The organism is Streptomyces sp. NPDC005566 (assembly GCF_040605575.1).
GTDB lineage: Bacteria > Actinomycetota > Actinomycetes > Streptomycetales > Streptomycetaceae > Streptomyces.
The window spans coordinates 168765-251568 of the sequence record NZ_JBEXDB010000013.1; the positions used below are offsets into that span (position 1 = coordinate 168765).

At 71.0% G+C, this 82804-nt stretch carries 65 protein-coding genes, 10 tRNA genes, 1 other RNA gene, 1 pseudogene and 1 riboswitch (1 of these 78 running past the window's edge); of the genes and pseudogenes, 47 read left to right on the forward strand and 30 right to left on the reverse strand.

Annotation, left to right across the window (positions count from 1 at the left end):
• The 6 genes from ABZS61_RS21690 to ABZS61_RS21715 form a co-directional block, all read left to right on the forward strand.
• A protein-coding gene (locus ABZS61_RS21690) for a hypothetical protein (RefSeq protein ID WP_356423525.1) crosses the window boundary here: on the forward strand, positions 1-559 show its 3' portion. It extends 53 nt beyond the left edge of the window; the window shows 559 of its 612 coding nt (coding positions 54-612); its start codon lies off the left edge, out of view; its stop codon occupies positions 557-559.
• 1 nt (position 560) lies between these two features.
• On the forward strand, positions 561-884 hold the full coding sequence (locus ABZS61_RS21695; protein WP_356423528.1) for a hypothetical protein: 324 nt from the start codon (positions 561-563) through the stop codon (positions 882-884).
• An 85-nt stretch (positions 885-969) separates the two neighbouring features.
• A complete protein-coding gene (locus ABZS61_RS21700; RefSeq protein ID WP_356423531.1) occupies positions 970-1896 on the forward strand; it encodes a bifunctional DNA primase/polymerase in 927 nt (308 codons plus the stop codon).
• Complete coding sequence (locus tag ABZS61_RS21705; protein ID WP_356423534.1) at positions 1893-3287, forward strand: phage/plasmid primase, P4 family; 1395 nt, start codon at positions 1893-1895, stop codon at positions 3285-3287. The genes ABZS61_RS21700 and ABZS61_RS21705 overlap by 4 nt, the downstream gene beginning before the upstream one ends.
• Positions 3288-3410: 123 nt before the next feature.
• On the forward strand, positions 3411-3656 hold the full coding sequence (locus tag ABZS61_RS21710; protein ID WP_356423536.1) for a helix-turn-helix domain-containing protein: 246 nt from the start codon (positions 3411-3413) through the stop codon (positions 3654-3656).
• 9 nt (positions 3657-3665) lie between these two features.
• Positions 3666-4922 (forward strand): tyrosine-type recombinase/integrase, encoded by a 1257-nt coding sequence (locus ABZS61_RS21715; RefSeq protein ID WP_356423540.1) that lies wholly within the window; start codon positions 3666-3668, stop codon positions 4920-4922.
• A gap of 93 nt (positions 4923-5015) precedes the next feature.
• Here the strand turns inward: ABZS61_RS21715 and ABZS61_RS21720 are convergent.
• Positions 5016-5103: transfer RNA gene (locus ABZS61_RS21720), tRNA-Ser, on the reverse strand.
• A 132-nt stretch (positions 5104-5235) separates the two neighbouring features.
• On the opposite strand from ABZS61_RS21720, the gene ffs reads away from it, so the two are divergent.
• The 6 genes from ffs (at position 5236) to ABZS61_RS21750 (ending at position 13903) form a co-directional block, all read left to right on the forward strand.
• An RNA gene (gene ffs, locus ABZS61_RS21725) (signal recognition particle sRNA small type) lies at positions 5236-5332 on the forward strand.
• 79 nt (positions 5333-5411) lie between these two features.
• On the forward strand, positions 5412-7691 hold the full coding sequence (locus ABZS61_RS21730; RefSeq protein ID WP_356423543.1) for a DNA polymerase III subunit gamma and tau: 2280 nt from the start codon (positions 5412-5414) through the stop codon (positions 7689-7691).
• Positions 7692-7767: 76 nt separating this feature from the next.
• Positions 7768-9021, forward strand: coding sequence for a phosphoribosylamine--glycine ligase (gene purD, locus ABZS61_RS21735; protein ID WP_356423546.1), 1254 nt, complete (start codon positions 7768-7770; stop codon positions 9019-9021).
• Between the two features lie 371 nt (positions 9022-9392).
• Positions 9393-11126 carry a hypothetical protein gene (locus tag ABZS61_RS21740; RefSeq protein ID WP_356423549.1) on the forward strand — a complete coding sequence of 578 codons (1734 nt, stop codon included), beginning with the start codon at positions 9393-9395 and terminating at the stop codon, positions 11124-11126.
• A 291-nt stretch (positions 11127-11417) separates the two neighbouring features.
• Positions 11418-12881: a N,N-dimethylformamidase beta subunit family domain-containing protein gene (locus tag ABZS61_RS21745; protein ID WP_356423552.1), complete on the forward strand. Its 1464-nt coding sequence runs from the start codon at positions 11418-11420 to the stop codon at positions 12879-12881.
• A 107-nt stretch (positions 12882-12988) separates the two neighbouring features.
• Positions 12989-13903 (forward strand): phosphoribosylaminoimidazolesuccinocarboxamide synthase, encoded by a 915-nt coding sequence (locus ABZS61_RS21750; RefSeq protein WP_356423554.1) that lies wholly within the window; start codon positions 12989-12991, stop codon positions 13901-13903.
• 44 nt (positions 13904-13947) lie between these two features.
• Here the strand turns inward: ABZS61_RS21750 and ABZS61_RS21755 are convergent.
• The 8 genes from ABZS61_RS21755 to ABZS61_RS21790 form a co-directional block, all read right to left on the reverse strand.
• Positions 13948-14020 (reverse strand) — tRNA-Gly (locus ABZS61_RS21755).
• A 22-nt stretch (positions 14021-14042) separates the two neighbouring features.
• Entirely contained in the window at positions 14043-14672 is a 630-nt protein-coding gene (locus tag ABZS61_RS21760; protein ID WP_356423557.1) for a response regulator transcription factor, read from the reverse strand.
• Positions 14673-14703: 31 nt separating this feature from the next.
• Entirely contained in the window at positions 14704-15993 is a 1290-nt protein-coding gene (locus tag ABZS61_RS21765) for a histidine kinase (RefSeq protein ID WP_356423732.1), read from the reverse strand.
• A 78-nt stretch (positions 15994-16071) separates the two neighbouring features.
• Entirely contained in the window at positions 16072-16893 is an 822-nt protein-coding gene (locus tag ABZS61_RS21770) for an ABC transporter permease (protein WP_356423560.1), read from the reverse strand.
• Positions 16890-18002 (reverse strand): ABC transporter ATP-binding protein, encoded by a 1113-nt coding sequence (locus ABZS61_RS21775; protein ID WP_356423563.1) that lies wholly within the window; start codon positions 18000-18002, stop codon positions 16890-16892. Before ABZS61_RS21775 ends, ABZS61_RS21770 begins: the two co-directional genes overlap by 4 nt.
• A 131-nt stretch (positions 18003-18133) precedes the next feature.
• Positions 18134-18206 (reverse strand) — tRNA-Gly (locus ABZS61_RS21780).
• Positions 18207-18286: 80 nt separating this feature from the next.
• Positions 18287-18358: transfer RNA gene (locus ABZS61_RS21785), tRNA-Gly, on the reverse strand.
• Positions 18359-18510: 152 nt separating this feature from the next.
• Complete coding sequence (locus ABZS61_RS21790; protein ID WP_356423566.1) at positions 18511-18846, reverse strand: Lsr2 family protein; 336 nt, start codon at positions 18844-18846, stop codon at positions 18511-18513.
• A gap of 373 nt (positions 18847-19219) precedes the next feature.
• Between ABZS61_RS21790 and purS the strand changes: the two genes are divergently transcribed.
• The 8 genes from purS to ABZS61_RS21830 all read left to right on the forward strand — a co-directional run bounded on the left by purS (position 19220) and on the right by ABZS61_RS21830 (position 26973).
• The gene (gene purS, locus ABZS61_RS21795; RefSeq protein WP_356423569.1) at positions 19220-19489 is read left to right on the forward strand and encodes a phosphoribosylformylglycinamidine synthase subunit PurS; all 270 of its coding nucleotides are present in this window, start codon (positions 19220-19222) and stop codon (positions 19487-19489) included.
• Complete coding sequence (gene purQ / locus ABZS61_RS21800) at positions 19486-20166, forward strand: phosphoribosylformylglycinamidine synthase subunit PurQ (protein WP_351169996.1); 681 nt, start codon at positions 19486-19488, stop codon at positions 20164-20166. Before purS ends, purQ begins: the two co-directional genes overlap by 4 nt.
• Positions 20163-22412: a phosphoribosylformylglycinamidine synthase subunit PurL gene (purL, locus tag ABZS61_RS21805; RefSeq protein ID WP_351169993.1), complete on the forward strand. Its 2250-nt coding sequence runs from the start codon at positions 20163-20165 to the stop codon at positions 22410-22412. Before purQ ends, purL begins: the two co-directional genes overlap by 4 nt.
• A 106-nt stretch (positions 22413-22518) precedes the next feature.
• A complete protein-coding gene (locus tag ABZS61_RS21810; RefSeq protein WP_356423574.1) occupies positions 22519-23046 on the forward strand; it encodes a helix-turn-helix domain-containing protein in 528 nt (175 codons plus the stop codon).
• 36 nt (positions 23047-23082) lie between these two features.
• On the forward strand, positions 23083-23916 hold the full coding sequence (locus ABZS61_RS21815) for a M23 family metallopeptidase (protein WP_356423577.1): 834 nt from the start codon (positions 23083-23085) through the stop codon (positions 23914-23916).
• Between the two features lie 44 nt (positions 23917-23960).
• On the forward strand, positions 23961-25253 hold the full coding sequence (locus ABZS61_RS21820) for a hypothetical protein (RefSeq protein WP_356423580.1): 1293 nt from the start codon (positions 23961-23963) through the stop codon (positions 25251-25253).
• A 51-nt stretch (positions 25254-25304) separates the two neighbouring features.
• Positions 25305-26108, forward strand: coding sequence for a sterol carrier family protein (locus ABZS61_RS21825; RefSeq protein ID WP_356423583.1), 804 nt, complete (start codon positions 25305-25307; stop codon positions 26106-26108).
• 52 nt (positions 26109-26160) lie between these two features.
• Entirely contained in the window at positions 26161-26973 is an 813-nt protein-coding gene (locus ABZS61_RS21830; RefSeq protein WP_356423586.1) for an META domain-containing protein, read from the forward strand.
• 20 nt (positions 26974-26993) lie between these two features.
• On the opposite strand, the gene ABZS61_RS21835 is transcribed toward ABZS61_RS21830, so the two are convergent.
• Together ABZS61_RS21835 and ABZS61_RS21840 are read right to left on the reverse strand one after the other, a co-directional pair.
• Positions 26994-28460 carry a sulfatase-like hydrolase/transferase gene (locus tag ABZS61_RS21835; RefSeq protein ID WP_356423589.1) on the reverse strand — a complete coding sequence of 489 codons (1467 nt, stop codon included), beginning with the start codon at positions 28458-28460 and terminating at the stop codon, positions 26994-26996.
• A gap of 249 nt (positions 28461-28709) precedes the next feature.
• The gene (locus ABZS61_RS21840) at positions 28710-28802 is read right to left on the reverse strand and encodes a putative leader peptide (protein ID WP_351169978.1); all 93 of its coding nucleotides are present in this window, start codon (positions 28800-28802) and stop codon (positions 28710-28712) included.
• Positions 28803-29370: 568 nt separating this feature from the next.
• On the opposite strand from ABZS61_RS21840, the gene purF reads away from it, so the two are divergent.
• Positions 29371-30897 carry an amidophosphoribosyltransferase gene (gene purF / locus ABZS61_RS21845; RefSeq protein ID WP_351169975.1) on the forward strand — a complete coding sequence of 509 codons (1527 nt, stop codon included), beginning with the start codon at positions 29371-29373 and terminating at the stop codon, positions 30895-30897.
• Positions 30898-30957: 60 nt separating this feature from the next.
• A complete protein-coding gene (gene purM, locus ABZS61_RS21850) occupies positions 30958-32025 on the forward strand; it encodes a phosphoribosylformylglycinamidine cyclo-ligase (RefSeq protein WP_356423595.1) in 1068 nt (355 codons plus the stop codon).
• 129 nt (positions 32026-32154) lie between these two features.
• Here purM and ABZS61_RS21855 read toward each other — a convergent pair whose 3' ends face one another.
• Positions 32155-32412 carry a DUF3073 domain-containing protein gene (locus ABZS61_RS21855; protein WP_356423598.1) on the reverse strand — a complete coding sequence of 86 codons (258 nt, stop codon included), beginning with the start codon at positions 32410-32412 and terminating at the stop codon, positions 32155-32157.
• A gap of 350 nt (positions 32413-32762) precedes the next feature.
• Complete coding sequence (locus ABZS61_RS21860; protein ID WP_356423601.1) at positions 32763-33845, reverse strand: Glu/Leu/Phe/Val dehydrogenase dimerization domain-containing protein; 1083 nt, start codon at positions 33843-33845, stop codon at positions 32763-32765.
• A gap of 175 nt (positions 33846-34020) precedes the next feature.
• Between ABZS61_RS21860 and ABZS61_RS21865 the strand changes: the two genes are divergently transcribed.
• The gene (locus ABZS61_RS21865) at positions 34021-34866 is read left to right on the forward strand and encodes a hypothetical protein (protein WP_356423604.1); all 846 of its coding nucleotides are present in this window, start codon (positions 34021-34023) and stop codon (positions 34864-34866) included.
• A gap of 667 nt (positions 34867-35533) precedes the next feature.
• The gene (gene bldC / locus ABZS61_RS21870; protein ID WP_003949541.1) at positions 35534-35740 is read left to right on the forward strand and encodes a developmental transcriptional regulator BldC; all 207 of its coding nucleotides are present in this window, start codon (positions 35534-35536) and stop codon (positions 35738-35740) included.
• A gap of 600 nt (positions 35741-36340) precedes the next feature.
• Here the strand turns inward: bldC and ABZS61_RS21875 are convergent.
• The 3 genes from ABZS61_RS21875 to hrpA all read right to left on the reverse strand — a co-directional run bounded on the left by ABZS61_RS21875 (position 36341) and on the right by hrpA (position 40944).
• Positions 36341-36682 (reverse strand): DUF6274 family protein, encoded by a 342-nt coding sequence (locus tag ABZS61_RS21875; RefSeq protein ID WP_356423607.1) that lies wholly within the window; start codon positions 36680-36682, stop codon positions 36341-36343.
• Between the two features lie 142 nt (positions 36683-36824).
• A tRNA-Asp gene (locus tag ABZS61_RS21880) sits at positions 36825-36899 on the reverse strand.
• Positions 36900-37014: 115 nt separating this feature from the next.
• Complete coding sequence (hrpA, locus tag ABZS61_RS21885) at positions 37015-40944, reverse strand: ATP-dependent RNA helicase HrpA (protein ID WP_356423611.1); 3930 nt, start codon at positions 40942-40944, stop codon at positions 37015-37017.
• Between the two features lie 236 nt (positions 40945-41180).
• On the opposite strand from hrpA, the gene ABZS61_RS21890 reads away from it, so the two are divergent.
• The 3 genes from ABZS61_RS21890 to ABZS61_RS21900 all read left to right on the forward strand — a co-directional run bounded on the left by ABZS61_RS21890 (position 41181) and on the right by ABZS61_RS21900 (position 43189).
• Positions 41181-41528, forward strand: coding sequence for a hypothetical protein (locus ABZS61_RS21890; RefSeq protein ID WP_356423614.1), 348 nt, complete (start codon positions 41181-41183; stop codon positions 41526-41528).
• A gap of 63 nt (positions 41529-41591) precedes the next feature.
• Positions 41592-42347: a DsbA family protein gene (locus ABZS61_RS21895; protein ID WP_356423617.1), complete on the forward strand. Its 756-nt coding sequence runs from the start codon at positions 41592-41594 to the stop codon at positions 42345-42347.
• A complete protein-coding gene (locus ABZS61_RS21900) occupies positions 42344-43189 on the forward strand; it encodes a cytochrome c biogenesis CcdA family protein (RefSeq protein ID WP_356423620.1) in 846 nt (281 codons plus the stop codon). Before ABZS61_RS21895 ends, ABZS61_RS21900 begins: the two co-directional genes overlap by 4 nt.
• Before the next feature lie 103 nt (positions 43190-43292).
• Here ABZS61_RS21900 and ABZS61_RS21905 read toward each other — a convergent pair.
• The 4 genes from ABZS61_RS21905 to ABZS61_RS21920 all read right to left on the reverse strand — a co-directional run bounded on the left by ABZS61_RS21905 (position 43293) and on the right by ABZS61_RS21920 (position 45190).
• Positions 43293-43369: transfer RNA gene (locus tag ABZS61_RS21905), tRNA-Phe, on the reverse strand.
• A gap of 22 nt (positions 43370-43391) precedes the next feature.
• Positions 43392-43466, reverse strand: a tRNA-Asp gene (locus tag ABZS61_RS21910).
• Between the two features lie 38 nt (positions 43467-43504).
• Positions 43505-43577, reverse strand: a tRNA-Glu gene (locus ABZS61_RS21915).
• Positions 43578-43657: 80 nt separating this feature from the next.
• Complete coding sequence (locus tag ABZS61_RS21920) at positions 43658-45190, reverse strand: metallophosphoesterase (protein WP_356423623.1); 1533 nt, start codon at positions 45188-45190, stop codon at positions 43658-43660.
• Positions 45191-45337: 147 nt separating this feature from the next.
• Here ABZS61_RS21920 and ABZS61_RS21925 point away from each other — a divergent pair, with 147 nt between their 5' ends.
• The 10 genes and pseudogenes from ABZS61_RS21925 to ABZS61_RS21970 all read left to right on the forward strand — a co-directional run.
• On the forward strand, positions 45338-45688 hold the full coding sequence (locus tag ABZS61_RS21925) for a metallopeptidase family protein (RefSeq protein WP_356423626.1): 351 nt from the start codon (positions 45338-45340) through the stop codon (positions 45686-45688).
• Positions 45689-45747: 59 nt separating this feature from the next.
• Positions 45748-46185: a CrcB family protein gene (locus tag ABZS61_RS21930; protein WP_356423734.1), complete on the forward strand. Its 438-nt coding sequence runs from the start codon at positions 45748-45750 to the stop codon at positions 46183-46185.
• Positions 46182-46583, forward strand: a complete 402-nt coding sequence (locus tag ABZS61_RS21935; RefSeq protein ID WP_356423629.1) for a CrcB family protein — start codon at positions 46182-46184, stop codon at positions 46581-46583. The genes ABZS61_RS21930 and ABZS61_RS21935 overlap by 4 nt, the downstream gene beginning before the upstream one ends.
• A 132-nt stretch (positions 46584-46715) precedes the next feature.
• Positions 46716-47270: a hypothetical protein gene (locus ABZS61_RS21940; protein ID WP_356423632.1), complete on the forward strand. Its 555-nt coding sequence runs from the start codon at positions 46716-46718 to the stop codon at positions 47268-47270.
• Between the two features lie 199 nt (positions 47271-47469).
• Positions 47470-49743, forward strand: coding sequence for a DEAD/DEAH box helicase (locus ABZS61_RS21945; protein ID WP_356423635.1), 2274 nt, complete (start codon positions 47470-47472; stop codon positions 49741-49743).
• 225 nt (positions 49744-49968) lie between these two features.
• A complete protein-coding gene (locus tag ABZS61_RS21950) occupies positions 49969-50211 on the forward strand; it encodes a hypothetical protein (protein ID WP_356423638.1) in 243 nt (80 codons plus the stop codon).
• 141 nt (positions 50212-50352) lie between these two features.
• Positions 50353-51909 (forward strand): amino acid permease, encoded by a 1557-nt coding sequence (locus ABZS61_RS21955; protein WP_356423641.1) that lies wholly within the window; start codon positions 50353-50355, stop codon positions 51907-51909.
• Positions 51910-52000: 91 nt separating this feature from the next.
• Positions 52001-52074, forward strand: a tRNA-Lys gene (locus ABZS61_RS21960).
• Positions 52075-52623: 549 nt separating this feature from the next.
• A complete protein-coding gene (locus ABZS61_RS21965; RefSeq protein ID WP_356423644.1) occupies positions 52624-53967 on the forward strand; it encodes a sugar ABC transporter substrate-binding protein in 1344 nt (447 codons plus the stop codon).
• Between the two features lie 129 nt (positions 53968-54096).
• A pseudogene (locus tag ABZS61_RS21970) lies at positions 54097-54249 on the forward strand (NAD-dependent epimerase/dehydratase family protein); the annotation flags it as partial.
• 58 nt (positions 54250-54307) lie between these two features.
• On the opposite strand, the gene ABZS61_RS21975 reads toward ABZS61_RS21970, so the two are convergent.
• From ABZS61_RS21975 to ABZS61_RS21985, 3 genes are all read right to left on the reverse strand, one after another.
• Positions 54308-54529: a hypothetical protein gene (locus ABZS61_RS21975; protein WP_356423648.1), complete on the reverse strand. Its 222-nt coding sequence runs from the start codon at positions 54527-54529 to the stop codon at positions 54308-54310.
• A gap of 132 nt (positions 54530-54661) precedes the next feature.
• Positions 54662-54829, reverse strand: coding sequence for a hypothetical protein (locus ABZS61_RS21980; protein ID WP_356423651.1), 168 nt, complete (start codon positions 54827-54829; stop codon positions 54662-54664).
• 206 nt (positions 54830-55035) lie between these two features.
• Positions 55036-56421: an FAD-binding oxidoreductase gene (locus ABZS61_RS21985; protein ID WP_356423654.1), complete on the reverse strand. Its 1386-nt coding sequence runs from the start codon at positions 56419-56421 to the stop codon at positions 55036-55038.
• A 321-nt stretch (positions 56422-56742) separates the two neighbouring features.
• On the opposite strand from ABZS61_RS21985, the gene ABZS61_RS21990 reads away from it, so the two are divergent.
• From ABZS61_RS21990 to ABZS61_RS22010, 5 genes are all read left to right on the forward strand, one after another.
• Positions 56743-56816: transfer RNA gene (locus ABZS61_RS21990), tRNA-Met, on the forward strand.
• Between the two features lie 114 nt (positions 56817-56930).
• On the forward strand, positions 56931-57677 hold the full coding sequence (locus tag ABZS61_RS21995; protein ID WP_356423657.1) for a MerR family transcriptional regulator: 747 nt from the start codon (positions 56931-56933) through the stop codon (positions 57675-57677).
• Positions 57678-57807: 130 nt separating this feature from the next.
• Positions 57808-58965, forward strand: coding sequence for a PP2C family protein-serine/threonine phosphatase (locus ABZS61_RS22000; RefSeq protein ID WP_356423660.1), 1158 nt, complete (start codon positions 57808-57810; stop codon positions 58963-58965).
• Between the two features lie 234 nt (positions 58966-59199).
• Positions 59200-59352, forward strand: a riboswitch (cyclic di-AMP (ydaO/yuaA leader).
• Positions 59353-59363: 11 nt separating this feature from the next.
• A complete protein-coding gene (locus ABZS61_RS22005; protein WP_356423663.1) occupies positions 59364-60401 on the forward strand; it encodes a M23 family metallopeptidase in 1038 nt (345 codons plus the stop codon).
• A 298-nt stretch (positions 60402-60699) separates the two neighbouring features.
• Positions 60700-61644 carry an aldo/keto reductase gene (locus tag ABZS61_RS22010; protein ID WP_356423666.1) on the forward strand — a complete coding sequence of 315 codons (945 nt, stop codon included), beginning with the start codon at positions 60700-60702 and terminating at the stop codon, positions 61642-61644.
• A gap of 12 nt (positions 61645-61656) precedes the next feature.
• Here the strand turns inward: ABZS61_RS22010 and ABZS61_RS22015 are convergent, their stop codons facing one another.
• The 4 genes from ABZS61_RS22015 to ABZS61_RS22030 all read right to left on the reverse strand — a co-directional run bounded on the left by ABZS61_RS22015 (position 61657) and on the right by ABZS61_RS22030 (position 67014).
• Positions 61657-63153: a PrsW family intramembrane metalloprotease gene (locus ABZS61_RS22015; RefSeq protein ID WP_356423669.1), complete on the reverse strand. Its 1497-nt coding sequence runs from the start codon at positions 63151-63153 to the stop codon at positions 61657-61659.
• A 158-nt stretch (positions 63154-63311) separates the two neighbouring features.
• Positions 63312-64139: a tRNA (guanosine(46)-N7)-methyltransferase TrmB gene (trmB, locus tag ABZS61_RS22020; protein WP_356423672.1), complete on the reverse strand. Its 828-nt coding sequence runs from the start codon at positions 64137-64139 to the stop codon at positions 63312-63314.
• On the reverse strand, positions 64132-65388 hold the full coding sequence (gene lhgO / locus ABZS61_RS22025; protein ID WP_356423674.1) for an L-2-hydroxyglutarate oxidase: 1257 nt from the start codon (positions 65386-65388) through the stop codon (positions 64132-64134). The genes trmB and lhgO overlap by 8 nt, the downstream gene beginning before the upstream one ends.
• A 132-nt stretch (positions 65389-65520) precedes the next feature.
• The gene (locus tag ABZS61_RS22030; RefSeq protein ID WP_356423676.1) at positions 65521-67014 is read right to left on the reverse strand and encodes a sporulation protein; all 1494 of its coding nucleotides are present in this window, start codon (positions 67012-67014) and stop codon (positions 65521-65523) included.
• Between the two features lie 934 nt (positions 67015-67948).
• Between ABZS61_RS22030 and ABZS61_RS22035 the strand changes: the two genes are divergently transcribed.
• On the forward strand, positions 67949-70060 hold the full coding sequence (locus tag ABZS61_RS22035) for an asparagine synthase-related protein (protein ID WP_356423678.1): 2112 nt from the start codon (positions 67949-67951) through the stop codon (positions 70058-70060).
• A 232-nt stretch (positions 70061-70292) separates the two neighbouring features.
• Positions 70293-73535: a BTAD domain-containing putative transcriptional regulator gene (locus tag ABZS61_RS22040; protein WP_356423681.1), complete on the forward strand. Its 3243-nt coding sequence runs from the start codon at positions 70293-70295 to the stop codon at positions 73533-73535.
• On the opposite strand, the gene ABZS61_RS22045 is transcribed toward ABZS61_RS22040, so the two are convergent.
• Together ABZS61_RS22045 and ABZS61_RS22050 are read right to left on the reverse strand one after the other, a co-directional pair.
• On the reverse strand, positions 73522-75537 hold the full coding sequence (locus tag ABZS61_RS22045; RefSeq protein WP_356423684.1) for a sigma-70 family RNA polymerase sigma factor: 2016 nt from the start codon (positions 75535-75537) through the stop codon (positions 73522-73524). The genes ABZS61_RS22040 and ABZS61_RS22045 overlap by 14 nt on opposite strands.
• Positions 75538-75786: 249 nt before the next feature.
• Positions 75787-76575: a helix-turn-helix domain-containing protein gene (locus tag ABZS61_RS22050; RefSeq protein WP_356423687.1), complete on the reverse strand. Its 789-nt coding sequence runs from the start codon at positions 76573-76575 to the stop codon at positions 75787-75789.
• 384 nt (positions 76576-76959) lie between these two features.
• Between ABZS61_RS22050 and ABZS61_RS22055 the strand changes: the two genes are divergently transcribed.
• A complete protein-coding gene (locus tag ABZS61_RS22055) occupies positions 76960-78375 on the forward strand; it encodes an NAD(P)/FAD-dependent oxidoreductase (RefSeq protein ID WP_356423691.1) in 1416 nt (471 codons plus the stop codon).
• Between the two features lie 360 nt (positions 78376-78735).
• Positions 78736-80418 carry a SpoIIE family protein phosphatase gene (locus ABZS61_RS22060; RefSeq protein ID WP_356423694.1) on the forward strand — a complete coding sequence of 561 codons (1683 nt, stop codon included), beginning with the start codon at positions 78736-78738 and terminating at the stop codon, positions 80416-80418.
• Here the strand turns inward: ABZS61_RS22060 and ABZS61_RS22065 are convergent.
• Positions 80412-81710, reverse strand: coding sequence for an MFS transporter (locus tag ABZS61_RS22065; RefSeq protein WP_356423737.1), 1299 nt, complete (start codon positions 81708-81710; stop codon positions 80412-80414). The genes ABZS61_RS22060 and ABZS61_RS22065 overlap by 7 nt on opposite strands.
• Before the next feature lie 141 nt (positions 81711-81851).
• Between ABZS61_RS22065 and ABZS61_RS22070 the strand changes: the two genes are divergently transcribed.
• The gene (locus ABZS61_RS22070) at positions 81852-82409 is read left to right on the forward strand and encodes a MarR family transcriptional regulator (RefSeq protein WP_356423697.1); all 558 of its coding nucleotides are present in this window, start codon (positions 81852-81854) and stop codon (positions 82407-82409) included.
• The last annotated feature ends 395 nt before the right edge of the window (positions 82410-82804 follow it).

Here is an 82804-nt window from a genome sequence, read left to right on the forward strand (position 1 = left end):
GGCACCGGCCATAGCCACGTCCACCGTGCTGATCCTGGGCCGGATCTGGAACGCCAACGGCGCCGAACACAGCATCGGCAACGCCGCATTGATGGTCGTTCTCGCGGCCGGTGCCGCGACGGCCGGCGCATTCGCCGCCGCGGGCCGTGGCGGTGGTGACGGGGTCCTCGCCGGGACCGCGTTCGCCACCTCTGGCGGGCTCGCCCTGGCAGGTGTCGCCGGATACGCCGACGGTCTCCCGCTCCCACTGCTGCTGTGGGTGCTCGCCACCACGGCCGCCTACGGGATCGCTGCCCGGTACTGGCGCACCGACCGCCGCGACACCGTCGCCTTTGAACGGCAGACCACCGTCCGACGCGAGGAGCACGGGCACATCGAGCGGGTGGAACTGCTCCGCAGCCGCACGCAGATCGAGGTGGCCCGCGAAACCGGCGCCTACGCCGAAGCACTCGCACAGGCACTCACCGCCCGCGCCACCCTGCCCGGCTTCGACCCTCAGGCACTCACCCGCGCAGGACTCCCCGAACTCCCCACCGCCGACACCACCAAGGAGCACTGACATGAGCACTGACACCGAGCGCTGGCCCACCCCGGAGTCGGCATACGCGAAAGCCCCGGGCATCGTTCGTGAGATCGGATGGACTGCTCAGGCCGCGGCCGACAAGCCGTTCGGTACCCGCATGGGCCGGGAGTTCTGGCTTCGCAAGGCCGCGCTCTTGGACCGGATCGCGCTGGCCGAGGAAGCCGAGGGCTGCAGCCGGGACGCCACCGGAGCAGCTGAGCACGCCGCCGGGCGGCTGATGGACGTGGACGACTCGGACGTCATCTGCGACCCGCGCCACTACGTCCGCCAGCAGTACGCCCTTTGGGTCCAGGAGCAGTAGCTATGCCCGGGGCGGTCGCCTCTCGCCAAAGACCACGACCGCCCCGGTTCCTCTGTCCCTTCGCAGAAACAGGAGAACCCCCAGCATGACACCAACCCATGCCCCAACGCTGCTGAGCGCCGCCCTGGCTGCAGCAGAGCGAGGCTGGCCCGTCTTCCCTCTGCGCCCCGGTGACAAGCGACCTGCCGGGCACCCCGAACGCCACTGCCCGAGCACAGGCCGGTGCTCGGAAGGTCACCGCACCCCGGAGCAGCGCGCCACGCTCGATGGCAATCAGATCGCTCAGTGCTGGCAGGCCGCCCCCTACAACATTGGCATCGCCACGGGCCCCGCGAACCTCGTGGTCGTGGACCTGGACGTACCCAAGGACGCCAGCGAGACCCCACCCACTGCATGGGCGGGAGCGGCCGAGGGACTGGACGTGTTCGCCATGCTCTGCGAACGCGCCGGGGAGCAGCTGCCGACCGAGACGTACACCGTGCGCACCCGCCGCGGCGGGCAGCATCTGTACTTCACCGCACCCACGGGAAAGCGGCTACGCAGCACGGCCAACGTCCTGGGCTGGAAGGTCGACACCCGTGCCTGGGGTGGATACGTGGTGGCCGCCGGCAGCGCCGTGAGCGGAGCGCCGTACGAGATCCTTCACGACGCGTCTCCGGCCCCCCTCCCTGCGTGGCTCAGTGACCTGCTCACCCCCAAGCCCGCACCGGCTCCCATGCCGTTGGTTGAACTGTCGGCTCGGATGCGCAACGTCACCGCCTACAGCACCGCCGCACTTCGCGGGGAACTCGAAAAGGTGCTGTCCGCCCGCGAGGGCGGTCGTAATCGTGCCGTGTACTTCGCGGCCTACGCCCTCGCCCGGATGATCCGGAGCGGGGACCTCACCGAGGCCGCCGTAAGCAGTGAGCTGAGCTCCGCCGGGCAGTCGATCGGCCTGCCCGCCGGAGAGTGCCGTACCGCGATCCGCTCCGGACTCATCCGGGGTGGGGCACCGGAGACGAGTGCAGCATGAGCGAGCTGGAAGAACTGCCCGTGCCGTCCAACCCGATGGCTGTGGCGCGTCGTCTGCTCCCGAGCTGGCAGAACGAGAACAAGCGGCTCGTGTACCGACGTTGGCGCGGTTCGTGGATGCGCTGGACCGGCACCTGCTGGCGCGAACTGGACGATCAGCAGATGCGGTCCTCGCTCTACAAGCGGCTGGAGTACGCGATCTACAGCATCCCGGGCAAGGACGGCCGGCCTGAGACCCGCGACTGGTCACCCACGAAGCAGAAGATCAGCAACCTGCTCGATGCTCTGGGAGCCATCACGCTCCTGCCCACCGACACCGATGCCCCCTCGTGGGTCGAGCAGGACGCCGCGGGCAAAGACGGCAGCCCGATCGTGGCCTGTGAGAACGGCTTGCTCCGTATCCGGGATCGGGCCCTGCTGCCGCACACTCCCGGCTTCTTCAACCTCGTATCCGTCCCGTTCCACTACGACCCCGCCGCCACGGCGCCGACGTGGGAACGCTTCCTCCGGCAGATCTGGCCGGACGACCGAGCGGCCCTGGACGCGCTGCAGGAATGGTTCGGCTACGTCCTCTCCGGGCGTACCGACCAGCAGAAGATCCTGCTCATCAAGGGGCCGTCCCGCTCGGGCAAGGGCACTATCGCGCGGGTCCTCAAGGAACTGGTCGGACGCGAGAACCTGGCCGGGCCGACGCTCGCCGGTCTCGGCAGCAACTTCGGTCTCTCCACGCTGCTCGGCAAGCCGCTCGCCGTCATCTCCGACGCCCGTCTGTCCGGCAAGGACGGTGGGCAGGTAGTCGAACGGCTGCTCACCATCTCCGGTGAGGACACCATCGACATCGACCGCAAGTTCCGTGACCCGTGGACCGGCAAGCTGCCCACCCGGCTGATGATCCTCACCAACGAGCTGCCGAGCTTCGGGGACTCCTCTGGGGTCATCGCCCGCCGGTTCATCGTGCTCAACATGACCGTGTCCTGGCTCGGCAAGGAAGACACGGCCCTCACCGACAAGCTGGCCGCCGAGATGCCCGGGATTCTCAACTGGGCTCTGGAAGGGCTGGCCCGCCTCCAGCGCATCGGCCGGATCACGGACCCGCCTTCCTCACAGGAAGCGGTCATCACGATGCAGGACACCGCCTCGCCGACGAGCGCGTTCATTCGCGAGCGCTGCACCGTCGGGGCCGCCTGTGAGGTCCCCGTCGACACCTTGTGGGCGATCTGGCGCGAGTGGGCCGAGGACAACGGCGTACGGGCCGTGGGAACCAAGCAGATGTTCGGACGGAATCTGCTCTCCGTCGTCCCCCAACTGCACCGGGCCCGCCCCCGCGACGCGTACGGCCGGCAGGTGCCCACGTACACCGGCATCACCCTCACGCCGCCCGATCCGCGATAGCCCGTGCCGCGACTCAAGCGACTCACGCCGCCCCTCCGAACGGCCTCTGAGTCGCTTGAGTCGCGACACCCAGCAATGCGGACTCAACACCCACCTGCTCGCATGACCGCACCGAGGAGTGCCATGCCCCGGCTCGAATTGCTGAAGAACGACGAGAACCCGCAGGACCTCGATCTCACGCTCCTCGCGGTGACAGTCGAGGAAGCCGCCCGCCGCCTGAGCATCGGCCGGACCACGATGTACGGCCTTATCCGTGACGGAGTCGTCCAGACGGTCCCGTTCGGCCGTAGCCGACGCGTCCCCGTTCAAGCGCTCATCGACTACCTGAACGAGCGCATGCAGACCCGAAACAACCACGCCGCGGCGTAAGGAGCACCAATGGCCAAGGGGCATAGGCGCCCGGACGGGGCGTCATCCATCTATCTCGGCAGTGACGGTTACTGGCACGGCCGAGTGACCGTGGGCGTCCGCGATGACGGCAAGCCGGACCGGCGCCACGTCATGAGCAAGGTCAGCGAAGGGGAGGTGATCAAGAAGGTTCGCGCGCTGGAGAAGCAGCGGGACGAAGGCAAGGTACGAAAGGCCGGCCGCGCGTGGACCGTGAAGGCGTGGTTGTTGCACTGGGTGGAAGAGATCGCCAAACCGTCGGTGCGAGAGAACACGTACGCCGGCTACGAGGTGGCCGTACGGGTCCACCTCGTGCCCGGTGTCGGGGCTCACCGTCTGGACAAGCTGGAGCCCGAACACCTCGAGCGCTTCTACAGCCGGATGCTGACCAACGGCAGCAAGCCCGCCACCGCCCACCAGGCGCACCGGACGATTCGTACCGCCCTGAATCACGCGCTGCGCCGCGGCCACGTCACACGCAACGTCGCCACCCTCGCGGTCCCTCCGAGGATCGAGGAAGAGGAGGTGGAGCCGTACGACATCGAAGAGGTGCAGCGCCTGCTCTCGGAGGCCGCCAAGCTCCGGAACAGCGCTCGCTGGTCCATCGCGCTCGCCCTGGGCCTCCGGCAGGGGGAGGCGCTCGGGCTGCGATGGGCAGACCTCGATTCCGGCAGCGGAGTCCTGCGCGTCCGGAAGAACCGGCTGAGGCCGAAGTACCTGCACGGCTGCGGCGGCGAGTGCGGCACGAAGCCGGGGTACTGCAAGAAGCGGGTCAGGAAGAACGAGGACACGGCCAATACGAAGTCGCGCGCCGGCCGACGCGTCATCGGTGTTCCCGAAGAACTGGTGAGGCTGCTGGAGCTCCACCGCAGAGAGCAGGCACGCGAGCGGGCGATCGCGGGGGAGGAGTGGCGGGAGTCCGGATTCGTTTTCACCTCTCCGGTGGGTGAGCCGCTCGTGCCGAGCACGGACTACGACACCTGGAAGCGGCTCCTGGCCGATGCGAAGGTTCGGGACGGGCGCCTGCACGATGCCCGGCACACCGCGGCGACGGTTCTGCTCATCCTCGGTGTCCCCGAACGGGTCGTGATGCAGATCATGGGCTGGTCGTCCACGGCGATGGCGGCCCGGTACCAGCACGTGACGGGCGGCATCCTCGCCGACGTCGCGCAGCGGGTCGGAGGACTCATCTGGGAGGTGGCCAAAGAGCCCGACGAGAGCGGCGCGGACGGCTCCGCAGGGTCCTAATGAGACTGCAGATGAGACTACGGGCCTAGAGGAACGCCGATGGGCCCCGCAGCAAGCTGCGGGGCCCATCAACGTATTGCCCGGTGAGAGCAATGGCGGAGGATACGAGATTCGAACTCGTGAGGGGTTGCCCCCAACACGCTTTCCAAGCGTGCGCCCTAGGCCACTAGGCGAATCCTCCGCCGCAAACAATACAAGACGTTGGGGAGTGCTCGCGAACACGTTCCCCCTGAGATCGTTCCGAGCGGCCTCGGAGTGGACCAGGGGCCCCGGGTGGGTGGACTTCGGGGGGCGGGGATCGGTTAAGGTGGGCGTCAGCCCCTCACGTGGCGCTATCTGACTGAACTCCCCCAGGGCCGGAAGGCAGCAAGGGTAGGTTGGCTCTGGCGGGTGCGTGGGGGGCCCTTGCGTGCCCGGGGGTGTGGTGTCCCGCCGATGGTGTGCCCGGAGCGGGACCGGTTGTCGGTCCGCCCCGATAACCTCGTATGTGTGTCGTCCCTTGCGCTCTACCGCCGCTACCGCCCCGAGTCCTTCGCCGAGGTCATCGGTCAGGAGCATGTCACTGACCCGTTGCAGCAGGCCCTGCGGAACAACCGGGTCAATCACGCGTACCTGTTCAGCGGGCCGCGCGGATGTGGAAAGACGACCAGCGCGCGCATCCTCGCCCGCTGTCTGAACTGCGAGAAAGGGCCGACGCCGACACCGTGCGGGGAGTGCCAGTCCTGCCAGGACCTCGCGCGCAACGGGCCGGGTTCGATCGATGTGATCGAGATCGACGCCGCGTCCCACGGTGGTGTGGACGACGCCCGTGACCTGCGGGAAAAGGCATTCTTCGGGCCCGCGTCGAGCCGGTACAAGATCTACATCATCGACGAGGCGCACATGGTCACGCCGGCGGGGTTCAACGCCCTGCTGAAGGTGGTCGAGGAGCCGCCGGAGCACCTCAAGTTCATTTTCGCGACCACGGAACCCGAGAAGGTCATCGGCACCATCCGGTCGCGTACGCACCACTACCCGTTCCGGCTGGTTCCGCCCGGGACGCTGCGCGGCTATCTCGCCGAGGTGTGCGGCAGGGAGAACAGCTTCGTCGAGGACGGTGTGCTGCCCCTCGTCGTGCGCGCGGGTGCGGGATCCGTGCGTGACTCGATGTCGGTCATGGACCAGTTGCTGGCCGGCGCGGGCGACGACGGTGTGACATACGCCATGGCGACCTCGCTGCTCGGCTACACGGACGGGTCCCTGCTGGACTCCGTCGTGGACGCCTTCGCCGCAGGCGACGGGGCGGCGGCCTTCGAGGTCGTGGACCGGGTGATCGAGGGCGGCAACGACCCACGGCGCTTCGTCGCGGATCTGCTGGAGCGGCTGCGGGACCTGGTGATCCTGGCCGCCGTGCCGGACGCGGGTGACAAGGGGCTCATCGACGCGCCCGCCGACGTGGTCGAGCGGATGCAGGCCCAGGCGTCCGTCTTCGGGGCCGCTGAGTTGAGCCGCGCCGCCGATCTGGTCAACGAAGGGCTCACGGAGATGCGCGGGGCGACCTCCCCCCGGCTTCAGGTGGAGCTGATCTGCGCCCGGGTGCTGCTGCCCGCGGCCTTCGACGACGAGCGTTCGCTCCAGGCCCGGCTGGACCGGCTGGAGCGCGGGGTGTCCTTCGCGACGGCCGGTGCGGGCCCCGCCGTGGGGTACGTCCCCGGGCCGGAAGCCCATGCGCCGGCCGGTGCCGGACTGCCGGGAGGCGGACCTGCCGCAGCTCGCGCGGCGGTACGTGGCGAGGCACCCGACGGTGGCCCCGCAGCCGCGCCCTTCGCAGCACCCGCCGCCTCCCCCGCCACCGCCCCTGTCGTCCCGGAGGCCCCGGCTGTTGCTCCGCCGGTCCACCAGGCGCCGGCCGAAGCACCCGCTGCAGAAGCTCCGGCCGCTGGTCAGCGGCCCGGAGCATGGCCCGCAGCGGCGGGAGCCGGAACGGCCGGAGGTGGAACGGCCGGAGATGCCGGAGCGGATACGGCGCGTCGTCCCGGGGGCTGGCCGACCGCGTCCGCACCGGGTCGGACACCACCTCCGCAGACGGCCCCCCCGGCCTCCGCCCCCGTCCCGGCCTCGGCTGCCGCCGTCGCGCCGCCCGCAGCGCCCGCGCCGGGTGGACAGGACATGGCGCAGGGCGTCGGCCAGGTACGGAACATGTGGCCGGACATCCTGGAGGCCGTGAAGAACCGCCGCCGGTTCACCTGGATTCTGTTGAGCCAGAACGCCCAGGTCACCGGCTTCGACGGCACCACGCTGCAGATCGGCTTCCTCAGCGCGGGTGCCCGGGACAACTTCGCGAGCAGCGGCAGCGAAGAGGTGCTGAAGCAGGCTCTTGCCGAGAAGTTCAACGCCCAGTGGCGGGTCGAGGCCGTTGTCGACCCGTCGGGTGGCGGAGGCATGCCCCCGCAGGCCGGTGGCGGCAGTGGCCGCCCTCCGGCCGCCCCCTACCAGCCCCCGGCCGCCCCGCAGGCGCAGACGCAGTCGTACGAGTCCCGCCCGGCCCCGGCCCAGCAGCCCCCGCCGCAGTCCCAGCAGCCCCAGTCCCCGTCTCAGCGGTCCGGGCCGTCGGGGCAGTCCGAGCAGGCGTACTCCAGGGCCGCTCCCGAGCCGTCGCGCTCGGTCGCTCCCGAGGACGACACCGCGGAGGCCGACGATCCGGACCTGGTCGACTCCGCGCTCTCCGGGCACGATCTGATCGTCCGCGAGCTGGGCGCGACGGTGGTCGAGGAGTTCAACAACGAGTAGGGGGCCCGCGCTGCGGGCCGTGTCCACGGAGCGGCGCCCGTCATGGCGCCCGGCCCCCGGCGGTTAGGCTGCACCCGTGAAGGTCCTCGTCATCGGCGGCGGCGCCCGCGAACACGCCCTGTGCCGCTCTCTGTCCCTCGACCCCGATGTCACCGCTCTGTACTGCGCCCCCGGCAACGCCGGAATCGCAGAGGTGGCCGAACTGCACCCGGTCGACGCGCTCGACGGCGAAGCCGTCGCGCGTCTCGCCACCGAGCTGGGCGCCGAGCTGGTGGTCGTCGGCCCGGAGGCACCGCTTGTCGCCGGGGTCGCCGACCACGTGCGCGCGGCCGGCATCCCCTGCTTCGGCCCCTCGAGCGAGGCGGCCCAGCTGGAGGGCTCCAAGGCGTTCGCCAAGGACGTCATGGCCGGTGCCAACGTCCCGACCGCCCGCAGCTACGTCTGCACGACGGCTGCCGAGATCGACGAGGCCCTCGACGCGTTCGGAGCCCCGTACGTCGTCAAGGACGACGGTCTCGCGGCAGGCAAGGGCGTCGTCGTCACCGACGACGTCGAAGAGGCACGCGCCCACGCGCTCGCCTGCGGCCGTGTGGTCATCGAGGAGTTCCTCGACGGCCCCGAGGTGAGCCTCTTCGCGATCACCGACGGCACCACGGTTCTGCCGCTGCAGCCCGCCCAGGACTTCAAGCGCGCCCTGGACGGCGACGAGGGCCCGAACACCGGTGGCATGGGCGCGTACTCCCCGCTCCCGTGGGCCGACCCCAAGCTGGTCGACGAGGTCATGGAGACCGTCCTCCAGCCGACCGTCGACGAGCTGCGCCGCCGCGGTACGCCCTTCTCGGGGCTGCTGTACGCGGGCCTCGCGATCACCTCGCGCGGGGTGCGGGTCATCGAGTTCAACGCCCGTTTCGGCGACCCGGAGACCCAGGTGGTCCTGGCCCGGCTGAAGACCCCGCTGGCCGGTGTCCTGCTCGGTTCCGCGAACGGCACCCTGGACCTCCTGCCCCCGCTGACCTGGCGCGACGACGCTGCCGTCACCGTGGTCATCGCCTCGCACAACTACCCGGGCACACCCCGCACGGGTGACCCCATCGAGGGTCTCGCGGATGTGGCGGCGAAGGATGCCCCGGACGCGTTCGTCCTGCACGCCGGAACCCGGCAGGACGGCGACGCGGTCGTCAGCGCCGGAGGGCGCGTGCTCTCCGTCACGGCGACCGGCCCGGACCTCTCGACGGCCCGTGAGCGTGCCTACAAGGCCCTCGGCCGGATCCGGCTCGACGGCTCCCAGCACCGTACGGACATCGCCCGCAAGGCTGCCGAGGAGGCCTGAGGCCTGGGGCCCGACGGCCGCTGCCGTCCCGGCCCGGTCCCCGTCCGTTTCTTGCGCGCTTCCGTGCCCGGCCACTTCCCGAAGTGGCCGGGCACGGGCGTGTACGGCCCTCCGCGAAGCGCCCGCACAGGGCCGGCGAGATCGACACCCGTAACAGCGGACCCTTGCGCACCGGCGCGTCAGCAGCTTTGCCCAAAGCCATTCCATCGGGTGACGACTGGGCCATCCGGATGACGTTCGCCGAGGCCCCAACTAGGGTGCGGCGCAAGCGTTCCGGCACTTGGCCCACCGGCATTGCGATGTCGGTGACGGGTGCCACAGTGGGGGAGTGACCAACACCGTCGCGGGGGCAGAGGGGGTGACGTCAGGCCGTGTCCGGTACCGGATCGGTTGAGGAGCTGGGTGCGCATTCCGCGCGTGCCCGTGCCCTGGCTCTGCTGCGCATCCGCAGCAGAGCCGTGGCCGTGGCGATCCTGCCCGCGGCTGCGGCCGTCGTGCTGTTCGTCGCGGGCGCACAGGGCCACATCGGCGGCGGTGCGTGGGACACGGTCCGCTGGGGGGTGACCGCCTGCGCCGTCGTCGTCCTGCTGCTCGCCGTCGCGGTCGCCGCAGCGGTGGCGCGGGCGCGGCCCGCGGTGAGTCCGACCGTGCCCCTCACCGAGGAGGCGGCCCCCGATCTCTACCGGCTGGTCCGCGACCTGGCCGACCGGCTCGACGTCCCGGCGCCCTCCGCCATAGCCCTGACGCCGGACTGCGACAGCTGGCTGGAGGACCGTACGCACCCCGCCGCCCAGCAGAGGGCGACCGACCTGGCCAAGGGGCTGTCGGGCGACCGGCGCGGCCAACGGGTGCCCGCCGCGCCCGTGCTGGTGATCGGCTCGCCCTTCCTGTGGTGGATGCGGGTCGCCGAGCTGCGGGCGGTGCTGGCTCCGGTCGTCGCGGGGACCGGACCGTCCGCGCACCCCGACATAGCCGCTGCCCGCCGTTTCGTACGCGGACTCGATGCCGCGGTCGCCGATGCCTCCGTCCCCGGCCAGGGGGCCGTGCGCGGGGTGCCGGCCGCCTTCGTCGGCTGGATCGCCAGGATGCTGCTGCGCGGTTGTCGCAGTCATGCGGCCGAGATGGAGCGCTGCGTCGCCGCCGCCGCTTCGGTGCGCGCCCAGGGGGTGGACTACGGACTGCGGATCGTCGCCCAGGAGCAGGTCGGCCTCGCCTATGCGGGCTGGGACCGGCTGCTGACCCGGGTCGCGCTGCCCGCCTGGCGGATGGGCCGCTGGCCCTCCCGGCTCGACGCCGGTGTCGTCTCCGCGCTCACCGAGCTCTCCCGGCGCGACCGGCTGGCGGAGGGTTTCACCTCCCGGCTCGGCGAGCGCCCTGCCTGCGATCTTCTGGAGGAGCCGGGCGTGGCCGACGAAGCGGCTTCGCTGCTGGCCGCGCGGCTCTTCCACGGTGGCCCCGCGGAGAGCGGCCCGGACTGGTCCCCGGTCGACTGGCAGCAGTATCCGGAGGAGGTCGTCGACCGGAAGTGGCGTACGGAGGCGGCCAGGCTCCATCGCGTGCTCGACTCCCTGGGGGTGTCGGCGAGCGTGTCCGCGGGCGGGCACCGCGCCCCGGGCGCCGAGCCGGTCGGCACCGTGGTGCCGACGCTGGCCCGTGTCATCGACCACCTGGCAGCGCCCGGCGGAAACGCCGAGGAGCTCGCGGCCGGGATCGGTGCCGCCGTGGCCCGCGACGAGGCGGGGGCGGCATCACCGCCCCGGAGCGGCGGCCCGGCGGACGGTGCCCAGGCCGGAGCGGATCCGGACCCCCTCGATATCTGGGGCCCCGTGCCGCTCCCGCTCTTCCCGCTCCAGCCGCCGCGTACGGGTGCGGAGCTGCTGGCCGATCACGTCGTGGCGATGGTCTGCTGCGCGGCCGTGGACACGGCGGGGGCGGCGCCCGGCCTCGACTGGCTCGACGGACCGGCGCTGCTGGTCGACGGCGGACGCAGGTCGGACCTGGGCGCTCCCGTTCTCAGCCTTGTCGAGGACGGCGACGCCGAGCCTCTGCGTTCCTGGCTCTCCGGCGTGGGCGTCCGCACCGACAAGCCCGTACGGCTGGTGTGAACGGCGGCTCGGGACACGGGTGGTGAGGGGTCCCGAGTGGCACCGGTGCCGGAACACCGGTGCCGGAATACCGGTGCCTGAACACCGGAGCAGGCCTGTATACGCATTGGTCTCCCAGTACACCCTTGTGTCTCCTGTGTCCCCCACGTCCCCAACATCCGGAAGATTCCGTTCCGTTCACGTCAATTCGCGACGAACGGTGACGGAGTGCATGCGTTATGTGATGTGCTGGGGACCGGCGCTGACATCCGGCGCACCAGTGTGGTCCGGGGGATGAGGGAGGGGAGCGACATGGGGGCCGAGCAGATCCGGCGATGGGAATCAGGTGCCCTCGCGCACGCGGTGAGCGACCCCTTCGGGCAGGGCCCGCTCCCGTGGCTGCGGGGGAGCGAGAACTACTTCGACGACACCGGCCAGGTCGTCCCCTGGTACGCCGATCCCGACCTGGGCCGTGGCGGGGCCGGTGGCGGCACGCGGACGGCCGACGACGTGCACCGTCAGATCAAGGGCTTCGTCTCGCCCGGCGCCGCGGCACCCGGTGAGGCGATCGACTTCCACATCACCGTGGACCCGCCCCAGCAGTTCTCCGTCGACGTCTACCGCATCGGCCACTACGCGGGCGACGGCGCCGCCAAGATCACCACGAGCCCGCGGCTGTCCGGCATCGTCCAGCCGCCTCCGCTCGCCGCCGACCGCACGGTCTCCTGCCACCACTGGTGGCTCTCCTGGCGCCTGCAGATCCCCAGTTACTGGTCGGTCGGCGCGTACGTCGCGGTCCTCACCACCGCCGACGGCTACCGCTCCCACATCCCCTTCACGGTCCGCGACGACCATCCCGCGGATCTGCTGCTCCTGCTCCCGGACATCACCTGGCAGGCGTACAACCTCTATCCGGAGGACGGCCGCACCGGGGCCAGCCTCTATCACGCCTGGGACGAACAGGGCCGGCTGCTCGGCGAGGAGGACGCCGCCGGCACGATCTCCTTCGACCGCCCCTACGCGGGCGCCGGACTGCCCCTGCACGTCGGCCACGCCTACGACTTCATCCGCTGGGCCGAGCGCTACGGCTACGACCTCGCGTACGCCGACGCCCGTGATCTGCACGCCGGCCGTGTCGACCCCAGCCGCTACCGCGGCCTGGTCTTCCCCGGCCACGACGAGTACTGGTCGGTGCCCATGCGCCGTACCGCCGAGCGTGCCCGCGACACCGGCACCTCGCTCGTCTTCCTCTCCGCGAACACCATGTACTGGCAGGTCGGCCTCTCCCCGTCCGCCTCGGGCGTCCCCGACCGCCTCCTGACCTGCCGCAAGCGCAGCGGTCCGGGCAAGTCCGCGCTGTGGCGCGAGGTCGACCGCGCCGAACAGCAGCTGCTCGGCATCCAGTACGCGGGCCGGGTCCCCGAGGCCCACCCCCTGGTCGTCCGCAACGCCGAGCACTGGCTCTGGGAGGCCACCGGAGCGGCCGAGGGCGACGAGATCGACGGGCTGGTCGCCGGCGAGGCCGACCGCTACTTCCCGCGTACGTCGCTGCCGGAGCACGAGAACCGCATCCTGCTCGCGCACTCCCCCTACCGGGACGGCGACGGTGCCACGCGGCATCAGGAGACCTCGCTGTACCGGGCCCCGTCGGGCGCGCTGGTCTTCGCGTCGGGCACTTTCGCCTGGTCACCGGCTCTGGACCGTCCGGGCCATGTCGACACCCGCATCCAGCGGGCCACGGCCAACCTGCTCGACCGGATCTGCAAGCGCGACTGAGCGACCTCCGGCCCGCACCACCGGCCGAGGCGGACCCCTTGGCGTCGTGGCCCGTTCCCATGCGGGACAATCGGAGCGACTCCTGGATCAACCTACGCGGAGGCAGCGTGTCCGGTTTCGTAGAAAAGCCCGAGCCCGTGCAGGTGCCGGGGCTCACCCACCTGCACACCGGCAAGGTGCGCGACCTGTACCGGAACGAGGCGGGCGACCTCGTCATGGTCGCCAGCGACCGTATCTCCGCGTACGACTGGGTCCTGCCCACCGAGATCCCTGACAAGGGGCGGGTGCTCACCCAGTTGTCGCTGTGGTGGTTCGACCAGTTCGCCGACCTCGTGCCGAATCACGTCCTGTCCGCGGAGCTCCCCGCCGGAGCTCCCGCCGACTGGGCCGGCCGCACGCTGATCTGCAGGTCGCTGCGGATGGTTCCGGTGGAGTGCGTCGCCCGCGGCTATCTGACGGGGTCCGGCCTGATCGAGTACAACGCGACGCGTACGGTCTGCGGGCTCGCGCTCCCCGAGGGGCTCGTCGACGGCTCCGAACTCCCGGCGCCGATCTTCACGCCCGCCACCAAGGCCGCGGTCGGGGACCACGACGAGAACGTGTCGTACGAGGAGGTCGTCGGCGAGGTCGGCGCCGAGACGGCGGCCGTGCTGCGGCAGACGACGCTCGCCGTGTACGGCCGCGCGCGGGACATCGCGCGTGAGCGCGGGATCATCCTCGCGGACACGAAGTTCGAGTTCGGGTTCGCACCCACCGCGGACGGCGGCGAGGAACTGATCATCGCGGACGAGGTGCTGACCCCGGACTCCTCGCGCTTCTGGCCCGCCGCGACCTGGGAGCCGGGCAAGGCGCAGCCCTCGTACGACAAGCAGTTCGTGCGTGACTGGCTGACCTCGGCGGCTTCCGGCTGGGACCGCCACAGCGAGCAGCCGCCCCCGGCGCTGCCGCAGGGGATCGTCGACGCCACCCGGGCGAAGTACCTGGACGCGTACGAGCTTCTGACCGGCACCCGCTGGTCGTGACAGCAGAAGGCCCCGGTCACGAGGACCGGGGCCTTCTTGTATCGAGCGAACGACGAGGTTCGAACTCGCGACCTCAACCTTGGCAAGGTTGCGCTCTACCAGCTGAGCTACGTTCGCATGCGCCGCAGCGCGCTGCTCACTATACCCAACCGCGCTCCCGCGCGAGACGCACCGCCGTGTGACGGTTCTCGGCACCGACTTTGGACGCTGCCGAGGACAGGTAGTTGCGCACGGTCCCCTGGGACAGCGATGCCCGCTCCGCGATCTCCGCGACCGGCGCACCGTCCGCCGCGAGTTCCAGCACCTCGGCCTCGCGCGCGGTCAGGGGGGAGTCCCCGGCGGAGATCGCGTCGGCGGCCAACTCGGGGTCCACATAGCGGTTTCCCGCGTGCACCGTACGAATGATCTCGGCCAGCCGGCGGGCGCTGACCGTCTTCGGTACGAACCCGCGTACGCCGGCGGCCAGCGCCCGCTTGAGGTGGCCGGGGCGGCCGTGGCTGGTCACGATCATGGTGCGGCAGCCGGGCAGTTCCGTACGGAGGGATGTGGCGACCTTCACACCGTCCGCGCCCGGCATCTGGAGGTCGAGGACGGCGACATCGGGGCGGTGAGCCAGCGCCATCGCGAGCGCCTCGGGGCCGCTCGCCGCCTCCGCGACCACGATGAGGTCGTTCTCCAGGGCGAGCAGCGCGGCCAGTGCTCCCCGGATCAGGTGCTCGTCGTCGGCGAGCAGGACCCGCAGGGGCCGGCCGGAACCTTCGGTGGTCATCGTTCCTCCGGAGTGGCGGTGCGCTCGACGGTCATCGTTCCTCCGGAGAAGGGGATGAGGGGAGGGGGCGGGGGCGGCCGCGCGGAGCCGTGAGCGGGACCGTCGCGGTGACGCGGAACAGGCCGCCCCCGACCGCTCCGGCCTCCAGCGACCCGCCCAGGGCCGCGAGCCGTTCGCGCAGCCCGGCCAGTCCGGAGCCACCGCCCTCACCCGGCCCGGCCATGTCCCCGGCTCCGTCGTTCTCGACCTCCAGCACGACCGCACCCGCCGCCGTCGAGAGCCGGATCACGCACTGCCGGGGGTCGCCGTGGCGCAGGACGTTGGTCGCAGCCTCGCGGACCACCCAGCCGAGCGCCGCCTGCACCGCCGGGGGCGCCCCCGTCCCCACCGGGCCGTCGGCGCCCTCCACGGTGCAGGCGATGCCGGCAGCCTCCAACACGCCTTTGGCGCCCAGGAGTTCCGTGGGCAGATCGGCCTCACGGTAGCCCCGGACGACATCGCGGACCTCCTGCTGGGAGGCGCGGGCGATCCGCTGCACCTCGACCATCTGGTCCACGGCCGCCGCGTTCCCGCGCTGGGCCAGCTCCACGGCCAGCTCGCTCTTCAGCGCGATGACCGCCAGGTTCCGGCCGAGTACGTCGTGCATGTCCCGGCCGAACCGCAGCCGTTCCTCCGCCACCGCGAGCCGGGCCTGCATGTCCCGCGCCTCCTCCGCCTGCCACATCACGGTCAGGCTCCAGGCGCTCGGCCGGGCCGAGGTGATCACCAGCAGGGTGACGACGAGCATCGAGAGGGCCGCCCCGAACAGCTGGCCGCCGGGCACCCCGACGGCCGCGAGCAGCGCCACGGCGACCGTCGCGAAGACCGCGCAGTGGAGCAGGAACTTATGGGCGGGGACGAGGAGCGCGTACGGGATCGTGAACGCCAGGGGCAGGTCCAGTACCAGCAGAACCAGCCCCTCCTCCTCGACACCTCCCACCGCCGCGAGAGCCACCAGCAGGCCGGTCAGCAGTGCCAGCAGCACCGCGGGGAGCCGCAGTCGCCGCGGCGGGAAGGACTGCGCGCCCCGGTAGTGGGCGAAGGCGGGGGCCAGGTTGCGGTTGCTCAGCACGCACTGGGCGGCGTTCACGGCGAAGAACGTCACGCCGAGGGCCACCGCCACCGGGCCGTGGTCCAGGGTCGCGCCGAGCGGCAGCAGGCCCCAGGACACGAGGAAGATCCAGGGGAGCGAGCAGAGCGTGAGCCGTGTGTAGAGGTCGATGCGCTGGAGCTTGCTGCGCTCCTGCCAGCCGCGTCGCCAGCCCGTCACTCGCCCGATCAACACCGGTCAGTCCCTTCATGCCATGCCCGTAGTGGTGGCGGGGAGCATCTCGTCCCGTGGTCGTGTACGGCCCGGTGCTCAGCCGCGCGGGTCCCAGCGGAACCACCGCTGCACAGCAAACACCGCGAAAGCGGTCCAGGCCAGCGCCGCCACCCCGGCCGTGACCAGGTCGCCGCCTTCGGCGCCGCCGAGCCAGCCGTGCCGTACGAGGGTCATCACGCCGGTCAGCGGCAGCAGCTCGAACACCGAGGCGAGCCCGTCCGGGAAGATGTCCAGCGGGACGAAGATCCCGGAGCCGAACAGCGAGACGAAGAACAGCGGCAGCGTGGTGAGTTGCGAGGTCTGCACCGTCCGGGTCATCGCCGAGGTCGCGGCGGCCAGCGCGGACATCATCACCAGGCCCACCAACAGACCCACCAGGAACAGCTCGGGCCGGCGCGGTGCGGTCAGGTCGAAGGCGACCGCGCCGGCCGCGACCAGCAGCACGCACTGGAGGAGCGCCAGCACGAGGGAGGGCAGCGCGGTGGCGGTCAGGATCTCGCGGTCGGTGATCTCGCCCGTGCGCAGCCGCTTGAGGACGAGCTCCTCGCGCCGGGTGACGTACCCGGTGACGAGGTTCATGTAGACGACCTGGACCAGCACGATGCCGATACCGCCGGTGAGGGCGGCACCCGCGATGGAGAGCCCGGTGCCGGCCAGGTCGACCTGCTGGAGCGAGGCCCGGATCGAGAAGATCATCACGATCGGCAGCACCAGGGCCACGAAGATCGCGGACCGGTTGCGGATCAGCAGCACCATCTCGGCGCGGGCCAGGGCGGTGAGCCTCCGTGCGGAGGCGGACGCCTTCGAGGGGGAGCGGCCGACGTCCACGCGGTCGTCCGCGAGGGTGGGCGTTGTCATGCCGTCACCTTCTTCGTCTCGTTCGTGGACCGGCCGGACCCGGCGTGCCGGGCCCCTGCCCGGCGGGGGTCGTCGGCCCGGGAGCGGAGCCGGGTGTTCGCGATCTGGAGGAAGGCCTCCTCCAGGGAGGCGGAACGGGCGTCGAGCCCGAGCAGCTGGACGCCCGAATCCCGGGCCCAGCCGAGCAGTTCGTGCAGTGATTCCTGGAGCGTGGCGGTGAGGATCTCGACCCGCTGCCCTTCCGCGCCCGCCCGGAGCGAGAGCGGAAGGCGCCCTGCCGGTACTCCGTCGGGCAGCGTGAACCGGATTCTGGCAGGCTGCGACGCCGTGACCTCGGCGGTCGTCCCGGCTGTCACGATCTGCCCCTGGTGCATGATCGCCAGCCGGTCCGCGAGCGCCTCGGCCTCCTCCAGGTAGTGCGTGGTCAGCAATACGGTCGTGCCGCCGTCCCGGAGTGCCCGGATCAGGTCCCAGGTATCGCGCCGGCCCTCGGCGTCCAGCCCCGTGGTCGGCTCGTCGAGGAAGAGCACCTCGGGTCGCGAGGTCAGGGCCAGCGCCAGGTCCAGGCGCCGCTTCTCCCCTCCGGACAGCTGCTTGACCCGCACCCCCGTCCGGCTGGTGAGGCCGACCATCTCCAGGACCTCGGCCGCGGGCCGGGCGCCGGTGGTGCACGCCGACCACATCCGCGCGGTCTCCATCACCGTGAGGTCGGAGGGAAAACCGCCCTCCTGGAGCATCACCCCGGTCCGGGGCCGGACGGCGGCGCGTTCGCGGTACGGGTCGTGGCCGAGGACCTTGATGGTTCCGGAGGTCGGGAGTGCCAGCCCTTCCAGGAGCTCCACGGTGGAGGTCTTGCCCGCACCGTTCGTCCCGAGCAGCGCGAACAGTTCGCCGCGGGCCACGGTGAAGGAGACCCCGGAAACGGCCTCGAAGCCGTCCTTGTAGCTGCGGCGAACCCCGTCCGCCGCGATCACCGTCTCGGCGGTCACGGCTTCGGAGATCACCGTCTCCGCGGTCGCGGCTCCCGCGGTCACCGTTCCCGCAGTCGCCGGCCCCGCGTGATCCGTGGCACCGCTCGTCCGGTCGCTGAGAAAGTCGTCGCTGGTCATGACTCAAGACTTCCGCCGGATCAGGGCGGCGAGCAGTGCGCGCTGTCATCACTGCTCATGACAAACGTCATGGGTCGATAGGGGAAAACGTCAAAGGCCCCGATCGATATCGATCGGGGCCTTTGAACAAGAGCGGACGACCAGGTTCGAACTGGCGACCTCAACCTTGGCAAGGTTGCGCTCTACCAACTGAGCTACGTCCGCATTGCTGCCACTCGGCTTTCACCGGCGGAGCGGTCACTACTCTACCTGATCCACAGGAGTGGTCCGGCAAGGCAGTGAAGAGCGGGTGACAGGAATTGCACACTGCGCCTTCCCCCTGGAAGGGGGATGTTCTACTACTGAACTACACCCGCACGCTGCGTGAGGCCCGGCCTTTCGGCCTTGCCCTTCGGCGTGCTCCAGACTCTAGCCGACCTGCAGGGGTGTTGTGCAAGTCGGCTCCCCGGGGTGTTCCGCCGGGGAGCCCAGGAGGTCGTTCCGGAACGGGACGTTCCGGAAGTACCCGTCAACTGGCGGCCTGGAACGCCTCGTAGACCTTCTTGGGGATCCGGCCGCGGGCCGGCACCTCCATCCGGTGCGAGCGGGCCCAGGCGCGCACGGCCGCCGGGTCGGGCGCGAGGGACGTGTGGTGGTACGACACCGGAGCCTTGCCATGCTTACTGGCATTTGTCTGCTTTCGGCCGGCCGCCATGTACGGGGCCAGCGCCTTCCGCAGCTTTTTTGCGTTGACGGGATTGAGGTCGATCTCGTACGACTTCCCGTCCAGGGCGAAGGTGACCGTTTCCGCCGCTTCTCCCCCGTCGATGTCGTCGGAGAGCGTGACCACTACGCGCTGAGCCACGGATATCGGTCCTTTCCTACGGCATCGGTGCGTCTGACATGCGCTGATGCCGGGCCTTCCGGCTACTAGGCGGATGCGGATCGACTGGTGTCGACTGTTCCGGGGCAATGGTGCTTTCCCCCGTAATCATTTGTACAGCGGTGGGAGCAGCATTGTGAAGCCCAGCCAATTACCTCAGCGTGTCCGCGTGCAATCCGGGTGAAGATTTTTTCCCAGGACTTTCCCTGCATGTTGTCGCGGTCGATATCTCGGTGTGATCCTGTCCGTCCGATATCTACCCGCGTAGAATTTCTGGCCAGGTACGCTGAGAGGACCCGCGGGGATCTGGGGAACCCCTCGGAGACACAGCCGCACCACACCACCGGGAGTGCCAGTGGCACGCGTCGTAGTCGACGTCATGCTCAAGCCGGAGATCCTCGACCCGCAGGGACAGGCTGTGCAGCGCGCACTGCCCCGTCTCGGCTTCGAAGGAATCGCGGACGTACGTCAGGGAAAGCGTTTCGAGCTCGAGGTCGAGGGGCCGGTCGACGATGCCGCCCTCGCCCGTATCCACGAGATGGCCGAGACCTTTCTCGCCAACACCGTCATCGAGGACTTCACCGTCAAGATCGAGGCGGACGAGAAGGCCGAGGGGCCGAAGTGACTGCTCGTATCGGAGTCGTCACTTTCCCCGGCACGCTCGATGACCGGGACAGCCTGCGGGCCGTCCGGATCGCGGGCGCCGAACCCGTTTCGCTCTGGCACCGTGACAAGGACCTCCACCAGGTCGACGCGGTCATCCTGGCGGGTGGATTCAGTTACGGCGACTATCTGCGGGCGGGCGCCATCTCGCGCTTCTCGCCGGTGATGGAGACCGTCATCGAGCAGGCGAAGGCCGGTATGCCGGTCCTCGGTATCTGCAACGGCTTCCAGATCCTGACCGAGGCGCACCTGCTGCCCGGCGCGATGCTGCGCAACAACCACCTCCACTTCATCTGCCGCGACCAGAAGCTGCGGGTGGAGAACGCGGAGACCGCCTGGACCTCGGACTACAGCGCCGGCCAGGAGATCTCCGTACCCCTGAAGAACGTGGACGGCCGGTACACCGCCGACGAGCACACGCTCGACGAGCTGGAGGCCGAGGGCCGCGTCGCGTTCCGCTACGCCGACCTGAACCCGAACGGTTCGCTGCGCGACATCGCCGGCATCACCAACGCCGCGGGCAATGTCGTCGGTCTGATGCCGCACCCTGAGCACGCCGTGGAGCCGCTGATCGGCACCGGCGGCACCGACGGCCTCGGTTTCTTCACCTCGATCATCAAGAAGCTGGTCAACGCATGAGCCTGGACACGGTCAAGCACGCGGCCGAAACCCCGGACGCCGAGCAGCCCTGGAAGGAGCTCGGGCTCAAGGAGGACGAGTACGCCCGGATCCGCGAGATCCTGGGCCGCCGTCCCACCGGCGCCGAGCTCGCCATGTACTCCGTGATGTGGTCCGAGCACTGCTCCTACAAGAGCAGCAAGGTCCACCTCAAGCAGTTCGGCGAGAAGGTCCCCGAGAACGACGCGATGCTCGTCGGCATCGGCGAGAACGCCGGTGTGGTCGACGTCGGCCAGGGCTACGCGGTCACCTTCAAGGTGGAGTCGCACAACCACCCCTCGTACATCGAGCCCTACCAGGGCGCGGCCACCGGCGTCGGCGGCATCGTCCGCGACATCCTCGCCATGGGTGCCCGTCCGATCGCGGTCGTCGACCCGCTGCGCTTCGGTGCGGCCGACCACCCCGACACCCGCCGGGTCCTGCCGGGCATCGTCGCGGGCATCGGCGGCTACGGGAACTGCCTCGGCCTGCCGAACATCGGCGGCGAGGTCGTCTTCGACGCCTGCTACCAGGGCAACCCGCTCGTCAACGCCGGCTGCATCGGCGTGATGAAGCACGAGGACATCCACCTGGCCCAGGCCTCCGGCCCCGGCAACAAGGTGATCCTGTACGGCGCCCGCACCGGCGGCGACGGCATCGGCGGCGTCTCCGTGCTGGCCTCGGAGACCTTCGACGACACCAAGCCCACCAAGCGCCCCGCGGTCCAGGTCGGCGACCCGTTCCAGGAGAAGCTCCTCATCGAGTGCACCCTGGAGATCTTCAAGGAGAAGCTCGTCGCGGGCATCCAGGACCTCGGCGGCGCCGGGCTCTCCTGCGCCACGAGCGAGCTGGCCTCCGCGGGCTCCGGCGGTATGCGCGTCGAGCTGGACACCGTGCCGCTGCGCGACTCCTCCCTCTCGCCCGAGGAAATCCTCATGAGCGAGTCGCAGGAGCGCATGTGCGCGATCGTCGAGCCGCAGCACGTGGACCGCTTCATGGAGATCTGCGAGAAGTGGGACGTCATCGCCACCGTCATCGGTGAGGTGACCGAGGGCTCGCAGCTGGAGATCTTCTGGCACGGTGAGCAGATCGTGGACGTGCCGCCGCGGTCCGTGGCCCACGAGGGCCCGACGTACCACCGCCCGTTCGCCCGCCCTTCCTGGCAGGACGCGCTGCAGGCGGACGACGCGGGCAAGCTGGCCCGTCCGGGAGACGGCGCGGAGCTGCGCGAGCAGGTCCTCAAGCTCGTCGGCTCCCCGAACCAGGCCTCCAAGTCCTGGATCACCGACCAGTACGACCGCTTCGTGCAGGGCAACACCGTGCTCGCGATGCCCGAGGACGCCGGCATGGTCCGGATCGACGAGGAGTCGAACCTGGGCGTGGCCATGGCGACCGACGGCAACGGCCGGTACGCGAAGCTCGACCCCTACACGGGCGCACAGCTCGCGCTGGCGGAGTCGTACCGCAACGTCGCCGCGTCCGGTGCCAAGCCGCTCGCCATCTCGGACTGCCTGAACTTCGGCTCCCCCGAGGACCCGGACGTCATGTGGCAGTTCGCCGAGGCCACCCGTGGTCTCGCGGACGGCTGCCTGGAGCTCGGCACCCCGGTCACCGGCGGCAACGTGTCGCTGTACAACCAGACCGGTGAGACGGCGATCCACCCGACGCCGGTCGTGGCCGTGCTCGGTGTGATCGACGATGTCACCCGGCGCACGCCGGTCGCCTTCGCCGAAGAGGGCCAGCTGCTCTATCTGCTGGGCGACACGACCGAGGAGTTCGGCGGCTCGGCCTGGTCCGAGGTCATCCACCAGCACCTCGGCGGCATGCCGCCCAAGGTCGACCTGGGCCGCGAGAAGCTGCTCGGCGAGATCCTGATCTCGGCCTCCCGCGACGGCATGATCGACGCGGCGCACGACCTCTCCGACGGCGGTCTGATCCAGGCGGTCACCGAGTCCTGCCTGCGAGGCGGGAAGGGTGCCCGGCTGGTCGTGCCCGACGGTCTGGACGCGTTCACCTTCCTGTTCTCGGAGTCGGCGGGACGCGCGATCGTCTCGATTCCGCGCAGCGAGGAGCTCCGCTTCAACGACATGTGCGGTGCGCGGGGTCTGCCCGTGGCCCGGATCGGTGTCGTGGACGGCGACGAGATCGAGATCCAGGGCGAGTTCAGCATTCCGCTGAGTGAGCTGCGTACGGCGCACGAGGGGACCCTGGAGGGTCTGTTCGCCTGAGTTCCGCCTGTAACGAAGCCCCCGTCCGGGTCGACCGGACGGGGGCTTCGGTGTTCCCGCCCAAGACCTGTTGATGATTATTACGTAATTACGTAAGGTGTGTGTTGTGGAGCTCGAGGAGCGTGTCGCCGAACTGGAGCGCCGACTGGCCGTGCTGGAGCGGGCGGCGGACGGCGAAGGGTCGCCGAGCCTGGGCGACGGCGACTTCTGGGCACTGGCCGGGCTGAAGGACCAGCTCGGCCGGCTCGGGGACGCCGCCGCCGACGGCGGGGTGCTGTTCACGGGCGCGGTACGGCTGCCGGCCGGTGAGCGGTACGAGTGGCAGTACGGCGCGCTCACCGCAGGGCTCCTGGGTTCGGACGAGGACCGTCCCGACTGGGCGGAAGCCGCCGAACCGCTGGCCGCGCTCGGCCATCCGGTACGGCTGCGGCTGCTCCGGGAGATCCTCGGCGGCCGGCGCACAGCCGCCGAGCTGGCCGAGCTGGACGAGACAGGCACGACCGGTCAGATCTACCACCACCTGCGCCTGCTGACCGGCGCGGGCTGGCTGCACACGACGGGACGCGGGCGCTACGAGGTACCGGCGGCCCGGGTGGTGCCGCTGCTGGTGGTGCTCACGGCCGCCCGGCCCTGACCGGCACCCGCACCACACCTGATGAGGGGAAGCGTCATGCCCGTTCGCAAAGCCGTCATGATCCTCTACCGCTGCTGCTGGATCGTCTTCGTCGCCCTGGTGCTCGTGAGCGTCCTCGCGGATCCGCTCGTCCCCTACGGGCTGACGTTCGTGCCCGCGGGCATCGCGATCGTCATCGGTCTCACCGTGGGCCGCCGCAGCCGTACGGACCTGGCGAAGGCGGGGCCGCCGGTGGAGGTCGGTCCGCCGGTGACCGGCCGCTGGACCGCGCTCAACAGTCCGGCGGACAAGGTGCCCAGCCACGGCACGCACGGCTACGGACAGACGTACGCGATCGACATCGTCGCCGAACCGGAGGGTGACGGCGTCCCCGTACGCCCGCCGTTCAGGTGGCTGTGGCCCGTCGTCCGCCGCAATCAGGACTTCCCCGCGTTCGGCGCCCCGGTCATCGCGGTGGCCGACGGCACCGTCGTGCACGCGAGCGACGGGCAGCGCGACCACCTCAGCCGCAACTCCGGCCCGGCGCTCGCCTATCTGATGCTGGTCGAGGCGTCCGTCCGCGACATGGCCGGCGCGGGCAGGATCGTCGGCAACCACATCGTGCTCGACGTCGGCGACGGTACGTTCGCCGTGTACGCCCATCTGCGGCGCGGCTCGCTCCGGGTGAGGGCGGGAGACACCGTACGGGAGGGACAGCAGCTCGCCCGGTGCGGGAATTCGGGCAACTCCACAGAACCGCATGTGCACTTCCAGCTGATGGACCACCCGGACCTCGATGTGGGCCGCGGAGTTCCCTTCACCTGGCGGGGCCTCGGCATCCCGGCGAACGGCGAGGCGTTCGTCGCCGACGAGGCTGTCAGCAGCGGCTGATAGCTTGGCGATCGTTACACGTTGTGATGTACGGGGGGACGACGGTGGACGATCGAGGAAGTGCGCAACAGGGCGGTGCCGCAAGGGAATGGCCCGACCGCGGGCCCTGGGGCAACAGCTTCAACAAGCTGCTGTGCGTGCTCGCCGTCGCCGGTATCGGACTCAGTGTCTGGGCCTTCGCCCTGGAGTTGATCGATCTCCGCGACCGGTCCGAGAGCCGTGAACACATCACCGAGGCGTGCGGCGGCCTCATCGATCCCGACCCCGTCCTCGGGCTCAACGGCGGCGGTGTCAACCGGGTCGAGCTCTCCGACGAACACGAAGCCGACACCGACGAGCGGTCCAGCGGCTGTCTCGTCTACCGGGTCGGCGATCCGGGGACGACGTACGGGCACTTCTCGCTGGCCCTCGTCCGGCACGCGGCGGACCCGGACGCCGAGGAGGCCGAGGAGGCCGAGACCGAGATCGACAGAGAGTCCGACCGGCCCTTCCGCTCCCCGTACACGGCCGACGAGCCGGCTGTCGTGGTGCGCCACGCGCTCCCACACCCGCTCGGGGACGGGCGCCTGGGCGAGTACGACGAATACAAGGTGACGGCCCGGGCGTTGTGCGAGAAGGGGGGCGCGGTCTCCTCCACAGAGGCGACCGCCGTCGCCCGGTACGACGAGCCCGTCACGTCCGAGGACCGCCGCACGCTCGCCGGCCTGGCGCGTCAGGCGGCCGACAGGGCTGCCGGGCGGACGGGGTGCAAGGCGGAACTCCCCGGGCTTCCCGCCGCCCTGGCCGAGCCGAAGCTGGCGCTCGGCGCCCCGGCGAGCACGGGTGGCACCTGCGCCTGGTACCGGAGCTTCCTGACCACGGAGGGCCGGGGGAAGCTCCCGGACCGGGCGCTGGCCGCTCCGGCGGGCAGGGCGAGCGCCCACGACGCCTGTGTGCTGGCGGTGGGGGAGAAGGAGACCCGCAGGATCTACCCCGGTTACGCGAAGACCGCGGACCACCCGCAGAGGCTGAAGGACGTGCTGAAGTACTCCCCCTGGTGGGTGAAGACCGAGACGTACGTCGGCGACGGGACGCGAGGGCTTCTGAGCAACGAGACCCTCGGGCCGGCCGAGCTTGCCCCGGGCACCGCGGGCACGGACTCCAGCGGCATCTGGTGGGCGTCCTCCGTCTGTGGAGGCCGGCCCGCCGTGCACGTCATGTGGCTGGCCTATCCGTACGACCGCATAGTCGCCGACCGGCTCGAAGCACTGTTCCGGGCATATGTCGACGACGCGACCGGACGCCGCGGCTGCACCGGCGTCACCTTCCCGGAGAAGGCGGACTTCGCCCGGAGCTGAGGGAGGGGCAACCAGCGGCCGCTGTCCCAGGCGCCGGTTAGTCTCGCTCGCATGCCACCGGCCAAGAAGCGCATGCGCGCGTACGACTACTCCAGGACCCTGACCGCGGTCCTGGCCCAGTTCGGCCACGTGCGGGAAGCCGTTCGCGGTCTCGCGCCCGAACAGCTCGCCCTGCCGGCCCGGTTGGGCGAGTGGACCGTACGGGACCTGGCCGCGCACATGACGATGGCGCTCGGGCGGATCAGCGACAGCCTCGAGCTGCCCGCACCCGTCGGCGGACCGAAGCCCGGACTCACCCTGCTGGAGTGGCCGCTCTCCACGGCCGGGCGTGCCGGGGCGATCGCCGACGCCACCCGGGCACTGGCCGAGCAGTGGCCCGACCTCGACGCGCTGTACGAAGTGACCGCCACCAGGTTCGGGGAGCTGGTGCCCGCCGCAGCGCCCGACCGGCTGGTGACGACCCGGGCGGGCGCCATGCGGCTGGGCGACTTCCTGGTCACCCGTACCGTCGAGCTCGTCGTGCACACGGACGACCTCCACCGGGCGACCGGCCTCGACATCCCGTACGACCGTCAGGCGCTCGCCGCGTGCACGCGTCTGCTCGCCGACGCCCTCGCCGACAAGGCGCCCGGAGGGTCCGTCGAGGTGCGCGTCCCGCCGTTCGCGGTCGTCCAGTGCATCGGTGGCCCCAAGCACACCCGCGGTACCCCGCCCAATGTCGTGGAGACGGATCCGCTCACCTGGATCCGGCTCGCCACCGGCCGTACCCAGTGGGCGCGGGCGCTCGACGATGCGCAGGTCGGCGCCAGTGGTGAGCGGGCCGATCTGGCCCATCTGCTCCCGCTGATGGGCTGAGGGGAACCGGATCGGCTACTCGATCCGTCCCATGACCATGCACAAACAACGTATGGCTGTCAGCGTCCTGGCCCTCCTCACCCTTGCCGCCTGCGGTACGGAGTCGGGCTCCGGAGCAGGATCCGGAGACGGCAGCGGAACCGTACGGACCGAACTGCCCGTCACCGGGGTCCACTGGAGCGTGTCCTCCCTCACCGTCGGCGGGAAGAAGACCGCTGCTCCGGCGGGTGCCCACGTCGAGATCGACACCCAGGGCAGGGCGAGCGGAAATCTGGGCTGCAACCGTTTCACCGCAGGCGTCCGCATCGACGGAGACACGGTCACCGTCGGGCCGGGCACCACCACCGAGATGGGCTGCGAGAAGGATCTCCAGCAGTTCGAGAAAGCGATGGGCCGCACCTTCAGCGGCAAGCTCGAGGCAGCCGTCGCGGGCCGGGGCGCCGACCGGACCCTGACCCTGACCACGGCCGAGGGCGACTCCATCGCCCTCACCGCCCGGCCCCCTGCCCCGCTCACCGGCACCGCCTGGAAGGTCACCGGGCTGGTCTCCGGGACCACCGCCACCTCCCTGCCCGCCGGTACGGAGGGCAGGGCACACCTCACCTTCGGCAAGGACGGCTCCGTGGAAGGCAGCCTCGGCTGCAACTCCTTCCACGGCACGGCGAAGGTCGCCGGCTCCACGATCACCTTCGGCCCGCTCGCCTCGACGCGGAAGATGTGCCCGGGGCCCGAGATGGAGCTGGAGCGCACGCTGCTCGGCGTCCTCAAGGGGAGGACGACGTACACGATCGGACACCGCTCCCTGTCCCTCACCGCGGAGAACGGCAAGGGACTCGGCGCGTCGGCCCCGGCGGCCAAGGGCTGATCCCCTCGCGGAACGCGGGATCAGGAACCCGTCGGATACGGGAGCAGACCGGCGTTGGTCCTCTCCCACGACGCCCGCAGCTCGGCCAGCAGTTCCGGCTCGGCCGCCGCCCGGTTCGCCTGTTCCCGCTGGTCGTCGGCCAGCTTGAACAACTGGTCGGTGCCGGCCTTCCCCCGGTAGTACTTCCAGTCACCGCGGCGCAGCGCCCGCTCCCCCCGCACCCGCCAGAACAGGTCGCGCTCCTCGGGCTCCTCGTCGCGCAGCAGGTATCCGGCGAGGCTGATGCCGTCCAGCGGATAGGCGGGGTCAGGCCGTGCGCCGCCGAGCTCCAGGAGCGTCGCGGTCCAGTCGGGCGAGAACACCGGCAGGTCGCTGACCTGGTGACCGTCGATGCGGGCGGGCCAGCGCAGCACCGCGGGGACGCGGATGCCGCCCTCCTGGAGCGAGCTCTTGTTGCCGGACAGCGGCCAGTTGTAGGAGAAGCGCTCGCCGCCGTTGTCACTGGCGAAGAAGACCAGGGTGTCCTCCTCCTGACCGGACCGCTTCAGGGCCTTCAGCACCTCGCCGACGGAGCGGTCCAGGTCCTCGACCATCTCGGTGTACTTCTGGACCGAGCCGCCGTCGGCGTTCCACAGTGCGCTTCCGTCGCCCGCCTTGATGCGCCGGACGATCTCGGCGCTCTCCTCGGTGTCGCCGTCCGCGATCCACGGCCAGTGCGGAGTGGTGAAGTTCAGGTTGAGCAGCCAGGGGGCGTCGTGGTCCCGCTGGACGTACTCGCTCGCGCGCTCCGTCAGGATCCGGGTGTAGTAGCGCAGGTCCTTGTACTCGGCATCGCCCTCGTACAGGTCGTACTCACCGCCGAGCCCGAGCTTGGAGTAGTACTCGAGCGCCCCGCCGAAATTGCCGAAGAACTCGTCCCAGCCGGACCTGGTCGGGCTGTAGTCGGGCAGGTAGCCGCAGTGCCACTTGCCGATCAGCGCGGTGGAGTAGCCGGCGCCGCGCAGCAGCGAGGCGAGCGTCGGGTGTGTCGGTTCGAGGCCCACCGACCTGTCCGCGATGGGCTCGGCGAGTCCGCCCTGCGTACGGCCCGGGTAGCGCCCGGTGTAGAGGCTGAACCGGGTGGGGGAGCAGGTGGCGGACCCCGCGTACGCGTCGGTGAACCGGACGCCCTGGCGGCCGAGCCTGTCCAGGTTGGGGGTCCGGATGTGCGGTGCCCCGTACGAGGAGAGGTCCGCCCAGCCGAGGTCGTCCCCGAGGATGAACAGGATGTTGGGACGCCGGGAGTGCTTGCCGCGGGCGGCACGGAACGGCTGCTCCCGCGTCGCGTCGTCGGAAGCCGGTCCGGAGACCGCCGCGGCCGGCGTCGCGGCCTGCACCCCGACGGCTGCGGTGGCGGCGGTCGCGCCCACCGCGGTGGTGAAGGCGCGTCGGCTCAGCGGTGAGTCGGATCGCCGAGGGGAACTGGTATTCGAATCGCGAGGGGGCATGAGGTCTCCAGGGCGGGCCCCGGGCGCCGGTCGGAAGAGGGCGCACGAGGTGGATGAACGCGACGGGGGGCGCGTCAGGGGCGGGGGCGTGCGGGAACGCACCCGGCCATGAGCGGGCAGAGGGGGAGAAGCAGGAGAAGAAGCGGGCTCGGCTCATGCGTCCAGGAAGTCCGGGACGGGAAGTCCGGGACGGGAGCTCCGGGACGGGAAGTCCGGGACGGGGGCCCGAGGCCCGGGAGCGCGAAAAGCTCAGGCGCAGCGACAGATGGCGCTCGCTACACGTCCCAGATCGACGTGGCGGCGCTCTACAAGCGGGACCGAAAGATCACCGGAGGGCTGCATGGGGCAGGAGCCTGCCAACGAGCCATGAGCCTGTCAACGCCGGTCTCGCACTGCGGACAGGGACGGCCCGGCGGTCACCTTGACCTCCGAAGGCGACCTCGGCAGTCGCACGGACTTCCCGTGTGACCCCCGGCCGTCGCCCGTGTTCGGCGGGTGGACCCCCGGAAGCCGCCTCGGCCGTCGCCCGGACGACTCCCGGGTCCTCGGATCACCCGGCGGGCCCCTCGACCGCGCCCCCGAGTGTGAGGCTCGCCACGAAACGAGTGTGCGGCCGAAGTCCGTCCGGCGCCTCGGCCCGGCTCACCGAGTGCCACGAGGGGCCGCTCGACGCCCACTCGACGGCCGCCCCCAACCGACCGGTAACCAGCCGCTCATCCGGGCGCCGACTGCCCCCCGCCCGCGGAAGAGCACTTGGGCGAACCGGTCGTGATCACTCCGAGTGATCACTTGGTGTCACCCGGAACGGCCCGCCGGGGCCCCTCCCGGCCACGTCCGCGGTGCTCCCGCAGGCCGTGCGCGGCACTTCCCCAATTCGGACCGGTGGTCGATCTCGCCTACACTCGGTGCCGTGCCTCGTGGTGATGGACGACTCAACCACGACCTGCTCCCCGGAGAGAAAGGCCCCCAGGACGCTTGCGGCGTCTTCGGTGTCTGGGCTCCGGGCGAAGAGGTCGCCAAGCTCACCTATTTCGGACTGTATGCCCTGCAGCACCGTGGACAGGAGTCCGCGGGCATCGCAGTGAGCAACGGGTCCCAGATCCTGGTCTTCAAGGACATGGGACTGGTCTCGCAGGTCTTCGACGAAACGTCTCTGGGTTCCCTCCAGGGCCATATCGCGGTCGGTCATGCCCGCTACTCCACCACCGGTGCCTCGGTGTGGGAGAACGCGCAGCCGACGTTCCGTGCCACCGCGCACGGCTCGATCGCCCTGGGTCACAACGGCAACCTGGTCAATACGGCCCAGCTCGCCGAGATGGTCGCCGACCTTCCCCGCAAGGACGGCCGTGCCACCCAGGTGGCAGCGACCAACGACACCGACCTGGTGACCGCGCTGCTCGCCGGCCAGACGGATGAGGACGGCAAGCCGCTCACCATCGAGGAGGCCGCCGCAAAGGTGCTCCCCGAGGTCAAGGGCGCCTTCTCGCTCGTCTTCATGGACGAGCACACCCTCTACGCCGCCCGTGACCCGCAGGGCATCCGCCCCCTGGTGCTCGGCCGGCTGGAGCGTGGCTGGGTGGTGGCCTCCGAGTCCGCCGCCCTCGACATCTGCGGTGCCAGCTTCGTTCGCGAGATCGAGCCGGGCGAGCTCGTCGCCATCGACGAGAACGGCCTGCGCACCTCCCGCTTCGCAGAAGCGAAGCCCAAGGGCTGCGTCTTCGAGTACGTGTACCTGGCCCGCCCCGACACGGATATCGCCGGGCGCAACGTCTACCTGTCCCGGGTCGAGATGGGCCGCAGGCTGGCGGCAGAGGCTCCCGTCGAGGCCGATCTGGTCATAGCGACGCCGGAGTCGGGCACTCCCGCGGCCATCGGCTACGCCGAGGCGAGCGGAATCCCGTTCGGTGCCGGACTGGTCAAGAACGCCTACGTCGGCCGGACCTTCATCCAGCCGTCCCAGACCATTCGCCAGCTGGGTATCCGTCTCAAGCTGAATCCGCTCAAGGAAGTCATCAAGGGCAAGCGCCTGGTGGTCGTCGACGACTCGATCGTCCGCGGCAACACCCAGCGCGCTCTGGTCCGGATGCTCCGCGAGGCGGGCGCCGCCGAGATCCACATCCGGATCTCCTCCCCGCCCGTGAAGTGGCCCTGCTTCTTCGGCATCGACTTCGCGACCCGCGCCGAGCTGATCGCCAACGGCATGTCCGTCGACGAGATCGCCACCTCGATGGGTGCCGACTCGCTCTCGTACATCTCGCTCGACGCGATGATCGAGGCGACGACGATCGACAAGCCGAACCTGTGCCGCGCCTGCTTCGACGGTGAATACCCGATGGAGCTCCCGGACCCGGAGCTGCTCGGCAAGCAGCTGCTGGAGACCGAGCTGGCGGCCGGCCCCGCCGCGACCGCGGCGGCCGACGCGCTGCGTCGTCCGTGATCCGGACCGACCGGCTCCCTCCCCACCAGCCCCGTATTCCCACACGAAAGATCCCAGGCAATGTCTGAGACAACAGGTGCTTCCTACGCGGCGGCGGGCGTCGACATCGAAGCCGGTGACCGCGCCGTCGAGCTGATGAAGGAGTGGGTGAAGAAGACGAAGCGCCCCGAGGTCCTGGGGGGCATCGGCGGATTCGCCGGCCTCTTCGACGCCTCGGCACTCAAGCGCTACGAGCGCCCGCTGCTCGCCTCCGCCACCGACGGCGTGGGCACGAAGGTCGATCTGGCCCGGCAGATGGGCGTGTACGACACGATCGGCCACGACCTCGTCGGCATGGTCGTGGACGACCTGGTCGTCTGCGGTGCGGAACCGCTCTTCATGACCGACTACATCTGTGTCGGCAAGGTGCATCCCGAGCGTGTCGCGGCCATCGTGAAGGGCATCGCCGAAGGCTGCGTCCTGGCGGGCTGCGCGCTGATCGGCGGCGAGACCGCGGAGCACCCGGGTCTGCTCGGCCCCGACGACTTCGATGTCGCGGGCGCGGGCACGGGTGTGGTCGAGGCCGACCGCCTGCTGGGCCCGGACCGTATCCGTAAGGGTGACGCCGTGATCGCGATGGCGTCGTCGGGTCTTCACTCCAACGGGTACTCGCTCGTGCGCCACGTGGTCTTCGACCGGGCCGGCTGGGCCCTGGACCGGGAGATCGAGGAGTTCGGACGGACGCTCGGCGAGGAGCTCCTGGAGCCCACCAGGATCTACTCCCTGGACTGTCTGGCGTTGACCCGTACGACCGAGGTGCACGGCTTCAGCCACGTCACCGGCGGCGGCCTGGCCAACAACCTGGCCCGGGTCGTCCCGGACTCGCTGCACGCCACGGTCGACCGTTCGACGTGGACACCCGGCGCCGTCTTCGACGTGGTCGGCAAGGCCGGACAGGTCGAACAGCTGGAGCTCGAGAAGACGCTCAACATGGGTGTCGGCATGATCGCGATCGTTCCCGCCGACTCGGTCGACGCCGCGCTCACGACCCTGGCCGACCGGGGTGTCGACTCCTGGGTCGCGGGTGAGATCACCGACCGCGGTGCGCACTCCACGGGCGCCGAACTGACCGGCAGTTACGCGCGGTAGAACGCCACGAACGCCGGTCCGGCACACTCCGGACCGGCGTGAGGCGGAGCCGGCGCCATCCGTCCGTACCGGGACAGCACAGAACCCGGTCCGGGCAGGCCCGGACCGGGTTGATGTGTCAGCGCGAGGTCAAGCGCCGCGGCGCTGTGACGACGGACCGGACTGGTCGTCCTCGTCCGCGTCCTCTTCGTCGTTGTACTGATCCGCGTACTGTGCGTACGGGTCATCTTCCTCGTCGTCGTCCTCGAACGGCTCAGCGTTCGGTGGCTGACTCGAAGGTGATGCGCCCAGCTCATTGGCCAGACGCGACAGATCAGTCCCGCCGCTGCTGTACTTCAGCTGACGGGCGACCTTGGTCTGCTTGGCCTTTGCCCGGCCGCGCCCCATGGCTCGACCCCCTCGGTGACGGGGCTCGACGGCCCCAGAGTCTTGACACGCGTTCATGTTTCAGGACGGACTCTCGGCTGAGAGACCGCGCCCGTGGCTTTAACGGTACCTGCTTCCTCGGCCATACGGTACGCCGCCCGCATCACGTGCCTCGGTACAGGACCACCGAGGAGCCCGTCCTCGCTGGTCAACCGCGATTTTAACCTCTTACGGACGGCCGACCCGCCGACCGGCGTGAGCCTTGTCTCCCGTCCGGCGTACCGGCCGGGCACCGAGCCGCCACCGGCCCGACACCGGCACTGCACACTCCGGTGACGGGCCGATGGCCGCCGGGTGAATCGGGCGAAGCGTCAGCGGCGACGGGCCTCGGCCATGCGCTGCTCGGCGATCCTGTCGGCCGCGGCGGCCGGCGGAATCCCGTCTTCCTTCGCACGTGCGAATATGGCCAGCGTGGTGTCGAAGATCTTTGCAGCTTTCGCCTTGCACCGGTCGAAGTCGAAACCGTGGAGCTCATCGGCGACCTGGATCACGCCGCCGGCGTTCACCACGTAGTCGGGTGCGTACAGGATCGCGCGGTCGGCGAGGTCCTTCTCGACACCCGGGTGCGCGAGCTGGTTGTTGGCCGCGCCGCACACCACCTTGGCGGTGAGCACGGGCACGGTCTCGTCGTTCAGCGCTCCGCCGAGTGCGCACGGGGCGTAGATGTCGAGGCCCTCGGTACGGATCAGCGCGGCGGTGTCCGCGGCCACGGCGACCTCGGGGTGCAGATCGGTGATCCGGCGTACGGACTCCTCGCGTACATCCGTGATGACGACTTCGGCGCCGTCGCTGAGCAGGTGCTCGACCAGGTGGTGGCCCACCTTGCCGACGCCCGCGACGCCCACCTTGCGGCCGCGCAGCGTGGGGTCGCCCCACAGGTGCTGGGCGGAGGCGCGCATGCCCTGGAAGACGCCGAACGCGGTGAGGACGGAGGAGTCCCCGGCGCCGCCGTTCTCGGGGGAGCGGCCGGTGGTCCAGCGGCACTCCCGGGCGACGACGTCCATGTCGGCGACGTACGTGCCGACATCACAGGCGGTCACATAGCGCCCGCCGAGCGAGGCCACGAAACGGCCGTAGGCCAGGAGCAGTTCCTCGGACTTGACGGTGGCCGGGTCGCCGATGATGACGGCCTTGCCGCCACCGTGGTCCAGGCCGGCCATGGCGTTCTTGTACGACATGCCGCGCGACAGGTTCAGCGCATCCGCGACGGCCTCCTCCTCGGAGGCGTACGGATAGAAGCGGGTGCCGCCGAGGGCGGGACCCAGGGCGGTGGAGTGGAGGGCGATGACGGCCTTGAGGCCGCTGTCACGGTCCTGGCAGATCACGACTTGTTCGTGGCCTCCCTGATCCGAGTGGAACAGGGTGTGCAGGACGCCGTCGGTCAGATTGGTCACTGTGGTGACTCCCAAGTACGAAGCGGCGGAAGACCCTCCTGAAGGTGGGGAGGGCCCGGTCGGACCGGCACGGCCGGTCCGACTGGGCAAGAGCGTAAGTCCTCGGGACACGCAGATCTGTTCCAGTGCCGAGGATCACCCCCTGGCGGAGTACTGGCGTGACACGATTTGCTGCATGTCGGTGGTGTCTTCAGTGCTCGTCCCTTACACGTCCTACCTGCGGGTGTACGAGCCGCTCGCCGCCTTCCGGGAGCCCGAACGCAGTCACTGGGCGCGCTACGCGCAGCGTTCCGTCCTCCCCACGGCGCAGGACGAACTGCGTCGTTCGCTGGCGGACCTGGTGCCCACCCCGCCGGTGGGGGTGCCCGTGCACGAGAGCGGGGACGCCTTCGTGGCGGAGCTGGACGGGGCGGTCTGCGTCTGCCCGTGGCGGACCCGGATGCGGGGCTGGCTGGCGCTGGAGGAACTCGGGGGGTTGTTTCCGGCCACGGTGCTGGACGCGGTGCTGCCTCCGGTGGTGCGGGGGCAGGCGATCGCGGACTACGAGCGGTGGGCGGAGCGGAACCCGGACGCCCGTCCCTGGATCCGGACGACGGTGTGGCACGTCCCGGTGCGCTGGTTCGTCCTGTTCGACGACGAGGAGCGCGAGTACGTCGAGGCGGACGCCGACGGTACCCAGCCTCTGCTGCGCTACCGGACGCCGATGGTGCAGGCGCGGCGGCGCCTCGCGCGGGCGCTCAGGACGCTGCGCGAGACGGTCGACGAAGGGCCTCTGACCGAGGGCCTGGTGGATGTGGGCCGGTGGCTCGAGGAGTTCCATCCGCGCGCCCTGGTCGAACTGGACTACGGCGGCCTGGTGCACGCGCTGCCCCGGGAGCAGCTCGCCGCCGACCGGTCGGCGGCGGATGTGGCCGAGGGCATCGCGGCGCTGAAGGCCGGCGACAGCGACGCGGCGGGCGTCGCGTACGGGCGTCTCGCCGAGCGGTGGCGGGCTGTCCGTGACAGGCAGTCAGCCAACTGACGACTGCGAAAGTTGTGCGAAATCCCACGAAGCGTCGCATAGCGGTGTGAGCGGAAGGGAAGAGACATCTCGTGAGGTGTCCGGCATAGGCGGATGCCGAGGGCGCCGGACGGAGGTGAACGGGGATGCCCTGACGGGAACTGACGAGCCGTGAACCCGCGACCTGTGTGACGCGTGTGACACACGAGGCGGGAGGGCACTCCGCGGGGCCCAGGACCTACGTCCTGAACCGGGCCTTTGCCTCAAGGGTGACGGATAGCACTTACGGGGCCCTTGCGCCCTTCCCTACTCCTCATGCCAAAATAGGACAAGGAGTCCGGGGAGGACTCTGTTCGCCCAAGTATGGGCGGAATGCTTGGCATTGCATGCTCATGGGGGGTCTGACGACTTCTGATGACTCCTGATCGCCCTGTGACTGATCGTTACTGGGGCGTGACTGTCCGCTATGGCATGGTCCATCGGCTTCCGTCGCTGATGAACACCTGGGAGGGCAATTCCATCGGTTTGGCCGACGTGGCTGGACGGATGGTGTAGTTGTAGTGCCGAGGACAAGCCGTTCGTCCTATAACCGACTCGGCCCGCGTCCGCCATATCGGGCAACGCGGGTCAAGGTGCAGAATTTAGAGGAAAGAACCGAGATGGTTCGGTTCTCCCGAGGAGGCCGCTCATGACCGCTCGCACCCCTGATGCCGAGCCGCTGCTGACCCCGGCTGAGGTTGCCACGATGTTCCGCGTGGACCCGAAGACGGTCACCCGGTGGGCAAAGGCCGGCAAGCTCACGTCCATCCGCACGCTCGGTGGACATCGCCGGTATCGCGAGGCAGAGGTCCGCGCACTGCTTGCGGGTATTCCGCAGCAGCGCAGCGAGGCCTGATACACCCCTGCCGCCGCACCCATAACAGGGCTGCTCCGGGTCCCCCAACCCGCAGTGCCCACCTATAGCTCCACACGACGGACGCCTGCCCCAACGGGCGTCATACCTGCGCAATAAGGGTGCGTCGTTCGATCGCGCTGGACTCCGCCGGGTCCAGCGCGATCTTTTTGTGCTCTGCGGGCCCTCGTGACCTGCAGGGCGGCCCCGCCTGCGCGGTCTCCCCGTGCCCGGCCGCCCGTCGGCCTGTCGGCCCCCTGCCCGTCTCCTGTGTCCGTCTGCCCCCTGACGCCCCGTGGATGCCCGAACGGGCCGACGAGTCGGTTTCCGCGAGGGCCGGCGTACGACTGTGGGCGAGCCTGTTCGGGCCTGTTCGGGTGGGTCCCGGACGTCGTGGGACAGCTCGGACGGAACGGTCCGGGATGTGCCTCATGCGCAGTGCAATTGCACATATTAAATTCGCTAGTTGTAGGAAGGGAGTAAAGTGCCCACTTCTCAAAACTCGTTCGGTGACTCCCGTCACACCGGCCCTGTCTTGCCAATCGTGTGCCCGGGCAACTAAAGGCCTTTCGCCGCCCGGAGGCGGATGGCGGCGGCCGACGGTCAGGGCGGGACAGGTCCTTCGCCACCGCTTCCGTCGTCCTTCCCCCGCCCGACCCCCGCAGCACCCTCGCCGGGCGTCTGCGGGTCCGGGAGCGGGGGTGTCGGCACGGCGCCCCTTCCTGGGGCTCCGGTGGCGTTCTCGGACGCGTCGGTCGGCTCCGGGGCATTGCCGTTTCCCGGGTCCGGGTGCGGAGCCCGCGGGGCCGCCACGGGCTCCATGGCGAGCCGCAGCAGGCGATGGCAGATCGGGCAGTGACGGGTGATGTGCCGGTAGCCGGATGCGGCCGCCAGATGGGCGCGCAGCAGCGCGCGGGTCTCGTGCCGTGCCGCGGGCGCAGACATGCGTGCGACCTCCCGGTGGACCGGACCGCCCCGCACCGAGGGAAACAGGGGCAGTCTCTGTTCTACGGGGGTACCCGCGACAGATGCCGACGTCAAGACGCACGAAAGCCCGGATCCAGAGGATCCGGGCTTTCGTCACATGCGGTCCTGACGGGATTTGAACCCGCGGCCTCCACCTTGACAGGGTGGCGAGCACTCCAAACTGCTCCACAGGACCAGGTTTTCGCGGCCGCCTTGCGGCTGCCTGCGAAAACAGACTGTACAGGAGGTCGGACGGCCAGGTCGAACTCACCCGTGGTGGCGGCTCCGTTACGGCGCGGAAGCGGGTCGGTTCACGGTGCCGCAGCGTCGATCGCCTTCACGATCCGCTTGTCCGAGACGGGCTGTGCCGTGCCCAGGGCGTGCGCGAAATAGCTCACCCGCAGTTCCTCGATCATCCAGCGGATGTCCAGGACGTCCTGCGGCACGGGCCGTCCCTGCGGCAGCTGTTCGAGCAGCCAGGCGTACTCGTCCTGCATCTCGTGGACCTTCTCCATGCGCGTGGTGTCGCGCTGGACGTTCGTCGGCATCTGCTGCAGCCGGCGGTCCTCGGCGACGAGGTAGCGCATCAGGTCGGGGAGCCTGCGCAGCCCGGTCATGGTGACGAACCCGGGCGGTACGAGGCGGGCGAGGTGGTCCCGTACGTCCGTGACGTTGTTGATCAGGACCAGGCTGTTCGTGGCCTTCAGCCGGCGCTCGCAGGCCTGCCAGGCCGCGAGGATCTGCTGCACCTGCTTGATCGTGCGCACGGTCAGGTCCACGAGGTCCGCCCGCACCTTGTCGTACAGCTTCCGGAAGGACGCCTCGTCCCAGGCGGGGCCCCCGTGCGCGGCGATCAGCCGGTCGGCGGCAGCCGTCGCGCAGTCGTCGAAGAGCGCCTGGATCGAGCCGTGCGGATTGCGGGACAGGGCCAGCTTCTGCTGGTTGCTGAGCGTGTCCGAGGCGAACTTCGCCGGGTTCACCGGGATGTTCAGCAGGATCAGCCGCCGGGTGCCGCGCCACATCGCCTGCTGCTGCTCGGCCTCGGTGTCGAAGAGCCGTACGGCAACGGTCGCGCCCTGGTCGACCAGCGCCGGGTACGCCTTGACCGGCTGGCCGGCCCGCCGGGTCTCGAAGGTCCGGTTCAGGGTGCCGATGGTCCAGTCCGTGAGCCCCGAACGTTCGATGGACTCGCCGGAGGGCCCCGCGGTCGCCGCGGCGGCCTGGGAGAGGGCCTGGCGGGCCTTGGGGCGCAGCTGGACCCGCAGCGCCTCCAGGTCCTTGTCCTCCGCGACCTTGCGGCGCCGTTCGTCGACGATCCGGAAGGTGATCTTCAGGTGGTCCGGGACGCGGGACAGGTCGAAGTCGTCGGCCGTGACCGGGACGCCGACCATGCGCTGGAGCTCGCGGGCCAGGGTGAACGGCAGCGGCTCCTGAAGGGGTACGGCCCGGTCCAGGAACCTGTCCGCGTAGTTCGGCGCGGGGACGTAGTGCCGGCGGATCGGCTTGGGCAGCGAGCGGATCAGCTCGGTGACCACTTCCTCCCGCAGGCCCGGGATCTGCCAGTCGAAGCCCTCCGAAGTGACCTGGTTGAGCACGTGCAGGGGGATGTGGACGGTCACGCCGTCGGCGTCCGCGCCCGGTTCGAACTGGTACGTCACCCGGAACTTGAGCTTCCCCTGCCGCCAGGAGTCCGGGTAGTCGTCCTTGGTGACGGTCCCGGCCTTCTCGTTGATGAGCATCGAACGCTCGAAGTCCAGCGCGTCCGGCTCGTCGCGGCGCTTGTGCTTCCACCAGGAGTCGAAGTGGGCCCCCGAGACGATGTGCTCCGGGATCCGCTGATCGTAGAAATCGAAGAGCGTCTCGTCGTCCACGAGGATGTCGCGGCGCCGGGCGCGGTGCTCCAACTCCTCGACCTCGCCGAGCAGTTTGCGATTGTCATGGAAGAACTGGTGGTGCGTACGCCAGTCGCCCTCGACCAGGGCGTTCCGGATGAACAGATCGCGGGACGCCTCCTGGTCGATCCGGCCGAAATTGACCTTGCGCTGGGCGACGATCGGTACTCCGTACAGCGTGACCCGCTCGTACGCCATCACCGCCGCCTGGTCCTTCTCCCAGTGCGGCTCGCTGTAGGTGCGCTTCAGCAGGTGCTGGGCGAGGGGTTCGATCCACTCCGGCTCGACCTTCGCGTTGACCCGCGCCCAGAGCCGGGACGTCTCGACCAGCTCCGCCGACATCACGAAGCGCGGCTGCTTCTTGAACAGCGCGGACCCGGGGAAGATCGCGAACTTGGCGCTGCGGGCACCGAGGTACTCGTTCTTCTCGGTGTCCTTCAGCCCGATGTGCGACAGCAGGCCGGCCAGCAGCGAGGTGTGCACCGACTGCTCCGGCGCGTCCTCCTCGTTGATCTGGACGCCCATCTGCTTGGCGACCGTACGCAGCTGCGCGTAGATGTCCTGCCACTCACGGATGCGCAGGAAGTTCAGGTACTCCTGCTTGCACATCCGGCGGAAGCTGGAGGAGCCCCGCTCCTTCTGCTGCTCCCGGACGTAGCGCCACAGATTCAGGAACGCCAGGAAGTCGGACGTCTCGTCCTTGAAGCGGGCGTGCTGCTGGTCCGCCTGCGTCTGCTTCTCCGAGGGCCGTTCGCGCGGGTCCTGGATGGAGAGCGCCGCGGCGATCACCATGACCTCGCGGGCACAGCCGTTCGTGTCGGCCTCGATGACCATGCGTGCCAGTCGCGGGTCCACCGGCAGCTGGGAGAGCTTGCGCCCCAGCGGGGTGAGCCGCTTCTTCGGATCCTTCTCCTCCGGATCCAGCGCACCCAGCTCCTGGAGCAGCTGGATGCCGTCGCGGATGTTGCGGTGGTCCGGCGGGTCGATGAAGGGGAACTTCTCGATGTCGCCCAGGCCGGCCGCGGTCATCTGGAGGATGACGGAGGCGAGGTTGGTGCGCAGGATCTCGGGGTCGGTGAACTCCGGACGGGTCAGGAAGTCGTCCTCGGAGTACAGCCGGATGCAGATGCCGTCCGACGTACGGCCGCAACGGCCCTTGCGCTGATTGGCGCTGGCCTGCGAGACCCGCTCGATCGGCAGGCGCTGGACCTTGGTCCGGTGGCTGTAGCGGGAGATCCGGGCGTTGCCCGGGTCGATCACGTACTTGATGCCGGGAACGGTCAGCGACGTCTCCGCCACGTTCGTTGCCAGAACGATCCTGCGGCCCGTGTGGCGCTGGAACACGCGGTGCTGCTCGGCGTGCGACAGGCGGGCGTACAGGGGGAGTACCTCGGTCTGTCCGAGATTCCTCTTGTTCAGCGCGTCCGCGGTGTCACGGATCTCCCGCTCGCCGGAGAGGAAGACCAGGACGTCGCCGGGTGCCTCCGAACGGAGCTCGTCGACGGCGTCGCAGATCGCGGTGATCTGGTCGCGGTCGGAATCCGCTGAGTCTTCGGCGTCCCCCTCCATCAGTGGCCGGTACCGCACCTCGACCGGGTACGTACGCCCGCTGACCTCCACGATCGGCGCCGCGCCGAAGTGCTTGGCGAAGCGCTCCGGGTCGATGGTCGCCGAGGTGATGACGACCTTCAGATCGGGGCGCTTGGGCAGCAGCCGGGCCAGATAGCCCAGCAGGAAGTCGATGTTCAGCGACCGCTCGTGGGCCTCGTCGATGATGATCGTGTCGTACGCGAGGAGCTCGCGGTCCGTCTGGATCTCGGCCAGCAGGATGCCGTCCGTCATCAGCTTCACGAAGGTGGCGTCCGGATTCACCTGGTCGGTGAAGCGCACCTTCCAGCCGACGGCCTCGCCGAGCGGGGTCTTCAGCTCGTCGGCGATCCGCTCGGCGACCGTGCGGGCGGCGATCCGGCGGGGCTGGGTGTGCCCGATCATGCCCCGGACGCCGCGCCCCAGTTCCATACAGATCTTGGGGATCTGCGTGGTCTTGCCGGAGCCGGTCTCACCCGCGACGATCACGACCTGGTGGTCGCGTATCGCCTCCAGGATCTCGTCCTTCTTCTGGCTGACCGGGAGCTGTTCCGGGTACGACAGGACCGGCATCCGGGCGGCGCGTCCTGCGAGCCGCCCGGCTGCTTTTCCGGCCTCGGCCGCGATCTCGTCCAGCACGGACTGTCGGTCCTCGGGCTTACGGATGCGGCGGGCACCCTCGAGACGACGGCCGAGCCGGTGCGCGTCGCGGAGCGAGAGCTGCCCGAGCTGGGACTGGAGATCGGCAAAGGAAGTAGACATACGGATCCCAGGATCTCACCCGGGCGCGAAGAGTGGCGAACGCATTTCCCGCGAACGCGTCCCAGGGGCTCCGAGCGGCGTGCTCCACGTGCCGGACTCCGTGTGCGGGACACCCACCGGATCCCGGCACGCCGGTCGACGAGCGCGCACCGCGCCGGTGACCGAGAGGGCGCGCCGGATCACAGCACGTACCATTTCGGGCAACTGATCATCCGTACCTCGCCCAAGGCGGTCCCATGTCCCGTGCGCGGTGGCGCTGCCTGACGGCGGTGCTCGCGGTCGTACTGGGGCTGCTCTGCGCACCCGCGGCGGCAGCCGGCACGGGCACCGGCAGCGTCCCGGCCGTCACCGCCGCCGGGAACACGGGCATACCGGGCTGCGACCGGAACAGTGACCACGACGGCACCGGCCCCGTCCTCCCCGCCCGGACCCGCGCCCCGCACGACCAGGCGCCCGGCCCCGCCGCAGTGGGCCTGCCCGCCGTCACCGACCGGGCCCGGGTCCCGCTGCCGGTACGGCTCGCCCCACGCGGTCCGGGTCCCGCCACACCCACACCCGTCGAGCTCTCCGTGCTGAGGGTGTAGGCGGACCCGCCTCTCCTTCTGTCCTCTCCCGCAGAACCCCCACGCACCAGCACGGAGTGCCGCATGCCCACGCCCGCCCGCCCGACATCCAAGAAGCCGCTCGCCTTCGGCGCCGCCGTCGTCCTCGCCGCAGGCCTGCTCGGCTTCGTCTCCTACCGGGCCACCGCCCCCGACGGCACCGCCTCCGGCACCACCGCAGTCAGCTCGACCTCGGAACCGGACGCCGACATGTACGCGGAGCTGGCGGAACTCGCCCGGCGCGACGCGGGCGACAAGCTGGCCCAGGGCCGCACCGACGCCCCCGTCGTCCTCATCGAGTACGCCGACTTCAAGTGCGGCTACTGCGGAAAGTTCGCCCGGGACACCGAACCCGCACTGATCAAGAAGTACGTCGACGACGGCACCCTGCGCATCGAGTGGCGCAACTTCCCGATCTTCGGCAAGGAGTCGGAGGCCGCCGCGCGCGCCTCCTGGGCGGCCGGACAGCAGGGCCGCTTCTGGGCCTTCCACCGGGCCGCGTACGCCGAGGGCGCCAAGGAGAAGGGCTTCGGCAAGGACCGGCTCAGGGCCCTCGCCCTGGAGGCCGGCGTCAAGGACCTCGACCGCTTCGTACGCGACACCGACAGCAAGGCCGCCGCGGACGCGGTCGGCAAGGACCAGGAACAGGCGTACGGAATCGGCGCCACGTCCACCCCGTCGTTCCTCATCAACGGCCGCCCCGTGGCCGGAGCGCAGCCGATGGCCGTCTTCACCCAGGCCATCGAAGCGGCTGCCGCCGAGGCCGCCAACGTGGGCAGCGCCGGGGACCCCGCGAAGTGACCCCGGACGTCGGATACTTCGCGGCCCTCCTCGGCGGGCTGCTCGCCCTCGTCAGCCCGTGCAGCGCCCTGCTGCTCCCGGCCTTCTTCGCCTACTCCCTCGACTCCGCCTCACGGCTCCTGGCGCGCACCGGCATCTTCTACGCCGGCCTCGCCACCACCCTGGTACCGCTCGGCGCAGCGGGCTCGTACGCAGGACGGCTCTTCTACGGGCACCGCGACGCCCTGGTCCTCGGCGCGGGCTGGCTGATCATCGGACTCGGCCTCGCCCAGATCGTGGGCCTGGGCTTCGCCTCCCGCCGGATCGCCGCCCTCAGCGGCCGGATCCGCCCCACGACCGCGCTCTCCGTCTATGCCCTCGGCGCGGTCTACGGGCTGGCCGGCTTCTGCGCGGGCCCGATCCTGGGCAGTGTCCTCACGGTGGCGGCCGTCAGCGGCAGCCCCGTGTACGGCGGACTGCTGCTCGCCGTCTACGCGCTGGGCATGGCCGTTCCGCTGTTCGTGCTCGCGTTGCTCTGGGAGCGCTTCGACCTCGGCCGCCGGGCCTGGCTGCGCGGCCGGACCCTGCGGGCGGGCCGCTTCGAACTGCACAGCACGTCCCTGCTCTCCGGCCTGTTCTTCATCGGGCTCGGGGTGCTCTTCCTCGTCTACGACGGGACGACCGCGCTGCCCGGGCTGCTGGACGTCGACGCCTCGTTCGCCGTCGAGCAGTGGGCCCGGAACATCGGCCGACGGGTGCCCGACGCAGTGGCGTTGGGAGCCGTGACGTCCGTGGTGCTGCTGGTCCTCGGAGCGCAGGCGTGGCGGCGGCGCAACGGACGGAAGGAAGAGGAAGCGGCCTAGCCGGGGCCTCTCGTTCGGATCTTGTCGGGCCGGCCTGATCCGAACGAAAGACCCCAGGGCCCGACAACGGCGAAGGCCCCGTCCATCGGACGGGGCCTTCGGGTGGTGGCTGGGGCCGGGATCGAACCGGCGACCTATCGCTTTTCAGGCGATCGCTCGTACCAACTGAGCTACCCAGCCACGCAGCTCATACCGGCTGCAGCGGTCCTGACGGGATTTGAACCCGCGGCCTCCACCTTGACAGGGTGGCGAGCACTCCAAACTGCTCCACAGGACCAAGCAATGTGCGAGACGAGTCTCGCACACAGTAAAGCGTGCCCCCAACGGGATTCGAACCCGTGCTACCGCCTTGAAAGGGCGGCGTCCTGGGCCACTAGACGATGAGGGCTAAGGGCCCACCTGCGCGCTTTCCAGCGCGTCGGGGACGTGAGAAGCATATGGGATGCGGGGAGGTATCGCCAAAACGGTTTACGGAGAGGCGTCGGAGACCGTCGGGGAGGGCGAGGGACTGGCCAGGTTCTCCTCCGGGAGATGGCGGCTGACCTCGGCCGTCGTCAGTCCCAGGCCGCCCAGGGTGATCTCGTCCCAGGCCTGCAGGTGCCGGGTGGCGCGGTCCAGGTAGAGCACCGAGGCGCGTACCTTCTCCGGCTTCTCGTTCTGCACGGCGCGCAGTCCGCCGCCGCCCGTGGATCCCTCGACCTTCAGCCGCGTGCCGAGCTTCAGCAGTTCGTTCACCCGGTGGTGCACGTGGCCGGCCAGGACGAGGGGAACGGTGCCGTCGGTCTGCCGCGCCGCGTTCGGGTCGTGGGCCACCGCGATGTCCACCGGGGTGCCGGCCCGCTGTTGGTCGCGGAGCGCGGAGGCGAGCCGGATCCCTGCCAGCTCCTCGGCGGCCCTTCCGCCGGTGGGGCGGGAGCGGTCGGGGGTGAACTGGGGGTCGCCGGTGCCAGCGATCCGCAGCCCGCCGACGTTCACGGCGCTGCCCTCGTCGAGGACGTGCACGTTCTTGAGGCCCTTCATGTAGGCCTGGGTGACGGTGGAGTCGTGGTTGCCCCGCACCCACACGTAGGGCGCACCGAGGTCGCTGACGGGGTCCAGGAATCCGTTCTCGGCTGCCGTGCCGTGGTCCATCGTGTCGCCCGAGTCGATGATCACGTCGATCTCGTACTGCTCGACCAGGGAGCCGATGATGTGCCAGGAGGCGGGGTTGAGATGCACGTCGGAGACGTGCAGGACCCTGATGGTGGCGGGGTTCGGCTGGTACACCGGAAGAGTGGACGTGGCGTCGTACAGCTTGGTGACGTTGGTGACGAGCCGGGCCAGTTCCTGTTGGTAGACGTCGAATTCGGTGACGATCGAGCGGGCGTCCCCGACGACCGAGGGGGCGCTGGAGAGCAGCCCGGAGAACTTGGGCTCCAGGACGGACTTCGGATTCCAGGTGGCGTACGCGCTGATGCCCGACGCGGCCAGGAGCGCCAGTGCGAGCCCTCCGGCGGCCAGTGCGCGGCGAGGCCGGCGGTAGACGGCGAGGCCGAGCGCGGTGGCACCGGAGACGACGGCCACGCAGGAGCGGACGGCGAGTTCCCGGGTGCCGGCGGCGACGTCCCCGGTGACCTCGTCCTGGAGGCCGGAGAGGCGTTCGGGGTGCTTGACCAGGGCCTGGGAGCGCTCCGGATCCAACTGGTCGACGTCGACGTCGAGGCGGACCGGGGCGACGTGGGAGTTCAGCTCCAGGGCGCCGAGCGGCGACACGTTGATCTTGGTGCCGCCGCTGAGTGAGGGGCGCAGGGTCATCGTCGTGTCCATGGGCCCCACCGGCGTACGCACGCTGCCGACGATCAGTAGCCCCAGCCAGGCCCCCAGTACGACGACGGCGAGCAGGCCGAGCACGCGCGTGTACGGGTGCGGGGCGGCGGCGAGCGTGCTGACGGGGGCGGTGGAGCGGGCGCGGTAGTGGTGCCGCATGCGGACGACTGCGGCGCGGAACGGGTCGCGGGCCATTGGGCCCGTATGCCCCGATCGGGCGCCGTGCATGCGGACCGCGAGGGAGGGGTGGGCCGGGCGGGTGGCCGCCCGTCCGGCGAGGGCTGCCCGATCCGGCCCGGTGCGGCCTGCCCGTTGCGGCCGGTCGTACGTGACAATGGCGGGGTGCTGGAGATGACGCGCGAGGAGTTCGAAGAGCTGGTGAGTCTGGCTCTTGACCGGGTCCCGCCGGAGCTGATGCGGCTGATGGACAACGTCGCGGTGTTCGTCGAGGACGAACCGGAGCCCGGGGACCCCGATCTGCTGGGGCTCTACGAGGGCACGCCGCTCACCGATCGCGGTGAGTGGTACGCCGGGGTGCTGCCGGACCGGATCACCATCTACCGCGGGCCGACCCTGCGGATGTGCGAGTCGCGCGAGGACGTCGTCGCCGAGATCGAGATCACGGTGGTCCACGAGATCGCCCACCACTTCGGCATCGACGACGAGCGCCTGCACGCCCTGGGCTACGGGTGAGCCACCCGGAACCCGCCCCCGACCGGCAACCGGGCATCGACCCGGACGTCGACCTCTCCGTGCCCGCGCAGCGTGCGGAGACCGAGGGGCCCGGCAGGTGGCAGGTCCCGGCGGTGATCGCGGCGGGAGGCGCGCTGGGCGCCACGGCCCGGTATGCGGCGTCCCTGGCCTGGCCTGCCGCCGCGGGGGCGTTCCCCTGGGCGGTCTTCGTCGTCAATGTGACGGGCTGTGCCCTGATCGGGGTGCTGATGGTGCTGGTGGCCGAGCGGGGGACGGTCACGCATCCGCTGGTGCGGCCGTTCCTCGGGGTCGGGGTGCTCGGCGGATTCACCACCTTCTCGACGTACGCCGCCGATGTGTCGAAGCTGCTGGTGCGTCAGGAGGTGCTCGTGGCGACGGCGTACGCGCTGTCGACGGTCGTGGCGGCGCTCGGAGCGGTGTGGGGGGCGGCCGCGCTGACGCGGATCCTGGTGGACGGGCGGGGGCGGACCTCGTGAACTGGCTGCTGGTCGTCATCGGAGGCGCCGTCGGCGCGCCGCTGCGCTATCTGACGGACCGTGCGGTGCAGGCCCGGCACGGGGCGGGGCTGCCGTACGTGTTCCCGTGGGGGACCTTCGCCGTCAACGCGGCGGGCAGCCTGTTGCTCGGGGTGCTGACGGGGGCCGCCGTATCCGCACATACGTACGCCCTGCTGGGTACGGGGCTGTGCGGGGCGCTGACGACGTACTCGACCTTCTCGTACGAGACGCTGCGGCTGGCCGAGACCGGCCGGGGCTTCCTGGCGGCGGCCAATGTGGTGGCGTCCCTGCTGGTGGGCCTCGGGGCCGTGTTCCTGGGGGCGGAACTCGCAGGGGGATCGGGCGGCTTCGCGGGCGCGGGGGGCTTCGGTACCTGACCGGCCCGGAGGCGCCGGGGGCGGTGTGCGGGTGTTGTGTCCGTGCGTGTCCCCGGCGGGGTCGCGGGAGTTGGACACGGCGCCCCCCGACCTGTCCCTGCTCCGCAGTCCCCCGTCCCGGAGGTGCCACCCGTGCGCCAGTTGTCCGCCCCCGTCCGTTGGGCAGCCGTCACCGCGCTGACGATCGCCGCGTCCACAGGCTGTATGAGCGTCGGTGAGGACGCCGGGAAACCGGCTCCGTCGCGTTCGGCCGGACAGAAGGGGGCGCCTGCCGAACCGGGCGGTGACGCCGTGCCCGGTGCGGGCCGGGCCGGCCTCGGCGGCGACCACGCCGGGGCGCAGTCCGAGCGGAACGCCGCCCGCAAGGCGTCCCCGGGGGCCTCCGGGGCAGCCCCGTCGGCGACCCTGGGGGACTCTCGTCCGGTACCCGGCTCCGGTACTCCGGCGCCGTCCGGGGGCGGGCACCCGCCCACCCCGGAGCCGAGCACCCCGGGGCCCGGCGAGCCACCGCCCCCGCCGGTGGTTCCGGAGGAGCCTCCGCCCGCTCCCGAACCGGAGCCCTCGCAGCCGCCGGAGCAGCCCTCCGCCTCGCCCGCCGCGCACTCCCACGACGATGCGACGGGTGCGCGCGACAGGGTGGAGGTGCGGCCCACTCCGGAGGTATCACCGCAGGTCGCGCCGGTGTGAGGGGGTCGGGTTTGCGCAAAGTGGGGGAGGGTGCGTATGGTAGTAGATCGTTTGATCCCATTGCCCGGCGCCGACACAGAAGAGCGCCGTGTGGCGCGTACTCTCCCTTGCCGTGGCTGGACCGCATTGAGGCGGTCGAAATTGCGAAAACACGGAGTTACGGGCGCGTGCCGAGACTCCGGAAGGTTTCGCATTTCGCATGTCAATTTCCAGTTCTGACCACACCGTCATGCCCGAGAACGTCGAGAACAACGAGCTCGTGGAGCTCGCCGAGGCCGTAGTGGCCGCGGCTCCCGAGGCCGCTGTGGCCGTCGTGGAGGCTCCCGCCGAGGTCCAGGCCCCCGCCGACGCCGCGCTCTCCGACGAGGCCGCAGAGGTCGTCGAGGACGCCGCCGACACGGCCGACGCCGAGCCGACCGTCACGTTCGCCTCGCTCGGACTGCCCGACGGCATCGTCCGCAAGCTCGCGCAGAACGGTGTGACCGCCCCCTTCCCGATCCAGGCGGCGACCATCCCGGACGCCCTGGCCGGCAAGGACATCCTCGGCCGCGGCCGTACCGGCTCCGGCAAGACGCTCTCCTTCGGTCTGCCGACCCTGGCCTCGCTGGCCGGCGGTCACACGGAGAAGAAGAAGCCCCGCGCGATCATCCTCACGCCGACCCGTGAGCTCGCGATGCAGGTCGCTGACGCACTGCAGCCCTACGGCGACGTCCTCGGCCTGAAGATGAAGGTCGTCTGCGGCGGTACGTCGATGAGCAACCAGATCTACGCGCTGGAGCGCGGTGTCGACGTCCTCGTCGCCACCCCGGGCCGTCTGCGCGACATCATCAACCGTGGCGCCTGCTCCCTGGCGAACGTCCAGGTCGCGGTCCTCGACGAGGCCGACCAGATGTCCGACCTGGGCTTCCTGCCCGAGGTCACCGAGCTGCTCGACCAGATCCCCGGCGGCGGCCAGCGCATGCTCTTCTCCGCCACCATGGAGAACGAGATCGGCACGCTCGTCAAGCGCTACCTGAGCAACCCGGTCACCCACGAGGTCGACAGCGCCCAGGGCAACGTCTCGACCATGTCGCACCACGTCCTCGTCGTGAAGCCGAAGGACAAGGCGCCCGTCACCTCCGCGATCGCCGCCCGCAAGGGCCGCACGATCATCTTCGTCCGCACCCAGCTGGGCGCCGACCGCATCGCCGAGCAGCTCATCGAGTCCGGCGTGAAGGCCGACGCGCTGCACGGCGGCATGACGCAGGGTGCCCGTACCCGTGTGCTCGAGGACTTCAAGAAGGGCCTCGTCAACGCGCTCGTCGCCACCGACGTCGCCGCCCGAGGCATCCACGTCGACGGCATCGACCTCGTCCTGAACGTGGACCCGGCCGGCGACCACAAGGACTACCTGCACCGCTCGGGCCGTACCGCCCGTGCCGGCAAGTCCGGTGTCGTCGTCTCGCTGGCGCTTCCGCACCAGCGTCGCCAGATCTTCCGCCTCATGGAGGACGCGGGCGTCGACGCCTCGCGTCACATCGTGCAGGGCGCGGGCGTCTTCGAGCCGGAGGTCGCCGAGATCACCGGTGCCCGTTCGCTGACCGAGGTCCAGGCCGACTCCGCGAACAACGCGGCCAAGCAGGCCGAGCGCGAGGCAGCCGACCTCACCAAGCAGCTGGAGCGCATCCAGCGCCGTGCCGTCGAGCTGCGCGAGGAGGCCGACCGCCTGGTCGCCCGTGCCGCCCGTGAGCGTGGGGACGACCCGGAGGCAGCGGTGGCCGAGGTCGCCGCCGAGGCCGAGGCCGCTCTGCTGGCCGCCGCAGCCGTGCCGGAGCAGTCGGCTCCCCGCGAGGACCGTCGTGACGACCGTGGCAACTACGGCCGCCGTGACGACCGCGGTGGCGACCGTGGTGGATACCGCGGCGGCAACGACCGTGTCGGCGAGCGCAGTGGCCGCCCGTCCGGTGCGAACGGCTACCGCGGCAACAGCGACCGCCCGTCGTTCCGCGGCAGCAACGACCGTCGTGAGGACCGTCCGGTCGGTGGCGGCTTCCGCTCCGGCGGTGGCGAGCGTCGTGACGACCGCGGCGGCCGTTCCTTCGAGCGTCGTGACAACGACCGCCCGGCGTTCCGTGAGCGTCGTGACGAGCGCCCCTCGGGCGGCTTCCGCTCCGGTGGCGGCGAGCGTCGTGACGACCGTGGCGGCCGTTCCTTCGAGCGTCGTGACAACGACCGCCCGGCGTTCAACCGCGACAACGACCGCCCCTCGTTCAACCGTGACCGTCGTGACGACCGCCCCTCCGGTGGCTTCCGCTCCGGCAGCAGCGACCGTCCGGTCAACCGTGACCGCCGCGACGACCGTCCCTCGAGCGGCTTCCGCTCCGGTGGCAGCTCCGACCGTCCGGCCGGCCACCGCGGTGGCACCGGCACGGGTACCGGCACCGGTACCTTCGGCCGCCGCGACGACAAGCCGCGCTGGAAGCGCAACGGCTGACCGTCGCTGACCGACTGATCCGCAGGGCCCGTACGACACTCCGGTGTCGTACGGGCCCTGCGGCGTTGAACGGGTTCGAAAGCTCTCTCTGCTTCTGTGAAGATCCTGTCAGGATCCGTCCACTCGCGTGGGGGCTACGTGCCGGGGGGGCAGGCCCGAGCGGCCAAGTGCGCCCGGAAGCCGTCCAGTCTCGATGACAGCTGTTCCTTCCTCCTCCATGCCTGCGTGCTCATCAGTCCAGGGGAGGAACCCCGAGGCAGGGTCGCGCCCAAAGTGCGGATCGGCCCCGGCGGGCAGGCGTTCAACGCGCTCGCGGCGGTCGGTGACATCACGGGCGACGGCAGGAACGACCTGCTCGCCAGGGACAAGGCCGGGGTGCTCTGGCGGTACAACGGCACGGGGACGGGCAGGTTCGCGGCGCGGGCCAAGGTCGGCCCGGGGTGGATGGTCTACCCCACGGTCTTCTAGGGTCTCCCGTTCGGCTCAGGCTGGACCAGGGTGCGTGCCAGGGCACGCGAGCCCAGCAAGATCCGAACGAGAGGCCCGTGCGCCGCAACGGGCGGGGCGAGGGGCGCATGGTGTGCCCCCGGCGAGGGCATCGCTGGGGGCATGACAAACGACGAAGCAGCAGTCGCGAAGCCCCCACCAGACGTCTCGTCGGTCCCCGCCGCCCCCACCACGGACGAGGAGCGGCTGGCCCAGCTGGGCTACACCCAGGTGCTCGCGCGCCGGATGTCCGCCTTCTCCAACTACGCCGTCTCGTTCACGATCATCTCCGTGCTCTCCGGCTGCCTGACGCTGTACCTGTTCGGCATGAACACCGGCGGCCCGGTCCTCATCACGTGGGGCTGGGTCGGCGTCGGCCTGATGACGCTGTTCGTCGGCCTCGCGATGGCGGAGATCTGTTCGGCGTACCCGACGTCCGCGGGCCTGTACTTCTGGGCCCACCGCCTCGCCCCACCGCGCTCGGCGGCGGCGTGGGCGTGGTTCGCCGGCTGGTTCAACGTGCTCGGTCAGGTCGCTGTCACCGCCGGGATCGACTTCGGGGCGGCGTCCTTCCTCGGGGCGTACCTGAACCTCCAGTTCGGCTTCGAGATCACTCCGGGCCGCACGATCCTGCTGTTCGCGGCGATCCTCATCCTGCACGGACTGCTGAACACCTTCGGCGTCGGCATCGTCGCCGTACTCAACAACGTCAGCGTCTGGTGGCACGTCGTCGGTGTCGCCGTCATCGTCGGCGCCCTCACCTTCGTACCGGACTCGCACCAGTCGGCGTCGTTCGTCTTCACCGAGTTCGTCAACAACACCGGCTGGGACAGCAGTTTCTACGTGGTGATGATCGGCCTGCTGATGGCCCAGTACACCTTCACCGGGTACGACGCCTCGGCCCACATGACGGAGGAGACCCACGACGCGGCCGTGGCGGGCCCGCGCGGCATCGTGCAGTCCATCTGGACCTCCTGGATCGCCGGCTTCGTGCTGCTGCTCGGCTTCACCTTCGCCATCCAGTCGTACGACGGCGCCCTGAGCTCCCCGACCGGCGCCCCGCCCGCCCAGATCCTCCTGGACGCGCTCGGCGCCACCACCGGCAAGCTCCTGCTGCTCGTCGTCATCGGCGCCCAGCTGTTCTGCGGTATGGCCTCGGTCACCGCCAACAGCCGCATGATCTACGCCTTCTCGCGCGACGGAGCACTGCCCTTCTCCCGTGTCTGGCACACGGTCAGTCCCCGTACCCGCACCCCCGTGGCGGCGGTCTGGCTGGCGGCGCTCGGCGCCCTGGCGCTCGGACTGCCGTACCTGATCAACGTCACCGCGTACGCCGCCGTGACGTCCATCGCGGTCATCGGCCTCTACATCGCCTACGTCATCCCGACCCTGCTCCGCCTGCTGCGCGGTGACGACTTCACCCCGGGGCCCTGGCACCTGGGCCGCTGGTCCCGCCCCATCGGCATCGTCGCGGTGGCCTGGGTCGCGGTGATCACGGTGCTGTTCATGCTGCCCCAGGTGTCCCCCGTCACCTGGGAGACCTTCAACTACGCACCGCTGGCCGTATTGGTGGTGCTCGGCTTCGCAGCCACCTGGTGGCTGGCATCGGCCCGCCACTGGTTCCTCAAGCCATCCGATCCCGGCCACAAGGCCGTGATCACGGACGAAACGGCCGGCTGATCCCCCAGGTCCCGGCATGACAGGGCCCGGCACCCGATACCCGATCGGCTGCCGGGCCCGGGCGGGCTATGCTCGGGGGGTGATCGCTCAGGGGCCGTTAGCTCAATTGGTCAGAGCAGCGGACTTTTAATCCGTTGGTTGTGGGTTCGAGTCCCACACGGCCTACGCGACGCAGGGAGGGGTAGCCCCCTCCGGTCTGCGGCTCAGCGCCTCGACCGGCTTCGGCCGGCCGGGGCGCTTCGTCGTTCCTGGCGCCTTGAGCGGCGTTCCGTCGTGGAACCCCTCCTGAGGGGGGAGTTGAGCCCCTCGCCCCTTGCCCCTCGCTCCCCGCGTCTCCGCCGGGCCTGCGGGAACTTCTTTTGTCCAGCGCATTGACGACGGCACCGGGCCGACTTACCTTCATCGCGTTGTTCTTCGTATGTCATATATGAGACGCGATACAAGAGATCTGAGATCCGCCATGCAGACAGGCCCGAGCCCTGCCCCCTCCCGCACCGGACGGCTGCGCCGCGAGCCGGCTCCGAAGGGCCCGGCCGGTTCGGGCAGACGGCCGCGGTCCTGCGCGGCGCGGACGTCGCCCGCCGTGCAGGGCTGACAGACCACCTCCGATTCCCCCGACGGCGCCCCGGGCGCGTCCCGTACGGCTCCGGCCCGCGGTGACCCGCCCGCCCCGGGGACCCCTGACCGTGAGCACTCAGAGAAGAGAGCCGACCCATGAGCAAGCACCGCAGCCGCCGCCTCGCCTCCGCGATCTCGCTGGCTTCCGCCCTGGCCCTGACCGCGACTGCCTGCGGTGACGACGGCAGCGGCATGGCCGGAGCGACGGGAAGCGAAGGCAAGGGCACCGGACACATCGTCTTCTGGGACGAGAACGGAGGGGTCCGTACGGCGGTCTGGAAGGAGATCATCGCCGACTTCGAGAAGGCCAACCCGGATGTCGATGTGGAGTACGTGGGCCTGGCCTCCACGGAGGCGCAGTCCAAGTACGACACCGCCATCCAGGGCGGCGGCCTGCCGGACGTCGGCGGTGTGGGGGCGGCGATGGTCGCCGGCATCGCCGCGCAGGACGCGCTCGAGCCGCTGGACGAGCGGTTCGGCAGGAGCAGCCTCAGCGGCAAGCTCAACGAGGCGATGATCGAGAACGTGAAGGCCGCCGGCGGCCGGGACGCCATGTACACGGTGCCGATCTCCGCCACCAACGGCGTCCTCTACTACCGCACCGACCTGTTCAAGAAGGCGGGCCTGGGCGAGCCCGGCACCTGGGACGAGTTCTACGAGGCCGCCGCGAAGTTGACGGACAGGAAGAAGAACGTCTTCGGGTACACGATCCGCGGCGGCCCCGGCTCCATCGCCCAGGCTCTGGACGCGATGTACGGGCAGTCCGGCATCGACTCCTTCTGGGACGCGGCCGGGGAGAAGACCACGGTCGACGACCCGGAGAACGTCGCGGCGCTGGAGAAGTACGTCGGCCTGTACAAGAAGGCCACTCCCGAGGCCGACCTCAACAACGACTTCACCAAGATGGTCGCCCAGTTCGACTCCGGCGACATCGGCATGCTCAACCACAACCTGGGCTCCTACCAGGACCACGTGAGCACGCTGGGCGCCGACAGGTTCCGCGGCATCCCGCAGCCCGAACTGGCCGACGGGACGCGGGTGATGGTCTCCAATCCGGTCTCCGGCCTGGGCCTGTTCAAGTCGTCCGGGAACAAGGCGGCGGCCTGGAAGTTCATCGAGTACGCCGCCTCCCACGCGGCGAACTCCAAGTTCAGCGAGTCGGCGGGCCTGATACCCGCCAACGAGGAAGCCGCCGGGGACGACTGGATCGACACGTCGGAGACCACGAAGCTCGGCGCCGAGGCGCTGTTCTCCGGCAGCACGAAGATCGTCCAGCTTCCGTACTACCTGCCCGACTGGAACACCCTGTCCAAGGCGGACAGTGAGCCGAACTTCCAGAAGGTGCTGCTCGGCAAGATGAGCGCCGAGGAGTTCCTGGGCTCCCTGGCCGAGCGGCTCAACGAGGCCCAGGCGGAGTGGAAGCAGCAGCAGGGCAGCTGACGCCCGGCAACCTGCCAACCGCACGGCGCCCCGCCACGAGCGTGAGCGGGGCGCCCGGCCGTTCAGGGTCGGACAGTACGTCGACGGCGGGACAGCTGTCCGAAGGTGAGCGCCTGCGAGGAAAGGCGGCGTGGCTACCTGCGGGCGCGGGGCAAGCGCCGGATGTCGGTGCCGGTCCGGATGCCCGGAAAGGCGGGCCGCGACTACCGTGCCGGCGAGAACCTGTCCCTCGAAGGCGCCGATACGGGCACGCGGACGTGGGAGGACTTCCTGGCGGAGCGCGTGGGCAGGTCCTGGGGTCTTTCGTTCTGGAGCAGGGAGCGGCGCGCGTGGGCAGGCCCTAGTCGAGGCCTTCCGCCCGCAACGCGTACATCAGGAGGAAGGTCCGGTAGGTGTCGGCGGACACGTCCAGGCAGATGTCGGGCCGGAGGGTGGCGGTCGACGTGTTGTCGAGGGCACGCTGACAGGCCGCTTCGGTCTCGGCTTCGGACGGGATGCTCGACAGGTACGCGGCGAGCAGGAGGGCCGCTCCGAGGGCGACGACGGCGATTCGGATGCGCATGGTCCTCCAACGACCATGCGGCCCGGCCGGTCACTCGGGCCCCTTGCGCACAGGGCCCTGCCGATCAGTCGGCCCTGTCGCTCACAGCGCCCCACTGTTCGTCCGGCGCCTCGGACCGCCCCGGCCCGTCGCTCACTCGGGTTCGTCGAGGAGCGGCGGCAGGTCGGGCTCGATGAACAGGCCGGCGTACTGCGGAGAGGGCAGGGGAGCAGCCGTGCCCGGGGCGGCGAGCTGCGCGCCCGTGTCCGCGGCCGTGCCGTTGGAGTGCCGCTGCGTCGTGCGTGCGGGCATGTCGGTCATGGAGTGTCCTGTACGTAGATGTGCGGTGAGAGCCCCGTGACCGAGCCGATGGTGTGATGCCGGACTGGTCCCGACCGGTACGACGACGAATGTGCCGCTTCCGGTGTCGCGCCGCTCCGGGGGCGGCCGGATCATCATGCGGTGCATGCAGACTGTAACCCTCGGAGCACGGCTTTCCCTCTGTATTGCCGTGGTCGGTGTGAGGGTCAGTGACCCGGGTTGGGCTCGATGTTCTGGTTTGCGTGGAAGAGATTGTGCGGGTCGTAGGCCTGCTTGACCTCGGCGAGCCTGTCGTAGTGGCCGCGGTAGGTGGCCCGGACCCGGTCGGGGGACTCGCCCGCGCCGATGAAGTTCACGTACGTGCCGCCCATGGAATGCGGGTGCAGCGCGTCCCAGTAGTCCACGGCCCACTGCCGCAGCGCCTCGGCGTTGTCCGGAGCGGGGTCGATGCCGGCGATGACACCCGACCACACGGCGTCGCGGTAGGCCCATGCGGTGTCGTCGGCCCCGACACGGCCCGCGGCCCCGTCGACGGGGTAGAGGTGCATGGTCGACAGGCCGGTGGGGAGTGCTTCCGCGTACCTGGCGTGTACGTCGACGGCGTCGTCCGTGATGCGGTCGAAGAAGGCGCCGCGCCAGTACCACTGGAGGCCCGCGGGGATCAGCTCGTCGAACAGGGTCTGCAGCGCCGGGTAGGGCATCGGCGCCGTGAAGTGGAAGGCGGGCGTCCCCGGTTCGTTCACGACCGCGAGGGTGTCGCCCAGGGCGTCGGGGTCCGCCGTCGAGGACCAGACGACGCCGCACACCTTCTGTCCGTGGAGCTCCTCCGGGAACGGGGGCGCGGGCGGGACGGTCATCGACGCGAAGAAACCGTAGAGGTCGTCGGGCGCCTGCGGCAGGAACTCGCGGTACCACCGCATGACGTCGGGGAGGAGGTCCAGCGGCCACACGGTGATGCCGGCCCCCACGGTGTCCACGGGGTGCAGCTCGAAGTCGAACGACGTCACGATGCCGAAGTTCCCGCCGCCGCCGCGCAGCGCCCAGAACAGGTCGGCGTTCTCGCTCGCGTTCGTCGTGACGAAGCCGCCGTCGGCCAGGACGACGTCGGCGGACACCAGATTGTCCGCGGTGAGGCCGTACTTGCGGGTGAGGTAGCCGTGTCCGCCGCCGAGGGTGAGGCCCCCGACTCCCGTCGTGGACATGATGCCCGCCGGGGTTCCGAGGCCGAACGCGTGGGCGGCGTGGTCGAGGTCGCCCAGTTTCGCCCCGCCGTCGACCTGCGCGGTCTGGGTGGCGGGGTCGACGCGTACGCCGCGCATCGGCGACAGGTCGATCGTGACGGCGTCGTCGGCGAGGCAGAGACCGGGGCCGCTGTGTCCGCCGCCCAGCACTGCCACATCGAGGCCGTGCGTGCGTACGAAGTCGACGGCTGCCATGACGTCCGCCGTGTCGTGGCACCGGACCACGGCGGCCGGTCTCCGGTCGATCATGGCGTTGTAGATCGTGCGGGCCCGTGTGTACTCCGGGTCGTCCGGGCCGATGACCGGGCCGCGCAGTTCGGTCCGCATCGTTTCGAGTGTGGTGCCGTCCATGACCGTCTCCTTGTCGAAGCGTGTGCCGCACCCGCCCGGTCTGCCTGTGCAGGGCCTTCGGTGCGGGTTCGCGCCGGCGCTCCGGCAGCCTCGGTCGCAAGCGGAAGCGGACACCGCAGGACTGATGGATCCAGCGTCCCGCCGCTGGCGGAGCCGCGCATTCCGGCCTGCCCGCGGCCACGGGGGCATACGCACCGTGCCGCAGATCCTCCGGGCGCCCGGACACTCCGTCGTCCGGGCGGCACCGGGCCCGGTGCCGGGGTCGCGGCGACAAGTGGTCGGAACCCCGTCGCGGATGGCGTAGTGTTGCACTCACAACGACGCGGGGTGGAGCAGCTCGGTAGCTCGCTGGGCTCATAACCCAGAGGTCGCAGGTTCAAATCCTGTCCCCGCTACTGAACGACAGAGGCCCGGATCCTTTCGAGGATCCGGGCCTCTGTCGTATGCCTCCGTACGCCACGGTTGCCGTGCTTGACCTTGACGCAACGTAAAGATCTAGCGTTCTCGGCATGGAGTGGTCCATCCAGGAAATCGCCAGGAAAGCCGGCACCACGAGCCGAACGCTCCGGCACTACGGAGATCTCGGTCTCCTCGTGCCGAGCCGGATCGGGTCCAACGGCTACCGCTACTACGACCAGGACGCCCTCGTCCGGCTGCAGCGCATCCTGCTGTTGCGGGAACTGGGCCTTTCGCTGCCCGCCATCAAGGACGTACTCGAGGGGCAGCGGGACACGTCGGTGGCGCTCCGGGCGCATCTGCGCCTGCTGGAGCAGGAGCGGGAGCGCATCGGGCGGCAGATCGCCTCGGTGCGGACCACTCTCCACAAGACCGAGGAGGGAAGAGAGCTCATGGCCGAGGAAGTGTTCGACGGCTTTGATCACACGGTGTACGAGCAGGAGGTCACCGAGCGCTGGGGCCGGGACGCGTACGAGAAGGGCGACCGGTGGTGGCGCTCGCTGAGCCGGGCGGAGCGCGACAGCTTCCAGGCCGCGCACGAGGCCATCGCCCGTGACTACGGGCAGGCCAGGGCGGCGGGCATGGACCCGGCCGACGAGCCGGTGCAGGACATCGCGCGGCGGCACTGCGCGTGGCTGTCGGTGACCACGACGGCCACCCGGTCGTACGTGATCGGCCTGGGGGAGATGTACGTCGCCGATCCCCGCTTCGGGAAGAACTACGATCGGTACGGAGACGGCACCGCCGTCTTCGTACGGGATGCACTGACGATCTACGCGCAGCGCAGGCTCTCCGACTGACCATCGGGGCGCGGCGCTCGGCGCTCCTCCCTTTGGCCGACGACGAGTCGCCTCACGGCGCGGCTCCGGCCAGCCTGGGTGGAGCGCGGTACCGTCCGCAGCCGTGGGCGGACCGGGCAGGAGTGCACAGGTGGGGAAGCGGGAGAGGCGGCGCGGCGGAGCTGCTGGAGGTGCCCGCACGCGGCGGTTCGTACGTCTGCTGCCCGCTCTGATGATCGCGGCCGGGCTGGTCTTCGACCTCGCTACGCCGCCCGAGGTCAGTGCCGTCCCCCTGTTCGCGGCGGCCCCGCTGATCGCCGCACCGTTCTTCTCGCTGGCGAGCACGATCCGTACGGCTGTGGCCGCGATCCTGACGGTCCTGGCCATCCGGTTGTACGACGACACCATCTCGGACGTCGCCCCGGTCACCGAGCTGATCACCCTGGTCACCGTTTCCGCGCTCGCCGTCGTCATCAACGGCGTCGTCCGGCGCAGCAACGAGCAGCTGGCCTCCGCCCGGGTCATCGCGGAGACCGCGATGCGCGCGGTGCTCCCGACACCGGAGGACCGGATCGGCGGGCTGCTGGTTGCGGCGCGGTACGAGGCGGCGCAGGCGGACGAGTTCGTCGGCGGTGACCTGTTCGCCGTCGCGGACACCCCGCACGGGGTGCGGCTGGTCGTCGGGGACGTACGGGGCAAGGGGCTGGCCGCCGTGGAGGCGGTGGCCGTGGTGATCGGGGCGTTCCGGGAGGCCGCCGAGCAGGAGCTGTCGCTGGAGGGCGTGGCGCAGCGGCTGGAGCGGGCGCTGGCGCGGGAGGGGACACGGCGCGGCGGGCTCGACTCCATGGAGGGGTTCGTCACCGCCGTGCTCGCCGAGATCCCGGTGGGTTCGGGCAGGCTGCGGATCGTCAACCGCGGCCACCCCGAGCCGATCCTGCTGCACACGGACGGGGCGCTCGAGGTGCTGGCGCCGACCGCGCCCGCGCTGCCGATCGGGATGGACCTGGGGGTGTGGCCGGACCGGTCGGACGAGTGGGAGCTGCCTGCCGGGGCGACGCTCCTGGTGTTCACGGACGGCCTCTCCGAAGCGCGGGACGCGGACGGGGTCTTCTACGACCCGGCGGCCCGGCTGCGCGGCCGGATCTTCCCGGGGCCCGACGAACTGCTCTCGGCGCTCACCGACGACGTGCGGCTCCACACGGGGGGCCATGCCGTGGACGACATGGCGCTGCTCGCGGTCGGCCGGCCCGCCCGGGGGCAGCCGGAGCGGCGGACGACTGTGAAGATCGTGGGGCGAGGCGATGGATGAGCGGTTGCCACGGTGTGTAGTCGAAGGACGCCGCTCCGCATAACATGTGATGCAACGTCAGAAACTGATGCCCCGGCGGGGAATACTCAACTCGCCCGTTTCGGACCGTTAATTCCATGAAAGTCCACGTCAAAGCCGTGAATGATCAACGGGAACAGCTTGGAATCGGGCCCGTGTGTCTATTAACGTTCGATAACGCAGCGCGGTTGTCCCAGTCGTCGCAAGAGGCGGCACCGTGCGCGAGCGCCGAATTCCGCAAGGAAACCGGGGAACCACCTACATGGGGTGAATCGGACACCTGTGTCTCGTGAGAGGCAGAGGGGCCCGTAGGAGACCTTCCTGCTCCGAACCCGTCAGCTAACCCGGTAGGCGAGAAGGAAGGAAAGGAGTGCGCCCACGTGGCGTCCAATCAGCCTGCCCCCGAGGCCCCGTCACCCTTCAGGTCCGACAGCTTCGGTGACGAGGGCAGGACATGGGAGGAATGGAACCCCACCGAGGAGTCCATCCGTCCCGTACGCGGCAGGCACCGCGTAGCCAAGCAGCGTGGCCTCGCCCGTAGCTCCACCGTCCTCGGTGTCGGCGTCATCGCGGCCGTCGGCGCGGGTGGCATGGCCACTGCGCAGAGCAAGCCGCCGGTCTCCATTTCCCTTCCCGATTCCATCGCGGACAATCTCCCCGACGCCAAGTCCCTGCCCGGCGTGAGCGCGTTCATGTCGGACGACTCCGCGGACAACGGCACCGTCGCCACGGCCTCCCCGCTCACCACCGCCGGCATCACGGCCGCCGAGGCCGAGCAGGGCACGAGCAACGCCGGTGAGGCGCTGCGCGCCCGCATCCTCCAGCAGGCCGAGCAGCAGCAGGCCGGAGCCGAGGCCGAGGCCAAGGCCGCGGAGGAGAAGGCGGCAGCCGAGGAGGCGGCCGCCAAGGCCGCGAAGCAGCAGAGCGACGCCGAGGCGAAGGCCGCCGCCGAGAAGAAGGCTGCGGAGATCGCGGCGAAGAAGAAGGCCGAGGCCGAGCGCCTCGCCAAGCTCGCCGCCAGCTACGCCCTCCCGACCTCCTCGTACACGATCACCTCGACCTTCGGCCAGGCCGGTTCGATGTGGTCCTCCGGCTACCACACCGGTCTCGACTTCGCGGCGCCTACGGGCACCCCGATCAAGGCTGTGCACAGCGGCACGGTGAAGTCGGCGGGCTGGTCGGGTTCGTACGGGTACCACACCGTCATCGAGCTGGACGACGGTACGGAGATCTCGTACAGCCACCAGTCCTCGATGGACGTCACCGCCGGCCAGCGGGTCACCACCGGTGAGACCATCGGCCGCGTGGGCGCCACCGGCAATGTGACCGGCCCTCACCTCCACCTGGAGGTCCACACCGCGGACGGCTCGGGCATCGACCCGATGAGCTGGCTGCGCAGCAAGGGCCTCTCCATCTGAGTACTCCCGGTCCGAGGGCTCCGCGGCGCTTCCGCCGAGCCCTCGCCGGTTCTCCGTGCTGCTCGGAGGTGCTTCCGTCGGGCCTTCCCCGGTTCTCCGCCGAGCGTTCGCGCGGGCGGGCGGCTTCCCCGGTTCTCCGCCGAGCGTTCGCGCGGGCGGACGGGTCAGCTGAACCCCGGCGGACGGCCCACCTGAACTCCGGCGGCCCTGGCGCACCCCCCCGACGTCAGGGCTGCCGGTCTGCCCGTGGTCCGCATCCATCGGAATAGTCGCCTGAGCGGACTGGTTTGTTCCAGGTATGACTTCACTCCGCACACTCGGTTCCTCGAGCCTCCAGGTCTTCCCGCTCGCACTGGGCGGCAACGTCTTCGGCTGGACGGCCGATGAGGACGGGTCCTTCGCCGTCCTGGACGCGTACGCCGCGGCCGGCGGCAACTTCATCGACACGGCCGACTCGTACTCCGCCTGGGCCCCGGGCAACGAAGGCGGCGAGTCGGAGACGCTCGTCGGCAAGTGGCTCGCGTCGCGCTCCAACCGCTCCGACATCGTCGTCGCCACGAAGGTCGGCGCCCACCCCGAGTTCAAGGGGCTCGCCGGCGCGACCATCAAGGGCGCCGCCGAGGCCTCGCTGCGCCGGCTCGGCACCGACCACATCGACCTCTACTACACGCACTTCGACGACGAGACCGTCCCCGTGGAGGAGATCATCACCGCGCTCGACCAGCTGGTGAAGGAGGGCAAGGTGCGTGAGATCGCCGCTTCCAACATCAGCCCCGAGCGGCTCCGGGCCTCCCTGGAGTTCTCCGAGCGCGAGGGCCTCGCCCGCTACGTCGCGCTGCAGCCGCACTACAACCTCGTCTCGCGCGACACCTACGAGGGCGAGCTCCAGGACACGGCGGCGAAGGCGGGCCTCGCCGCCGTCCCGTACTTCGCACTGGCCTCGGGCTTCCTCACCGGCAAGTACCGGCCCGGCACAGCGGTCGACAGCGCGCGGGCCGACGGCGCGGCCAGGCACCTGGAGTCGGAACGCGGCCGCAAGGTGCTCGCGGCGCTCGACAGGGCGGCCCAGGAGCACGACGCGGAGATCGCCACGGTCGCGCTGGCCTGGCTTGCCGCCCGGCCGACCGTCGCCGCGCCGATCGCGTCCGCCCGCACGGTCGGGCAGGTGCCCGCATTGGTGGCGGTGGCAGACCTGCGGCTGACCGACGAGGACCTCGCGGACCTCACCGAAGCATCCGCCTGACACCTCGCCCGGTTACGCGGGGGGTGGCCGGCCGTTCTGCTGGTGACCGTCGTGCAGATACGGGTTGTACCCGCCGTAGTGCCGGTGGGGTGCGGGGAGCTGCTGCGGATACGGGGCGGGCCGCTGCTGGTACGGGTCCGGCTGCGGGAACCTGCGGGGGGACGGAACCGCGGCCGGGCCCATGGACGCCGCGCCGCGCAGGGCCCGGTACCGGCCCGTCGCGTGGGCCGCGTACGTCAGGGCAGGGCCGGCGACCTCCCGGCGCTGCCACAGGTGGTGCAGCAGCTCCTGCTCGCGCTCGGCGAAGTCCGGGCCGGGTGTGTCGCGGCGGGCTCTCCGGCGCAGCACCGCCAGGGAGGTCGCGAACGCCTCGTACTCCGCGACCTCCTGTGCCGCTGCCTTGCCCCGGGCCCGGTCGGAGGTTCCGTGCCAGTGCCGTGCCATGTCGCGGGCCATGCCCCTGGCCCGCATCGAGGCGAGTGCCAGGGGTTCGGCGGGCGTCAGCCAGCCGGCCGCCGCGTAGACGGGCAGCTCGGTGGCCAGGGTGCGCAGTTCGTGTTGGCGCGTCCAGACGGCCAGCCAGGTCACCAGGCCGAAGGCCGGCATCATGAACACCCCGTACACCGCGTAGAAGCCGTACGGGCCGAAGGCCGACGAGCCGTTCCACAGGGCGTGCATCCCCATGGCGAGGAGCAGGCCGAGGACCGGCAGCAGGATCCGGCGCACCCGGTGGCGCCGCCCGGCCACTGCCGCGATCCCGAAGCCGATGCCGGTGAGCACGGTGAACAGGGGGTGCGCGAACGGCGACATGACCACCCGTACGAAGAAGGTCCCTGCCGTCACCGACGCGAGGCCCGTGGTGCCCAGCTGCTGGTCCTCGCCGAAGGCGTTGCCCAGGTAGAGGATGTTCTCGGTGAAGGCGAAGCCGGTCGCGGTGAATCCGCCGACCACGATGCCGTCCACGACGCCGCTGAACTCCCGTCTGCGGAACAGGAATATCAGCAGGACGGCGGCGGCCTTGGCGCTCTCCTCGACGACCGGGGCGATCACCGTGGCCCCCAGGGTGTCGGCGCTCGCCGGGTCGGCGGTGGCCGTGGCGATCCACCGGGTAGCGAACGTGTTCGCGATGATCGCCACCAGCGCGGCGGCGCACGCTCCCCAGGCGAAGGCGAACAGCAGATTGCGCCAGGGGCCCGGCTCGACCCGGTCGAGCCAGCGGAACGCCGCCATCAGCAGCGGTACGGGCAGAACGGCCAGCCCCAGCCCGACCAGGAAACCCTCGGTGCCGGTCTGTTCGCGGACCATGGACAGGATCAGCAGGCCGCACAGAGCGAGCACGACGATCACCGCACCGGCGCGGAAGGCCTTGCTGCGCCACACCATGCCGACGCGGCGCGGCCGGTAGCGCCACTGGCCGCGCTCCGGGACGGCGCCCAGGAACTCGTCGAGCCGCTGCTCCTCGAGAACCGGGACGGCCGGCTGCTGGTGCTGCTCGTACCCCTCGGACACCCGATGACCCTAACGAGAGGGACTGACACCTGGCCATGGTGCACAGCGCGCGCCACCGTTCCGTGGCTGATCAGCGACCCCCGGAGGCCGGCGGGCCGGCCGTCGGCGACCGGCGCCGACCGGGGGCGGCCGGGGAGCACGTCAGTACGCGCACCGGCTCAGCGGCGGGTGAACAGAACGTCCTGCACGACGTGCCCCTTGTCCAGGCCCTGCCCCTCGAAGCGGGTCAGTGGCCGGAACGGGGGGCGGGGTGCGTAGCCGCCGTCCGCCTGTGTGTTCTCGAACAGGGGGTGCGCCGTCAGCACGTCGAGCATCTGCTCGGCGTACGGCTCCCAGTCCGTCGCGCAGTGGATCACCGCTCCCGGCTTCGTCCGCTGCGCCACCAGGTCGAGGAACTCGGGCTGGATCAGCCGGCGCTTGTGGTGCCGCTTCTTGGGCCAGGGGTCGGGGAAGTACACGCGGAGCCCGTCGAGCGCCTGCGGCTCCAGCATCTCGCGCAGCAGGATGATCGCGTCACCGTTGGCGACGCGGATGTTGGACAGCCCTGCCCGGTCTGCGAGACCGAGGAGATTGCCCTGGCCCGGGGTGTGCACATCGACGGCCAGGATGCCGGTGCCGGGGTCGTCGGCCGCCATCTGCGCGGTGGCCTCGCCCATGCCGAAGCCGATCTCCAGGACCACCGGGAGGCCGTCGAACAGCTCGGGCAGATCGAGGACGCGGAGGCCGTCGATGTCCAGGCCCCACTTCGGCCACAGCCGTTGGAGGGCGTCCTCCTGGCCGGCGGTGACCCTGCTGCGGCGCGGCTGGAAGCTGCGGATCCGGCGCTCGTGGTGGGATCCTGCCGGGTCGGCAGCGGGTCCGCCGGGGAAGCGGGGCTCCTGACGGAGTCTGCGCTGCCGCTCGAAGGATGCTGCGCGCCGGGCCTCGGCATCCGCGTCCGCGGGGGTGCCGGGCGTCTTGGGGGTGGGGTTCACAGGCTCAGACACAATGACCGGATTCTACGGCGGGCGGCTTCCACCCCGTCGCGCGTGCCCGCAGCAGGGCCCGTCGCGCCACCTCCCTCCCGATGGGCAGGGAAGCCGTGGCGGCGGGCGACGGCGCGTTCAGTACGTGCACGGTGTGCGGTGCCTCGCGGATCAGGAAGTCGTCCACGAGCGTGCCGTCCCGCAGCACCGCCTGCGCCCTGACTCCGGCCGGGGACGGCCGCAGGTCGTCCTCCGTCACCTCGGGCAGCAGTCGCTGGACGGCCCGGGTGAACGCCTTCCTCGACAGGGATCTGTGCACCTCGCCCGCCCCGTACCTCCAGTGGCGCCGGGCGATTCGCCAGGAACCCGGCCAGCTCAGGGTGGACGCCAGCTCACGGGGGCGGACGACGGGCCAGCCGTATCCCTCGCGGGCCAGCGCCGGCACCGCGTTCGGTCCGACGTGGACCGTGCCGTCGGCGCCCCGGGTCAGATGGACCCCGAGGAACGGGAACGCCGGGTCCGGCACGGGGTAGACCAGGCCGCGCACCAGCTCCGGCCTCGCCAGCTCGTAGTACTCCCCGCGGAACGGCACGATCCGCACCCCGGGGTCGTCGCCCGCGAGCCGTGCCACCCGGTCGCTGTGCAGCCCCGCGCAGTTGACCAGCACCCGGGCGCGGACCACCTGCCCGTCGGCCGTCCGTACGGCGACACCCCAGGGGCGCCGGTCGACGGCGACGACCTCCGCGCCGAACCGGACCTGCCCGCCCGCCCCGCCCACCTCGGCCGCGAGACGTGCGGCCACCGCCCCGAAGTCGCACACCCCGGTCGTGCCGACCCGGATCGCCGCGAGCCCGCGGACCTGCGGCTCGTACTCCGCGATCTGGGCGGGGCCGAGCTCCCGGACCGGCAGCCCGTGCTCCCGCCCCCGCTGGACCAGGCCGTGCAGGCGGGGCAGCTCGCCGCTGTCGGTCGCGACGATCAGCTTGCCGGTCACGGCGTGCGCGATGCCGTGACGCGCACAGAAGTCGACCATCTCCGCGGCGCCGCGCACGGCGTAGCGCGCCTTGAGGGATCCAGGGGGGTAGTAGATGCCGCTGTGGATCACCCCGCTGTTGCGCCCCGTCTGATGGCGGGCGGGCCCCCACTCCTTCTCCAGCACGGTGACCCGGGTGCCGGGCGCGGTGCGCGTGAGCGCGTACGCGGTCGACAGACCGACGATCCCGCCGCCGATCACCAGCACATCGCAGTCGTACGCCGCGTGCGTCATCACGCCACCTCCCACCCCGATAGTGCACTGACCCACTGACAACGGGCTCAAACCAGGGGAGGCGGGGGCGTGGCGAGTCGTGGTCCCGCAGCCGTCCCCCCGGGCCGGGCATACCGGGGCGTTACGGCGTTCCGCCTACGCCCGGGCCACCAGAAGCGGCCGGGCCCGTTCCCGGAGCTCGGCCACACGGGGCTCGTCCCCGTACGGTTCGAGGCGGTGCAGCAGATCGCGTACGTACTCCGTGGTGCGCGCCGAGGAGATGCGCCCGGCCACCTCGACCGCCCGTGTCCCGGCCGCGCACGCCGCGTCCAGGTTGCCCGACTCCAGCTCCGCGACCGCCGACACGACGAGCCGCAGCCCGTGGGAGCGGACGAACTCCTCCGTCGGCCTGGACAGGGCCTGCTCCGTGAAGCGCCGCACCTGCCGCGGGGCCTTCAGGTCGCGGTAGCACTCGGCGGCGTCGGCGGCGAACCTGTCGTACGAGTAGAAACCGAGCCACGACGGGTCGGCGTCGCCGGCCCGGGAACGCTCCAGCCAGCTCTCCGCCGCCTTGAGCGCGGCCCCCGCGGCCGGTGCGTCGCCCGCCTTCGCATGGGCGCGGGCCTCCACGAGGCGGAAGAAGCTCATGGTCCGCGCGGTGGCGAGACCCCGGTTGCGCTCGACCGCCGCCTGCGCCAGGTCGACGCCCTCGTCGGCGAAGCCGCGGTAGGTGGCCTGCAGGGACATCGACGCCAGCACGTATCCGCCCAGCGGTACGTCGGCGGCGGCCCGGGCGAGCCGCAGTGCCTGGATGTAGTAGCGCTGCGCGGCCTCCTGCTGGCCGGTGTCGAACGCCATCCACCCGGCGAGCCGGGTCAGTTCGGCCGAGGCGCCGAAGAGGGCCCGGCCCACCTCGTCGCTGTACGAGCCGAGGAGCAGAGGTGCGGCGTCGACCCGTAAGCACTCCGGGACCATGGAGGAACGCCAGTCCCCTCCGCCGTACTTGGAGTCCCAGCGGCGGGCGTCCTGGGCGGCCTCGCGCAGCTTGGCCACGTCGCTGTGGCCGACGCGCAGGGGCGACACGTCGGACGACGTGTCCGGACCCGGCTGGGCGGGCACGCCGCCCTGCGCCCCGGGTGCGCCCGGTGCGCCGAGGATCGCGGCCTCGGCCGCCGACGGGTCCCGTGCGACCGATGGATCGGCGGGGGTTATCAGCCATCGGGACGCGGGCGTCGCGTACGCGCTCACGGCGAAGGAACCCGCCAGCGACTGCCAGATCCCGCCGCCCCTGCGCCCGGCCGGATCCAGCCGGTACAGATCCGTCGCCGACCGCACCGCCTCGCCGACATCGCGCGGGAACGCCAGACCGACCTCCGGCGCCGGGTCGGCGTCCGCGAGCCCGATCTCGTGCAGCGGCACCGGGCGGCCGAGTTTGGCCCCTATCGCCGCCGCGATGAGATGGGGCGCGGCACCCTGCGGCACCATTCCCTTGGCGACCCAGCGGGCCACCGAGGTCTTGTCGTAGCGAAGAGTCAGACCGCGCTGCGCTCCGAGGTCGTTGACCCGCCGGGCGAGCCCGGCGTTACTGATTCCCGCGAGGGCGAGAACCGTGCCGAGCTTCTCGTTCGGCCCGCGTTGCTCCCTGGACATGCGCCACCCCTCGACACACAGACGGCAGCCGCGTCACCGTGAGGCGCGCGGCATTCGTACCGTGTTCTCCCCAGGTACGGTCCCGGGCACTCCGGCCGCACACGCATTTGGCCGAGCCCCGTGGAATATGCCGCCCTGCCGAGAACATCAGTAAACCCAGCGTAGTTCGCCGCATCCCTACCGTTAAGGGGCAGACGTCCGTATGGCGGGAATGTTGTGCGTGCGGGCGGACTGTGCGGTCCTTGTCCGTCCCGGGCGCCGGATGCGCGCCCGGGACGGGAAGGTGCGCCGCACCGGGCCGCGGGGCGGCGGTGGAGGTGTCCGCCGTGCTCCTGGTGTGTGGCCGTGCGCCCGGCCGTGCGCTCTGGTCCGGCCGGTACGGGAGCGCTTCCATTGGTGCTGCGTGGGTCGGCCCGCTGCACTGGACTCAGCGGGCTGGGGGAGACCGCCGCCCCAATCCCCGCGGGCGGCGAACCGGTCCGGGAGGTGGCGAACACCTCCCGGACTGTGTGTTGAACGGCAGCCGGTGGGGGGCAGGACAGGTCGGCCGGCGCACCGGGGGGATGCGCCGGCCGATGTGGTCCAGGACCGTTCGTGGAGCCCCCGGAGGCGAAACGCGCGGTTGCATCGCGATCAGAGAATGGCCGAATAGCGCCGGTCGGGCGACGCGTTGGGGAACGGTCCGGCTATGGCCGGATCCCGCCTGTTCCGTGCAGCGGCCGGGGCACGGCAGGTGTCCGGGGCCGGACACCACAACTCCCTGAAGCACCAGTTCGGTTGTCGCGGGCTTCGCCGGGCCTTTGCCAGGGGCGCATGCGCATCCGGTGTGCGCTGCCCGTACCCCCTCCCGGGCGCCTCCGTCGTGGCAGCATGTCCCGCAGCGGCGTGCGCGTGTCCTGGTACGCCGGTTCGTCCACAGCCTGTGGAGGCGGCGATGCGTTGGTTGGTGGGGTGGAGCAGTATCGCCGCGAGCTTCGGCACCGTAGGTGCCGTCGGCAACCACGGCGAGGGACGCACCGTCCACCCCGTGGGCTCCCAACTCCTGTGGGGCGACCCGGATCCGCTTTGGGCCGTCGGCGACTGGCGCCCGGACGAGATCCGCATCATCAAGGTCGCGACCCAGGAGGGCGCGCCCACCACCCGGCTCGCGGTCCTCGGCTGCTGCGGGGCCACCGACGAACAGCTCCGCGTCGGACTGCTCGCCGCCCGCGGCGGGGCGCTGCGCCATCTCACCGCCTGGCCCGGCAGCTACACGGCCGTCGTCCAGATCGGCCGCCGCATCACCGTCGCCGGCGACATCGCCGGAGCCCGCCCCGTCTTCCACACGCCCTGGGCCAACGGAACCGCGTACGCCACCGCCGCCCTTCCGCTGGCCGACCTCATCGAAGCCCAACTGGACATCGGTCACCTGGCCGCGCTGCTCGCCTGCCCGGAGACACCGGAAGCCCTGGGCAACGGCACGCCGTACGCCGGAGTGAAGCGCATCCCGCCGGGCCACGCGCTCATCCTCCGCGAGGGCTCCCGCGAGATCACGGGATACGAAGCGGTGGCGTCCCTCGCCGTGGCGGCGCCCCAGGTCGACCCGGTCAGCGCCGTCGAGGGCGTACGGGACGCGCTCGTCGAAGCCGTACGCGCCCGGCTGACCGCCCCACGCCACGCCCCGGAGACCCTGCCGCCCGACCCCGGACCCGTCCCCGGCATGGGGCCCGCCGAACGCCGGGCCGCCCGCGGGGCGCCCGTACCCGGCATCGGCTCCGACCTCTCCGGAGGCAGCGCCTCCGCCACCCTCGCCCTGCTGGCCGCCGGACTCCCCGGGCTGCCCGGCACCGTCCTCGGCCACGGCACCGGGGCCGGCGAGCGCCTGCTCGCGGTCACGTTCAACGACCTCTCCACCAAGGGCCGCGAGGACGAACTGGAACGCGCCCGCGTCATCGCCGCCAACCCCCGCCTGCACCACGTGGTCGTTGCGGCCGGCGAAGAGGCCCTGCCCTACGCGGCGCTGGAGAACGGCCCGCTCACCGACGAACCCGCCCCCTCACTCGTCGTCGCCGAGCGCCACCGCCGCCGCCTGTCCGCGGGCAGCGCCGACCACTTCGTCGGCCATGGCGCCCGGCAGGTACTCGACGCCCACCCCGCCCGCCTGGCCGACCTGCTCATGGACCGGCGCAGACGCCACCTGCTGCGCCCCGTCACCGCCCTCGCCAAGGCCGAAGGGCCCTCCGCGCACTCCCTGCTCGTCCCGCTGGCCGTCTACCGCGCTGCCCGTCGGCTCGCCCGCACCTCGTACCGCACCGGCCTCGAAACAGCAGCTGGCCTGCTGCCCGACGCCAACCGCTACGCGCCCGACCTCGACACCCCGGCAGAGGCATCCCTCGCCTCCCTCGCCTGGTCCCGTCCGGGCCCGGCCGCACGCTGGCTCACCGGGGAGGCGCTCGCGGAGGTAGCGGTCCGGCTGCAGGAGGCGGCGATCCGGCCGACATCGGTGCAGCGCCCGGGAGAGGCCCGCGCCCGCGCGGCACTGGCCCGGCACGCGGCCGACCACCGCATCCTGGAACAGGTCGCGGAGATCCGCAGCCAGCGGCTGCACGCCCCGTTCCTCGACAACCAGGTCGTACGGGCGGCCAGGGCGCTCCCCGAATCGCTGCGCGTGCAGCCGGGAGCCCGGGCCGCGATCCTGCGCAGGGTGCTCGCGGGCGCGGGCATCCACGACCTGCCGCCCGGCTGGGGCACCCCCTCCCAGGCCACGTCGGCCGCGGCGGGCCGCCTCGGCCTGCGCGCCGCTCTCCCGGAGCTGATCGCGCTCTTCGACGCGCCCCTGCTCGCCGACGCGGGCCTGATCGAGGCCCGCGTCGTCCGCAAGGCGCTGCGCGCGGCGTCCGAAGGCGAACCGCTTCCCCTGGACGGCCTGGCCGACCTCGCTTCCACGGAACTCTGGCTCCGCCGCCTGGTCACCCGCCGGGGCACGTGCTGGACGGGCACGGCGGCCCCGCGCCAACGGGCAGTCGCCGGCGGTGTGGTCCCGTCCCGCAAGACACTCCAGCCGTAGACACTCCAGCCGCGACGCCGGCAACGCAACCGAGGTTCCGCACGACGGCCGCGGACCCGGGCCCGAGGTTCCGCACGACGGCCGCGACCCGGTGACGCGCAGGACGACGGCGGCGGACCAGGCGCGCCGAGGGCCGCACGACGGCCTGCGGACCGGCCCCGCCGTCCGGCCCGTCGGGCGTTCGAGGACAAAGCACCGCGCTCCGGAAGGCCGCACCGGACACAATGGGCCGGTGCAGTACCTGATCCTGGGCGCCACAGAGGCGCGAGACGAGCAAGGCGGCCCGCTGCCCGTGGGCGGTGCGCGGCTGCGCGCCCTCCTTGCCGCACTCGCCCTGCGCGCCGGCCGCCCCGTGTCCGTCGCCGCACTCGTCGACGACGTGTGGGCCGGTGATCCCCCGAACGACGCGCCGGCCGCCCTCCAGGCCCTCGTCGGCAGGCTGCGGCGCGCCCTGGGCCGGGAGGCCGTCACCGGCACCCCCGGCGGCTACCGCCTCGAAGCCGGCCGTGACGACGTCGACCTGTACGTCTTCGAGCGGATGGCCCGCCAGGGTGCCGCCGAACTCGACTCCGGCGACCCCGAGTCCGCGGCCCGCACCCTGCGCGCCGCGCTCGCCCTGTGGCGCGGACCCGCGCTCGCCGACCTCCGCGAGCGCGACCACGGCATACGGGCCGAGGCCGACCGGATGGCGGCGATCGGGCAGCGCATCGAGGCCGACCTCCGGCGCGGAGTTCCGAGAGGCCTCGTACCCGAGCTCAGGGAGCTCACAGCCGCCCACCCCTACAACGAGCCCCTGCACGCGCAGCTGCTCCGAGCCCTGCGGGCCGAAGGAAGACAGGCCGACGCGCTCGTCGCGTACGAGGACGCGCGCAGAGCCCTGGCGGACGGTCTGGGCACCGGCCCGGGACCGGAACTCACCGCCCTGCACCGGGAACTCCTCGACCACGCGGGGCCCTCAGCCCCCGGAGCCCCGGCCGGTCCGCACCCCCCGGAAGGCAATCTCCGCCCCAGGCTCACCTCCTTCGTCGGCCGGGAGCCCGAACTCCTCGCGATCCGCGCCGACCTGACCCGTGCCCGCCTCGTCACCCTCACCGGCCCCGGCGGCTCGGGGAAGACCAGGCTGGCCGAGGAGTCCGCGGCGGGCCAGGGCGCCTGGATCGCCGAACTCGCCCCGCTGGACGACCCCTCCGCGGTACCCGGAGCCGTACTCTCCGCCCTCGGTCTGCGCGAGACGACCCTCCTGCGGGACAGCGCCCACGACCGGCCACCCACAGCCGCGGACCCCACCGAACGGCTCGTCGAACACCTCTCCCACCGGTCGCGGAACCGCCCGTTCCTCCTCGTCCTCGACAACTGCGAGCACGTCATCGACGCGGCGGCAGCACTCGCGGAGACCCTCCTCAGGCACTGCCCGCGGCTGCGCATCCTCGCCACCAGCCGCGAACCTCTCGGCGTGCCGGGCGAGGCGGTGCGTCCCGTGGGTCCCCTGCCGCCCCACCCCGCCCACCGCCTCTTCGCCGAACGGGCCCGCGCGGTGCGGCCGGACTTCCGCCCCGACGAGGGGGCGGACGGAAAGGACGCCGAGGACTCCCCGGTCATTGCCGAGATCTGCCGGCGCCTCGACGGGCTTCCGCTCGCCATCGAGCTGGCGGCCGCCCGGCTGAGAATGCTCACACCGCGCCAGATCGCGGACCGCCTGGACGACCGCTTCCGACTGCTGGCCGGCGGCAGCCGCACCGTTCTGCCCCGCCAGCAGACCCTGCGGGCGGTGGTGGACTGGTCGTGGGACCTCCTCTCGGAGGACGAGCGCACCGTCCTGCGGCAGATCTCCGTCTTCGCGGGCGGCTGGGACCTGAGCTCCGCCGAGGCGGTGACCCGAAATTCGGACGCCGCGTCCCTGCTCGGCGCGCTCGTCGACAAGTCCCTCGTCGTCGCGACCCCCACCGACGCCGGCGAGATGCGCTACCGCCTCCTGGAGACCATCCACGAGTACGCCTCCGAACGCGCCGCCGGGACACCGGACGTACGGGCCGCAGCGGCGGCACACACCGCCTGCTTCGCCGCACTGGCCGAGAAGGCGGACCCCATGCTCCGCTCCGGCGAGCAGCTTCCGTGGATCAGCCGGCTGGAGGCGGACCTCGACAACATCCGCGCGGCCCTGCACCGCACGGTCGACACCGAACCCTGCGAGCGGGACGCGTTGCGACTCGTCCTGGGCATGGGCTGGTTCTGGTGGCTGCGCAACTTCCGCAACGAGGGTGCGGCCTGGGCCGACCGGGCCGCCGGCCTCGGCGAGGACCCGGACGATCCGTCGGACCCCCGCTACTGGCCCCGCAAGCACCTGCACATGCTGCGGTTCTTCCTCACGATGGAGACCAGGACCGTCGCGGACACCCGGGACGACGTGGAGATCCACGCACTGGTGAACTGTGTGACCGAGGCCTTCGGATCCGGCGGCCCGCAGGCCGCCCGCTTCCCTGGACTGTTCTGGCCGCTGACCTCGTACATGCGCGGCGAGTTCACGGAGGGCGTGCGCGGGCACTTCGACGCGACCGTCGCCAACACCCGCGAGCACGGCGGCGACTGGGAGTACGGCGTCACCCTGATGTTCCGTACCCACATGCTCGTCGACACACCGCACGGCATGACCGGCATCGACGAGGACCTCGCCGAGTTGCGCACACTGAGCCGACGCATCGGCGACCGCTACCTGCGCGCCCAGGTCGCCAGCGCCGCCGCGGAGGCGGGAATGATGCGGGGGAGGTACGACGAGTCGCGAGTCGCCTACCAGGAGGCGCTGGAGCTGGCACGGGAGGTCGGGGCCCACGCGGAGGCCCCGTTCCTGCTCGGCCGCCTCGCCGAACTCGACTACCTGACCGGTGACCTGGACGCGGCCAGGAAGGGACTGGACGAGGCGGAGGCCGAAGCCGAGCGGCAGCACGTACTGGACGCCCACGCCTTCGTGAACTTCCTGCGGGCCTCGATCGCGCTGACGGCCGGGGAGATCCCGGCGGCGCGGCGGTTCGCCGACTCGGCGCGCGGCGCGCCGGTCTACGGCCCGCCCCCGCAGTTCGCGGCAGCCCTCCTGTGCCTGTCGGCGCGCATCAGCGTGTACGAACCGTCAGGCGGTCCCGCCATCGGACTGCGCGGTATCACCGACGGCCTCCGCATGGCCGTCGGAGCCGGCTGCGCGAACGTTTTCACCGCCTATCTGGGGGAGGCGGCGGGCATCACCCTGCCGCGGCTCGGACAGTACGCGGCAGCGGCCCGCCTCCTCGCGGCCTCCCGCACCTGGCGGGGCAGCGGTCCGCGGTCGGTGCTGGAGGAGGCGGAGGTGGCCGAGGCGCTGGAGGACCTGCGCGAGAAGCTGGGGCCCCTCCTGTACGAAGCGGAGCGTGCCGCAGGCAGTGCCCTGACCCCGCAGGAGGCCGTGGACCTCCTGACCGGCATCACCGAGGAGCTCAGCGACAGCTGATCCTCGAGTTCGCCCAGTCGGCCAGTGCCGCCGCGCCGAACGGCTCGGCGGGCTCCACGACGAGCCGGATCGTCCGCTGGCCCCCGATACCGACGCGCATGGCGACCGCAGGGTCACCGCCCCGCATCACCGGCGACCGCCACAACCGCGCACCGTCGCCGTTGAACACGGAGAAGCGCATCGAGCCGGTCCACTTGGTCAGATCGTCGACACCCGCCATCGCCTCGTAGGTGGTGCACTCGCGGTTCAGCCGGACGGTGAAGGACGAGCGCGGGTGGACGGTCACCCCGTGGGCGTACGTCGTGGAGCCGATCGACAGCCCGGAGCGCTGCCAGACCGCCCCCCGGCTCTCACCCAGCAGGATCTCCGGCTCGCTGTGGTCGCCGACGACGGAGTACTTCAACTCGCTGACCTGATAGACCTCGGGAGCCGGTGGCGGGGCAGGCTCCGGTGCAGGCGGCTCGGGCGGGGCGGGCTCGGGAGTGGGCGCAGGCGTGGGCTTCGGAGCGGGTGGGGGCTCCGGCGTGGGTGTGGGTTCGGGTTTCTGTGTGGGTGTCGGCTTCGGCTCCGGCGGAGGTTCGGGCGCCGGAGCGGCCGGGGCCGGCGGCTTCGGCTCCGAGGGGGGAGCGGGCGCGGGCACCGCCGGGGCGACCACCGGCGGCTTCGCCACCGGTGCTGTCTCCGGCGCGGGCCGGTCGTCACCGACGAGCGCCCACACCAGTCCGGCGGCGGCCGCCACGGCGACCGCCGCCGCGATTCCCGCCTTCGCCGGCGCGCCGAGACCTTCGGCCGCGGCACCGCCGGCCGCGCCGCCGGACGCCGTATTGCCCGTCGCCGCCGCGGCGGCTCCGGCACCGGCCGCACCGACTGCCCCGCCCGCCACGATGCCGGCGGCCTTGACGGCGTAGCCGGCGGCGAACCAGCCGATGACGGCGACCGGGAGCAGTGCCGGGATCCCCGCGTTCACATGGGCCAGTTCACCTGCGGCGACACGGCACTTCGCACACTCGGCGAGATGCTTGCGCAGCCCTCGTTCGGCCCGGGTCCGCAGCCCGCCCCGGGCATGGGCGCCGAGCCGGTCGGCGTACTGCGCGCAGTCGCCCCCGGAGGTCAGGGTCTCGCTCACGTGCGCCTGCAGATAGGCCTGCTTGAGTCCCTCGCGGGCCCTGACGGCCAGTACCGCCGTGGCATTGGCCGACAGCCCGAACAGCGGGGCGATCTCGCTCGGCGACTCCTCCTCGACGGTGGTGTGCCACAGCACGGCCTGCCAGCGCTCCGGCAGGCTGCGGAAAGCCTGCATCGCCATCGACCGGTCCGCCTCGTGCATGGCCATCACATCGGCGCCGAGATCGAGGGTGTCGGCGTCGGATAGCTCGGAGGAACGCGTGGCCTGCGCGGCGAACACCGCGAAGTCGTCGACGAGGTGCTCCCGCTTCGCGCTCTTCGTCCAGGCGGCGGCGACATGGCGGACAGCGGTCATGAGGTACGCCCGGACCGCTTCCTGCGGACCCTTCCCGCCGCGCACCGCCTGAAGCGTTCTTGCGAACACCTCGGCCGTCAGATCGTCGGCGGTGTGCGCGTCGCGGCAGCAGGTGCGGGCGTACCGGCGTACGGCTCCCGAGTGCCGGCGGAACAGCTCCTCGTACGCCCGGTCGTCGCCCGCCCGCATGCCCAGGATCAACTGGGCGTCCGAAGGGGCGAGTTCGGCGGAACTGCTGCGGCCCTCACGCTGCAGGGGCACGGCGAACGCCGCACCGGTCTCCGCACCGGTCTCCGCTTCGCGTGCTGTCGAAGGATCGGTCCCGGGGCCGGTGACGACATCGGGCGGTGCCGGCCAGGGGCCGGGCAGGACTGTGCCGCCCTCGGGGCGCCCATCCCGGTCCTCGCGGTTCGCGGAGCCTGCCTGGCCCGGTACGTGACCGGGCGGAACACCGGTCTCCGTGCCACCGCCCGCGGCAGCGATGTCGTCGAGCGGTACGTCCTGCTGCCCGTCACCGCTCATCGCGGAAGCCCCCGTATGCGCTTCGGACCCGAATACCGGGCAAGCGTGCCACAGAGCGTCGTCGCGACGAACCCTCAGCCCCGTCAACCACTCGTCCGGGGTGTCTTGTTGTACAGGAGCGGCGGCGTCACTCCGGGAGGCAGCCCCGACGACTCCTGGTCCCGGTCGTCGGGTGCGGAGCGGGTGCGGCCGTACCGGTGTCCGCCCGGCGCTGGACGGACACCGGCGGCGGACACCGGCCGTACGCCTCTACGCGGGACGGGAGCGGAGACCCTCCAGCAGGATGTCCAGCAGCCGTGCCGAAGCCGCAGCCTGCTGAGCCGGATCCGGCAGAGCCGGAGCTGCCGTGGCGATCACCAGCAGCACATCGGCCACTGTCACATCGCCCCGCAGCTCACCGGACTCCCGCGCCCGGTCGACGAGCCTGCCCACGACCTCAAGCAGCTCTGCCGCACCCGTGTCGTCGTCGAACTCCTCCTCGGCCGACGGGCGCGGCGGAACCACCCGGAGATCGGCCTGCCCCACTCCCTGCCGCTGGTGCGGGACCCGCGTCTCGCCCTGACCGGCCGCGCCGTGCTCGTCCGCGTCGGCCCCGACCCGCAGGACCTGCGGAGGCAGCAGCCGTCCCGCACCCGACGCCACGGAGGTCCGCAGGAAACGGGAGAGCGCCGACCAGGGCTCCTCCTCCTGCCCCAGAGCCGTCCGCGCCTGATCGGTCAGCCGGGAGGTCTCCTCCTCGGCTATCCGTCGTACCAGCACGTCCTTGCTCGGGAAGCGGCGGTAGACCGTGCCGACCCCGACCCTGGCGCGCCGCGCCACGTCCTCCATCGGCGCGCCGTAACCCAGCTCGCCGAACACCTCACGTGCGGCGCGCAGGACGTGTTCCAGATTGCGCTGTGCGTCCACGCGGAGCGGCGCCGAGCGGGGTGTGTTCCCCGCCGCAGCGACCGTTCCCACTGCTCCTACCGCAGTCAGCCGCCCGTGGCCCTCCGAAGAAGAGGCGACAGCGGTCTGCCCATGCAAATCCTGAATGTGCATAACTTCCCCCGGTTATGACGTCTCCCCCCGGAGACTTCCCCGCCGTGTCAGTCGGTGTGCGGATCATCGTCCGAATCCGACACCCCGACGGGGTACGAACATAGTTGAGCCCGGGTCAATTCAGAAGGGGGTAGTTCCGCACGGAGCGCCCCCCGATCGGAGCAAGGACCGGTTGGCCCCTGATTCGTCCCCTCCTCCCAGGCTCTCCCGCCCCGTCTGACCTGCACGCTTGTCGAATTACCGGGCGCGCGGGCGCCACCCGGTGATCGAAGAGCTCCGGTCACACAATTTGTCGGGCCTGTGGACAAACACCGGTCTCCGTTGCGTCATGGGATGGTGATGGCTCCAGATTCCCGGCGGACGACCCCCGGCACCCGGCCAAATGTGCGCATTCTCGTCGTAGGCGGTGGCTACGTCGGGATGTACACGGCGCTGCGTCTCCAGCGGAAGCTGCGGCAGAGACTCAAGAGCGGCGACGCCGAAATCGTGGTGGTCACGCCGGAGCCCTACATGACGTACCAGCCGTTCCTGCCCGAGGCGGCGGCCGGCTCGATCTCACCCCGGCACGTCGTCGTACCGCTCCGCCGGGTCCTCAAGGACTGCACGATCGTCATCGGTGAGGCGGAGCGCATCGATCACGCCAAGCGCACCGCGACCGTGACGACCCTCGCCACCGGTGAGGACGGCACGGGTGCCGTCGAGATCCCGTACGACGAGATCGTCGTCGCGCCCGGATCCGTCTCGCGCACCCTGCCGGTCCCCGGCCTCGCCGACTTCGGCATCGGCTTCAAGACCGTCGAGGAGGCCATCGGCCTGCGCAACCACGTCATCGAACAGATGGACATCGCCTCCGCCACCCGTGACCCCGCCATCCGTGACGCCGCCCTCACGTTCGTCTTCGTCGGAGGCGGCTACGCAGGCGTCGAGGCGCTCGCCGAGCTCGAGGACATGGCCCGCTACACCTCTCGGTACTACCACAACATCAAGCCCGCGGACCTGAAATGGATCCTGGTCGAGGCCACCGGCCGCATCCTGCCCGAGGTCGGCGAGGCGATGGGGAAGTACGCCGTCCGGGAACTGCGGGGCCGCAACATCGACGTACGCCTCGACACCCGTCTCGACAGTTGCGAGGGCCGGGTCGCGGTGCTCAGCGACGGCTCCCGCTTCCCGACCCGCACGCTCGTGTGGACGGCAGGCGTCAAGCCCGCGCCGCTCCTCGCCGCCACCGACCTGCCCCTCACCGAGCGCGGACGGCTCCGTTGTACCGCCGCGCTCTCCGTCGAGGGCGTCGAGCACGCCTGGGCCGCCGGTGACGCGGCGGCCGTACCCGATCTCACCTCCTCCGAGCCGGACAGGGAGACCGCGCCGAACGCCCAGCACGCGGTGCGGCAGGCCAAGGTCCTCGCCGAGAACATCGTCGCCACGCTCGCCGGACGACCGGTCAAGGACTACCGGCACTCCTACGCCGGATCCGTCGCCTCGCTGGGACTGCACAAAGGCGTCGCCCACGTCTACGGCCGCAAGCTCAAGGGCTACCCGGCCTGGCTGATGCACCGCACGTACCACCTCAGCCGGGTGCCCACGTTCAACCGGAAGGCGCGAGTCCTTGCCGAATGGACCCTGGCCGGACTGTTCAAACGCGAGATCGTCTCTCTGGGCTCGCTCGAACACCCACGCGCCGAGTTCGCCCTCGCAGCCGGCGGCCACGCCCACCCGGGGCACCCCGGAAGCGAGGGGAACCGGACACGTCCCGAGGACAACCCGCCGAAGGACGACAGTCCGCCGAAGACATCCGGTTGATCTCCCGGCCCTCGGGGCCGCGCCCTCCGACCGCTGCGGACAGCGGTTCCCCCTTCGTACGACGGCCGCAGTTCAGCCACCGGACGGACGGCCGAACCACAACTGTCAGTACGGTCGGTCACACTGGGCGTGTGACCATAGGTGGGCCCACACCTGCACAGAGTGACCCGGCCGACAGTCACCTACAGTGACCGGAAGCGACGACCGACAGCACGAAGAGGCCCGGCTGCGCCGTCCCGGGGGTCCGGCCCCGGACGCCCCTGCACCGGCAGGAGAACCGGGACGGAAACCGGCACAGAAACCGGCAGAAGAAGCAGCTCGCCCGAGCGGACCAGACCGACACACGAGGCCAGAAATTCCGTGAACTTCACGCGCTGGAGCGCCCGCCTTCCCGGAACGCAGCGTAGAACCGCCGCGCGGGACGACCACAGTTCCGTACCCGCCGCCCGCGCCGAGTCCGCCCGGCCGAAGAGCGCACCCACGCCGCCGGACACCCCACCGGAAACGCCCGCTGCCTCACCCCCGGGCGCCGCCCACGAAACCCTCTCGGCCCGCGACATCCTCGGCCGGCTCCCCGCCCCGGTCGCGCTTCTGCACGGCCCCGAGCACCGCATCACGTACGTCAACGACGCCTACACGGCGGCATTCGGCCCCCGCCCCTGCGGCGTGCGCGCCGTGGACGCCATGCCCGAACTGACCGAGCTCAGCCTGCTGCCCCTGATGGACCAGGTCCTGCGCAGCGGCACGCCCCGCACGGTGAAGTCCCGCAAGGTCCAGGGCGGCAGCTCGTACACCGTGACCTGCACTCCTGTGTCCGCCGGCGATCCCGAGCACACGAAGAGCGCCGTGGGTGAGGAGGGCGTGCTCGTCTACGCCACCGATGTCACCGACCACGCCGAAGCGGCGGAACGGCTCCGCGCCAGCGAACGCCGCCACCGCGAAACCGCGGTGACACTCCAGCGCTCCCTGCTCCCGCAGGACCTCGAACAGCCCGACGACCTGCGGATCGCCGCGACGTACCAGCCGGGTGGCACGGACGCGGCGGTCGGCGGCGACTGGTACGACGTCATCACCCTCGGCGCGGGCCGCACCGCTCTCGTGATCGGCGACGTGATGGGGCGCGGGGTTCGTGCCGCCGCCGTCATGGGCCAGCTGCGCACCGCGGTCCGCGCCTACGCTCGCCTGGACCTTCCGCCCCACGAGGTGCTCCAGCTCCTCGACGTCATCGCGGCGGAGATCGACGCCAGCCAGATCGCCACGTGCGTCTACGCGGTCCACGATCCCAACGAGGGGCATCTCGTCTACGCCTCCGCCGGCCACCTCCCGATCCTCGTGTGCGACGAGGACGGCACGGTGCACCGCGCCGAGGACCCGACCGGACCACCGCTCGGCACCGGCGGCTGGGTCCACACCTCCGGGACGATCGCCCTGCCGCCCGGCTCCACCGCCGTGCTGTACACCGACGGCCTGGTCGAGCGCCGCAGCGAGGACATCGACGAGGGCGTCGCCTCCCTGGAGCGCGCGCTGTCCGGTGCCAAGGGGGCACCTCAGGTGGTCTGCGACCGGCTGATCCGCTCCCTGGGGGTGACCGCCGAGCACGACGACGACGTGGCGGTCCTGGTGGTGCAGCACCCTGCCCGCACGGGGTCGAACGCGGAGCTGTTCCACAACGCCTCGCTCGATCTCCTCGGCGGCATCGAAGCCGCCCCCCGGGCCCGCGCCTTCGCCACCGGGGTCCTGGCCTCCTGGCGGTTCCCCGTCGAACTCTGCGACCTGGGCGTGCTCGCCGCGAGCGAACTCGTCGCGAACTCGCTCCAGCACGGCACCCCGCCCATGCGCCTGGGCCTGCGCCGCACCGACCGCCGCCTGATCATCGAGGTGACGGACGGCGACGACCACCTCCCGCGCCGCCGCAGAGCCGAACCCGTGGACGAGGCGGGACGCGGCATCTCCATCGTCGCGAGCATCGCCTCGTCCTGGGGCAGCCGACGCACACCGGGCGGCGGCAAAGCGGTCTGGTGCGAGTTCGCGCTTCCTCAGTGAACGGTGGCCGGAGCGGTCACCGGCCGGCCGTCCGGGAGTGACACCGCCACCACCCGAGACGGCACCGCCACGAGCGACGGCTTGTCCTGTCCGGGAGTGAGCTGCCGGCCCAGTCTCAGGGCCAGCACGGTGATGCCCAGCGAGAACAGCACGAACGTCACGATGTACAGCCCGTGCAGTGACGCCCCCATGGGCCCGCCCACGGCCGGTCCGACCGCCAGGGCCAGCTGCTTCACCAGGGCGAACGCCGAGTTGTACTGACCGACCATCGCCTCGGGCGCCAGGTCGGCGACGAGCGGGGCCACCGTCGGGGACAGCATCGACTCACCGAGTCCGAACAGGGCGTACGTCGAGATCATCGCGGCGGTCGCCATGGTCTGGCTGCCGTGCCCCAGGCCCGCGTATCCGGCCACGATCCAGGCGAACGCCCAGATCAGACCGACCCACGCGATGACCCGGCTGCGGCGCCGGCGCTCCACGAGACGGAGCACGACGAACTGTGCGACGACGATGACGGCCGTGTTGGCGGCCAGCGCGATGCCCAGGGTCGACGGATCGATCCCGGCCGCCTCGGTGCCGTAGGCCGCGAGCCCGGACTCGAACTGCCCGTAGCAGGCGAAGAAGAGCACGAAGCCGAGGACACACAGCTGGACCATGGCCTTGTGGGAGAGCAGGAGGCGCAGTGCGGACCCGGGGGCGGAGCCGTCGGTGGGGCGGGCACCGGCGATGGACGTGGTACGGGGCATGCGCACGGTGGCCGCGACCACCGCGAGCACGACGAACATGACCGCCTCGATCAGGAAGAGCAGGGTGAAGCTCGACGGCTCGTCGACGTCGACGATCTGCCCACCGACCAGCCCGCCGACCCCGAGGCCCAGGTTCTGCAGGAAGAACTGCGTGGCGAAGGCGCGGGTACGGGTGGCCGTGCTCGAGCACCACACCAGCATCGTGGCGAGTGCCGGCTGCATGACCGCCGTGCCGGCGCCGAGGACGGCAGCCGACAGCACGGCGGTCGTCACATTGCCCGCCACACCCAGCGCGGCAGCCCCCACGGCCGCAAGGCCGGCGGCGACGACCAGCACGGGCAGCGGCCCGCGGCGGTCGATGGCCCGCCCCGTGAACGGCAGAACCCCCAGCGCTGCCATGGCGAAGACAGCCAGTACGACACCTGCCGTACCGGCACCAAGATCCCGGACCTGCGCCACGTAGACGTACAGATACGGAACGGTGAACCCGAGGCCGAACGCGCTCAGCGCGCTCCCCACCTGGATCCGCCGCAGCGCTGCACCCATCTCCCTGGTCACACTCACCTACCTCAGACTTCGAAGAACCTTGAAGAACACAGACTCGTAGACTTTAGCACTAAAATTAAATCCTTAACGCTATACCTAGAAGGACTTCGACGGCGATGGAGAGCGTGCGATACTCCCGCCATGTCTGACACCCCCGAGCAGCCCGAGCTCCAGGAGCCGAGCCTCGACGAGCAGATCGCGGCCTACCAGCGCGAATTCCGCGACCTCGACCCGCAGGTCGAGCAGGTCGTCTCCGCGCTCGGCCGGCTGAACCGCCGGATGAACGTCGCGTACGGCAGGCAGGTCGCCGCCCTCGGCATCAGCAACGCCGAGTGGGAGGTCCTCAAGACCCTGGTCCTCGCCGGCGCCCCGTACCGGCTCGGCCCCGGCGAGCTGGCGAAGCGCCTCGGTCTCACCCCGGCCGCGATGACCCATCGGGTCGACCGGATGGCCGGCGAGGGCCTGGTCACCCGGGACAGGGACGAGAACAACAGGGTGCGCGTCATCGTCGAGCTGACCGACGAGGGCCGTACGAAGTGGCTCGAGGCGATGCGCATGGCCACCGACTTCGAGGAGGACCTTCTCCAGGATCTCTCGGGTGACGAGCGCGGGGTCCTGGGCGAGATGCTGATCCGCCTCCTGCGCCGCGTGGAGCACGCCCAGCCGGACGCGGGCGGCCGGCTCACCGACCTGGACTGATGGGTCCGACGGGCCCCCAGGGGAGGGGTTGACACGCCCCTCCCTGATCCGTAAGGTTCTCCGAGTTGCCAGGGAGCCGGTACGGTCCCGGGGCAGCCGATCCCGCCGCGAATGCGGCAACCAAACTCAGCACGATCTCCCGCCGGGGAGAATTTCGGCATGCCGGAATTCAATTCGAAAGCTCGATTATGAGCCGCGGAGGAAACCCGCTAGAGTTTGAGCGTCGGAACGGCCCAACAGCCGGGAAGACAAGCCCCACTGACTGGGAATCAGGCCCGAAAGGATCTGATAGAGTCGGACTCGCCGGAAAGGGAAAGCGCGAAAGCGAAGAACTGGAAAGCGGCCCCGCTTCGACCGGGAATCGGACACGAAAGAGTCTGATAGAGTCGGAAACG

Bases quoted from the DNA above. Each gene is read 5' to 3' on its own strand.
- ABZS61_RS21695 (WP_356423528.1), top strand. From the start codon at position 561: ATGAGCACTGACACCGAGCGCTGGCCCACCCCGGAGTCGGCATACGCG.
- ABZS61_RS21700 (WP_356423531.1), top strand. From the start codon at position 970: ATGACACCAACCCATGCCCCAACGCTGCTGAGCGCCGCCCTGGCTGCA.
- ABZS61_RS21705 (WP_356423534.1), top strand. From the start codon at position 1,893: ATGAGCGAGCTGGAAGAACTGCCCGTGCCGTCCAACCCGATGGCTGTG.
- ABZS61_RS21710 (WP_356423536.1), top strand. From the start codon at position 3,411: ATGCCCCGGCTCGAATTGCTGAAGAACGACGAGAACCCGCAGGACCTC.
- ABZS61_RS21715 (WP_356423540.1), top strand. From the start codon at position 3,666: ATGGCCAAGGGGCATAGGCGCCCGGACGGGGCGTCATCCATCTATCTC.
- ABZS61_RS21745 (WP_356423552.1), top strand. From the start codon at position 11,418: ATGGGGGCCGAGCAGATCCGGCGATGGGAATCAGGTGCCCTCGCGCAC.
- ABZS61_RS21760 (WP_356423557.1), bottom strand. From the start codon at position 14,672: ATGACCACCGAAGGTTCCGGCCGGCCCCTGCGGGTCCTGCTCGCCGAC.
- ABZS61_RS21770 (WP_356423560.1), bottom strand. From the start codon at position 16,893: ATGACAACGCCCACCCTCGCGGACGACCGCGTGGACGTCGGCCGCTCC.
- ABZS61_RS21775 (WP_356423563.1), bottom strand. From the start codon at position 18,002: ATGACCAGCGACGACTTTCTCAGCGACCGGACGAGCGGTGCCACGGAT.
- purL (WP_351169993.1), top strand. From the start codon at position 20,163: ATGAGCCTGGACACGGTCAAGCACGCGGCCGAAACCCCGGACGCCGAG.
- ABZS61_RS21815 (WP_356423577.1), top strand. From the start codon at position 23,083: ATGCCCGTTCGCAAAGCCGTCATGATCCTCTACCGCTGCTGCTGGATC.
- ABZS61_RS21825 (WP_356423583.1), top strand. From the start codon at position 25,305: ATGCCACCGGCCAAGAAGCGCATGCGCGCGTACGACTACTCCAGGACC.
- ABZS61_RS21830 (WP_356423586.1), top strand. From the start codon at position 26,161: ATGGCTGTCAGCGTCCTGGCCCTCCTCACCCTTGCCGCCTGCGGTACG.
- ABZS61_RS21835 (WP_356423589.1), bottom strand. From the start codon at position 28,460: ATGCCCCCTCGCGATTCGAATACCAGTTCCCCTCGGCGATCCGACTCA.
- ABZS61_RS21840 (WP_351169978.1), bottom strand. From the start codon at position 28,802: ATGCAGCCCTCCGGTGATCTTTCGGTCCCGCTTGTAGAGCGCCGCCAC.
- purM (WP_356423595.1), top strand. From the start codon at position 30,958: ATGTCTGAGACAACAGGTGCTTCCTACGCGGCGGCGGGCGTCGACATC.
- ABZS61_RS21855 (WP_356423598.1), bottom strand. From the start codon at position 32,412: ATGGGGCGCGGCCGGGCAAAGGCCAAGCAGACCAAGGTCGCCCGTCAG.
- ABZS61_RS21865 (WP_356423604.1), top strand. From the start codon at position 34,021: ATGTCGGTGGTGTCTTCAGTGCTCGTCCCTTACACGTCCTACCTGCGG.
- bldC (WP_003949541.1), top strand. From the start codon at position 35,534: ATGACCGCTCGCACCCCTGATGCCGAGCCGCTGCTGACCCCGGCTGAG.
- ABZS61_RS21875 (WP_356423607.1), bottom strand. From the start codon at position 36,682: ATGTCTGCGCCCGCGGCACGGCACGAGACCCGCGCGCTGCTGCGCGCC.
- hrpA (WP_356423611.1), bottom strand. From the start codon at position 40,944: ATGTCTACTTCCTTTGCCGATCTCCAGTCCCAGCTCGGGCAGCTCTCG.
- ABZS61_RS21890 (WP_356423614.1), top strand. From the start codon at position 41,181: ATGTCCCGTGCGCGGTGGCGCTGCCTGACGGCGGTGCTCGCGGTCGTA.
- ABZS61_RS21895 (WP_356423617.1), top strand. From the start codon at position 41,592: ATGCCCACGCCCGCCCGCCCGACATCCAAGAAGCCGCTCGCCTTCGGC.
- ABZS61_RS21920 (WP_356423623.1), bottom strand. From the start codon at position 45,190: ATGGCCCGCGACCCGTTCCGCGCCGCAGTCGTCCGCATGCGGCACCAC.
- ABZS61_RS21945 (WP_356423635.1), top strand. From the start codon at position 47,470: ATGTCAATTTCCAGTTCTGACCACACCGTCATGCCCGAGAACGTCGAG.
- ABZS61_RS21955 (WP_356423641.1), top strand. From the start codon at position 50,353: ATGACAAACGACGAAGCAGCAGTCGCGAAGCCCCCACCAGACGTCTCG.
- ABZS61_RS21965 (WP_356423644.1), top strand. From the start codon at position 52,624: ATGAGCAAGCACCGCAGCCGCCGCCTCGCCTCCGCGATCTCGCTGGCT.
- ABZS61_RS21975 (WP_356423648.1), bottom strand. From the start codon at position 54,529: ATGCGCATCCGAATCGCCGTCGTCGCCCTCGGAGCGGCCCTCCTGCTC.
- ABZS61_RS21980 (WP_356423651.1), bottom strand. From the start codon at position 54,829: ATGACCGACATGCCCGCACGCACGACGCAGCGGCACTCCAACGGCACG.
- ABZS61_RS21985 (WP_356423654.1), bottom strand. From the start codon at position 56,421: ATGGACGGCACCACACTCGAAACGATGCGGACCGAACTGCGCGGCCCG.
- ABZS61_RS21995 (WP_356423657.1), top strand. From the start codon at position 56,931: ATGGAGTGGTCCATCCAGGAAATCGCCAGGAAAGCCGGCACCACGAGC.
- ABZS61_RS22010 (WP_356423666.1), top strand. From the start codon at position 60,700: ATGACTTCACTCCGCACACTCGGTTCCTCGAGCCTCCAGGTCTTCCCG.
- ABZS61_RS22030 (WP_356423676.1), bottom strand. From the start codon at position 67,014: ATGTCCAGGGAGCAACGCGGGCCGAACGAGAAGCTCGGCACGGTTCTC.
- ABZS61_RS22035 (WP_356423678.1), top strand. From the start codon at position 67,949: ATGCGTTGGTTGGTGGGGTGGAGCAGTATCGCCGCGAGCTTCGGCACC.
- ABZS61_RS22045 (WP_356423684.1), bottom strand. From the start codon at position 75,537: ATGAGCGGTGACGGGCAGCAGGACGTACCGCTCGACGACATCGCTGCC.
- ABZS61_RS22050 (WP_356423687.1), bottom strand. From the start codon at position 76,575: ATGCACATTCAGGATTTGCATGGGCAGACCGCTGTCGCCTCTTCTTCG.
- ABZS61_RS22065 (WP_356423737.1), bottom strand. From the start codon at position 81,710: ATGGGTGCAGCGCTGCGGCGGATCCAGGTGGGGAGCGCGCTGAGCGCG.
- ABZS61_RS22070 (WP_356423697.1), top strand. From the start codon at position 81,852: ATGTCTGACACCCCCGAGCAGCCCGAGCTCCAGGAGCCGAGCCTCGAC.